The sequence below is a fragment of the Rhodococcus sp. C-2 genome (assembly GCF_027854095.1).
In the GTDB taxonomy this organism is placed as follows: Bacteria; Actinomycetota; Actinomycetes; order Mycobacteriales; family Mycobacteriaceae; genus Rhodococcus_F; species Rhodococcus_F qingshengii.
Map to the genome: position 1 here is coordinate 55696 of NZ_JAQGFI010000004.1, position 114974 is coordinate 170669.

A 114974-nucleotide genomic window follows, 5' to 3' on the forward strand; every position below is an offset into this window, starting at 1 on the left:
GCCCTCGATTGAGGGTGTTCAAACCCGAACACGTGTCCGATTCTGCGTGGGTGGCAGGATTGTCGCCATGACGCTTGCCCAGGGAAGAGCACCGAAGGAGCCTGCGGAGGGGAAGGCGAGCCGACTCGACGACGCAGTAGGGCCGCAGACGGAGGCAGTCGTCGATCTGGACGCGATCGCGCACAACGTGCGTGTTCTGCGTGAATTTGCCGGGGATGCAGCGTTGATGGCGGTCATCAAGGCGGACGGATACAACCACGGCGCAGTTGCGGTGGCGCGGACGGCGCTCTCGGCGGGAGCCCGGGAACTCGGCGTCACCACCATCGCGGAGGCACTGGTCCTTCGCGAGGCAGGCATCACCGCTCCCGTTCTTGCCTGGCTGCACGGCGTCGACGCCGATTTCGCCTCGGCGATCCGATCGGACGTCGAGATCGGCGTGTCCTCCCCGCGACACCTGGCCGCTGTCGTCGACGCGGCACGGGTTCTGGGACAAAAGGCGATGGTGACGCTCAAGGTGGACACCGGTCTCAATCGCAACGGCGTATCGAGAACCGAGTGGCCGCAGATGCTCGACGACCTCGCCACTGCGCGGGACGAGGGCACGATCAGGCTGCGCGGAGTGTTCTCTCACCTCGCGCACTCGGACGAACCGCATCACGACGTCATCGACATGCAGAAGCAGCGTTTGATCGACGCGGTTGCCGACGTCCGCGCTCGCGGATTCGACCCCGAAGTTGTTCATCTTTCCAACTCCGCTGCTACAGTCACCCGTCCTGACCTGCGGTTTGACATGGTTCGGCCCGGAATCGCGATATATGGATTGTCTCCGGTGCCCGAACTCGGAGATTTCGGTTTACGACCGGCGATGACGCTGCGAGCGAAGGTGATTCTGGTGAAGAAGGTAGCCGCCGGAGAGGGCGTCTCCTACGGGCATCAGTGGGTCGCACCGCACGACACCACTCTTGCGCTGCTTCCCGTCGGCTACGCCGACGGTTTGTCTCGCTCACTGAGTGGCAAGTTCGAAGTGCAGTTGGGCGGTAAGCGTCGCCAGGCTGTCGGGCGAATCTGCATGGACCAGGTATTGGTGGACCTGGGTCCGGACGGTGACGGAGTTCGCGAAGGCGACACCGCGATCTTCTTCGGCAACGGCGATCACGGCGAACCCAACGCGCAGGCCTGGGCCGACGTACTCGACACCATTCATTACGAGGTCGTGACCGGGATACGTGGACGCACTGTGCGTACGTACATCGGGGGAGAGACGTCATGAAGACTGCAGGAAAGATGAGCATTCTCGGTGGCCTGCTCAGCGCCGTGGCGCTCGGCTCGATGGCCGGCGTGAACGCATTCAAGACCGCGACGCGTCCGGGCCGGGAAATCTACGCGGACGAGGACTTCGACCTCATGACGCGCGACCGCAAGAGCACGGTGCGCACCGAGGACGGTGTCGAGCTGGCAGTTCGCGAAGTGGGACCGGACGACGCTCCGCTGACAGTCGTTTTCGTGCACGGATACTGCCTGAGTGCGCTGTCCTGGCATTTCCAGCGCCGCCAGCTCGAAGAGCGATGGGGCAACAAGGTTCGCATGGTGTTCTACGACCAGCGCGGACACGGAGACTCGGGCATGCCGCGTTCGAAGAGTTGTACGGTTTCTCAGCTCGGCCGCGACCTCGCGACCGTCGTCGAGGCCAAGGTACCCAAGGGACCGATAGTTCTGGTCGGTCACTCGATGGGCGGCATGACGGTACTCGCGCTCGCCGGTCAGCGACCCGAATGGTTCGAGGGCCGAGTCATCGGCGTGGGGCTGGTCGCGACGACGGCGGCAGGCCTGGCGGAGACCGGCCTGACCCGCAATCTGCAGAATCCGATCATCGACGGATTCCGGTTGGCAGTGCGCACCTCACCAGGAGTAGTTCAGCATGCCCGGGGCGCTGCGCGAGTATTGATCACGCCGATCCTGCGTGCGGCCTCGTACGGCACCGATGTCAGCCCACGGCTGCATGAACTCTCGGACGGCATGCTCGACCGGACCTCGGTTGTGACCATCGTCAATTTCCTGCGGACGTTGGAACTGCACGACGAGTCCGCTTCTCTCGAGGTCCTCGCGCACACACCGGCAGTCGTGATCTGCGGCGATCAAGACATGATGATTCCGTTCATCAGCTCCAAGCGTCTCGCTGCCGATCTCCCCGAGTCCGAACTCGTGCGAGTTCACGGGGCCGGCCATCTGGTGCAGCTCGAGTTCCCGGCGATCGTGACGGACGCAATCGACAAGTTGGTGCAGCGAGCGCAGGTAGAAGAGCGGTCCGATGTCGGCTGAGAACTCCACGGGACTTCCCGTGTCCGGACAGATCACGTTGGAAACGGCCGAGGATACCGAGGCTTTCGGCCGACGCTTGGCGGCGGGACTTGTTGCCGGCGACCTGGTGGTGCTGGACGGTCCACTCGGGGCAGGCAAGACCGCGTTGACGCGCGGAATCGGCGCCGGGCTCGGGGTGCAGGGCCGGGTGACGTCCCCGACGTTCGTCATCGCTCGTGAGCATCGTCCGGGCACCCGCCCCGGCGGCGGAGTTCCCGTCGGCATGATCCACGTCGACGCATACCGGCTGGGAGACAGCGGACCGCATGCGCTCGACGAACTCGATGCCCTCGACCTCGACACCGACCTCACCGATGCAGTGGTGGTGGTCGAATGGGGTGGTGACGTCGTGGAAAGGCTCGTCGAACGGCACCTGCGAGTGCAGCTTCATCGGGAACCCGAATCGGATGTGCGGACTGCGAGTTGGTCCTGGACGTCGTGAAACGGAGTTTGGTGTCACAGACGTCGTGAAACGGAGTTTGGTGTCACAGACGTCGTGACCCTCCCGGGCCGGAAGTAGTTCTTCACGTGCGGGTACCCTGAGAAATCGTGCTTGTTCTCGCAATTGACACCTCCACTCCGGCAGTCACTGCCGGAGTCGTCTCCCTGTCGGCTTCGTCACCGGACCCAGTGTCACCGGACGCAGAGTCACCGGACACAGTGGAGACGCTTGCCGTGCGTGTCACGGTCAATCCTCGTGCGCACGCCGAGGTCTTGACCCCTCACGTCCTCGAATGCCTCGCCGAGGCAGGGCTCACACCGGCCGACTTGAACGCCGTCGTCGTGGGTGTCGGGCCAGGGCCGTACACCGGACTGCGTGTCGGCATGGCGACGGGCGCTGCCTTCGGTGACGCACTCGGTGTTCCCGTGTACGGCGTGTGCAGCCTCGATGCGATCGCGGCTGCGGTACCGACCACACCGAGCCTGCTCGTCGTGACTGACGCGAGGCGTCGCGAGATCTACTGGGCGCGCTATGACGGCGGAGTGCGCGTCGAAGGACCGGCTGTGAATTCCGCCGGCGACGTCGATCCTTCGCCTTCGACGCTGATTGCCGGATCCGCTTCGCACGTGGACTTCTTCGATCTACCCGTCGACCCGGCGGAGACACCTTCACCGGCCGGGTTGGTGACAGTCGCTGCTCGCGAGATCCTGGCCGGCTCGGTTCCGGCCCCGCTGGAGCCGCTGTACCTCCGACGCCCGGACGCGAAGACCCTTGCAGAACGTGGCAAGTGAGACAGAGCAGATGAAGTACAGCATCGAGCCGATGAACGTCGATGACGCCGAACGGTGCGCGGAGTTGGAGCGCGCGTTGTTCGCAGGCGACGGACCCTGGAGCGCACAAGCGTTCGTCTCGGAACTTGCAGGCGCACATAATCATTACTTCGTTGCCCGGGAGCCTGACGGTCACGTCCTCGGCTACGCCGGAGTCGCATTGTTGGGGGCGTCGCCGAACATGGAGGCCGAGGTTCACACCATCGGTACAGATCCCTCGGCTCAGCGACTCGGAATCGGCGGCGCGTTGCTCGATGCGCTTCTGACTCTGGCGGATTCACGGCAGTGCCCGGTGTTCCTGGAAGTGCGCACCGACAACGAACCTGCCATCGCGCTGTACCGGCGCGAAGGATTCGAGATCGTCGGAACACGAAAGAAGTACTACCAGCCCAGTGGGGCAGATGCGTACACGATGAGACGGCCTGCCGTGCTCGGTGTCCGCGAAATTGAGGAGCAGCAAGCATGATCGTCATGGGTGTCGAAAGTTCTTGCGACGAAACAGGTGTCGGTATCGTCCGCTGGAACGGTGACGGAACCTGCGAGCTGTTGGCCGACGAGGTGGCATCGAGCGTGGATCAGCACGCCAGGTACGGGGGAGTGGTTCCCGAAGTGGCCTCGCGGGCTCACCTCGAGGCGATCGTGCCGACGATGCGCCGTGCCCTTGCTGCCGCCGGTATCGAGAAGCCCGACGCGCTGGCCGTCACCATCGGACCCGGCCTGGCCGGCGCGCTGCTGGTCGGTGTAGCCGCAGCGAAAGCCTATGCGGCAGCATGGAACATCCCGTTCTATGCGGTCAATCATCTCGGCGGTCACGTCTCGGTGGACACTCTCGAGCACGGTCCGTTGCCCTCGTGCGTCGCATTGTTGGTCTCCGGCGGTCACACACACCTGCTTCACGTCGAAGATCTGGGCAAGCCCATTGTCGAACTGGGCACGACTGTCGACGACGCCGCCGGTGAGGCCTTCGACAAGGTGGCCAGACTGCTCGGTCTCGGCTTTCCCGGTGGACCGGCACTCGATGCTGCTGCGCAAGAGGGAGATCGGAACGCAATCGCCTTCCCTCGCGGCATGACGGGGCCGCGCGATTCGCGGCACGACTTCTCGTTCTCGGGACTCAAGACGTCCGTCGCGCGCTATGTCGAATCGAAAGAGCGCGCAGGCGAGACCTTTTCGATCCCGGACATCGCTGCCTCGTTCCAGGAAGCGGTTGCAGACGTCCTGACGATGAAGGCAGTGCGTGCAGCCAAGGACGTCGGGGTCGACACGTTGGTTCTCGGCGGCGGCGCCACGGCCAATTCGCGTATCCGCTCACTCGCCGAGCAGCGCTGCGCCGAAGCGGGCATCACGTTGCGCATTCCGAAACCTCGACTGTGCACGGACAACGGCGTGATGATCGCATCGTTGGCCGCTCACCTGATCGGAAACGGCGCAGGCCCTTCGGAGTTGAGTGTTGCGACGGACCCGGGGCTGTCGGTCTCGGTCAGCCAGCTGATGCACTGAAAATCGGCCGACTGAGAATCAGCCGACCGGGGCCGGTTCCCGATCCGGTGTGGTCGCGGGACCGTTTTCGGGCATCGAGGTATTCGGTTCACCGGGCTTCGTCGTCGGATCACCACCACCAGGGGTAGTGATTTCGGTTTCGGTGGAACCGGATCCAGGAGTCTCCGGCGTCGTCGGGTTCTCGCCGCCGCTCTCACCCGGGCCGAGACCGCCGCCGGGGTTTGCCTCGGTCGGATCGACCGGGGGCGTCGCCTCGGTGTCCGGCATCGTCGGCCACCACGCCGGTGGATCGGGCAGCGTGATTCCGGGAATGGTCGGCCAATTCGGAGTGGTCGTTGTCGTGGTCGGCGGCGTGGTTGTCGTCGAGGTGTCCGGGATCGGCGCAGGCGGAAGTGTGTACTGATGCGTTGTGTACGAGTGCGTGTCGTAAGGCTGCGAGTCGAACGGGGTGGTGGGATACCCGTACCGAGGATACGTGCTGCCGGCTACCGAGGGCAGAGGATCATGAGACGGAATGATCGTCGATCCGGTGCTCGGTGTCGCTTCGGGGCTCACCGTCGTCGTGGTCGACCCCGTTCCGACGGGCGAGACCGCGGTGTCGTCGGTCGGTACCAATTCCTTTGCGCCGTAACCGAGTACCAGTCCGCCGACCACGAGCGCACCGATCAACGCTCCCGATACCTTGGCGGTGGATCCGGAGCGCTGGTCACTTCCGGAGCCCAGCAGCGGGAAACGAATTGCGGTGATCGAATCTGCCAGGAGTGCAGCACCTTTGGTTGCCGCAGTCTCGGGCTCGACGATCTCGACCATGGGGACGTCGACGGCAGCGGCGACGGCGGACCGCACGGCCGGAATGTGTGCGCCACCGCCGATGAGTACAACGGCACCGACGGGCCGCGGTGAGCCCTTCACGACTTCACGGATGAAGGTGACGGCGCGCTCTATATCCGGGGCGATGATGGCCTCGAACTCGTCGCGCGTGATCGCCATCGCGTCGATCGGAAGGTCGATGGTCACCTTGGTGGACGTGGACAGTTGCTCTTTGGCGACATGGCACCGGGCGGCAAGAAGTTCCGCGTCGGTGTACCGGCGCAAGTGCCCTGGCGCCTTCTCCGTCACGAAGTCGACCAATGCCCGGTCGATTCCGGCCCCTGCGAGGGCGTCTATACGGTCGGAGTGCAGAACTTCACCGGTGTGGTCGACGACGGACACCGTCAGACCTTGATCACCGACGTCCACCTGAGCTGTCGTGTCGTACCGCTCGGTTTTCCCTGTCTCGGCGAGATACGCGTGTACGGCGGCAGGTTCGGGGATTGCACGGACCTGCTTCGGCGAGCGTGAAAGAGATGACCTGATGCTCGCGAGTTGATCGTCCGTGCGATAGCTGACACCGATCGAGCGCGGCGCTTCAGATCCGTCCGTTACCTGCGTCGTCATCAGCTTGATGGATGCTCTGACAAGGTCACCGACGTTGGAATTGGCCTGATCCGCCGAGACGAAGCGAGTCTCGGCAGGCACGGCGCCTGGCGCGTTTGTGCTGGTATCGGTGTCGACGAGTGCTGAATAGACACCGGAAGATCCAGTGGAAATTCCCAGTGAACAACTCATCGCACACCTCCTCACAGTCAATACCGGTCAATGTTCAATCGACCGCCGTTATATGAACGTTACAGAAGGTTCGTGAGGATTGCTCAGTGCTTTTCGTCTCCGTGACGTCCTTTTCGGACCGAAAGGGTGGTTTTACCTGCGAAATTGTCGATCATTGATTCATGCGGAAAAAAGGCGATTCTCCCCACATCGACCGGGAACGACGACGCGCGCTGATCCGTGGTGCAGTGCTTCGACCCACGCTGACGGTGATCGCCTTCGGATGCGCGTATTTCTTTCTGCCGTGGATCGATGTACATACCGCCAGTGCAATCTTCCTCTTGATCGGTGGAGGCGCCGCGGTACTTGCCGTGACCACCTGGCAGGTGTGGCGAATTCTGCGTTCCGATGTGCCATCTCTGCAGGCGGTCGAAGCTGTGGCGGTGGTGATGCCGACGTACTTGTTGTTGGTGTCCATCACTTATTTTTCGGTCGAGCATGCAAGCCCTGGCAGTTTCACCGAACCGCTGTCGCGTATGGCGGCGCTGTACTTTTCGTTGTCCGTCTTCTCGACAGTCGGATTCGGTGACATCGCCGCGCAGACGGACCTTGCCCGGGGGCTCGTGAGCCTTCAGATCGTCTGCAATCTGGTGTTGATCGGATTCGGCGTTCGATTCGTCGTTGCCGCAGTGTCGTGGGCGAAAGTGCACCGCTCGCCTTCGAGCGGACCTGAAATCACCTAGGACACTGCGGCAATCGGAGTCATCGTCCGGTGTGGACCAACAATTCGACGTTCTGGTCGACGCCGGTACCCGTCAGCTTCGGGTCGCGGTGGATGTCGTTGAACGACAGTTCGCGGTACAGCGAGGCGAGCCCGGCTGCCGACTTGTCGCTGTAGTCGACGGAATTGGGACTCTCCGCCTCGAAGAGCGTCGCAAGCAACGACACCGTTCCGTCATGGTTGTCCGCGATCTCGATGATGCGTCCGAGTTGCGGGTAGTCGATGTGCGAGGCGGTGTTGATCTCCCAGAAGCCCTGCTCGGGGGTCGCGCCGGGCCACGGGGTGATCTTGTTCTCGTGGGTGTGTCCGTTGACCCAGGCAAGTACGTTCGGGAAACGATGCAGCAAGTCGAGAAGCTGTGAACCGCGCAGGCGTGGCTCGAGGACGTTCTCGGGGTCGGGAATGAGATTGTCCATCGTGTCGCTCGTGTGGTGACTGAACAGCACGAAATACGTGTCACCTCGCGACTCGGTGACGCGAGAGCCCGCGGCGTCGTAGTAGGTGCTGCTGCCGGCGCGCAGGGTGTTCTCGATCCACTGGAACTGAGCGGCGCCCAGCGAACCGTCGACGAGGCCCGCGCGGTTGGTGGAGTCCATGCTGATGCCGACGACGCCCGGTGCGATCTCGAACGAGTAGTAACCGATACCGGTGTCGCCGGCGTCGGGGGCGAAACCGTGTCCGACGGGGCCGGGACCGGTGTGCGCGGGATCAAGATGTGCGGCGATGAACTGTCGCGGTGTGAACGGCGCGCGCGACGGGTCGGGGGTGACCTGGCGCGGCGGCGTCGTGAAGGCGGACAGGATTCCGGGTATCGCACTGGGATCGAACTTGGTGGCGACGTCGATCTGCTTGGCCTGCTCCGGTGAACCGGGCACCTCGAATTTGAGAGATCCCGTGTACATCGCTTCGAGCGGCGGGATGCCGCTGGGCACCGTGCCGGACACCGAATCGTCGTGGTTGCCGAACACGCAGTACCAAGGGGTGTTCAGGCCGGGGCTCGACACGGGCGTGAAAGCGGCACCGAAGAAATCGGGGATCTCCGGGAATCCGGCCTTCTTGTACATGTCGAGCATCGGTGACTCGGGGTTCCAGTAGAGATCGGCACCCGAGTTCTGTACACCCTCGTAGCGGTCCTTGGCACCGGTATTGGCGACGACGGTTCCGCCGTTGAGTGAGGTGAGGAACCAGTCGAGTTCGGCGAATTCCTTGTTGTCCGTGTTGTCGCCGGTGGTGACGACGGCATCGAAGGGTCGCGACGTGTGCGGGCCACTGCCGATCGAATTGACCTGGCGGACAAGTGAAATCAGCCCGTGCGCCGTCAGGGTCTCCTGGGGGCGGAACGCCGAGCCGGTGATCTGGTGGACGTACTCGAATCGCATGGGGGACTGGGCGTCGACGATGTGGACGTCGGTCAGCTGCACGAGTGAGGCGAGTGCGGTGCGTCGGTCCTCGCGTCCCGACTTCGGCTCGGCCAATTCGCTGCGCACGATGTTCGCCCAACCGGGTCCGGCGGTGAGCTTGGTGTAGCCGCTGCTGCTGACGGGGGTGGACACGGACTCGAGAGTGGTGCCAGGACCTGACGTCGGAATGGTCGACGCGCCTGCATATTGCAGGCCCCACGGCTTGCCAAGGCTGACCGCGCCGACGGCGCCGAGTCCGGCGAAGGTCAGAAAACTACGGCGATTGATGTTCGTCACGAAGTGAACAATAGGTGAACGTGGTGGACGGCTGTCCTGTTTCGCTCTGGACGAAGAGAAAAATGCGCCCAGTCCTTGAGGGTTGGCACTCTCACGTATAGAGTGCCAATTGGCGCTGATCGAGTTCCGGCACCCGCGACGACGGGACTGCAGTGACGCGCCGTAAACGGCATACCCAAACAGCTGTCCGAGGATCGCCTCGGACGCACATACCCCAAAGTGGAGGGCTCATCGTGGCGAGCGTCAACATCAAGCCGCTCGAGGACAAGATCCTCGTCCAGGCCAACGAGGCTGAAACGACGACGGCTTCCGGCCTGGTCATTCCTGACACAGCCAAGGAAAAGCCCCAGGAGGGCACCGTCGTTGCAGTCGGCGAAGGCCGCGTCAACGAGCAGGGCAACCGCATCCCGGTCGACGTCAAGGAGGGTGACACGGTCATCTACTCCAAGTACGGCGGAACCGAGATCAAGTACGCCGGCCAGGAATACCTGATCCTGTCGGCACGCGACGTGCTGGCTGTCGTCTCCAAGTAAGACACACGTGATCCGCCCCGGAGTCCACCCAGGATCCCGGGGCGGAATGCGTTCACGCCCCGAAGATTCAGGAGCTGACAGAACAGATGTCCAAGCAAATTGCGTTCAACGAGACCGCACGCCGCGCTCTCGAAGCCGGAGTCGACAAGCTTGCCGACGCCGTCAAGGTGACCTTGGGCCCGCGTGGACGCCACGTCGTGCTCGCCAAGGCATTCGGCGGCCCCACCGTCACCAACGACGGTGTGAGCATCGCCCGTGAGATCGAGCTCGAAGATCCCTTCGAGAATCTCGGCGCACAGCTCGTCAAGAGCGTCGCCACCAAGACCAACGATGTTGCCGGCGACGGCACCACCACCGCGACCGTTCTGGCCCAGGCCATCGTCCGCGGCGGACTCAAGAACATCGCAGCGGGCGCGAACCCGATGGCTCTCGGCGTCGGCATCAACGCCGCAGCCGACAAGGTCGTCGAGGAACTGCTCGCCGCAGCCACCCCCGTCGAGGGCGAGAAGTCGATCGCTCAGGTCGCCACCGTCTCCTCGCGTGACGAAGAGATCGGCAAGCTCGTCGGCGAGGCACTCACCCGTGTCGGAACCGACGGCGTCGTGACGGTCGAGGAATCCTCCACCGTTGCAACCGAACTCGTTGTCACCGAAGGTGTTCAGTTCGACAAGGGCTACCTCTCGCCCTACTTCGTCACCGACATCGATGCGCAGAAGGCCGTCTACGAAGACGCGCTGATCCTGCTCTTCCGCGAGAAGATCAGCTCACTTCCCGACTTCCTTCCGCTGCTCGAGAAGGTTGCCGAATCCGGCAAGCCGCTCTTGATCATCGCCGAGGACGTCGAGGGTGAAGTCCTCTCCACCCTCGTGGTCAACTCCATCCGCAAGACCATCAAGGCCGTCGCCGTCAAGGCGCCGTTCTTCGGTGATCGTCGCAAGGCATTCCTCGACGACCTCGCAGTCGTCACGGCAGGCACCGTCATCAACACCGACGTCGGCCTCTCGCTCAAGGAAGCCGGCCTCGAGCTGCTCGGCAGCGCTCGCCGCGTTGTCGTCACCAAGGACGAGACGGTCATCGTCGACGGTGCAGGCACCGCTGACGACATCGCAACCCGCGTTGCGCAGCTGCGTCGCGAGATCGAGAACACCGATTCGGATTGGGACCGCGAGAAGCTCGAAGAGCGTCTGGCGAAGCTGTCCGGCGGCGTGGCCGTCATCAAGGTCGGCGCAGCCACCGAAACCGATCTGAAGGAACGCAAGTTCCGCGTCGAGGATGCGGTCAACGCAGCCAAGGCAGCAGTTTCCGAGGGCATCGTCCCCGGTGGCGGATCGGCTCTCGTTCAAGCCGGTACGGCTCTGATCGGGAACCTCGGCTTGACGGGTGACGAGGCCACCGGCGTTGCCGTGGTCCGCGAAGCCCTCAACGCCCCGTTGTTCTGGATCTCCAGCAACGCAGGCATCGACGGTTCCGTCGTTGTCAGCAAGGTCGCCGAGATGACCAAGGGCGAAGGCTTCAACGCTGCCACCCTCACCTACGGCAACCTGCTTGCCGACGGCGTCGTCGACCCGGTCAAGGTCACTCGCTCGGCAGTGGTCAACGCCGCTTCCGTCGCGCGCATGATCCTCACGACCGAGAGCGCCGTCGTCGAGAAGCCGACCGAGGAAGTTGCCGACACCGGACACGGTCACAGCCACTGACTCGCTGCTCGTAGTTTCCACAAAGAAGAGATCCCCCACCGGATTCCGGTGGGGGATCTTTTTTCGTCTGGCGATCAGATGAGCGGGATCGTTGCGAACGGCTCGCTCGTCGGCTGCTGCGATCCGCCGGGCGGTTCGACAGTGAACGCCAACTTCGTATTCGGACCGATGCCGTCGAGCACCACCTGAGTAGTGGGTTTGACGTCGCCCGGAGCCATCGTCCCCATCGGGATCATCGTGGTGTCGTCGGTGTCGCCCGGCACCAGCCACATCTGGTAGACGGTATCCGGACTCGGGGGAGTCACATCGTTCATCACGAGGACTGCGGCGTCTTCGGAGGGCGAGAACAGCGTCGTGGCACTACCGCCGCCCGGGATGTCACGCGTCGTGGCATGAACGTCGGGTGCTGCCATGATTTCGGACGCGGCGTTCTGCGGCGGCGTGTTGTCGGACAGCGTGCGTCCGATTCCGATGCCGCCGACCAGGATTGCGACTGCGGCGGCCGCCGCAAGAGCCATGGTCCACGGGCGTCGACGGTTACGACGCTCGGCCAGCGAAACCGGGGCGTTGGGAGCCGCGGTCTGTTCTGCGATCGAGGCGAGGACGCTTCTGCGCAGCGACGGCGGGGGCTCGACGGCGTCGACGACGGTCATCGCGGCCATGGTTTCGGCGGTGAGCCGGACCTGGGCGTCGAATTCGGCGCGGGTCGCGGAGTCCGAAGCGGCAAGTCGTTTGTCGACCTCACGGCGCTCGTCGAGGTCCAACGCATCGATCGCGTAGGCGTACGCGTAGTCGATCAGCTCTTCGTCCATCTCACATCACCCCCAAACATCCACGTAGGCGCAGTAGTCCGTCGCGAATTCGCGACTTGATCGTGGGAATCGCCACGCCGAGATCTTCGGCCACCTCGCGGTACGTTCGGCCGCCGTAATAGGCGAGAGTCACCGATTGGCGCTGAGTGTCCGTCAGCGTTTCGAGACAGTCGGTGACAGCACGATGCTCGTCTCTTCGTGTCACTTCGTCGCTGACGACGTCGAATTCGGGAGTGGCATTGGTGGTGTCGTAGAGAGCCTGTCGATCCGAACTCGACTGTTCGGAGCGCACGCGATCCACTGCGCGCCGGTGGGCAAGTGTCAGGAGCCAGGAGAGCGCGGACCCCTTGGCGGGGTCGAAGCTGTCGGCTGATTTCCAGGCTTGGAGGTAGACCTCTTGGACCGCTTCCTCGGAGAAACCTGGATCACGGAGTACACGAAGAACCATGCCGTACACACGGGAGCTGGTTCGGTCGTAGAACTCGGCGAAGGCGCTCTGGTCGCCACCGGCGACGTTCGCGAGGATCACTGCCAGCTCGCGTGATTCCGCGATTCGCGCGGTGCGGGCCGCAGAATTGTCCGTCGGGCATGCGTCGGCCGCATCCGACGCATGGTCTGGCTCGCTCACGAAGAGTTGTCTCGCTTCATCGCGTACAACCGTAGCGTGCATGTCCGGTTCTTTTCTCTTGGCCCGCCGTTGGCCGCTGTGCGCCTTTATTAACCGCGGGGGGTTGATAAAGGCGCACAGCAGGTGGGGACTACTGCGGCATCAGCACCGAATCGATGAGGTAGACGGTGGCGTTTGCGGTCTTGACTCCACCGCAGACGACAGTTGCGTCGTTGACCTTGATGTTGTCACCGGATCCGGTGACGGTGACCGTTCCGCCCTCGGCGGTGGGGTGCGTTCCGTCGATCGCGTCAGGGGCGATCTGGCCGGGAACCACGTGGTAGGTGAGGATCTTGGTCAGCGTGGCGCTGTCCGTCTTGAGGCTGTCGATCGTCGCGGGGTCGATCTTGGCGAATGCCGAGTCGATCGGTGCGAAGACGGTGAACTCGCCGCCGTTGAGGGTGTCGACCAGGTTGACGTCCGGGTTGAGCTGGCCGGTGACTGCCGCGGTCAAGGTGGTGAGCAACGGATTGTTGGACGCCGCTGTGGCAACCGGATCCTGGGCCATTCCGCTGACCGATCCGGCGCCGCTCGGCACTGCGGCTGCATAGTCGGCACAACCGGCACCGACCAGATCGGAAGCAGGCTCCGCCATCGCGCTGCTGGGAGACATGCTCGATCCCATGGCAGAAGACGTCATGGCGGCGCTGGACGTGTCGGTCGACGAATCGTTGTCGTCGGAGGAGCAACCGACCACGCCGAAGACGGCGAAAGAGGCTGCTGCGGTGACTGCCAGAACTCGAGTAGAGGTGTTCATGGGTCTGCCTTCCTGAAGGGATGTGCTGAGGTGCACTGTCAGAAGGCATTCGGAGGCGGGCGTCGGTCGGATGGGTCGTGTCGGAAATTCTTTTCGACGGTGTCCCGTCCACACGCAAAAGCCCCCGAAAACTCTCGGGGGCCTAGTGCGCTCTACCTACGTGTATCAGGAAGCTATGCGGGTGGTGCGACGGTGGCGCGCGTGTAGTTCACGTTCGGTTTCCGACATTCCTCCCCAGATGCCGTACGGCTCGGCGACGGTCAGCGCGTGGCTGCGGCACTGCATCAGGACCGGGCACTGACGGCACATCTCTTTTGCGCGGGTTTCGCGCTGGGCACGTGCTCTACCGCGTTCGCCATCGGGATGGAAGAACATGGAGGAGTCGACTCCGCGGCACAGACCGTGCATCTGCCAGTCCCAGATGTCTGCGTTGGGGCCTGGAAGGTGATTCGGTGCAGGCATGTTGACTCCTTACTGCAAGCTCGCGTTGATCAACGAGCGGACCAAGTTGCCCGGAGGTTATCCGGGCCTTCTGAATCGTTCACGCTTGCTAACCGTAAGGGTGCTGAGTAAATCGCGTCAATAGGCTCGTTCAGTGGCGATCGGCATATATCGAAATGCGAGAGTTAACGAAGTATATATTTACATTTCGGGCCCCTCGTGCGTTGTTCTGCGCCGATGTCGAAATTGGGTCGATCGAGGTGGCGGCCGGCAAGCCTGGCAGCTCGAGATGCGAAACCCACAGATCAGGGATATGTTCGAGGCTGATCGCCCGGCGAAATCACTCGGTCATTCGGCTCGGTTTGCGTCATTTGTCCGATATTGCATGGGCGGGGTTGCACTCCATTTCGGGACTTAGTGCCCAAGTTTCAACTAGGACATCCGTCCAATAAGTAATGCGCAGTTAACGTCACGGATATATGCCCGTTAAATATCATTACGAGTACATTTGGCAAATCTCAGTTGAATATCTGATTAACTCCGACAAACTTGCCTTTTCGTGTTTCGTGCGACTTTTGGCATCGTTGGTGTGACGCCGGTCGTGCGAATGTCTGCTCGTGCTGCTGCGATGATCAACCTGTGTCGACACCTGCGCGCCCTCAATCACCTGTGCCCAACGAAACAACTGCACTTCCAGGGTCCCTCGAGTCTGCCGCGTTCGGTGCGGATCCGGATCTCGACCGCCTCCCGGCGCCTTGCTCTACCCGAGATTGGTGGACAACGGCAGTAGTGCTGGGTGGTCAGGGCCACTACGCAAGAGCGCGGGCTGCATTGGATGTCCTCGATCGGCTCACGGCCGGGTTCTCGACGCACTCGGATCGGGTTCTTGCCTCTCTGTCTGCCAGCACGAGGGCGTCGTTTCTTCGCCAGAGCGGACGCCATGCACTCGCGTCCACGTGGGACGGGCGCGCACTGGCGATCGTCGGCGGCCTGCCAGGTGATCCAGAGGCTGCCTGTGACGCTCTGACCGGTCTGGCCGCAGACGCCCTCGGCTGTGGCAGGCTCCCGCTCGGCTGGCGCCTGCTGGCGCAATGTCGGGCGCGTCTGGATGCGGCCGAGGGCGGGCTGTGGCGGCAGGAAATTCGGATCGAATGGGTCTCCGCAGAATTGGCGTTGGCGGGAGGCGACTTCGCTCGTGCCCGCAGACACGCAGAACGCGCCGTCGAATTGTCAGCGGAATCGGAGTCTGTGCGGCACCGCGTGAAGTCGGATCTGCTGCGTAGCGCCGCGCTGACCGGAACAGACGCGAGCGCAGCCGTGAAGATGGCAGCAGATGTGTTCGCGCGGTGCCGGCAATACGGCCTGCTGCCCCTGGCCTGGGCGTCGTCTCTGTTGATCGAAGGTGTCAGCGGTGAGAGAACCTCACCGAGTGCCCGGGAGATCGGCGGTTTGATTGCGATGCGTGGTGGATCACTCCTACCTTTGTCGTAACCACTCCACCGAAGTCTCCGGAGAACATTCCAGAAGGAGCTGTATCGATATCGCGACTGCTGGGCAGGTATGCGGAGACCAGTCGGTCCGGATGGTTACTCTTAGAGGGTTCCGCTGAGAGCGGGAGCACACCCGCTCGGGAGGTGCCACTGTAACGCCAGGATTTTCGCTGACGATGACAAATACGAGCGATGAGTTGGACACCGCGGTCGCCGCTGCTGCGCAGGGCGACCGTACAGCTCTAGCTTTGGTTCTGGAGAACATCCGACCGATGGTGGTGCGCTACTGCCGCGGTCGAGTGGGTGCGGCCGAGAGAGGACACCTGTCCGCTGACGACGTCGCACAGGAAGTCTGTCTGGCCGTGATGACCGCGCTGCCGCGTTATCAGGACCAGGGACGCCCGTTCATGGCCTTTGTGTACGGAATTGCCGCGCACAAGGTTGCGGACGCACATCGAAGCTCCGCCCGTAACAAGTCGGAGCCCGTTTCCGAAGTACCGGATGTAATAGCACTGGATGATGGTCCCGAACAGCGAGCTCTCGATTCGGAGTCCAGCAGACAGATGCACGAACTTCTCGGCACACTTCCGGAGAAGCATCGAGAAATCTTGATACTTCGCCTGGTGGTCGGGATGTCGGCCGAGGAAACGGCCGTCGCCGTCGGTAGTACCGCCGGAGCTGTACGAGTCGCTCAGCACAGAGCGATCGCGAAACTGAAAAAAGAAGTGACGAAAGCAGGTGAGAGCTTTGGCTAGAGACGAGGGGCATGACGCTTCGAATCTCGGTGATCTCGCCGACGACGGTACGCCAGTGGATTTGGCTGCGGTTCGGCGTGACGATGCGCTGATCGAATCCATTTCGAATGGTGGGCCGGTAGCAACCGATAGCACCGAACAGTACGAACTTGCGTTGATCCTCTCGCAATGGCGTGACGATGTCGTTGCGACTCCGATGCCCGAGGGTCCGTTGTTGGACGATGTCATCGCTGCAATCACAGCGACGCCGTCCGGCTTCTCCGATCGTCAGCGTTCACGTTCCCGTTCTCGATTGCGTGTGGTTCGTCCGATCGCCGCCGCTGCAGCTGTTGCAGCAGTGGTCTTCGGTGGCGCGACGGCGATGGCGTACGACGCCCAGCCCGGCGATGCCCTGTGGGGCGTCAAGCAGGTCGTCTTCGCCGACGAGGCCAACTCGACAGTTGCGAAGATCGACACGACTTCCGAGCTGGAAAAGGCCGAGCGGCTGTTGGCTGCCGGAGACATTCCTGCGGCAAAGATGGTGCTGGACAACGCAGCTCACCGTGCCGATGCAGTCAAGGACTCGCAGGACAAGACCGACCTCGTCGAGCGTTGGGGCAAGTTGATGACGCAGGTCCAGGAGACCACGTCACCCGTAGCGCCGCCGCCGACGAGTGGTCAGCCGGCCGGCCCGACCACTTCGATCACGGCAATTCCGGGCTCCTCGGTCAAACCGCTCAATCCTCAGGGACCTGGCGAACCGACAAGTTCGACCAAACCAGATCCGGGAGTGCAGCTGCAGTTGCCGCCGACGTCGGTTTCCTCGACGCCTCCGACCTCGTTGCCGACGACAACCACGACGACAACGACCACCACCACGACGACGACGTCTCTGGCGCCTGCCTCGTCGCCGTCCGGTGATTTCTCGTCACCGCCGCCCTGAGACCCGCTCTGATCGGCATCGTTCCGATCTGAATTCATACGAAAGTGGCCGACAAGCAATTGCTTGTCGGCCACTTTCGTATGAGCTTGGGTGAGGTTTCGCTCAGCTGTCGAAACCGTCGCCGTGCATCGCCTCGTTCATCGACGCGTCGGCGTATCCACGGCAGTAGTCCCACGTGACATATGCCTCAGGCATCGGGTCGTAGGCAGGCTCGTGGGGACGGACGGTTCCGTCCACGAGCAGCTGCAGCAGGTTTGCGCGCAGCATGTCCCAGTCGTGGTAGTGATCCTGTTGGCAGTCCTCGCAGCAGACTACGAGACCGCGGATACCGCGGTGAGCGAGGAGTGCCTCGTATACAGCGAGGTCAGCGAGATCCTCCTCGACCGCTTGGCGTTCGTGGGGGTCGAGTGGTTGGCCCGGCTCGATGGCATCGAGAGCCGCGGAGGGGTCAGCTGGGTCGCCGGCGAAGGGATCTGGCGGCAGACCGGGGGGCAGTTGATCACGCACAGCACCACGGTACGCAGGTCAGGGGGGTCAGCGCCACTTGTTACGCGTACCCGCAGCGTGGGTGGGATGGTTCGGACCTTTGAGTGAGCCGATACCATGGTGTGCAACGCCGGGAAAAGGTGCCAGGAATTTCTTTCCGTGCAGGCGCCTTCTATCCGATATCCAGCTTTCGTAATCCGTTTCGAGGCGGCTGCTACAGCGGTCGCCCTGGGCGAATCTAGGTCCATGGAGGGTCCTGACCGCATGAGTAGTTCTGCAGGACATGTACACACCGGAGGAGACGACCCCAACAAGGTCGCAATGCTGGGACTGACATACGACGACGTGCTGCTGTTGCCTGCTGCGTCCGACGTCATCCCGAGCCAGGTCGACACGTCCAGTCAACTGACCCGCGACATCCGTCTGCGGATTCCGTTGGTCAGTTCTGCGATGGACACCGTCACCGAGTCGCGCATGGCAATTGCGATGGCACGCGCCGGCGGCATGGGTGTTCTGCACCGCAACTCGTCGGTTGAGGTCCAGGCAGGACAGGTCGAGACGGTCAAGCGTTCCGAGGCCGGCATGGTGACCGATCCCGTCACGTGTAAGCCGACCGACACGATGGGTGAGGTCGATGCGAAGTGCGCTCGTTTCCGCATCTCGGGTCTGCCTGTCACCGACGACGCCGGCCAGCTGGTTGGCATCGTCACCAACCGGGACATGCGTTTCGAGGTCGACCAGAATCGCCCGGTCGCGGAGATCATGACCAAGATGCCCCTGATCACCGCTCAGGAAGGCGTCACCGCTGACGTGGCACTGGGCCTTCTTCGTCGGCACAAGATCGAGAAGCTGCCGATCGTCGACGGCAACGGCAAGCTCACCGGTCTGATCACGGTCAAGGACTTCGTCAAGACCGAGCAGCATCCCGACGCCACCAAGGACCGTGACGGTCGACTGCTCGTCGGCGCTGCAGTCGGTGCCGGCGATGACGCCTTCCAGCGCGCGATGGCGCTCACCGATGCCGGTGTGGACGTACTCGTGGTGGACAGTGCGCACGGGCATTCGTCCAACGTTCTCGACATGATCGCCAAGCTCAAGCGTGAACTGGGCGAGCGGGTTCAGATCATCGGTGGCAACGTCGCTACGCGCGCGGGTGCTCTGGCACTGGTCGAAGCCGGCGTCGATGCCGTCAAGGTCGGAGTCGGCCCTGGTTCCATCTGCACCACCCGCGTCATCGCCGGTGTCGGTGCCCCTCAGGTCACGGCCATCCTGGAAGCGGTTGCCGCGTGCAAGCCTCTCGGTGTGCCCGTCATCGCCGACGGTGGACTCCAGTTCTCCGGTGACATTGCGAAGGCTCTTGCCGCAGGTGCGTCGACGGCCATGCTGGGTTCACTCCTGGCCGGTACCGCTGAATCGCCCGGCGAACTGATTCTGGTCGGCGGCAAGCAGTTCAAGAGCTACCGCGGAATGGGTTCGCTCGGCGCGATGCAGTCGCGTGGCGAGGCCAAGTCGTACTCCAAGGATCGGTACTTCCAGGACGACGTGCTGTCCGAGGACAAGTTGGTTCCGGAAGGCATCGAAGGACGTGTCCCGTTCCGTGGCCCGCTCTCGCAGGTGACGCACCAGCTCACCGGTGGTCTGCGCGCTGCCATGGGATACACGGGGTCGGCGACGATCGAGCACCTGCAGAACGCTCAGTTCGTCCAGATCACGGCGGCCGGTTTGAAGGAAAGCCATCCGCACGACATCACGATGACTGTCGAAGCACCCAACTACACCGCTCGTTAGCAACCAGTACACGAGAAAGGGGCGCGCGTGCGCGACCTCGTTGAGATCGGCATGGGTCGAACGGCCCGACGTACCTACGAGTTGGACGATGTGAACATCGTTCCCTCCCGGCGAACTCGTTCGTCGAAGGAGGTGTCGACTGCTTGGCAGCTCGACGCTTACAGGTTCGACATTCCTGTCCTCGCACATCCCACCGACGCGTTGGTCTCGCCGACTTTCGCGATCGAGTTGGGTAAGCGCGGCGGCCTCGGTGTCATCAACGGTGAAGGCCTGTGGGGCCGTCACCCCGATGTCGAGGAGAAGCTCCGGCGTCTCGTCGAGATCGCCGAGAAGGACGGTGGCGTCGACGCGGCCATCCGCTACCTGCAGGAGCTGCATGCGGCTCCGCTGCAGGCCGGTCTTCTGGCAGCTGCGGTGGCGCAGGTCCGTGATTCGGGGGTCACCACTGCCGTTCGCGTCAGTCCGCAGAATGCGCGCGCACTGACGCCGGAGCTGATCAAGGCGGGCATCGACCTCCTGGTCGTCCACGGCACGATCATCTCGGCCGAGCACGTCGTGCACACCGAGCAGGAACCGCTCAACCTCAAGACGTTCATCTCGGAACTCGACGTTCCGGTTGTCGCGGGTGGGGTCAGTGACCACCGCACCGCGCTGCACCTGATGCGTACCGGCGCTGCCGGTGTCATCGTCGGGTACGGGTCTACCGAGGGCGCAACCACCACCGGTGAGGTCCTGGGCATCGGCGTTCCGATGGCCACGGCCATTGCCGATGCTGCAGCAGCCAGGCGCGACTACCTCGACGAGACGGGTGGACGCTACGTCCACGTCATCGCCGACGGTGACATCGCAACTTCGGGTGATTTGGCGAAGGCCATCGCCTGCGGTGCCGACGCTGCCGTTCTGGGCACGCCGCTGGCCGTGTCCGCCGAGGCGCCGGGTGGTGGCTGGTACTGGCCGTCCGCTGCGGCTCATCCTTCGGTTCCGCGTGGAGCACTTCTTCCGGTTTCCTATGGTGAGCGTCCGAGTCTGGACCAGGTTCTGAGCGGCCCTTCGGACGATCCGTACGGTTCGCTGAACTTCGTCGGTGGTCTCCGTCGGTCGATGGCGAAGGCCGGATACTCCGATCTCAAGGAGTTCCAGAAGGTCGGGCTGACAGTCCGCGCGTAGTTTGTACCTTTCTGTGGTCCCGGTTCTTCGTGAACCGGGACCACAGTTCGTTGTGCAGGACTTTCTTCCGTTCCTGATACTTGCGGTTACGCTTATGGGGCCCCTTGTGGTGGTAGTCACAAGGGATAGGTGCATACTGGCGGGTAACTACGGTTCACGGTGGAGGTGTCCTGATGGGCAAGCAACGGGCAACGGACTACGACGTACTGATCGTCGGATCCGGGTTCGGCGGAAGCGTGAGCGCGCTTCGTCTCGTGGAGAAGGGCTACAAGGTCGGCGTCATCGAAGCCGGCCGACGGTATGCCGACGAAGATTTCGCGAAGACCAGTTGGGATCTCAAGAAGTTCCTCTGGGCTCCGAAGCTGGGGTGCTTCGGCATTCAGCGCGTGCACCTGTTGCGCGACTGCCTCATTCTCGCGGGCGCAGGCGTCGGCGGCGGGTCGTTGAACTACGCCAACACGCTGTACCAGCCGCCGGAGCCGTTCTTCCAGGACAAGCAGTGGGCGCACATCACCGACTGGCGCAGCGAGCTCACGCCGTACTACGAGCAGGCTCAGAAGATGCTCGGCGTCGTCCAGAATCCGCACATGACGCCCGCCGACGAGATCATGAAGTCCGTCGCAGATGACATGGGTGTCGGCGACACGTTCATCCAGACGCCCGTCGGCGTCTACTTCGGTGAACCTGGCAAGAAGGCGAAGGACCCGTACTTCGGCGGCGTCGGACCCGAGCGCACCGGTTGCATCGAGTGTGGCGAGTGCATGACGGGCTGCCGTCACGGAGCGAAGAACACGCTCCTCAAGAACTATCTGGGCCTTGCCGAGACAGCCGGCGCCGAGATCATTCCGATGACCACCGTGTCCGGGCTTCGTGAGGCTCGCGACGGTTCGTGGGACGTGTTCACCGAGCGAACCGGTGCATTCGGACGAAAGAACCGCCGCACCTACACGGCTGCGAACGTCATTCTCGCGGCCGGAACGTGGGGCACTCAGCATCTGCTCTTCGACATGAAGGACACCGGAGCGCTGCCCAAGCTCTCCGACAAGCTCGGCGAGCTGACTCGAACGAACTCCGAATCCATTGTCGGCGCAGGCAAGTACAAGGTCGATCCCGCACTCGACCTGACCCGCGGAGTGGCGATCACCTCGTCGTTCCACCCGAGCAGCGACACCCACATCGAGCCGGTCCGCTACGGCAAGGGATCGAACGCGATGGGCCTGTTGCAGACCTTGATGACGGACGGCGGCGGCAAGACGCCCCGATGGATCAAGTTCCTCGGTGTGGTTGCGAAGAATCCGTACCAGATGTTGCGCATGTTGACGGTCAAGGACTGGAGTGAGCGCACGATCATCGCGTTGGTCATGCAGAACCTCGACAACTCCATCACCACGTACACGAAGAAGGGCCTGTTCGGTCGACGCAAGGTCACCAGCAAGCAGGGCCACGGTCAGCCGAACCCGACGTGGATCCCGGAGGGCAACGAGGCGACGCGTCGAGTTGCCGAGAAGATCGACGGCGTCGCGGGCGGCACGTGGGGCGAGATCTTCAACGTTCCACTGACGGCGCACTTCCTCGGCGGTTGCGCTATCGCGTCGGATTCCGATCACGGCGTCATCGATCCGTACCACCGCGTGTACGGCTACCCGACGCTCAGCGTCGTCGACGGCGCAGCGGTCTCGGCCAACCTCGGTGTGAATCCGTCGCTGACCATTGCCGCTCAGGCCGAGCGCTCGGCCTCGCTGTGGCCGAACAAGGGGGAGACCGATCTGCGTCCCGCCCAGGGCAGCGGCTACGAGCGTTTGGCTCCGATTGCACCCAAGTCGCCTGTGGTGCCGGCGTCGGCCCCGGCCGCGCTGGTCCTGCCGATCGTGAAGATCACCGGCGGCAAGACAGCTACCGCTGTTCCGGCGGAGCCGGCAGCCGGATAGTTCGCCGCGAACGAAGATGGGGCGTGTCGTCGAGGATTCGACGACACGCCCCATCTCTGTTTCAGATTGTCAGCCTCCTAGCGACCCGAACAGAGTGCCGAGGTCGAGGCTGCCGGTCCCGCCTCCGGGCCCGCCGTCCGTATCGCCGGGGACGGTCAGGGTCTGCGGCGCGGATGCGGAGGCCGTGTAGCCCGAAGCGCCCACGAATTCGGCGGTGACACTGTAGGTCCCGGAGTTGTAGAACGTCGCCGGTACCGTTGCGACACCGTTGACCACGTCGACCGGTCCACCGATGAGGGTGTCACCGACCTTGAACTGGACCTTGCCCGTGGCGCCGGACGGATCGACCGTTGCCTTGAGCGTCACCGGGGTGTTCTTCTGAACAGTTCCGACAGCGTCGAGAACCGTGGTCGTCTCGACGTCAGCCGGAGCCGGCGTCGTCACACTGACCGGGAATGCCGGGGCAGCGGACGGGGCGAATCCTGGTGAGCCCGTGAACTTCGCGACAACCTTGTGCGTTCCGGTCGAGGTGAAGGTGTACGGAGCGACGGCAACTCCGTCGGTTCCGACCGGAGCACTGACCGTTTCGGCGCCGTCGACGATGAAATCGACGGTGCCGCCGGTACCCTGCGGATCGACCTTGGCAGTCAGGTTGACGTCCTGTCCGACCTTCGCGGTCGACGGCGACACCGTGGCGGTAGTGGTCACGGCGTCCGGCGGTGCATCGGTCGTGACGGTCACGATCTTGGCCGACGCCGACGTCGACGCCAGGAACCCGGGGGCTCCGCTGTAGCTCGCGGTGATGGAGTGCGGTCCGTCCTCGGTGAAGGTCGGGGAGATGCTGGCCGACCCTCCGGTTACCGGCACGGCGTCCTCGAGTGGGTTGTCGCCGTCGAAGAACTGGACGGTTCCACCGTTTGCGCCGCCGCTCACGTTGGCTGACAGGGTGACGGGAGTTCCGTTCTTGGCGTTGGCCGGTCCGACGACTGTGGTGGTGGTTGCCTTGTCCGCCTCGATGATCCGCGTCGTGGCGAGGGGGCCTGCGCCGCTGTTGAGCGGACCGTTCTCGGCGTCACGCGGGGTGCATCGCGTGGGTGCCCAGGCGGTGATGACCAGGGTGGCCTTGGGGAGGAACGTGAGGAAGTTGCGATCGTTGTTCCACGCTCCCGCGCTGCCGCCGGTGCGTACCTTCATCGCGACGTCCCCTGAATCGCCGGCCTTGAGAACTGCCTTGACCTGGGGGAGCTGGAACTGCGTGTAGCCGTCGGCATTGTTGGAACCGTCGACGTTCTTGCCGGTCGCCTTGACGACGATGCCGCCCTCGGAGTTGATGCTCGAGCTGGGGCTGTTTCCGATGACCTGGTTGTTTCCGGAGAGGCGCAGAATCGTTCCGTTGGGATCGACGTTGCCGTTCTCGTTGACGCGCAGGATGTTCGGCGCGACACCGCTGAGCCCCGCCGAAGTGCCGGGGACGATGGTGGCTTCCACCAGGGTGGCGTTCGCAGGAACGTCGACGTCGACCTTGATGCGGGAGACGTTCTGGACGGTCGCCCCCGAAGCGGAGCCGGGAAAGGCGATGGGGCCGGGTTGGATGGTGACCTCGAAGGTTTCACCGGCGCCGATGGATTCCGGTGCGTCGACGATGACCGAGCCGGACTGTGACTGCGTGGTCGGACCGGCGACAGCGGACGGGGTTGCCAGGCAACTCGTGCCGAAGGTTGTTGTCACGGGGGCCGCTGATGCGGGGATTCCCGCGAGGATGACGCCACTGGCGAGTGCCGTGGCGGCGATCGGCGCCGCGATGCGACGTCTGGAGTACACGAACATGGATTCTCCTGAGCTGGGTACGGGAGTGGTGTCCAAAGCTGATGTGGGGGACTAGCTTCCGAAGAGCGGGATGAGGCCGCTGAGCGAACCGGTGTCCACGCTTCCGGTGCCGCCGCCGTCGGTCGGTGCGGTGCCGACCTGCACGACGGTCGGGCCGGAGACGGAGTTCTTCCAACCGGCGTCGCCGACGAAGTTGGCAGTGAGGCCGAACGTTCCCTCGTCGTCGAAGGTGTGCGTGAGTGTCGCGACGCCGTTGACGACGGCAACGGGTGCGCCGATGGGCGTCGTGCCGGACTTGAACTGGATCATTCCGTTTGCTGTTCCGGGTGCGACGGTGGCCTTGAGCTGCAATGCCTTTCCGACCTGAGCCGAGCCGCTGACGGTCAGAGACGTCGTGGTGTCGGCGCGCGCGGGTTCGGGATCGGTCACGTTCACCGTGAACGACGTGGACGTGGAGCCGATGAATCCGGTTCCGCCGGAGAACTCTGCCGTCACGGCTGCAGCGCCCGCTGATGCGAAGGTGTGCGGGAGGATCGCGACGCCGTCACCCGTGCCGACCGGTGCGGTACCGACCTCGGCGCCGTCGACCTTGAACGTCACGGTTCCGCTGCTCGGGATGGGGGAGACGGTGGCCGAGAGGTTGGTCGGTTCACCGACAACAGCGGTGAGTGGTTCGACAACTGTGGTCGTGGTTCCCCAGTCGGGATCGCTGACGTCGAGTTGGGTTGCGGTGGAGACGGAATCGCCGTAACCGGCCTCGCCGGTGAACACTGCGGTGAAGCTGTGGGTGCCCGAAGCGTCGTAGCTGCGGGTCAGGGAAGCCGTCCCGTTGACTACAGCCACCGGTGCGCCGAGGTTGGTCTCGCCGTCTTTGAACTGCACCGTGCCCACGGCGTTTGCCGGTGTGACGACAGCGCTCACGGTGATGCTGTCACCTACCAGCGCGGCGTTCGGGGCCGAGATCGTGGTGGTGGTGTCCGCGGAGACGTCGACGGTCTGGACTCCGGAGGTCGAGCTGTGGAATCCCGGACCGGCGGTGTACGCGGCGGTGATGTCGTGGGCGCCGACGCTGTCGAAAGTGTGGGAGAGGGTGGCGCTACCGCCCGAAACCGGGACCGGTGAGCCGATGTCGTTGCCGCCGTCCTTGAACTGGACGGTGCCGCTCGCGTCGGACGGCGCAACTGTCGCGGTCAGGTCGACCGGCGTGCCGACCTTCGCCGTTGCCGGTGCAACCAGTGTGGTTCCGGTGGCGACAGACGGGTCGACTACCTGGACGTTGACGTTGATCGGGTTGAGACCCTGCTGTGTGCTGAAGGCGTTGACGTCGAAGAGCATGCCGCTGTCGTACGTCCCGAATGCTGTGCCGACGGGGACCGTGTAGGTCGCTTCCAGCGTGACGGGTTGGTTCTTCTTGACGACGAATCCACCGACCAGGAAGGTGCAGCCGCTCGAGCACTTCGCGGAGACTCCGCCATCTGATTCGTTGCTGATCGTGGCCCGGTTGGTCACCCCCAGGTAGGTGGCCTTGGCGCTGCCCGGCACGAGGACGAATCCTGCGGGCGGGATGTCACGGATCTTTGCGATCGACCGTTCGATGCCGCTTTCGTTGTGCTTGATCTCGGTCTTGTACGTGACGGTGTCGCCTGGGTGAACTGCCGCGTTCCCGATGACACTCTTCGTGAAGATCAGGTTGTCGGTCGTGCCGGTGAAAGTGGTCGGCGGGGCTTCGTCAGCAGTGGCCGGCGTGCCGAGGACTAGAAGTCCGGCGGCAGCCGTCACAGCTGCGACAGGTATGGCGAGTCGTCGTATGAATCGACGCACAGGTCCTCCTCGAGGTGAGCGCCGTTCGGCGGCGCCGGCCGTTTGCGATCGTGATCCTGATCACTTGACGGGCGAGATTACCTTTACTGGACGTTTGGTTCAGGCGAATCGGTCAAACGTCCAGAAAATTCACCCTTCGTCCATTTCGGGCTCTGGCCTGCGATGATGCTGCTGAATTGATTGCCGAAGCTAAGGTGCGGGGGATTGGGGTGCCGTTGACCTGGACGGTGGTCTAGATCCGCGCGAGGTCGCCGCGCAGTTCTGAGGGGCGGCCTTTGTAGTGACGTACCTCGCGCTCGCTCGGTCGAGTAGCGGGCTGAGTCCATGCATGCGCAGAAGCGCTGGCTGCGGCGATTAGACTGCACCTGTGGCAGATATCGAGCAGCAGAGACCAGTTCTTGTCGTCGACTTCGGGGCGCAGTACGCGCAGTTGATCGCACGGCGAGTTCGCGAAGCCAAGGTCTACTCGGAGGTGATTCCGCACACCACGACCGTCGAGGAGATCGTGGCCAAGAACCCCTTGGCTGTTGTGCTCTCGGGTGGGCCCTCGAGTGTCTACGCAGACGGTGCTCCCAAGCTTGATCCCGCACTGTTCGATCACGACATTCCGGTCTTCGGAATCTGCTACGGATTCCAGGCGATGGCAGGCGCCCTGGGCGGCACCGTCGCCGAGACCGGTACCCGCGAATACGGCCGTACCGACATCGCGGTATCCGGCGGATTGCTCCACGACGGTCTTCCCTCGACGCAGCCGGTATGGATGAGCCACGGTGACGCCGTCACCGAAGCGCCTTCCGGCTTCGAGGTGACCGCGACCAGCGACGGTGCTCCCGTCGCGGCGTTCGAGGACCGCGCCCGCAAGCTCGCCGGTGTGCAGTACCACCCTGAGGTTCTGCATTCCCCGCACGGTCAGCAGGTCCTGAGCCGCTTCCTGCACGAGATTGCCGGTATTCCGGCAGCGTGGACGGCGTCGAACATCGCCGATGCGCTGATCGAGCAGGTTCGCGAGCAGGTCGGAGACGGACACGCCATCTGCGGTCTGTCCGGTGGCGTCGACTCCGCTGTCGCTGCGGCTTTGGTTCAGCGCGCAATCGGCGACCGGTTGACATGCGTCTTCGTCGATCACGGTTTGATGCGAGCCGGTGAGCGCACGCAGGTCGAGCAGGATTTTGTCGCGGCAACCGGCGCTCGTCTGATTACCGTGGATGCCGCGGACACCTTCATCGGTGAGCTGGCCGGCGTCACCGATCCCGAGACCAAGCGCAAGATCATCGGCCGCGAGTTCATTCGCAGCTTCGAAGGCGCAGTCAGTGATGTTCTGGGCGAGAACGCATCTCATGGTGCGACCGTCGACTTCCTCGTCCAGGGCACGCTCTACCCGGACGTCGTGGAGTCGGGCGGCGGCACGGGAACTGCAAACATCAAGAGCCACCACAATGTCGGCGGGCTGCCGGAAGACCTGCAGTTCAAGTTGGTCGAACCGTTGCGTCTGCTGTTCAAGGACGAGGTCCGTGCAGTGGGCCGCGAACTCGGCCTGCCGGAAGAGATCGTCGGACGCCAGCCGTTCCCCGGTCCCGGACTCGGTATCCGCATCATCGGTGAGGTCACCCGCGATCGCCTCGAGATCTTGCGTCAGGCAGATTCCATTGCGCGCGAAGAGCTTACGTCTGCAGGATTGGACGGAACCATCTGGCAGTGCCCGGTCGTTCTCCTTGCCGACGTCCGAAGCGTGGGCGTGCAGGGTGACGGCCGGACGTACGGTCATCCGATCGTGCTGCGTCCGGTCTCGAGTGAAGACGCGATGACCGCGGACTGGACGCGTCTGCCGTACGAGACCCTCGAGCGCATCTCGACTCGAATCACCAACGAGGTTGCGGACGTGAACCGCGTAGTCCTCGACGTGACGAGCAAGCCGCCGGGAACTATCGAGTGGGAGTAAAAACAACTGTGCGCCTTTATTAACCCCCCCGCGGTTAATAAAGGCGCACAGCAGTTTTACTTCCGGTTGCGCCGATTCGGCAGAATCACCAGCAGTAGTCCTGCCACGACGGCGGCACCGACGAACAGCCAACGGAATTGAATGTTCGCTGCCGGCGCCAGAGAGAACGGCCCGACCAACGCCCACACGCTGACCAGTAGTGCGGCCAGTCCGGCGATCAGCAGAAGTGCCGAGGGGCGCTTGGATTCTCGGGTCTCGTCGTGCTCTGTGGTCTCGTCGTAGTCGCTCATGATTGCGTCACCTTCAGACTGCCGAACGTAGCTTTGGCGTTGATGGTCAGTGTGGGCGAATCCGGTGTCACATCACGGCCCGGGTGTATTCCGCCGTCGAGGCAACCGGATCCGTCCCCCATGACGACGGTGCAGCTGTTCTTGACGTTGACGGTTGGTGGCACCATGACGACGAACTCACCGAACGACGCCGCGACGTCGATGGTCTTGTCCTCGGTGAACTTGACCCCGTTGAGGTCGAGAGTGAAGCTTCCGAAGGCTCCCGAGTACGACGGCTCCAACTCGGAAGCGGTTGCCGGAGTCCATCTTTGCTCACCCGAGGCGTCGAAATCGATCGGGTAGACCAACGAGGCGAGAAGCACGAAACCCACGAGCGGTCCGGTGACGACCAGCAGGCCGTACCCCTTGCGGAAGAATGCCCCGAGGATCAGGCCGAGCGCGATGACGGCGAGTCCGACAGCACCGACTCGGCCGGGAGTGAACCACTCGTTGCCGGTTGCCGCGCCCGCTGCCCCGGTGACGGCGGCGACGATGATCGCGAGTCCGAGCACTGTCAGCGTCCATCGCGAGCGACGCTTACGTGGTGGCAAAGGCAGCAGCGGCGTGGCTTTGACTGCCGGGTCCGGGAGATCCCAGGCGAACGGAGCGACGCCGAGCGGATCCCAGGAGGGCGGTGTGATGGCGGCCTCGCCGATCACCTCGGTCGGATTGGCGGCGGCTGAAGCGCTCGGGTCCTTCGACAGGTTGATCGTCGGATGATCGGCCTGAGATTGCGGTGACTGTTCGGCCGGCCGTTCCTCGGGCACGTAGCTGTCGGGGAGTTTTGTGTACGGCGTGTACACGGGCGGCTGATTGGGTGCGAAGTATCCGGGAGTGAACGGCCCGGGCGTGAATCCCGTGCCTGGATACGCGGTACCCGCGCCGACGTACGGTGACGTGCTCTGTGGCAGTGCAGGCGGGACCGGCGCTCGTTGGTAGAGCAGCCACAGGCCTCCGACCATCAGAATCAGCCCGATCAGACCGGAACCACCCAGGCCGACGCCGACAGGCCCGACGGTCGTAGCCGCGATGGCGAGAGCCACCAACAAGACGATGGTCTTGGTACTGGAATCGGAGCTGTGTCCGCGGCCCATCAACGACTGTGCGGGGGACGATCCGTCACCGGCGCGGGCGAGCACCAACCACCCGGCGAGGTAGAGAAGGATGCCTGAGCCGCCGAAAATAGTGGAGGCCACAAACGCGACACGTACCAGAATGGGGTCGATGCCGTACCGGTATCCGATTCCGGCGCATACCCCGGCCACGTGACCTTGTGCCGGCAGACGCACGGGGCGGGTCCGCCACAGATCCTGGATCTGTTCTTGGAAAGTCGGATTGTTCATGAATCAATCCTGGCTTCCGGGGCGGCCTCCGCGCATCAGGGCCAACCCTGATCTTTGTGACGATCGGGGCCAGGGGCGCCGCCCTGATTCAGGGTTGGACCCTGATGTGACTGCGAGTGGTTCGTGCCAGTATCGACTATGTGCAATATCTGTCAGATCCGCCGTTCGTGAGCGGTCCCGCTCCCGGGTTCACGGGAGGCCCGCCCGTCAACGGGGTACCGGTGCATGCCGTACCCATGAAGAAGGGTGTGCCCATTCCGGGCGGTGTTCCATTGCGAAAGCTGGAGCGGCGCTCCGGCGGTCGCATCGTCGCCGGTGTTGCAGGCGGTATCGCCGATCATCTCGGGATCGACGTCCTGAAGGTTCGAGTCGCCTTCGCGATTCTGGCGGCGATGGCCGGATCCGGCATCGTGATTTACGGCGCCCTCTGGATCTTCACCTCAGCCGGCACGGACACCCAGAAGCCGTCCGCGGCCGAGCGGCAGCGGGCGTACGGATTGATCGCACTCGGATTGGGCGGCGCAGCCGCGTTGTCCTGGCTGTTCAGCGGCACGGCGGGTTCGGTGCTCGCACCGTTCTTCGTCGTCGCGATCGGTGCAGCTTTGGTGTGGCGCGAGTTCGACTCCGACGGTCCCCGGACCGTCATCGGCTTGCCGCAGCGGCCTACCGTTCTCACGTGGGCGCGGGTGGTCGGGGGAGCGACCTTGATCATCTTGGGTCTCGGCGTCGTCGTCCTCGCTCAGGTCGACCTCGAAGCACTGCGCTCGTCCCTGCTGGCCGTGGTGGTGACGCTGATCGGTGTCGGTTTGTTGACGGTGCCGCTGTGGCTGCGGATGTGGCGGGCTCTCGGCGCCGAGCGTGCGGCCCGAATTCGCAACGACGAACGTGAAGAGATCGCCTCGCATCTGCACGACTCCGTACTTCAGACGTTGGCGCTGATTCAGAAGCAGTCCGACAATCCGCAAGAGGTGGCGCGCCTGGCCCGTGGTCAGGAACGCGAGCTGCGCAAGTGGTTGTTCAGCGGCGGGGATATCGACCACACGAGCCTGACCGAAGGTCTGAAGATCATCGCCGGTGAAGTGGAGGACCAGCATGGCGTCACGGTCCGCCCCGTCACGGTCGGCGACGTGCAACTCGAAGGCGAAGGCGTCGAGAACGGTCTGCCCAAGGAAGCGTTCACCGCGCTCCTCGGTGCGACGCGTGAAGCTCTGGTCAACTCGGCAAAGCACTCGGGGGAGAAGGAAATCAATCTTTTCGCCGAGGTCGAGGGCGACCAGGTCAGTGTGTTCGTTCGTGATCGCGGAGTTGGATTCGACGTCAATGCGGTGCCGGAGGACCGTCAGGGTTTGGCCAAGTCGATTCGTGGTCGCATCGAGCGACGGGGTGGCCGCGTCGTGGTTCGATCCGACATCGGAAAGGGCACCGAGATCCGCGTGCACATGCCGCTCGGTGACTCTGCTCTAAAGTGGGACCAGACTGCTGACCGTGTCGACAACCCCGAGGAACAGCCCCAGTGACTTCGCTTGCGCCGCCCCCGTACCGCGTATTTCTTGTCGACGATCATGCAGTGTTCCGCTCCGGGGTGAGGGCGGAACTCTCGCGCGAGGCAGACATGGACGTAGTCGGTGAAGCCGGTGGCGTCGCTGAGGCGATCGCGGGTATCAACTCGACGAAACCGCATGTCGTTCTGCTCGATGTCCACATGCCTGACGGTGGTGGAGTGGCAGTTCTGCGCGGAATCGATTCCGGCCCGGTGTGCTTGGCGCTCAGCGTTTCCGATGCGGCCGAGGACGTGATCGCGGTGATCCGCGGCGGCGCGCGCGGGTATGTGACCAAGACGATCTCGGGATCAGAACTGGCCGAGGGTGTACGACGCGTTGCCGGTGGTGACGCAGTGTTCGGGCCTCGCCTGGCAGGCTTCGTACTGGACTCCTTCACCGGGCGTTCCAATGCACCCGAGCCGCAACTCGATCCGGAACTCGACTCGCTGACTCCGCGAGAACTCGAAGTGCTCAGATTGCTGGCACGTGGGTACACCTACCGTGAAATCGCCGAGGACCTGGTGATTTCCGTGAAGACGGTCGAGACTCACGCATCGAACGTCCTGCGAAAGACTCAGCAGTCCAATCGCAATGCGTTGACGCGTTGGGCACATCGCCGCCAGATCGACTGAATTCCCGCGCGCTCTTTCGCGATTGCGTGTGAAGGCGCACCATGGACCGATGACGGAACCACTGGCGCTCGCGTCGAAGCGTGGGCGTTGGGTTGTCGCCGCCACCGTTCTCGGCTCGAGCATGGCTCTCCTCGACGGCACTGTCGTCAACATTGCTCTTCCTCACATCGGTGAAGAACTGGGTTCCGGTGTCGCCGGACTGCAGTGGACGCTCAGCGGTTACACCTTGGCCTTGGCGTCGCTGATTCTGCTCGGGGGAGCGCTCGGTGATCGTTGGGGTCGGCGACGGGTATTCGTGTGGGGGACGGTCTGGTTCGCGGTCGCGTCGTTGCTCTGCGGAATTGCACCGGACATCACGTTTCTGGTGATTGCACGAATCCTGCAGGGAGTGGGAGCTGCGCTCTTGACACCTGGCAGCCTTGCCATCATCTCCGCGTCACTTCGTGAGGAGGACCGCGGCGCGGCAATCGGATTGTGGTCGGGTTTAGGTGGTGTTGCCGGCGCCATCGGACCGCTTTTCGGTGGTTGGCTGGTGGAAGTGGCGGGATGGCGATCGGTATTCCTGCTCAATATCCCGCTGGCGATCGTCGTGGTGTGGGCAGCGGTGCGCCATGTACCGGAGAGCCGCGACCCGCATCCGCCCGAGCACCTGGACGTGGTCGGATCTGCCTGCGCAGTAGTCGGTCTCGGCGCACTGACGTACGGGCTGATCGAGGTCAACCCGATAGTCGGGCTGATCGGAGTGATCGCGCTCTGCCTGTTCGTTGTGGTGGAACGACGCTCACCGAGTGCCCTTGTGCCGCCGTCCCTGTTCCGTTCGCGGATGTTCGTCGCGGCCAATCTGGTGACCCTTGCGGTCTATGCGGCGCTGGGCGGTGTGTTCTTCCTGCTCGTGCTGCAACTGCAATTGGTTGCCGGGTACTCGCCGGTGGCTGCCGGCGTCGCAACGGTACCGATCACCGTGGCATTGCTGCTGTTGTCTTCGCGCGCGGGCAGTTACGCGCAGACGCATGGACCGCGATTGCCGATGACGGTCGGGCCCGCCGTTGCCGCGGTGGGGTTGGTGTTGATGACGCGGATCGGCCCGGATGCGTCGTACCTGACCGTCGTGCTGCCGGGAGTTCTGGTGTTCGGGCTCGGCCTGGCGGTGATGGTCGCGCCGTTGACCGCCGCGGTGCTTGGTTCGGTACCGGTGGAGCAGTCCGGAATCGCATCCGGTGTGAACAATGCCGTTGCTCGCACGAGCCAACTTCTTGCCGTCGCGGCCTTGCCTGCCCTCGTGGGTATCGACGCCGAAAGTCTGGTCGATCCGACGAGTTTCTCCGACGGGTTCCGGTACGCGATGTACATCTGTGTGGCACTGCTGTTGGTCGGTGCAGCGATCGCCGCGACGCTGATCCGAACTCCGACAGTAGAGCCTGTTCAGGAAGCGGATTCGGTTGCCTGCAAGCCGCATTGTGATCTGACGGGACCTGCAGTGCAACCGAATCCGATGAGGGACTAGACGCTGATGTCGCGATCGCGGCTGGGCACCAAGGGAATTGCTGCGGCGGGAAATGCCGCGACTATCGCGAAGGCGAGCGGGTAGCCGACCGCGCCGATCAGCGCACCGACCACCGGGCCCACTGCTGACGCGGCAACGAACTGCCCGGTGTTCTGTGCGCCCAATGCTTTTCCTTGCCATTTCGGCCCGGCAGCTTCGGCGACGGAAGTGAATGCCAAACCGTTGTCGGCGACGCTGATAGTGGTTGCCAGCAGCAGGATCAAGGCGGGAACGCCCCAAGGCGCTGCGCCGGCTGCCGCCATTGCCAACATGACCGCAGACGCGGAGACGGCAACCAACCGCAGCGGGCCTACTCTGCTTCCGGCGCGATCACTCCAGATGCCGACAACGATGCGTCCGAGTGCACCCACGAACTGGGAGATCCCGATCAGGAGCCCAGCGGGCGCAGCGTCCCATCCTTGCTCGCTGATCAGCCAGACCATACCGAATGTCGAGAGGGTGAACTGCGGAAACACCAGCAGTGCCGAGACGACGTGAATGCGCCACAGGAACCAGTTCGAGCGATAAGGATTTACCGTTTCGACCGGGATGTCTGTGGGCTGTGCCGCCGGCCGCGGGGGATTGATCAATGCGACGGCGCAGATCAGGGCGAGAACGCCGTTGAGAGCTACCGACAGTCCGACGGCCGAACCGATTCCTACGTTCGCAGCGAGAGTCGGGATGGTCAGCGACGCGATGGTCACGCCCAGGGGCTGTGACATCTGCCGGATTCCCATCGCGAGGCCGCGCCGATCCTTGGGAAACCAGCCGACCACAACACGTCCACTGGCAGCGTTGGTGCTCGCCGCAGCCATTCCGCCCAGCAGAAATGCGATCCCGAGGAGGGTGTAGTTGTCGGTGGTGGTCGCGGCCAGCGCGGCGATCGCCGTCAGGCCGAGCCCGATGGAGATGACCCATTTCTCGCCGAATCTGTCAGCCATGGCTCCCCACGCCACCAGCGTGAGAACCATGCCGAAAGTGGGTGCAGCGGCCAGAGTTCCGGCCTGCGTCAACGAGAGGCCGTGTTCGGAATGCAGCAGCGGGATCAAGAAGGCGGGGGTGCTGACGAAGACGGTGCCTGCGGCCTGGGCTGCGACGCCGATTCCGAGCATCGTCCACGCCTTCGGGGAGACGGCCGTCTTTTCCAGCCGCGACGCCTGCGTCATGGTGCCCTCCGATCTCTACGCTGTTCGACGATGCCGACGCTACTCGCGTGGTTTCACATGTTGAAACCAGAATCCCACTATTTGGTCAAACGCGGACGGTTCAGGGTGCGAAGTGCCCACCCCTTTTCGAGCGAACGGTACGACGATCGCCTTGGGTGCGCCGAAAGGTACGTTCGCTCGGGGAGAGGGTCAGCGATTGGGCAGGCGAACCGTGAAGACCGTGCGCCCGTCCACCTGGTCGACGCCGATGGTGCCGCCGTGCAAGTGCACGTTCTCGACGGCGAGCGAGAGTCCGAGTCCGCTGCCCTCGCTGCGTCCGCGCGCGGTGTCGACCTTGTAGAACCGCCGAAAGATTGCCTGCCGGTCTTCGGGTGAGATGCCAGGGCCGTGGTCGACGACGGTGATGACGGAGAACCCGGATTCGACGCTCAACTCGACGCGAACCGGGGGCGCTCCGTGGCGCAGTGCATTGCCGACGAGGTTGGCGACGACAATGTCGATCCGACGCGAATCGACTCTGGCGCTGACACTTTCGGGTGCGCGCAGTTCGACGGTATCTGTCCATCCGCGGCTCTCGAGTGTGCGCTCGGTCAATTCGACGAGGTCGACGTCGTCGAGGACGAGGTGCGCTTGCTGAGAGTCGTGGCGAGACATTTCGATGAGGTCTTCGACAAGTCGAGTGAGCTTGCCGATCTCACTGCTCACGATGCGCGCGGCAGCGGCGGCGTCGGGCGGAAGATTGGGGATCTCTTCACGGAGGATCTCACTGACCGGCACCAGTGCTGCGAGCGGCGTCCGGAGCTCGTGGGAGACGTCTGCGACAAACCTTCTCGACTGCTCTTCCGATTCTTCCAGACCTCGGATGACCGCTTCGTTGCGAGCGACCATGTTGTTGAACGTTGTTGTGACCTGGGCGAGTTCGGCTACTCCGTCTTCGGGGAGTCGGACGCTGAGGTCGCCGTCGGCAGCACGGGCGGCCGCCTTGTCCAGGCGTTTGAGCGGACGGACAAGCGTCGACGCGATCCACAGCCCGAGTAGTCCGCTCACCAACACACCGGCGGCGAGGGTGAGGCCGACAGCTCGAAGCAGGTCGTCGAACTTGTCCTGCACTCCTACCAGCGGCCGGATGGTGACGGCTTTGACCAATGTCTCGTTGTCGTAGCTGTCGTCCGCGCTCATGTCCACGACATTGACGGACATTCCCAACATGATGCGCTGGGAGTCGAGCCTCTCGAAACGGATCAGCTTCGGACTGTCCAAACCTTCGTCGAAGCTGGGCGGAATGGTCGCCGCATCCACGGATCCTTGACGGATGACTTCGCCGTCGACGATCAGCGTCATGTCGGACTGGAAGATCTGTTGGAGGTTGGCAGGCGTCAACTCCTCTACCGGTGTTCCGTTGACGTATTGCAGTTCGTCGCGAAATTGTGCGGTCGCGACATCCTGAGCGTTGGAATAGATCCACGACCGCGCCATGAACGAGACGACACCCGCGGTTGCCCCGGCGATGATCACGACGATTGCGATGAACACGAGCACGAGCCTGGTTCGCAGACCGTCGACCTGAAGCCAGGTCGGTCTCATCGGGCTGGGCTGGTGTTGAAGCGATACCCGAACCCGCGCACCGTTTCGATGACGGTCGGTGCGGCCGGGTCGTCCTCGATCTTTCCGCGCAGCCGCTGCACTGCTGCATCGACGATTCTGGAATCACCCAGATACTCCTGGTCCCAGGCTGCGGACAACAACTGTCGGCGGCTCAGGACCTGTCCGGGGTTCTCGGTCAGCGCCAGGATCAGTCGGAGTTCGGTCGGGGTGAGGGTCAGCAGCATCCCGGCCTTGCGGACCTGCAGCGACGACCGATCCAATTCCAGGTCGCCGAACGTCTCTGCACCCGGCGTCGCATCCGGGCGCGTCGTTGCCGGTGCCGAGCGCCGCACGACGGCTTTGATACGAGCGTCGAGGACGCGCGGACTGGCCGGTTTGACGACGTAGTCGTCGGCACCGGCTTCCAGGCCGGCGACGGTGTCGATGTCGTCGGATCGAGCGGTCAGAATGATGATCGGGATCGAACTTCGGGTGCGGATACGTCGGCAGATCTCGTAACCGTCGGCACCCGGCAGCCCGAGGTCGAGTAGGACGAGGTCCGTGGCACCCAGGGCGTCGTCGAAATCACCGTTACCGTCGGGGCGATGGCTGACGTTGTGCCCGAGTCGGTTCAGTCCCAACGTGATTGCCTCGGCCACGGCTGGATCGTCTTCTATGAAAAGTATGCTCACCATGAGCTCACCTTGGACTCGCCATGATCAGGGGCCTTCTGCGGTCGGAGAAATCTCGGTCAGCCAAGGGTACAGGGGTCACACTCGCGAGAGTCGCTCGTTGCCTGAGTCTGCCAGCACCGCATGCCGGGCGACGCTGGTGTTCAACGGAAATGCCGACACAGCGAGGGTGTAGCAGCCGACGAGCAGTAGTGCACCGATCACGTCGCTCGGGCGGTGCCATTGCAGCACGACTACCGAGATCGCGGTTCCGATGGTGATCAGCGCACCGTTGACCGCAACGACCGCCCGCCACCTCGAGGGCGTGACGATCACGATCGCGCAGACCAGAGCAGCTATGGCCGTCAAAGTGCCGCTGGGGAAGGAATTGTGCATCACCAGACCGTTCAGGTCCGGTCGATCCAGCGATTGTTTGAGAACCCAAGCCGTCGTGATGGGACCGAGGGTCACGACGACGACGCGTAAAGCTAGCGCAATCGGGTTGTTGCGCAATGTGATCATGAGCGCCACGAGCACTCCTCCCACTATCAGTATCGGGGTGACGAGGCCGATGAACTCGGCGGAGAACACGCTGAGGCGTTCGGAGGTGGCCGCACCCACCATGAGTTGTTGGTCGACGATCTGACCACCGGTGGTGTTGACCGCCAATTCGAATTCGACGACTCCGAGGATCAAGAGTGCCAGTGCGGCAATCAGTCTCGCTGGTTTGACTCGTGTCATGATCAGCCTTCCGCTCTCTCGTCCGAGGGGTTGCTCAGTTGTGGCGGGCATTCCCCGCCAGGAGTGGTTGCCAATTCGAAATGCCACATCTCGTTGGCGTAGGTCTGGCAGAGGCCGTAATCGCTGCCGTGCTGAATGAGCCAGTCGTCGGCGTCGGTCGGTCCGATGTCGACGGCCTGTCCACTGACATGCTTGGACAGGCTCGGCGAGTGCACCCACTTGGACGCTTCGTCCACGCTGCCGTACTTGACGACGGCTTCGTCGAACAGTCGCTGTTGGTATGCCGCGGACCGCCAACCCGACGTGACGTGCATGTCCACGCCGGATGCCTGTGCGTCGGCCGCTGCCGACTGGAGCGCCGCGAGCAGTGCGGAATCGAGACGGGCAAGCGCGGGCACATGAGTGTCCTGCAAGCTGATGCCGTCCTCGATCTCGCCGCCTGAAGGTCCTGAATCAGGCTGAGTGGCAAGGTAGTTACCGCTCTTCGGTTGTGCTTCTTCTGTGTACGAGCAGGAGCTGAGCGCGACCGCACCGAGCACGACTGCACCGAGTGCGACGAAGCGGATGATTCCGCGGTGGCTGGGCATACAACAGAGACTTCTCGGTCAGTGTCACCGGCAGGTGGTCACCGTTCGTCGACGGTGTCACGGTCTGCAACAGCTCTGTAACAGGACGGAACGGGGCTGGTGAGCGCGCGCTACGCGGGGCGCGGGATCGACGCGAAAGTCGACAGCTCGAACCACGAAGGCAGGCTACGACGCAACGCAGTAGGCCCAGAAATGGTGACGTCACCGGACCGTATGGCGTCCGACCAGGTCAGGTTACCTCGCCAGATCTCGGTCATCTGTCGCAAGCCCGCAGAGACCGACACTGCAACGTCGAAACCCGGATCGATATCGCACATGTCCACCTCACCGGAATTGATGACGAGCCACCAGTTCCGCGAATGTCCACGTACTCCGGAGAATGCGAAGTGCACCACGGTCTTGCCTTCAGGCACCACGGAATGATCCACGCGGCGATGCATGTCCCACAGCAGCAGCTTCGGATCCAGATCTTCGTCGCCCAGTTCACCGATCCACCTGGTACCCCAGATGCCGAGAGCTTCGACCACAGGGCGCAGTTCGCGGCCGGCGTCGGTCAGACGATAGCTGACGACACAGTCGGTTTCTTCTCGCTCCACGATGCCGGCGACCGCGAGTTGGTGAAGCCGGGTCGAGAGCAGAGTCGGTGACATTCGCGGGAGCCCGCGGCGGAGATCGTTGAAATGTTCGCTTCCCATGATCAGTTCGCGGAGGAGAAGCAGTGTCCACCGCTCGTCGAGTAGCTCCATCGCCTTGGCGACGGGGCAGAACTGGTGGTACGAGGACCCCATCTCTCGATCGTAGGCCTCCGGGGTGCTCCGGTACAGATTTCGTACTGGAGAGGAGTGAACCGTCGTCGTAGCGTCGGAGTAACGGCATGAACGCTGTCGGGCTCCGAGTACGAAAATTATTGAAGGAGAACGGTAATGAGTGAATCAACGGGGACTCTCGGGTTGGACCGGGAGCTGAAGGCCAAGCACCGGGCAATGTGGGGGCTCGGTAACTATCCGGCGGTGGCGACGCAGGTCATCGCGGAACTCGGACCTGTATTGGTGCGTGAATGCGGCGTGCAGAAAGGAGATCGGGTGCTCGACGTCGCGGCGGGGTCCGGCAACGCCGCCATTCCGGCGGCTGCGCTGGGTGCGCAGGTGATCGCCACCGACCTGGCTCCCGAACTGTTCGTGGCAGGACGGGAGGCCGCGGCACTCGCGGGTGTCGAACTCGATTGGCAGGAGGCCGACGCCGAGGCTCTTCCGTTCGGCGACAACGAGTTCGACGTAGTGCTCTCGTGCGTCGGTGTGATGTTTGCCCCGCATCATCGGCGCGCCGCGGACGAACTTTTGCGAGTATGCCGACCCGGCGGAAAGATCGGAGTGCTGAGTTGGACTCCGACGGGGTTCATCGGCGAGATGTTCAAAACGATGAAGCCGTATGCACCGCCCCCGCCTCCTGGTTCGCAGCCGGCGCCTTTGTGGGGCGACGAGAACCATGTTCGTGATCTGCTCGGCGATGTTGCCGCAAGGAAAGACGTACTTCGTGTGGACACATTCAGCGGGCCGGAAGATTTCCGCGATTTCTTCAAGAAGAATTACGGCCCGACCATCGCGGTGTACCGGAACATCGCCGGCGATCCTGACCGCACACAGGCGCTCGATCGCGATCTGCTCGAGTTGGCAAAGAAGTACGGCAGCGGAAGCGAGCCGTTCGTGATGGAGTGGGAATACCTGCTTCTCACCGCGACACCCGACGAGGGCGGTGCATGATGACGACGGTCGAGTTCGCGCCACTGAAATCGGCGATCACGGGTTCTGTGTTCAGCCCCCGAGATCCGGAGTACGACGACGCCAGGTCGATCTGGAACGGGCAGATCGATCATCGTCCGGCGGTGATCGCCAGGTGCCGGTCGGCGTCGGATGTATCTGTGGCACTTGCATTTGCCAGAGCCCATTCGTTGGAGGTTTCGGTCAGAGGTGGTGGGCATTCCTACCGAGGTACCTCGGTGTGTGAAGGCGGTGTGATGATCGATCTCAGTGCGATCAACGTAGTCAGTGTCGCCCCGTCCGCGAAGCGAGCCAGGGTCGGTGGTGGTGCGACGATTGCCGACCTCGACGCCGCGACGCAGGAACACGGATTGGCAGTGACCGGTGGAGTGATCAGTGATACCGGCGTCGGTGGCCTGACCCTCGGCGGCGGCATGGGGTGGTTGACGCGCACGCTCGGCCTGGCGATCGACAATCTGGTGTCGGCAGAGGTGGTGCTCGCCGACGGTTCGATCGTGCGGGCCTCCGAGAACGATCACAGCGACTTGTTCTGGGCGCTGCGCGGCGGCGGTGGAAACTTCGGAGTGGTCACCGAGTTCGAGTACCGTCTGAGCGAGATCGGTCCGGAAGTGCATCTGGGACTGTTCTTCTGGGGGATGGAGGACGGACCCGCAGCGCTTCGTCTGTGCCGCGAAGTGGTGCCTGCCCTGCCGAGAAATGCCGGAGCGATGGTTGCCGTCGGTTTGTCCGCGCCTCCGGCACCGTTTGTTCCGGATCAGTTTCACCTGCTGCCCGGATACGCGTTGCTGGTAGCCGGTTTCGGATCGGAAGAGGAACACTCGAACGCGATTGCGCCGATTCGAGAGGGCGTGCCGACGCTGTTCGAGTTCGTCACCCCGCTCCCGTACATCGGTTTACAGTCGATGCTCGACGAATCGGAACCATGGGGTGCATACGCCTATGAGAAGGCCTTGGACCTGGTGGATTTCTCCGACGCCGTGATCGATGTTCTGACCGAGCAAGCGGGCAAGAAATCGTCGCCGATGTCCTTCATGCCGATCTTTCCGCTGCAGGGAGCTTTCACCTCCGTCGGCGAGGACGACACTGCGTTCGGTGGTTCTCGCACACCACATTACGTGTGCAACATGACGGCTACGGCCACCGATGCCGGGACACTGGAATTGGATCGATCGTGGGTGCGTGAGACCTGGGAAGCCTTGCGTCCGTTCTCGTCCAATCAAGGCGGGTACGTCAACTTCATGACCGATGTCGACGAGGACCGAGTGCGAGCGTCCTACGGTGCGGCGAAGTACGCGCGATTGTCCGCCGTCAAGGCGAAGTACGACCCGGACAACGTGTTTCACCTCAACGCAAACATTCTGCCCGCGTAGAGCGTCCGGTCAGGCCGTGAATACCAGGATGACGACGATCAGTGCGGCCAAGATGATGACGGCAACCATGCCTGTCATGGCGAGGGGAGCCCAGGCCACTACCTTGTCGCGGGTGCTGGCATCGGCGGGGCCGGTCGGTATCCGCGGCGGCCAGGAGAACATGTCCATGGGGCTGGGGACGTTCCGCAGTGGCGTGTTCTGTTGCACTGCAGGCAGTCCGGTGATCGTGGAGCCGGTCAGGCGATTGCGGCGGTGTGGGTCGGCGAGTTGTGTGGTGCGGTGAGCCCACGCCGGCACGGCGCCTTCGGACGAGTAGACGGGAGCGTCGATCAACTGCTCGATCGTGCCACCGCCCGTCGCGGCTGCAGCGAGCGCGTCGCGTGCCTGAGCCATCGTCGGACGACGGGTGGGGTCCGGCTCGAGGAGCTGAAGGAGAACGTCGGTGAGCGGTCCGGACTTGGTGGGTCGGTAGATCTCGGCCTTGGCGACACGATGCAGTAGAGCGATGGCGTCCGAGTCGATGCCGAAGGGCGGTTGACCCTCGATCACCGTGTAGAGCGTCGACCCGAGTGAGAAGACGTCACTGGCCTCGGTGGGATCGTCGCCGCGGGCAACTTCGGGTGCAAAGTACGCGGGAGTGCCGGTGATGACCTCGTCCTGGGTGTCGGATACGTCGCTCTTTGCGCGGGCGATGCCGAAGTCACTGATCTTGACGGTGCCGAGAGACTTGCCTCGGTCGGCGATCAGGATGTTGCCGGGCTTGATGTCGCGGTGGACGATGCCGGCGGCGTGCGCCTCGGTGAGCGCCGCAGCGATCTGCGCGCCGATCTGCGCGACCTCCAGCGGTGGCAACGTGTCGGCCAAGTTCATCGCCTGGGCGAGGCTGCGGGCGGGGAAGTACTCCATGACCAACCACGGTTCACCGGACTCGATCGCGACGTCGTACATGGCGATGGAGTGGGGGTGGGTGAGCTTTGCGGCGTTCCTGCCTTCGCGCAATGTACGTTCACGGACCTCTTCGGCCGTTTCGGTGTCGAGGCCTTCCGTGCTTGTGACCTGTTTCACCGCGACGTCACGGCTGAGGAGGGTGTCGCGGGCCAGCCAGACGGCGCCCATGCCTCCGTCGCCGATCTTGGAGCGGAGTCGGTACCGCCCCGCCAGCAGGTATTCGGGCCCGATGCCCCTCCCGGTCTGCTCCTGAGCTGTCACATCTCAAGGTTAATGGATTGATGCCACTGTGACGCTCGAGGCTCCTGTGAACTGGGTTTTTTGCTCTGCTTGACGTGTCGGGGGTGACACGGTTTACTGAAAACAGTTCGAAAATATGTTCGAAATTGCTGTTCGTTGGATGCATGTCAGACCCGACTTCCCCGCGGTTTGCCGGCTGGTTATGGATTGCTGCCGAGTGAGTTTTTCCGGTGTTCCGGAGGATGGGGATGACCGAGGTGACCGAGTTGGTGGAGCTGTCGGCAGATGCGGCGGGGTTGTCCCGTCAGGATCGGCTGGCACAGCTCCGCCGACAGATCGCGTCCATTCCCTCTCGCGGCGATACGTCGTTTTCGGGACCGAGTGTTTCCGTGGCTGGTGTTTCCGGGACAAGTGCAGCAGCCTTCGAGAGTGTTGCCGACCGGGACATACCGGTCGTGAACCGCGCGCACAAGGCTGGTGTTCTCCCAGTGCCGGAAGGTATCGGGGCATTGCTACCGCAGGGCGGTTTGGTGCGCGGAACCGTGGTGTCCGTCGAGGGCGCTGCTTCCTTGCTCTTGGGATTGGTCGCGTCCGTGACGGCGTCCGGGGGGCATGTGGCAGTCATCGGGCAACCTCGACTGGGATTGCTGGCGGCGTACGAGATGGGTGCGCAATTGGAACGTCTGGCGCTCATTCCGGCGCCTGGGCCGGATCCGGTCGAGATCGCTGCTGTGCTGCTCGACGGTATGGATCTGGTGATTCTGGGATTGGCGGGTGCGTCGGTATCCCCGTCGCGTGCGCGAGCGGTGGTGGCGCGCGCCCGGAGCAAGGGCTCGACTCTTGTTGTCACCGAAGGTCACTGGGACGGGGCCGAAGTTCGGTTGGACGCTCGGGTTCATGGTTACGGTGGGTTCGGTCAGGGCCGTGAGTTGGGGCGTGGTCGGCTCAGTTCCCTGAGCCTCGCGGTTCGTGCTCGGGGGCGCTCGTTCCAGCCCCGGACCACGCGTCTGGACATCTGCAGTGCAGCCGGGCGGGTCGAGTGGGTACCTTCCCGGCCGGTCGAGGCCGTGTCGGAGCAGGTGGTGTCGTCGCGGGTGGTGTCGTCACGGGTGGTGTCACTGTGAGCAGAGTTCTGGCGTTGTGGTGCCCGGACTGGCCGGCGGTGGCAGCGGCAGCGCTTGCCGATCTTCCTGCCACGCATCCTGTCGCAGTCACCTCGGGTAATCGGGTGATCGCATGTTCGGCGACGGCCCGCGCGGAGGGAGTGCGACGAGGCCTGCGCCGACGCGAGTCGCAGGCCCGCTGCCCGGAACTGTATGTGGCGATGGCAGATCCGGAACGCGACGCCAGATTGTTCGAGCCGGTCGCCGCGGCCATCGATGCGGTGGCACCGGGCGTCGAGGTACTTCGTCCTGGTTTGTTGGTGCTCAGTGCGCGAGGTGTCAGTCGGTACTTCGGTTCGGAGGAAGCCGCGGCGGAACGATTGGTGGATCAGGCATCTGCTGCGGGCGTCGAGAGTCAGGTGGGTGTGGCGGATCAACTGTCCACAGCGGTCATCGCCGCGCGCCGGGCAGCGCTGGTGCCGCCGGGGGAGGGGGCACGGTTTCTGGCGCCGCTACCCATGCCGGAGTTGGCGGCCGAGCCCAGTCTGTCTGCGCCGCATCGCGGGGAGTTGGTGGATCTGCTGCGCAGGCTCGGGATCAGAACCATCGGTGCTTTCGCGGATTTACCGGCAGTGGACGTCGCTTCGCGTTTCGGGGCCGATGCGGTGCTCGCGCATCGTGCGGCGCGCGGTGAACCCGAGCGGCCACCGTCGGCGCGGACGCTTCCGCCGGATCTGGAAGTGGAGCAGCATTACGATCCGTCGATCGAGCGGGTGGATGCCGCAGCGTTTGCCGGGCGCGCCTTGGCGAGTCTCCTGCACGACAAATTGTCGGCTGCCGCAGTGGCGTGCACCCGCCTGTCGATTTCGGCCAGCACGGGCAACGGTGAAAATCTTTCTCGGACTTGGCGTTGCGCCGAACCTCTGACACCGGAGGGAACGGCCGATCGAGTGCGATGGCAACTGGACGGCTGGCTCACCGGGCGCAGTGGGACCCGGCCGACCGCAGGCATAGCGGTGTTGCGTCTGGAACCGGTGGAGGTGGTCAGTGCCGGCGCTTTGCAGTTGGGGCTGTGGGGCGGTGTCGGCGACGAGGAGGAGCGGGCCAGGCGAGCATTGGTGCGCGTGCAAGGTCTTCTGGGCGGCGAATCGGTTCAGGTCGGTGTCCTGAGCGGTGGTCGAGGGCCCTCGGAGCGAATTACCCTGTTGCCCTTGGGTGACGAGCGGGTAGCTGCTCATGATCCGACAGCCCCGTGGCCTGGTCGTCTGCCGCAGCCGTCTCCGGGGTCGATCTTCGTCGACAATCCCAAGGTATGGCTGGAGGATGTGGCCGGCAACGCCGTGTACGTCACTGAGCGCGGTGTCTTCAGCTCGCAGCCGGGAAGGCTGAAGTGGGGGAGCAAGGAATGGGCAGTGCAGGGATGGGCCGGGCCCTGGCCGGTGGACGAGCGATGGTGGGACGCAGCCTCGGCGCGCACGGCCGCGCGGGCTCAGGTGCTGTTGGAGGAATCGCGGGCGTTGCTGATGATCTGTGAAGGCGGTGGATGGTCGGTGGAGGGCGTGTACGAATGAGCTCGTAGGTACAGCCAGCTGTACCAGACATGGTCGAGTCGACTGTACGAACAGTAGGGGCGCTGGCGCCATCGCACCGACGCCATCGGGCGCCTAGCGTTGATGACATTCAAAAACTCACTGTTGCAATGATTCTCGTCGTTGCAACTCTTCGCGAGGAGTGTCATGAAAACGGCGGGTCGAGCTGACGTTTCCGGAACCGATCGACTTCACTACGAGCCGATGGAGCTACGCGACGCACAACTTCTGGCATACGACGAGTCCGGCGAAGGCCGGATCGTGGAGGTGTTCGGCGATGTCGCCACAGCCGAGCACATCATGATCTTCGTGCCGGGCAACGACAACGGACTGGGAAACTACTTCGACGAGAACCGTCCGACAGGACCACGCGCGAGCGGATGGACACTGGGAAGGATGCTCCGAACGCTCGGGCCGAACGACCGCGTCGCGGTGATCGTGTGGGTCGGTTATCGGACGCCGTGGGGATTTCTCGAGTCGTTCTCCCGGACACTTGCAGAACTTGGTGCGATAGATCTGGCGCGGTTGACTCGTATCTTGCCGCGATCGGCGCATGTGACGCTCGTCGGACACAGCTACGGGGCCGTGGTGTGCGGACTCGCTCTCCCGTCGGCGCGAGTGGACGATTGCGTGGTGCTGGGTAGTCCGGGGATGGGGACCAGTTCGCGCGAAGACCTGTGCTTTGCCGGAAATCTCTGGGCTGCGCTTGGTCCGTCGGACTGGATCCGCTATTTCCCACGCGTCAAGATCGGCCGCATCGGCCACGGCCCGTCTCCAGTTCGGGCGCAGCACGGAGCCATTGTTTTCGGTACCGGAGCCGTTCGAGGGCATTGCGGCTACTTCGCCGATGCAAGCGAGTCGCTGCGAAACATCGCGAGGATCGGACTCGGTCGCTACGACGAGGTCACGCGACCAGGGGAGTTGCAGCCTCGGCTGACCGCGTCAGCAATCCGCGAGGACGGGTCTATCCTGGGAACTCGTGAGTGTCGCTAACGTACGAAGTGCCGGCGGGGTCCAGATCAGCTACCGCGATTCCGGCTCGCATCCCAGTGTGGCCGATCTGCCTCCGGTAGTCCTCGTGCACGGGATGGGCGGCGACAGCGGTACCTGGGACAAGTTCGCGCGGACCTTGCGATCACGCAACCGGCGAGTTGTCTCGGTCGACCTTCGCGGCCACGGCCGGAGCGCTCGTGCGTCGTCGTATCTGTTCGAGGAGTTCGCGGACGACGTCATGGACGTGTGTGATCATCTCGAACTCGAGCAGGTGGACCTGGTCGGCCACTCGCTCGGCGGGCACGCGGCGTCGTTGATCGCGCAGAAACGTCCCACTGCGGTGCGGAAGTTGGTCATCGAGGAAGCGCCGTTACCACTACGTGCGGGTGACCCGGAACAGGTGTTCGCGAGGAAATTGCCGAGTGTCCCAGAACTGTGGCATGCCACAACAAGTTTGGTGCGGCATCCGCGAGCCGCGTTGACGTTCGATCGCTCGATGACGCGGTCCGCGCTCGAGCAGTTCCGCCGACCGGATCCGCAGTGGTGGGATCGGTTGCCGCTCATCGAGGCTGACATGTTGTTCCTGCGTGGAGGTCTGGGCGGGATGGTGGATCCTGTTCGCCTCGACGCTGTTGCAGCCACCGTCGCACGCTGCGAATTGGTCTCTTTCCGTACCGGCCACAGTGTCCACCGCGACGGTCATCGCCAATTCGAATCCGTTGTGTTGCCGTTCATTTCCTGAAAGCGCAATACTCGATCGGTGATGCCACGAACCCATCCGAAACGTGTGTGGCACCGAATGTACTTCCATGCATACCAACGGCAACGACTGGTCCGCACACGAATACATCGACGCGGTAGCACGGTCCGTTCACGGTGAGACCGTCCGATGGCCGCAGGGGCCGAGCATGGATGCGGTGATCGTCCTTCCCGTTCATGCCAGGCACCATCCGGGGAAGAACGCAGTTCTGCTCTGGAATCACGACTTCGGTTGGTCGTGGGGTGTCGAGGAGGCTGATGTGCGAAGGACGATTTCGATAGTCGACACCCTCGGTATCGGCCGGACACCGGATCCGCTGCGCTGTGCGGATCGGGTTATCGAACTGATCAGCGCACGGGCAGTTTGCTCGCGCATGTGTAGCGAAGAGTGATTCGGTCAACTCTGGGGCGACAACGCCTCCGAGAGGACGACGCACGTGAACCCAGAGAACGTTCCAGCCCCGCATTGTCATTCATTGCCGCGCCGGACGTTCCTCGGTGGCGTCGGTGCTCTTGTCCTCGCGGGAGTGGCAGACGTCGCGGCCGGCGCGGTGAGCGCGGTGCCGGTACAAGCAGCACCCGCCGATCGGTTTCCGCAGAAACCCAACATCGTTGTCATCATCACCGATCAGGAACGCCGGTCGATGTACTGGCCCCAAGGCTGGGCTGAACAGAATCTGCCCAACCGCAAGAGGATTGCCGATCACGGGCTGAGTTTCGACCAGGCAGTGTGCAACACCGCGATGTGCTCGCCCAGTCGCAGTACGTTCTTCACCGGCCTCTACCCCGCGCAGCACGGGGTCACCAGAACGCTCACCGAAGGTGGCACTGTCTCACCCACCGAGCCACAGTTGCAGGTCTCCGAACAGAACATGGCAAAGCTGCTGGCGTCGGCCGGCTACAACGTCCAGTACCGGGGGAAATGGCATCTGAGCAAAGGCGTCGAGGGTGGTGATCCGACAAGCGAGGACGTGGCAGGATTCGGCTTCGAGGGGTGGATTCCGCCGGACGCGGGCCAGGACACCAATCCGGATCACTTCGGTGGCGGGTGCGCAGACCATGATCGCCGTGTCGCCGAGGAAGCTGTCGAGTTCCTCTCCGGACCCGCAGTCACATCCGGACAGCCTTGGGCGCTGATCGTCTCGTTCGTGAACCCGCACGATGTCCTCGCGTACCCCCAGACGTGGAACGCGATGAACGGCACGTGCGACAACTACGGATCGGACGCGCCGGGCGCCTTCGAGCAGGGTATCGACTTGCCGCCCACCTTCGACGAGATCCTGGCGCTCAATCACAAACCGACAGCCCAGGTTCAGTCGGAACTGCTGTTGGCAGCCGGGCTCGGGCCGCTGCTCGGACCCGATCAGGCGCGTAACTACATCAACTTCTACGCCTATATGCACAAGGTGGTCGACGAACACATCGGCAGCGTGCTCGACGCGATCGAAGCCACTCCACAGATGCTCGACGACACGGTGATCGTTCGGATGTCCGATCACGGGGAGATGGGGATGAGCCACGGAGGTTTGCGGCAGAAAGTGTTCAACGCCTACGAGGAAACACTGCGCGTTCCACTGGTCATCAGCAACCCCTTGCTGTTTCCCGAACCCGTTCGCACCGACGCCCTGGCGTCGTTGATCGACGTGATGCCCACTCTCGCCACGCTCGCCCAAGCGCCTGCGCGTCAATCGTGGAACTTCCTGGGTACCGATCTGACACCGGTCATCGTCGACGCTGCCGCTTATCCGCAAAGTCCCAGCACGCAGGTTCAGGACACGATTCTGTTCACCTACGACGATCAGAACTGTGCGACGCCCGACGGTCAGAACATCGTCACGCAGCCCAACCACATTCGGTGCATACGCGAGAGCCGCTGGAAGTACACGATGTACTTCGATCCTGCGGGAGTTGCTGCGCCGCAATACGAACTGTACGACTTACAAGCCGACCCCTTGGAACTGAACAATCTCGCCAATCCGCTCAACATCGGTTCGTATCGGCCGGATCTGGCAGCTCAGATGAACGCCAAGCTCTTCGCAGTGATGGAGACCAAGGGTGTTTCCCTGAAGGAATAGATCGAATTTCGTCAAAACTGATTCACGTTTCAGTTCTGCGGGCATGCTGGTGGGGCATCTGTCTTCGGTTCGGGAAGAAGGAATGTCATGACTGTCACCTCGCCGGGGCGAGAAGGTTTCAGTTCTCTTCGGTCGGGAGGGTTGAACTGGGATTCGTTCCCACTCCGATTGTTCACCAAGGGAAACGCCAAATTCTGGAACCCAACCGACCTCGATTTTTCGCAGGATGCCCGTGACTGGCAGGAGCTGACCAGCGAACAACAGCGCAGCGCCACCTTCCTGTGTGCGCAGTTCATCGCCGGTGAAGAAGCCGTCACCGAAGACATTCAACCGTTCATGAAAGCAATGTCGACCGAGGGACGATTCGGCGACGAGATGTACTTGACGCAGTTCTGTTTCGAGGAAGCCAAGCACACCCAGGTGTTTCGGCTGTGGATGGACGAAGTGGGATTGACCAGTGACCTGCATTCCTACGTCGCTGACAATCCGTACTACCGGCAACTGTTCTACGAGGAGCTGCCGTCGTCGCTACGCATTCTCGAGACAGACCCCAGCCCGGTCAACCAGGTGCGTGCCAGCGTCACGTACAACCACGTCATCGAGGGCAGTCTGGCGTTGACGGGTTACTACGCCTGGCAGAAAGTTTGTGCGACGCGCGGAATCCTCCCTGGCATGCAGCAATTGGTGCGAAAGATCGGTGACGACGAACGACGGCACATGGCTTGGGGAACGTTCACCTGCCGAAGGCACGTCGCCGCCGACGATCACAACTGGGACGTCGTTCAGCAGCGGATGGGTGAACTCATGCCCATGGCCCTCGGAATGATCAACTGGGTCAACGATCAATTCGAGGTGCAGCCGTTCGGTTTGGACAATCAGGAGTTCCTCGAGTATGCCGCAGACCGTGCGCAGCGCCGACTTTCGGCGATCGAGTCTGCACGCGGGCGCGACGTCGCCGAGATCGACCTCGACTATTCGCCGGAGACCCTCGAGGAAAAGTTCGGGGCAGAAGATGCCGCTGCGATGAGTGAGGCGGCCAAATGACTGCGAATTCTATTGGGGCCAAGCCGAGTTCTGGATGACCTCGACAAAATCGATGTGCCGAAATCCCGGCACAAAATGTTCGAGTACGTCAGCGTTCACCGTCCCGAACGTGCTTTCGGGACGGTGCTTGAAGCCGTCGGTGAAGGCCTTCAAGATCTGATTCTTGAAATCCGGACGGGGGTGAGCCGCGGTGACGGCGTCGATGTCGGCCTGGTCGAGTTCGCTGTATCCGATTCCGAGTACATCGGTCTCCACACCCGCTGTCACCAAGGCGATTTCGGGCTCCAGCCGCGAGGGGACCTCGGGCGTCGTATGTAGAGCGATGCCTTCCCACACTTTGCGGATGTCGGTTTCGTCGACTTCGTAGCCGGTGAGGAATCGCCGCGCTTCGTCCGCGCTGTCCAATTCGAATCGCGCCGTACTGTCCCGGAATTTCTCGGTGAGCCCCAGGTCGTGAAACATGGCGCCGACGTAGAGCAATTCGGGGTCGGCGTGCAGTCCCAAACGCGCGCCTTGCAGCGATCCGAAGAGGAAGACGCGTCGCGAGTGGTGAAACAGTAACTCGGACGCCGTATCTCGGACGAGTTCGGTGGCGTCGGCAGCCATCTTCGAATCGGGGATTTTCGCACCGGCAATGATCGTGTTCATCGGTACCTGCTCTGCTCGTCGCTGCTGCGAATTTCTCGGTCTGTCCCAGTGTCGGTCGAGCACGCACGCGGGCGCACCCTGATCTCGGCCATACTGTCCACAGATCAGGACGAAGGGGAGCGATCGTGACCGCAGTGCATCGAGTTGCCGTCCTGGTGTTCGACGGCGTCAAACTGCTCGACGTCGCAGGTCCGAGCGAGGTGTTCGCAGAGGCCAATCGCGGCGGAGCGAACTACGAGTTGGTGATCTGCTCGGTGGGTGGACACGATGTCGACTCGTCGACCGGCATGCGCATTCCGGTCGACTGTGACGTCGCAGATTCCGGTTCCTTCGACACGTTGCTGGTCATGGGTGGCGACGTGTTCCCGTCGATGCCGGTGAGTCCGGAATTGCGTGAGGCAGCGAGCGATCTTGCGGGACGTTCGGGTCGGGTTGCCTCGATCTGTACCGGGACATTCATCCTGGCGGCGAGTGGACTGCTCGATGGACGCCGCGCAACGACGCATTGGCAACACACGGCAACGCTGGCGCGCGCCTATCCGCAGATCACGGTAGTTCCCGACGCCATTTTCATCCAGGACGGCACGGTGTTCTCGTCTGCGGGTGTGACCGCCGGGATCGACCTCGCGCTCGCATTGCTCGAGCGAGATCATGGTGCAGAAATGGCCCGACGTGTCGCACAGCTTCTGGTGGTATTTCTCCAACGTCCAGGTGGGCAGTCACAGTTCTCGCCGTCGTTGAGCGGGCCGCGGCCCCGGGTGCCCGCGCTTCGCGCAGTGGTCGAGGCGGTGGCCGCCGATCCGGCGGGGGAGTACTCGGTCGACGAACTGGCTGCCCTGGCGCACCTGAGCCCACGGCATCTGACGAGGCTCTTTCGGGAAGAACTCGGTACGACGCCGGCCAAATACGTCGAGTTGATCCGTTTCGACTCCGCGAAAGCGCTCCTCGATGCCGGCCACTCGGTGACCGAAGCCGCGCAATTGGCGGGATTCGGCAGTTCGGAATCCCTACGACGAGCATTTTCGACGCATCTCGGAATCTCGCCGCAGGTGTACCGCCGTCGTTTTCAAGCTTTCGGCTGAGACTGACTTTCGTGCTTGCCTTGCGGCGGGCTCATGCCCTGCTTGTCGAGCCAGGCAAGGCTGTAGTCCGCGATCTCACGCCAGCCGTGGTCGATGGTCAGCGAGTGACCTCGATCGCCGAAGACCTTGTATTCGTTGATCGTCGGGGCCTTGGCGTACTTCTTGAACGAGCTGTCCGAACTGGCTTTCGGGACTGTGCGATCCTTGCCGCCGCCGATCATCAGGAGTGGCCCGCGGCGGGCGTTGAAATCTACTGCAGCGGGGCTGTGGGGCGCGAAGTTGGCGAGTGCTGCCTCGAACAAGGGCCGACCAGGGGCGGGAATCGCATACTGCTCGAACAAGGCGTCGGACTCGTCCTTGGACACGGCGCTGGCAAAGGATTTGTGGAACGACTCTCTGTTGTGTGAGTACGCCTTCCGGTAGTTCCCGGGGTTGGACAGGACCGGGAAAACACTGCCCAGTTGAACGAGGGGAAGTTTCAACACCCCTTTGGGCTGAGCCGGGTCGATGGCAATTGCCGCGGTCGCCAGCTTCTGGCCGAGAAGTTTCTGCGCGATCAAACCTCCGAACGAATGCCCCACCACGATCGGTGGTTCGTCGAGATCGGCTATCACCTTGGCGTAGTGATCCGTCACGTCCTCGATGCCGTGTCCCGCGATGTCTTCCGGGTGTTCACGCGTCTCACCCACGGTCGACGCGTCCCCTGGCCACCCCGGCGCCATCGTGGGGTATCCCTGCGCGTTGAAAACCTGCGCCCAGGGGTCCCAGGTGGTCGGGTGCATCCAAAGTCCGTGGATGAACAGAACAGTCGGGTTGGACTTGGGCGACATGCGCGCTCCCCGCTATCGGACCGATGATCGATACGGAATGCCCGCTTTTTACAACCTCATTCACATTTGAGGCGAGCTCTTCCGTCGGGCCGTTCCGTTCTGTTGTGCGAAGATGGCACGATCGTGGCATGGCACCAACTGGATCTGCGAAGGCGATGGCACTGTGGACCACCGCTTTTGTTGTCTCACAAGCGAATATTGCTCGCCTACTCGGGCCGGTGGCTCCCAAAGTATTGGAAGTGCAGACGGCCTTCTCTGCTCGCCGGTACGTCGAAATATTGGACTCCATGGACGCAGAGGCCACGGCACGATTTCGTAGTCACTACTACCCCGACTTCGTACATCCCGCGATCTACGCGATGGCTTTGCGGTCAGCGGGCACGAGGCTCGGGGAGCGGGTTCCCCTTTCCCCGGCAACTCGGCGCGCCCTTGCCGTAGTGCCCGTACTGTCGGCGGCCGGCGACTACGTCGAGAACGTGGTCGGACTCCATTTCCTCGATCATCGCGACAGGATCACCGACTCGAGGGTTCGCGCCGCTTCGACCGTCAGTATTGCCAAATGGGTGCTCGCACTCGGAACTCTCGGATATTTGTCGCAGGGTTTTGTCAGAGTATGGGTATCGCGAAAATGAGGAGCACTGATGGCAGTCGAACTCGGCACCGAATACTTCGCTGACGGAGCAGAGTTCCGTCGATGGCTGTCCGAGAACCACGAGGTGGTCCCCGGCCTTTGGCTGAAAATGGCCAAGAAGACCTCGTCGCACAGTTCAATCGACTACGACCAAGCGTTGGACGTTGCCCTGTGCTTCGGCTGGATCGACAGCCTCGCACGGCGAATCGACGACGATTTCTTCGTACAGAAGTTTTCACGACGCACCGCGCGGAGTCCGTGGTCCAAACGCAACGTCGAGATAGTCGCCCGCCTCGACGCTGCGGGACTTCTCGAGCCCTCCGGCATCGCCGAGATCGAGAAGGCCAAGGCCGACGGTCGATGGGATCGCGCGTACGAGGGATCAGCCAAGGCCGAGGTCCCGAAAGACTTTCTCGATGCGCTCGCGGAAAACCCGAAGGCTCGTGAGTTCTACGCGACGCTCAATTCCACCAACCGATTCACCATCGCGTACCGACTGCAGGAGGCAAAGCGTCCGGAGACGCGAGCCAGGCGGATCGAGAAGTTCGTGAACCAGCTTGCGGAGGGCAAGAAGTTCTACTGAGCTGCCGCGTCACTGGGCCACAGGGACTTGCTAATCGACACCCAGCGAGGCTGACACAATGGGCCTCGTGATCGAAGCCGAAACCTGTTCCGCACTGTCTGCTGTCGATGAGCCGCTGGCAGGCAGCGCTGCCGTCGTGCGGGGCTGGGTATGCCTCGAATTCAATGCCGCGTGGGGTCGTGACGTGTTGGACGGTACGGCCTTGGGGGAGGACCTTGCCGCCGAGCTGAGCCGCCGAGCCGATGCAGCGAACGTGCGAATCATGTTCGTTCGGCGACCCGGGCGTACCGATCCGATGACTGATGGACACACCGTCCTGCTTGCGCGCTCCGATCCGAGCGACTCATGGTGTGAAAGGTTGCACATCGATTCGCCGATGGAATTACTCGACGTCGATTTCTTCTTGTTGGATGGGCCGCCACCAGGACTGGGCGAGCAAGTGACCGAGCCAGTCGTATTGGTTTGCGCACACGGCAAGCGCGACCAGTGCTGCGCTGTATTCGGCAGGCCGATCGCCGCAGCGCTGATGTCGTCCTTCGGACCCCAGGTGTGGGAGTGTTCGCATACCGGCGGGCACCGATTCGCGCCGTCGATGATCCTGTTGCCGAGCGGCAATACGTACGGACCGTCTGTCCGCAAGTGAGAGTGTCACGGCCGTGGAGGTGGCTTCCCGAGATCAGGTCCATTTGCCGGGCCTGCGTGGACGGAGTTGTTGGTCTCCTGCGGGGCAGGCTTCGGAAATTGCTGTGCGACAGCAAATAACCTGCGGAATCGACGACTTGGCTGTCATCGAGCAGGCGAGTGACGGGACATGCGTCGTCGCACATGTGGACGGCCGGCGATGGGCGGTGGAGACGGCACTCTCCGAACTCGCGCCGCGTCCACCGAGTTGCGGCGCGGCGTCCAAGCCGGTCAGGCCGGTTGTCGTCACGTCGATTCGAGACCTGTGATTTCATCGTCGGTTTTCTACGATCAGTCTCGATGAACTCGGGTGTGGGTCATCGCTACTGCAACAGGAGCGCAATGACTGCGGGCGGTAATTGACGTTGTCCGAGGAGGTTTACGCGTTGGCATCCGTCGAGTTCGACTGCCATCCGCGTGCCGCCCGATCCGTCGGGACGAAGTACGTCGATCGAAGCGATGTGATGGGCGACGAGATCGCATGGGCCTGCAGGTGGCGCGGTGGATGCAACCTCCATCAGATCAGTACTCTGCTGGCGTGACAAGCGGATTCGGGACTCGGGCAGCGGCGGTTCGGTGGAATAGCGGCACACCAGTAGTCTGCCGACGTCGGAAATCGGTGTAGCCAAAGCTGTTTCCGTCAGTGGGCGCGCGTGAGTGTCTTCGTGTTCTGCCATGCGACTCATGTCAGCTTCAGTGGTCGTCGCGAACGGTTGTCCGATCGACTCCGCGCAGGTTCCGGCGTCATCGGAGGAGATGCCGTCGACCGGATGCTGCGCGCGGCTGATCTCATGTAGTTGGCTCAGGGCTGCGTGTGGTTTCTCTTGCAGTCCGCAGGGCGCGGTCGGCCAGGTAGGGCGTATGGCTGCTCCTGCTTCGTCTACCAGCCACAAACCGGCTGGCGGGACGAGACGGTACGCGCAGTCGGCCCGGACGTTGGCAGGAAATCGACGAGACTGTTCGCGGAATGCATCGTCCACCGCGTGGATGTCCCCCTCGAGGCGTATGGAGTCGATGGTCAACCCACCGTCGGACGTTTCTCCGCGTTCGCATCGAACAACGGCAACGGGGCTGAAATCAGGAGGCGGGTAACCACTTCCCTCGGGGCGAAGTGCGATGCTGCTGTCGCGTGCCTCGGGGGCTACGAGCGCGGCGGTGATATCAGGGGCGAGGCAGTCTGCCCGATCGACCGCCGTCGCGACCGGTGGAGTGAAAGATTCATAGTCTCGAACGCCGGTCCAAACCAACGCAACGGCGACGACACTGACGACGATGATAAAGACCCCAGCTGTGAATCGTCCACTCATACATCGACACTATGTGCTTTTGCGATGGATTGAGGCGAAGTCTCGACCATTGCGGGTGCGACGTAGCATCGCTGCTATGACAGTCGATTTGGTTGCGCCTGACGAGGCCTTGTGGGTGTCCTGGTTGGAGTCGCGTGACGAGTGGGGTGGACCGCAGGCGGATCAGCCCGGTTCGGCGTTGGGAGTTGCGCAACGTCTGGATCTCGACCTTGCCTCCCGCGATGGATTCGGGCAGTGGGTTCAGGAGTTGTTGGCGCAGCCCGAGGCGTTACCGGGTCCCGACATTGTCCCGGCAACCAACTGGTGGATCATTCGAGACGGCAGGTATCTCGGTGCTATCCAGTTGCGGCACAGCTTGAATGAGTTCTTGGCTGATCTTGGTGGTCATATCGGCTACGGGATTCGGCCGTCGGAACGGCGGAAAGGGATAGCGTCGGCTGCTCTGCGGGAAGTGCTCACGTATGCCGGCGACCCGGTGGGGCTCAGTGGCGTCCTGATTACGTGCGACGAGACCAACGCGGGTTCGCGTAGGGCAATCGAAGCGTGCGGGGGACTTCTCGATAGCGTGCGCCCAGCTGATCAGTTGTCGCGCAACCTCGGCCATTCGGGAGACACGCTTCGCTACTGGGCGGCCACGGGCCGGTCAAGCGCCAGTTGACCGTTTTTGACCGTCAACGGGAAGTCGCGGTCGCAGGGTAGGCGACACGGGACGCGATGCTTTCGCTGAGGTCGTGGATTTCTGCGGCGAGGACGTCTCGGCTCTTCGTGTCCGACTCGTGAACGAAGGTTGTCGATCCCAGTGTGGCACCGCAATATTCGATGATTCCGCGTTCGATCTGTGTCCGGAAGGCCTCGTACACGCCGTGTCGGTCGAAACTCTCGGCGTCGTCACCTGCGACTGGAATCAGGTGGACGGTGAGTCGGTCCAGTTTCTTCACGAATTCGCTTCCCGGGGTGAATTCGTACGCCCATCCGCTGACGAAGACTCGATCGATCCAACCTTTGAGTAGTGCGGGCATCGACCACCAGTACATCGGAAACACGAGAATCAGATCGTCTGCACGATCGATTCGGTCCTGCTCGGCTACAACGTCGGCCGGGGGAGTCCCTTTGCCGCGGAACAGGTTCACATCGGCTTCGGCAAATCGGGGATCGAAATTCTCGGCATGTAGGTCCGCGAAGTCGACGTCGCCGCCCAGGTCGCGGATCGCGTCGGCGGTAGAACGGGCGACATGCTGGGTAAGTGACTGGGGATCGGGGTGGGAGACTACGACGAGTGTGGTCATGAGCGTCCTTCGGTAGATGGTGCGCTTATGTACTAAGAGTAGGTTACTATTGGTATATAGCGCAAGGAGGTGTCCGATGGCACGTACGAGACTGTCGCGAGCCGGCAGGTACGAACAACTCGTGGAGGTGTCGTGGGCATTGGTGCGAGAGGAGGGTGCGGACGCGCTGACCCTTGGTCGGTTGGCTGAACGTGCCGGCGTTGCAAAGCCAGTTGTATACAGCCATTTCGCCTCTCGCGCCGCGTTGTTGGCAGCGCTCTTCAAGGAATTCGACGATCGTCAGACGGTGATGCTCGAGGAGTATCTCGATGCCGCGGATGAGTCTCTGAACGGACGCGCGAATGCCATCGCCGACTCCTACGTCGGATGTTCGCTGGCGCAGGGGCGTGAACTGACGGGTGTGCTTGCAGCGCTTGAGGGTTCGCCCGAGCTGGAGCGGGTCAAGCGTGAATCGGAACACGCCTATTCCGAACGATGTCGGGAGGTGCTGACTCCCTTTGGTGCGGGCGGAGGACTTGCGCAACCTTCGATGACCGCAATATTCGGTGCTGCAGAGGCACTCTCGCATGCGGCGGTAGCGGGAGCGCTCTCGCCCGACGATGCTCGAAGCGAACTTGCCGCACTGATAGTCGCGGTGGTCGGCCGGACCTGAGGTCACCGGTTATCTTGGTGCCCATCCAATTCGACGCGCTCACGCATGGATTCGGATATCGCTGTCAGAGTTCTGACGAACGCGTCGATCGCGGGAGCAAATGGAGGTTTGCCGTAGGTTGCGACGGAGACAGTGCGTCGCTCGCCGGGAATGCGGTGTGCGCGGATACTCGGGTTCTGATGTGTCTGGAGGGCGAGGGCCGGAAGGGTGCTTACCCCGCTTCCGGAGGCGACCAGGGCTTGGACGGCGACGTAGTCGTCGGTCTCGAACTCGATCCGCGGAATGAATCCAGCTCGATTGCAAGCGGTGAGGAGGTGGGCTCGGCAGCTCGGGCAACCGGCAATCCAGGTCTCACCGGCGTAGTCCGTGATCTCGTTGGCGGCATCTGCATTCCGCGCAGAGGTGATCAGGTACAACGGATCTTCCAGTAAAGCCGTCTGCGCGACATGCTTGAGCCCGACTTCAGGGGTGTCCTCGTGCGCGAAGACAACAGCTACGTCGACATCGTTGTTACGGAGCAGTGCAAGTGCTTTGGGTGGTTCTGCATCAACGAGGCTGATGGACACATCGGGGTACTGGGACGTGAACGCTGCCATCGCCTGCGGAATCAAACTCGCCAGGGCTGACGGGAATGCGGCCAGTCGTACCCGCCCGGCCCTCAGTCCTGCGTACGTCTGGACTTCGGCTACCGCTGCGTCGACGTGGCCGAGGATCTCGGTGGCTCGCCGAACCAGCACTGCGCCGGCGTCCGTCAGGCGCAGTCCACGACCCGCTCGCTGGAACAGTGGAACCCCGACTTCCGATTCGAGCTGTCGAAGGTGGTGACTGATGGAGGGCTGCGCGTAACCGAGAGAATCGGCGGCGGCTGTCACCGACCCTTCCTGTGCAACAGCGACCAGGACCCTCAGTCGAATTGGATCGAGCATGCCAAAATCATAGAAGATTTCGATGCTTTGGACGAAAACACGTATTGGATCTATGAATCGGTGTTTGGCAGGGTGAATCACATGGCACCGGCATCTGATCTCACGGCATCAAACCAGCTACATCCACCCGTATGGGCAGACATCGAGCGTGCCAGTCAGGTCGTCCGTCGGCATCTACCGGTCACGCCCCTGATATCGCACCCGACCTTGGGTGCGGGCTCGTGCAGCCAATTGTTCGTCAAACACGAGAACGTGCACCCCACGGGTGCGTTCAAGGTTCGCGGCGGACTGAACCTGGTGGCAGGACTGGATGAGGCGACGCGGGCGCGGGGGATTGTCGGCTACTCGACCGGAAACCATGCTCAATCCTTGGCGTATGCCGCGGCGGGTGCGGGCGTGCGGTGTGTGATCGTCATGCCGGTTGGGGCGAATCCAGTCAAGGCTCACGCTGTCCGCATGCTCGGAGCCGAGCTCATCGAGCACGGTGTGAACTTCGACGAGGCACGTGCTCATGCCGATTTCATCAGCGAACGTGACGGCCTGCGTCTCGTGAGCGCCGCCAATGAGCCGGCAATCCTCGCCGGTGTTGCAACGGCCTACGTCGAACTCCTCGAACAACAACCTGATCTGGACGCGGTGGTGGTCCCAGTCGGTGGCGGCAGCGGTGCGGCGGCGGCGTGTCTCGTCGCCAGTGCGCTTGCACCGCACCTCGAGGTGTTCGCAGTGCAGTCTGAGGCCGCACGAGCCGCACATGACTCGTGGAGTTCCGGCACGTGCGTCGAGCGCCCGAACACCACCCGTGTCGAAGGGCTTGCGACCGGTGCGGGGTTCGCACTCACTCAACGTGTCTTGCGTGAACGCCTCGGGGGATTCCTGCTCGTCACGGACGATGACATCACCCTCGCGCAGCGGGCGTTGCTCTACGACGCTCACACTTTGAGCGAAGGCGCCGGTGCGGCCGCACTTGCTGCGGTCTATGCGCATCCGAACACCTTCGCTGGCAAGCGCGTTGCTGTTGTCTGCACGGGCGCCAATGCCTCCGAGAATGAGATCCGCAGGGTCGTCGGCTGACCGATGGCATGATCGGAACCATGGGCCAGTTTGGTAGGGCGGCACCAATTTTGCATCGCGTATGTGTGTCTGGAACAAGATTTCGCTTCCACGATTCAGCAAAGTGAACAGGGTCGCATCTCGCGACAGCAAGGCCACCGTGGAGGAGACGTGATGCTGCCGACAATCGTCGTTCGGGACGGGACTGTGCTCGATGGTAGAGGGAGCCCGCCCAGGAAAGCGGATGTTGCGATCTCCGGTGACACGATCGTGGAAGTCGGAACGATCGGTGCTGTGCCGGGGGCGATCGACATCGATGCTCGCGGTTGCATGGTGGCTCCCGGTTTTGTGAATGTGCTCAGCCATAGTTACCTCACGCTGCAGCAAGACCCACGAGGATTGTCGGACTTGTATCAGGGGGTCACAACCCAGGTCTTCGGTGAAGGCGTGTCTCTCGGACCGGTCACGGGTTCGATGACTCCGGCGATGCTCGGATTGGGCGCGATTCCAACTGGGGTGCAATCACATTGGCCGAGGTTGCATGATTTTCTCGAATCCTTGGAGACGAACGGCGTCGGTTTCAACGTGGCGAGCTTCGTCGGCGCGGCGAATCTGCGCATGGTGGTTGCGGGTGTGGACAATCGCCTGTTGAGTGAACAAGAGCTGGCCGAAGCGTGTGCCCTGCTCGACGAGGAGCTTGAAAATGGAGCTCTCGGAGTGGGTTCGGCTCTGATCTATCCACCCGGAAGCTATGCGGATTCCGGCGAGTTGCGAGCATTTTCGCAGGTGCTCGCCAGACACGATGCCGTCCATATCTGCCATCTCCGAAGCGAAGGGCAGAGGTTTCTCGAAAGCATCGAGGAACTGGTCGATATCGCTCGAACGACAGGAGCGCGCGGGGAGATCTACCACCTCAAGGTTGCTGGTAAGTCGCACTGGCACAAAATGTCCGAGGCCTTGCAATTGGTTGAGTCGGCTCGCGAGGACGGTGTGCGAATCACCGCGGACGTATATCCGTACGAGGCGGGGAACACGCTGCTCAGTGCCGCGTTGCCACCGGAGTTTCGGTGTCGTGACACGACGGCCGGGCGCACGCACCTGAACTCGACCGGTGTCCGAGAGCAGATCCGCGAGAGGATCCATCGTGAGGACGAGGACTGGGAGAATCTCTACGCTGCGTCCGGAGGCGCCGATGGGGTGACGATCTTGTCCGAGGTACCGGCACTCGGGATCCGAGCGGGGGAAGCTCTGGGATCTATTGCTCGGAGGATGGGGCATCACGACCCGGTAGACACCATACTGGCTGTTCTCGACGCTCTCCCCACAGCCGAGGCTGCCTATTTCATTGCGTCGGAGGACAACACGCGAACTGCCTTCGAGCGTCCCTGGGTTTCGGTTGGTTCCGATGCCGATGCTCAAAGCACGGAGACCCTTTTCGCGGGGCAACCCGTCCACCCCCGTTCATTCGGAACTTTCGCCCGTATTCTGAGCCGCTACACCCGCGGCATTGGCGGGCAATCAGTCGAGGAATGCGTTCGCCGAATGACCAGCCTTCCTGCTGAAAACTTCGGTTTGGCGAAGCGGGGCTACATTGCGCCAGGGGGATACGCCGATCTGGCGATCTTTGACCCCTCGCAGGTAGAGGATCTCGCGACATACGACAACCCAAGAGTGTATGCGACCGGAATGCGGCACGTTGTGGTCAATGGGCAACCGGCACTGTCGGACGGGGTGCCGACGGGGATGCTTGCAGGGCGCGCACTTCGGCGCTCGCGCAACGGGTTCGATGCAGTGAGGTGACGAGCTGGCACCGGGGTCAGCTCCGGATCGGCGAAGCGGCCACTGCCGGGAACGACCCTTCAGCGGCCACTTCGCCGGACCACGTGAGAGCCCTCAGAATTTCGCCGGGGTTTGCGGAACGATCATGGCCACCAGAGCCGCCGCAGCCGTCGCGCCGACCAGGACTCCGAACGCGGCCATGTACGAGAACTGGTCCACCATCCATCCCATCACGAGGGGGGTGATGAAACCGGCGAGCTGTCCACAACCGTTGATCAAACCCATTCCGGAACCGAGGAATTCGGCAGGCAATGCCCGCAACGGGAGGGCGAAGATCGACATCGAGCACAGTCCGCTGACGCCCATCGCGAGGGTTTGATAGAACGTGAACATCGCGACGGTATCGGTGGTAGTCATCAAGAACAGCAGAATGGCGGAGGTGGCCATGCACGGAACGAGCAGAATGCGCGCGCTGTCGTGAAAGTACTTGTCCACCAGACGTCCACCGACGACGATGGCCAATGCCGTGACGATGAACGGGATCGCCGCGAAGATTCCCGTATCGATCAGCGAGAGCCCCTTTTCGTTGAGGAGGTAGCTCGGCACCCAGGTCAACAGCCCATATCCGGCCATGTTAGCCAGGCAGAACAGAAGTGCGAACTTCCAGACCGAAACGGACTTGAATACCGCGGCGCGTGAGTGTTCACTGGCGAGCGGTTGCAGTGCGGCCTCCGGATCTTCCGTGATCTCTGTGTCCAACGGCGCCGGGAGCACCAACCAGACGACTGTGCCGATCACGGCGCCGACTATGGCCACCAGACAAAATGCGTCCCGCCAACCGACGGCCATGAGAACTGGGGCGATGATCAATGGTGCGATGCCGGGGCCCAGGTTGTTTGCACCGATCATGAAGCCCATGGCCGTGGCGCGAGTTTTCGGACGGGTTCGCTCAGCCAGAGCTTTGAACGACGCTGCTGGGAAGAGACCCTGGCTGAGCCCGAACATCGCACGCATGACCATCAGCGAGACGAGTCCCCAGGCGAATCCTGTCAGTGCGGTGAACACCGACCACAGGATCAACGCAACGATCAACAGTGGCCGGGGTCCGAATCGGTCGGCCAGCATGCCGCCGGGGACCTGCCCGAGCATGTAAAAGATGGCGAAGATCGACACGACTCCGCCCAATTGCGTATTACTGAGGGAGAATTCGTCTCCGATCATCGGCAGTGCAAGCCCGATCATCACGCGATCTATCATGTCGATCATCCAGATCGTACTGAGCAGCCCAACAGTCATAGTCGTTGTTCGACGAATTGACTTGTTGTCCAATATGTTTTGTATCGACTTGCCGCCGCTATGCGAGGGTTCCTCAACTGTGGCGCGTTCCGACTTCATCATGCCTCCTGAATTGCGTTGTGCCGCATGGACTGATGAAGTGTGGCAGCGGACACGTAGGCCGCATTGGTCCGTTCGGCCAATAACCGACCGAATGTTTCGTCGGGCGGTGCAGCGTCACTCGGGTGAGATTCCGGGTGACGATGTCACCAGAGCTTTAACTGCACAAAGCTCTGTCCACGGTGTCTACGACGTGTTGCGTGGCGGACGCAGTCGTGGGAAGAGCAGTCACCGCAAGGTTTACGGCGCGCCCGTTGTCGGTGATGCCGCCGCGGGTCTCGTAACCGACTATGTCGCCGCCATGGCCCCAGTAGACCCCGCCGCACGAGAGAGTCCTGCTGGTGAGGCCGAGGCCGTACTCGAGTCCGGTGGGCCCGCCGACGTGGACGGTGGTACGCATCTGGTCGAGTTCGGCTGCGGGGAGCAGTCGTCCGTCGAGTAGCGCGTAGAGGAACTGGTTGAGGTCCGAGGTGGTGGAGATCAGCTGCCCTGCGGCCCATCCCCACGATGGGTCCATCTCTGTGACGTCACTCAGTGGGCTGTCTGGTGCGGTGCGGTGGTATCCCTTGGGATGGGGACCCCGGATGGTCATGTCTCCCGGGGATGGGAAGTAGGTGTCGCGCAGGCCGATCGGCGCGAAGATACGTCGATTCATCTCCTCGGCGAGGGGGCGGCCGGTAACCTTCTGTACGAGTAGGCCGGCCAGAATGTAGTTGGTGTTGCTGTACCCCCAACTCGTTCCGGGCGGTGCGTCGGCGGGGTGTTGGAACGCGACGTCGAGCAAATCGTGGGGGTCGGCGTAGCGGTATCTGATCTCTTCGTCATTGACGTGTATTCCGTAATCGGGGAGTCCGCTGGTGTGTTGGAGGAGTTGGCGGATGGTGATGTTGTGGCCGTCGATCCCGTCTCCGCGGACGAGTCCGGGTAGGTAGGTCTCGATGGGGGTGTCGAGTTCGATCTTTCCTTCGGCGACCAGTTGCAGGACCACTACTGCGGTGAAGGTTTTGGTGTTGCTGCCGATTCGTATCTGGCCGTTGGGGGGTACCTCTGATCCGGTGGTCAGGTCACCGACTCCTGCGGTGTAGTTGTGGGAGTTGCCGTTTCGGTCTTGGATGCTTGCGAGGGCGGCGGGTAGTCCGTCCTCGCTCACCAGTGCGTCGAGGGAGCGTTGAACCGCGTCGGACTCGGTGGAGGAAGAACCGACGGTATCGGGACTGAGGGCGGATGACGGCGAGCAGGACGCCAGCGTCATGGCACCGAGGGCCGCCGCGGCAACGACCGAAAAGGTCCGGTGCCGTTTGCGGTCCTGCCGGCGATCTGAGGAAGGGAAGCCCTTTCGAATATTGTTACGCATCAGTAGAACTCCTGAGGATTGGTAGGTTCGGGACATCGTTCGCTCGGGAAGAATTGTTGTTCGATGTTGCGTGCGAAGTCGTGCACGAACATGTTTCCTTCACTTCTCGCACATCGCTGCGTCGACAACTCGCTGTGCTGCTACGAAGGCGTCCTCGCTCATCGGGATGTGATTGAGGGTGAGAGTCACAGCGCGTCCTGTGGTATCGACTCCGCCCGAGGTGCCGAAGCCGGGAATTCCGCCGCCGTGACCCCAGATCTCCTTCCCGCAGGAGCTGTTCACGCGGACTAGTCCGAGTCCGTAGCTGTCCTGCGGGCTCCTGTCGAACGGCACGGTGTGTTTCATCTCGGCGAGCCTGTCATTCGAGACGAGATCGCCGCGTAGCAAAGCCGTGAAGAAAGTGTTGAGGTCGGCGCCCGTTGCGACCATCGCACCTGCGGTGTCGGCCCACGACACGTCGCCATCGGTGACATCGACCTGAATGCCGTCAATCGGGTGATAGCCCTGTGCATGAGAACCGCGGATCTGTGTCTCGCGGGAGGCGGGAAAATAGGTGTCCATCAGTCCGAGCGGATCGATTATGCGGGTGGTGATCTCCTGCGCGGCAGGGCGTCCTGTGACCTTCTCGATGAGCATCCCGAGCAGAATGTAGTTCGTGTTCGAATAGACAGCCTTGTCTTTGGCTGCCGGGCCGGGTGGAAGAGACATCGCGATATCGACCAGTTCAGTGGGGGAGAGTGCTCCGGTGGTTGTGCGCTTGTCCCCACCAGCAGCTGGCCGGGCTTGATGTCTTCCGGCCGTGCTCCGCCGGCGGCGAGGTAGTCCGTCAGTCCACTGGTGTGCTGCAAGAGATCTCGAATGGTGACTCGGTTGCCGTCGTTCCCGTTGCCTACGACCGTTCCGGGCAGGTAGTGCTCGATGCTCATATCGAGGTCGAGCAGTCCGTCGTCGACGAGTTGCATGACGACGGTCGAGACGAAGGCCTTTGTGTTGCTGCCGATTCGGACCCGCGCATCATCGGGGATAGGCTCGCCGGTGGCGGTGTTTCCCATTCCTGCACGAATGATGCGAGTGCCCCGCGACGGGTCGGAGATCACGAGTTGTGCGCCGGGGATCCCCTGCTCGATGACGCCGTCGAGCGCCTGTCGCACGGCAGCGTCGCTTTGCCGAGTGGAATCAGTGGAGTCAGTGGTGTCACCACATCCGCTCACGCCCAATATGAGGGCTGCAGCGGTGACTGCCGGAAGCACGGTGAGCAGGGGGCGACGTCGAAGGGTGGTCATTGGTTGTGGTCTCCTGTTCGTCGAATCTCGTGGTGAGTTCCACATGCAGAGAACAGTATTGACGTGCGTACGCGTCCTCCATGGTGCGAAGTGCAGTCTCTCGGTGGTGCGTGCCGGAGCGTACGGGGTGTAGCCGGCTGCACCTCGGAGTCCGGCGTCTCGCGGCCGATACTGTCGGTTTCACGAGCTATTTCGGAGTAGGCGGCCTTTGGTGATTGACAGGAGGCCTCAGCGACAAAGGGCGATATCCACCGCGTGTTCGAGTTTTCTCCGGGTGGCGTCGTCGACTACTTGCATGCTGACCGCGATGTTCGCTTCGCGTCCGTCGTCGGTAGCGCCCCCGCGTGTCTCGTATCCAGGGAAACTGCCGCCGTGGCTCCAGGACAGGCCGCCACACGGTAGCGGGCGGCTGACCAATCCAAGTCCGTAGCGGGCATCGGGTCCGAAGGTTTCCTCCGCGGGGACGGTAGTGCGCATCTGGTCGAGTTGGGCTGCGGGGAGCAGTCGTCCGTCGAGGAGTGCGTGGAGAAACTGGTTGAGGTCCGAGGTGGTGGAGATCAATTGCCCTGCGGCCCATCCCCACGAGGGGTCTATCTCTGTGATGTCGACGGGAGGCGCGTCCGATGACTCCCGGTAGTAGCCGCGGGGGTGAAGTTCCGAGATCTTCTCGTCGTATGGTTCAGGAAAGTATGTGTGCTGCAGATCGATCGGCGCGAAGATTCGCCGGTTCATCTCCTCGGCGAGGGGTTTTTCAGTGATCTTCTGTACGAGTAGGCCAGCGAGGACGTAGTTGGTGTTGCTGTACTTCCAACTCGTTCCGGGGGCGAAGTCGGCAGGATGTTCGAGCGCGATGTCGAGAAGTTCGCGTGGGTCGTAGTATCGGACTTCGTCTTCCAGGTAGTTGCTGTAGTTGGGGAGTCCGCTGGTGTGTTGGAGGAGTTGGCGGATGGTGATGTTGTGGCCGTCGATCCCGTCTCCGCGGACGAGTCCGGGTAGGTAGGTCTCGATGGGGGTGTCGAGTTCGATCTTTCCTTCGGCGACCAGTTGCAGGACCACTACTGCGGTGAAGGTTTTGGTGTTGCTGCCGATTCGTATCTGGCCGTTGGGGGGTACCTCTGATCCGGTGGTCAGGTCACCGACTCCTGCGGTGTAGTTGTGGGAGTTGCCGTTTCGGTCTTGGATGCTTGCGAGGGCGGCGGGTAGTCCGTCCTCGCTCACCAGTGCGTCGAGTGAGTGTTGAACCGCATCGTGCCGCGCAGCGACGGTATCGGCGGACGACGAGCACGCACCGAGGGTGACCACGCTGAGAGTCATTGCGACGGAACAGAGGGCGCGGTGCCGTTTCCGGCTTTGTCTTTGGGGTGAGGGAGGTTGGCCCTGTCGACTGTGGCGGCGCATCAGTAGAACTCCTTGGAGAGATTGATCGGTCTGGACACGATCCTGTCTGCTGGAGGATTGGTCGCGCATCGCTCCGACGCGGGAAAACCATCTCCCTCGATCGGGGGAGGCCATCGCCGAGCGGCCCAGTCATACTTGTCGAATCATGATCACCGGACTACGACCGCTGATGCGGGGCTCTACATACTCAGCTGTACTTTTCGCCTTTTGTGGTGTGTTGGCAAGCCTGCCACTTCTGGTGGTTGCGATGTTGCCTGCTCTCGCGTGGCAATCCGCACCCGAGTTCGTCCGGGTGCTTTCGGTCCTGCTCATATGGGTGACTTTGGTAGGAGCACTCGGCCTGGTGCATCCTGTGCGACGCGCGCTCATCGTTACTGCCCGCCGACTGCTGCAGGTGTCGCTGCCGAGTCCAGCGCTCGGACACCGTACTCCTAACCTCTCGGAGATTGATCGCTGGCGGGCCCCGCTCTGGATTGTCCTGCATGTCATGGTGGGTTGGCTGGCGGCGCTCGCGACCAGCGTCCTTTTCATCATGGGGATTTCGCTCCCGGGGAACTGGCTCGGCGGCACGGCGCGAATCAGTCTGTTCGATACGTCGGTTGACGTGACGGGTGGATGGACCTGGATCGTGGCGGCCGGCTGCCTCCTGCTTGCGGTAGGAATTTGTGTCCTGGTGGCAACACTGCTGAGATGGCTGGCGCCACGACTGTTGGGGCCGTCCACGGCTGAACGGCTCGCGCTGGCGGAAGAACGTGAACTGCAACTGGCCGAACGTAATCGGGTCGCTCACGAGTTGCACGACTCGATCGGACACACGCTCACCGCCGCCACGATCCAGGCGGCGGTGGCCGGCGAGGTGCTTGCCTCCGATCCTGCCGCAGCGAGGGCCGCCATGCGTAGCATCGAGGAGTCGACACGGGCAGCGCTCGAGGACCTGGACTACGTACTGGGTGTACTTCGCGAGGAGAGGCCTGGGGCTGTACCTTCTCGGACGCTGTCGGACTTGCCCGCGTTAATTGATCGGTTGCGGCATGCGGGGGCGGTTGTGGAGGTGAACCTGTCGGGTGACCTTTCACAGATCCAGGGGACACTCTCTCGCGCGGCGTACCGGATCCTGCAAGAGGGGACGACCAATGCTCTGCGGCACGGGGACAGCGGGCCGATCGAAATCACGGTGGCAGTCGGCTCGGAGAGCGTCGAGCTCAGAGTGGTCAACAGCATCGGGGCAGTGACCGGGGGAAAGGCAGACGTAGTTCGAAGATCAGGGCGCGGCCTGGCAGGTTTGGCCGAGCGCGTGCGACTCTTGAACGGTGAGTTCAAGGCTGGACCGGACGGAGCCCAGGGCTGGCGATTGAGTGTTCAGTTGCCGGTACGGGTGGCACGATGACCGAAGCCAATTGGAGTGAGGACGCCGCCGAACCTGCAAGCATGCCAGTCACCCTGCTGATTGCGGATGACGACGACGTTACCCGCAGCGGCCTGCGTATGCTGCTCGCAGCTCAGCCCGGGATTGTGGTCGTCGGCGAGGCTTCCGACGGTATCGAAGCAGTGGAGCTTTCGCGGCAACTTCGTCCGGATGTGGTGCTGATGGACGTGCGGATGCCGCTGCGCAACGGAATAGAGGCAACTCGGCACCTCCAGGCCGAGTGCACCGAACCGCCGAAAGTCTTGGTAATCACCACTTTCGAAAACGATGGCTACGTCACGGCCGCACTCAGTGCGGGCGCGAGTGGCTTCGTGCTGAAGCGGCTCCCAGTCCCGCAGATCGCAGCGGCAGTACGTGTGGTGGCGGCGGGCGAAGTGATCCTGTTCCCTGCCGCGCTACGCCGGATGGTTACGCCCCGCCCGTTGGTCTCCGCTGAGGCGTTCCCGAATGCAGCGCTGACAGCAAAGGAGGAAGAGGTATTGCGGTTGATGGCCACCGGGCTGTGCAACTCGGATATTGCTCAGGTTCTGGTTGTGAGCCTGGAGACAGTGAAAACGCATGTCGGGAACGTGCTGGCAAAGCTCGGTGCTCAGAATCGGACGCACGCTGTCGTCATCGCCTACGAGTCTGGTCTGGTGGTCCCGGGGTCAGGCACCGATATGGAACCCTGTGCAACTGGCGGTTGATTGCTTTTGTCAGCGTGACCCGGTGAGGATTCGCCGACTGAACCTACAGATCCGTTCCTCTTGCCGAAACGCTCCGAGGCGAAGTCACACCACCGGTCACCAGTGCGTACCGGGCACGAGTCGGGCGGCACGACGGCCGAGTTTGCGGATGCGCGAGCGCGAGTGGTGCTGTCGCGTCGGTGTTGCCGGAGCGTCTGCCGGAGTTTCCTTGTCTACCTGACCCTTTGCCGCCGGAGAATCGGGGAAGGCCTGGTACATCTGGTTGAGAATTCGGTCCTTGGTGTGCGGTGCGAACAGGGTTCCCAGATCACCCAGGGTTCCGAGTGGTACGTCGATGCGTTTGGGGCGGTCGATCAGCGCGCGGATCACCATTGCCGCAGCCTTTTCCGGGCTGGTGATCGGGCCGTTGTTGTATTCGCCGGTCGGAGCGATCATCGGTGTTTCGACCAGGGGCATGTGGATGGTCGTGAAAGTGATTCCGTCCGCCAGGGTTTCAGAGGCGGCTACGTCCGAGAAACCGTCGAGGGCGGCCTTGCTCGCCACGTAGGCCGAGAATCTAGGCGTTGCCGCCTGGACTCCCGCGCTGCTGATGTTTACGATGTGGCCGAAGCGGCGAGAACGCATGGTCGGTAACAAGGCGAGCACCAATCGCACAGCGCCGAAGTAGTTCACGGCCATCGTTCGTTCGTAGTCGTGGAAACGATCAGTGGAGTGGTAAATGCCGCGCCGGATGGATCGGCCGGCGTTGTTTACCAACATGTCTACGTGATCGTGTTCTGTCAGAATGCTTTTGATCGTGTGCTGGACCGACTCGTCGTCGGTGATGTCGCAGGGGTAACCGAACGCCTTGCCTCCGGCTGATCGAATCTCCTGTACTGCGGCATCGAGTTCGTCGGTGCGGCGTGCGATCAGGAGAACGGTGGCGCCCTTCTGAGCGGCGGCAATGGCCGATGCCTTGCCGATTCCGGAAGAGCCTCCGGTGATCAGAACGATCCGACCCACGAGCGGTCCTTCGGGACTGTTACGTCGTGCGCGATTGGGATCGAGGTTTGCGCGCCAGTACTTCCACAACACAGTGGAGTACGACCCGAACTCGGGGACCGCCAGTCCCGATCCGGCCAGGGCGGCAACGGTTCTCTCCGAGGTGAAGGTCGGCGCCATCGTCATGTTGTCGAGCAATGCTGCAGGCATGCCGATGCGATCGAGGAAGACCTTCCGTGCCGATTCTGCCGAGTCCATCGGCAAGGGCGAGACAAAGGGTTTGGCGATCACGCCCGGAAGGCTGAGTGCGGGCCGGGGTGCTCCGGCGGCCTTGGCGAGTCCGGCATAGATTTCGCGTACCGGTTGAGGTTTCGGATTCACGAGATGGAATGCTTCGCCGTCGTGGCCGGGCGCGTGCATCAATTCGACGAGGGCGGCGGCTACGTAATCGACGGGCACCACATTGGTTGCGCCGAGGTTGGGGATCGGGACGGGGAGTGCTGCAGGTAGTTTCGCGAGTAGCGCCAGTCCTGGAAACAAGTAGTACGGACCGTCGATCTTGTCCATCTCCCCGGTGACGGAGTTGCCGACCACGGCAGACGGCCGATAAACACGCCAGGTGAGGCCTTCTCGTTCTCGAACGAGCTTCTCGGCCTCGAACTTGGTTCGGTGGTAGGGCGTCGGAAAGCCTTGGCCGCAATCGAAATCGGTCTCGCTGAACGTGCCCGGATAGTCGCCTGCGACTGCGACCGATGACACGTGATGAAGGGTGGCTCCCAGTTTCGCAGCAAGTTCGACCACGGAGCGTGTGCCCTCGACATTCGTCGAAGCCTGCTCGTCTCCGGCGGTGATGTCGTAGATCGCGCCGAGGTGAAGGACGTGGTCGGCAGGTGGGGGAGAATCGATGCCCAGCCCAGGCTCGGTCAGATCTCCAATGAGCGGATGCACGCGATCGCCGCCGGGAATTGCCGACACCTGTTCTTCGAGTTTGGCGACAGAACCGGCTCTGACCAGCACATGGATCTGAGCAGTTTGATCACGCTCGAGCAGGAGTGGCAGTGCAGCTCGTCCGAGAAATCCGGTACCGCCAGTGACGATGTATGTGGCCATAGTCGGTAACTTACTCCAAAGTAAGATCAGCGGCTAGAGGGAAACGAACATCAATGCGTCATGACCCCGTCCTCGGCGTCGAAGTCGATGCCCGCGGAGATGATTCCGGAGAACAAGAACGCGACGGCAAGCGCAAGAGCGGGGATTGCAAGGATCCATTCGAAAATTGTCATGCTCCAAGTCTGACGAAATCAGCTTCGGAGAACATCGCCCTGCGGAGCGATTTAGACGATCGGGCAGTCATCCTCGAGGACGACTGCCCGATCAGGGAAATCCACTAGGTCTGTTGCTGAAGAGTTTCGGGCGCAGTGGGGTGCGCGCTCGTCCTTGCATCGCGTGACGTGATTTCGGATGAGATGTGGGCGGCCGTTGTTCCGAGGGTGTGAAGGCCATGCGCCGTCCGCCAGTAGACCGGCGCACCATCGTCGAGGCGATGGAGTGGCCAGGCCGGCAAACCCTAGGCCGGTTCAGCGCCCGACAAGTCCTCGACCGCATACGGGGTCGTTCCTTCGAACAGAACACCGATCCCGAAAGGATCGGCCATCTCGAGCCTTGACTCAGCGAACCGCAGCAGCCAGGTTCCGTCAGCCCAGATCACCGCCTCAGGTTCGCCGAACAGTGACTCCGTGGCGTCCAACTCCACGAGTTCGGAGTGGCGGAGGCCGAACTGTGGCCCACGCAGCTGTTGACGCAGGTAATCGGCGGCGACTTCGGCAAACTCACCGAACCGGGCCATCACGGTCGCAGCGAGCTCACACACCGCAGACTCCGGCACGGTGGCCGGCTCGATAACCAGACTCACCGGCCTGGAGTCACCGACCCCCTGGACATCGATGATCGATGTCCAGCACGCCAACGAATCGTCCGAGTCGACACGCGAAAACACTGCTGAGCCGACCACAACACTCTCAGGTAAGTCATCCACGACCCCTAGTCAAACACGGCTCTCCGCAGGATCCCAGGCACTCTTCAGCGACATGATCCAGTCGCGATCAGTGGCCGATGCCGACCTTCGCGTGAACCTTTTTCATCCAGACAGGAGCCCACCAGTTCGCTTCGCCCATCAACTTCACGAGCGAGGGCACGAGCAACATGCGGATGATGGTCGCGTCGACGATCAGCGCGACGATCATGCCGACGCCCAGGAACTTCATCACTGACAGCCCTGACATTGCGAAGGCCCCCGTCACCACTATCAGGAGTAAGGCGGCAGCCGTCACGATGCGGCCGGTGCGCTCGGTTCCGAACTTGACCGCTTCCTCTGTCGTCGCTCCCGCGTTCTTGGCCTCGACCATCCGTGACATCAGGAAAACCTCGTAGTCCGTGGACAATCCGAAGACCACCGCCAGGATGAGCACGACAAACGTAGCCTCCAGCGGAGTTTGACTGACCCCGAGGAGTTCGACGCCGTGTCCGTCCTGGAAGACGAAGGTGAGGACACCGAAGGTGGTCGCGAGACTCAGGGCTGCCATCAGAACCGCCTTGATCGGCAGCACCACCGAACCGAACGCGAGGAACAACAGGATCAGGGTGGATCCGACCATGATGAGGATCATCACCGGTAGCCAGTGCAGGACGGCGTTGTTGCCGTCGTCGACCATGGCTTGACCGCCGCCGACAAGCAGCACCGTTCCGTCGGGAGCGGAGATCGCACGCAGATCTGTCACTGCGGCGCTCTGTGATTGGGGTGTAGAGCCCTCGCTGTAGAGAGCCTGAACCGCGACGAGTTGATTGGTGCTCGCGACGACGGTCGCCTGACCGATGCCCTCGACTCGACCGGCGGACTCGGCGATCGCTGCACCTTCGGCCGGGGTGAGAGTGTTCCCGTCCTCGGCCTGAAGGATCATCGTTGCGCCGTTTCCGGTTTGCGGGAAGTCGTTGACCAACGTGTCCATTGCGACGCGAGCGGGGTCGTTGTCCGGTAGTGCGGTGTACGAGAGTTCTCCCAGCCGGGCGCCGAGCAGCGGCGAGGCCATCACGAGCAGCACAGCCACGATCGTCACCGAGACTGCGACCGGACGCTTCATCACCCACGTGACGACGCGGCCCCAGAACTTGCGCGAGCGTTCCTCGCCGCGTTGCGCCGCATCCTTGCGCCACGTCAGGGCGTTGATGCGATGCCCCAGAATGGCAAGCAGCGCAGGCACAGCGGTCAGCGACAGGACGGCCGCGCTCAATACTGCGGCGATCGCGCCGAAGCCCAGAGACCGGATGACGGCCTGGGGGAATACGAGCATGCCGCTGAACGCACAGATCAGCAGTAGACCCGAGAACATGACGGTGCGACCCGCCGTCAGAACTGTCCGCTGAGCAGCCGCTCCCGGGTCCGAGCCCGAATTCAGTTCTTCACGGAACCGACCGACCACGAACAGTCCGTAGTCGATGGCAAGTCCCAACCCGAGAAGAGAAGCGACGTTGATCGAGAACGAGGACACATCGGTGATCAGCGTGAGGATTCGCAGAACGGCCAAAGCGCTCAGGACACTGAGTACACCCACGAACACGGGCACGGCAGCGGCGACGATGCCGCCGAAGATAAAGACCAACAGCACCAGAGTGATCGGAATGGCGATGGCTTCGGCGACCACCAGGTCCTTCTCGAGCTTGGTGTTGAATGCGACGCCGACGACGGTGTTACCCGCGAATTGTGCCTCGGCACCTTCGACTTCGAGCTTCGGCAGGAGATCGGCGAAAGTGGCGGGCGTGACGCCCGAGTCCGGTGCCAACGTGATCGCAACGGCCGCCATGGATCCGTCGTTCGAGAGCAGGCTGGCCTTGGCCGCGGCGTCTGTTCCCCAATACGACTTCACCGACGCGGTCGGCACTTCCGTTTTGAACTGGTCGACGGCGGCCGTTACTGCCGGCCCGATGTCGTCGAGGGTCTTACCGTCGGTGGGTGAGTAGATCGCGATGATGTCCGGGGTCTGCGGTCCGAGATTGTCTTCGATGATGTCGGCGACCTTCGCGGAGTCGCTGCCCGGATCTATGAAGCCGCCCTGGCTGAGCTTGCCGAACACTCCGAGTCCCCACACCCCACTGATGAGAACTATCAGAACCGCGAGGCTCAGTACCCACCATTTCCGGGCGACGACGGTTTGGGCCCAGCGTGTCATGTATCAACTCCGGTGTGTGGGGGCGTCTGGCCAGATCGACTGTAGTGGGCGTTTGGTCTTGAATCGGAAACGTCATGCATACTGCTCGAAGCACTTGCAAGCCACGCGTGTGGGGGAAGCCGGTCCGAATCCGGCGCTGACCCGCAACGGTAGGTCGATTCTCGGTAGTCACCGAGTGTCGGCAAGCCCGATTACCCGCCGCGCGGTGTGCGACATCCATTCGTCGTGGTCTACGAAAAGGAAGTCCAGCAGGAGCTCTGGCCGAGGATCAGCGTGCGGGCGGAGTTGTCTGTCGGATTCTCATTCGTGGCTCAGAGCCCTTACGAGTTCCCCGTGTCACTTCAGTTCTCCCCGTCCCGCGCCGCCGCTGTTCTCATCGCGGTCGCCTTGGTTTCGGCAGGTTGTTCCAAAGGTCAGGAATCAGAGTCGGCGTCTGCTGCGGAATCCTTCGCACAGCCGGTGTCCGTGACCAACTGCGATCGCGAGATGACCTTCGATTCGCCGCCGCAGCGCATCGTGTCTTTGAACGGACACGTCACCGAAGCCCTCATCGAGATCGGCGCGGGTGATCGGATTGTCGGGCGGGCGTACAGCGACAACCCGCCAACTGCCGAGACCGCCGATGTATTCAACAAGATTCCCAGCCTTTCCGATACGTTCCCCAGCATGGAGCAGGTCCTCGACGTCGATCCGGACTTCGTGGTCGGAGGAATGACCAGTGCCTTCAACGAGAAGCAGGGCCGTTCCCGAGACGCTTTCGGCGAGCGCGGAATCAACACCTTCTTGTTCTCCGAATACTGTGGCACCGGTTTCCCCGACATCGGATTGCTCGAGAACGACTACACGCAACTCGGTCGAGTCCTGGGCGTCGAAGATTCCGCCCGCGAGGTCGCAGAGGAGATCAGCGATGGTCTCGATTCCGTCCGCGCTTCGGTCGGAGACGCGGCGCCGGTACCGACCTTCTTCTACGACAGCGGTGACCAGGTTCCGACGACCATCGGCGGAGTCGGCGTCGGTCAATTGGTCGCGGAATACTCCGGCGTCTCGAACATCTTCGCCGAAGGGACAAAGCCCTACATCGACGCATCGTGGGAAGCTGTTGCCGAGCGTGCACCCCAGGCGATCGTGGTCATCGACTACGGCGACAAGACAGCCGAGCAGAAGATCGACTTCCTCCGTGCCCAGCCGTTGATGGCGACCACCCCTGCTGTGCAGCAGAACCGGTTCGTCGTGGTTCCTCTCGCTGACCTGTTCGAGAGTTCACGGTTGGTGCGTTCGGCACAGACCATCGCAACAGCCTTCCATTCAGGCGCTGACGCGGCGAAGTGACCCGCACGCGTTACGGGTACGGCGCCCTGCTTGTCGGCTTGGCGGCCGCCTTGGCGATCGTCCTGGGGTTGGCCGTCTCCTTGGGATCGGTTCGCATTCCCGTCGGTGACGTCTGGGCGATAGTCGGAGCCCGTTTGGCGCCAGGGACTTTCGAGACGTGGTGGACCGCGGCGCGGGAGTCGATCGTGATCGACTCCCGCCTGCCACGTGCACTCACTGCCGCGGTGGTGGGTGCTTCGTTGGCGATGTCGGGTGCTGTTGCTCAGGCTGTCACACGGAATCCTCTTGCCGACCCGTATCTGCTCGGAGTCTCGTCGGGCGCGGGATTCATGGTGGTGCTCGTGTCGGTGCTGGGTTTCGGCGCCGGCCTCCTCGGGGTTTTCACGATTCCGGTCGCAGCATTCGTCGGGGCGATGATCCCGTTGTTTCTCGCACTGCTGATCGGCGGCCGGTATCCGCAGCCGACCGCGATCATTTTGGTGGGTGTCGCGCTCGCCCAGATATTCTCGGCGCTCATCACCTTTTGCATCCTGGTATTGGCCGATGATCGGCACGTGACGTCGGTGATGCACTGGATTGCCGGCGGATTCGGTGATGCACGATGGTCGACGCTGATCTTCCCGACGATCACACTGGCCGTCGTCGGCACAGCCCTTCTGTTCAGTTCGCGATGGATGGACGTTTTGCAGACCGGTGACGACGGGGCTGCTGCACTCGGTATGAACGTCCGACGGTTCCGTGTGTTGTCCTTGCTCGCGGTCTCCGTACTGGCGGGCGCAGCAGTCAGCGTTGCCGGTGGAATCGGTTTCATCGGTCTGCTGATCCCGCATCTGGCCGGCTTCATCGTCGGCACCAGAGCAATTCGACTGCTCCCTGCTGCAGCCCTGCTGGGCGCCGTCGCGATGGTTGCCGCGGATACCGCTGCGCGCTCGGTGGCACAATCCACTGAAGTTCCGGTCGGAGTGATCACGGCCCTCGTGGGTGCACCGATCTTCGTCTGGATGCTCTACCGGCAGTATCGGAGGCTCGAACAGTGACACAGGCCAGAACAGTGACACAGGCCAGAACAGTGACACTCCCGAAAGACTCCGAAACTGCGCCCCTGCTCGAACTCGTCGAGACCCGGGCGCGGCTCGGAAATCGCGAAGTGTTGCGCGGCATCACTTTCGCAGTCAAGTCCGGTGAAATATTGGGCTTGGTCGGGCCGAACGGCAGTGGCAAGACGACGGCGCTGCGCTGCTGCTACAACGCTTTGACGCCGACAGGTGGCGCAGTTCTGATCGATCAAGTCGACTCGACGACGCTCTCGCGTAAGGACATCGCCCGAACTGTCTCGGCAAGTGTTCAAGAACCCACTGTCTCGGCAGGACTTTCGGTTCGTGAATCGATCGCGCTCGGACGAACTCCGCACCGCAGCTGGTTGGACCGAAGCACGGAGCGCGATACCACCATCGTGGACCGGTGCATCGAGCAGGTCGGTTTGGTCGAGCTTGCCGGACGAGACGTATCGACCCTGTCGGGTGGTGAGCGGCAACGTGTCTCGATAGCTCGCGCATTGGCTCAGGAGCCCAAGGTTCTGTTGTTGGACGAGCCGACCAATCATCTCGATCTTCGTCACCAGTTGATCGTGATGGAACTGCTTACCGAACTTGCGTCGGCGGGGCTCGCAGTTGTGGTCACGATGCACGATCTACGGTTGGCAGTCGAGTACTGCGACAACCTTGCCGTGCTCACCGAAGGTGAACTCCGCGCGTGTGGGTCTACGGTCGAGGTGTTGGACGAGCCGTTGTTGGCCGAGGTTTTCGGCATCAGGGCGCGAGTCGAACGCGGAGTACGTCCGCGGATGGAGATATTGGGGCTGGCATGACGGAATCGGTGGCCGGGATCTACGCCCGTATGGCAGTAGCTGTGCCGTTCTTCGACAACCTGAGCGCGTATCCGGATACGGTGCCCGCGGTGTTGATGACCGACCCCCAGTGGTTGGCAGCACGTGTCGCCGATACGGCAGAGCGATGGGGGAGTGCGGACAGTCGAGTGAACGGCACGTTGTGGTGGTACTCGGCCAGCTCGACGCTGACCGGCATTCCGATCGGAACCGGGATGGTCACCGGATTCGCGGCTGATCCATCGTTGGACGGTGGGCGGATCTTCTTGCGTGACAACGGCTATCTGGGCGGTTTTGCTGCCGGATCGGTCATTCCGATCTCGCGGAGTGTGGCGGAGTTGGGCCACGCGATGTTCCGCTCGCTCAATCCCGTGATCGAGGTACTCGCCGAGGTGTCCGGCGTTCGGCAGCAGGCGCTGTGGGCGATCACGACGGACTCCATCGCCAATCGCAGCCTCGATGCCGCCGGTAATGCGCGGGAGCGCGGAAGTGCATTTGCGGCTGGCCTGATCGAAGTTCTCCGCGGTGAGAACCCGGGCATTCCGGTCCCGCGTTTCGTGGACGTGGATCGCAGAGAATCTGCTGTGCGCGTAAGTAATCCATTGACGCCGGTGGCATTCGGGCGACGCAGATTCACGCAGCGGGCGTCGTGCTGCCTGATCTACGAGGTACCCGGTGAAGGCAAATGCACCAGTTGCCCGAAGCGCGCACCCGAAGATCGGGTGCGCGCCTTGGCCGCTCTGGTGTGACTGTGGGTGGACGGATTCAGGTGTTATCGGATCAGTGAGCTGCGACCTTGGAACGGTCGAGTCCCAGCGCGTCGGTCATCGTGAAGAACAGGTCCGTCTGGTCCGTGAGACCGCTGACGTTGGCCGCATGCGGGCCGAAAGCTGCTACGCGCAACTGAGTTCCGGTGTGTCCTTCGGACTCGACGGCCGGATCCTCGGACGTTCCGTAGCTGATCGTCATCTCCGAGCCGTCCTTCGTGGTCAGCTTGCGGGTCAGTCCGGGGTAGACGATTTCCTGGGCGCGCTCGACCGGGATGTTCTGGTCCTTGGCGATGGTGGCGATGTCGTCGGCGCTGACATTGGTGACGATCTGGCTGGTGTGAGCGTGGTCGGCTGTGACGATGACCAGGGTTTCTCCGTCGGTCTTCGCAAATTCGAGTGCCTTCTGCACAGCTTCGTCGAGGTCGACGGTTTCACCGATCTGACCGCATGCGTTGGCTGCGTGATCCTGCTTGTCGATCGAGGCACCTTCGACCTGGAGGAAGAATCCGTTGTCGTTGACCTTCAGTAGGTCGATGGCCTTCTGAGTCATGTCCGCGAGCTTGGGCACGTCGGAGGTTCGCTTGGGGTTGTCGACGCAGGTTTCGGCGGGCTGCAGGTAACCGTCGCGGGTGGCGACGGATCCTTCCCAGCGGACGGGCATGTTGCCGTCGGCGAACAAGCCGAGCACGGGTGCATCCTGATCGGCCTTGCCGACCTCGTTCATCTCGGCGGCGTTCTTCACCAGCTGGTAGCCACGGGCGGCGGCCTGCTCATTGAGTGTCTTGCCCTGCCAGTCACCGGCTTTCGCGGTCTCAGCGAAGGACTTGGCGCCGCCGGCGAAGGTGACGTCGGCGCGGGTGTCGAGGAGTTGTTCGCTGATCGACCCTTTGCCGCCGTTCTCGAGGGCGTTCTCCGGGCAGGACTTGGACGTTGCCTCCGGTCCGTAGCACTTGCGGCCACTGACGTGCGCGACCTGCACTGCGGGGGTGGCGTCCTGCACCTCGGCGGTGGAGACGTTGCCGGTGGCCTTGCCGTTCGCCTTGGCGATCTCGAGGACGGTCGACTGGGCCTGACCCTTGATGTCGACGGAAATCGCGCCGTTGTAGGTCTTGGTGCCGGTGGACCATGCCGATCCGCTGGCTGCGGAGTCGGTGACGTAGTCGGGCTTGCCGTCCTTGGTCAGTGCGTAGTGCGTGTACTGGCCGGTGATCGGCAGGGCGTCGAGGCCGGGGAAGCTGCCCGCAGCGCCTTCGGCGTAGTTGCGTGCGGCGGTGATCTCCGAGTCGCCCATGCCGTCCCCGATCAGGAGGATGACGTTCTTCGCGCCGGAGGCATTGACGGCGTCGCGCACTGCGGCCGACTGATCACCGTCGATGCGACGAGCGCCACCGTTCGAGGACAGTTCGCCGGTCGCGGCGCGATCGACGGTCGCGCCGTTCGAGCCGGTGGCCTCGTCGGCGCTGCTGCTGCAGCCGGCAGCGGCCAGAACGGCGACGGCGCCGGCGACGGCCGTCAACCTACGTGTGTTGCGCGAGAACGACATACGAGTAGTACTCCTGGAAACAGTATGGATGGAGATTATGAACGCCGCTAATGATCTGGGGCGAAAGTGAACGGAGTGCAGACATGCGTACATCTGAATGTGACGAAACGGTGAGGGTTGAGATTCGCTCTGTTGACTGTGGGTGAGTGACCTGTCAGACTGAATCTGCATCGAACATCAGTTCGATGCATGTGGTGCGTCTTCCCTTTCGGCATCCTCGAGCAGTCGGTCGTCCCTGACGGCCGACTCGATCAGGTGCGAGGTCAGTGTGGGTTGGGGAAATGGGCCGCCGACGTGGTCCGAGATGGAACGGGTGCTTTCCGGACGACCCGGCCGTGTGGAACATGAGGATTTGTTTCCGGGCGATGGAAGCGACAGCCCCGCCTGGTCAAGAAAGCGCGGCGAGTACCACGCGGGCGAGCTCACCCGTGGTGCCGGTGTAGTTCCTTACGCAGAACTGCACGCTCACTCGGCCTTCAGTTTCCTCGACGGTGCATCACCGCCGGAAGAGCTGGTCGAGGAAGCAGTGCGTCTCGGGCTCGAAGCTATCGCCGTCACCGATCACGACGGGTTCTACGGTGTGGTGAGGTTTGCGGAAGCCGCACGTGAATGGGGAATGCGCACCGTGTTCGGGGCCGAGTTGTCTCTGGATTCGGTACCCAGAACCGGCACGGCAGATCCCGGTGGAACACACCTCCTGGTGCTTGCCCGTGGGCAGGAAGGGTATCGCCGGCTTTCGCGGGAGATCGCTGCCGCGCATCTGGCGGGCGGCGAGAAGGGCAAACTGCAGTACGACTACGACGTGCTGACCGAAGCGGCCGGTGGGCACTGGCAGATCCTGACCGGGTGCCGGAAAGGTCATGTGCGGCAAGCCTTGACGTCGGGTGGTCGCGAAGCAGCGGCGGATGCCTTGGGGGATCTGGTCGAGCGTTTCGGGGCGGAGCGAGTGTCGGTGGAACTCACTCATCATGGGTTGGCGGAGGACGACGAGCGCAATGCCGTTCTGGCCGAATTGGCGAGAGAGCATGGACTACGTACGGTGGCGACCACCGCCGCGCACTTCGCCGCTCCTCCGCGTCGACGCCTCGCCATGGCAATGGCGGCTGTGCGGTCGCGTCAAAGCTTGGACGAGGCAGCAGGATGGCTGGCCCCTACCGGCGGAGCGCACCTGCGGTCCGGCGCGGAGATGGCGGCACTGTTCTCGCTCTATCCCGAGGCTGTCAGTGGTGCCGCCGATCTTGGTCGTGAGTGCGCTTTCGATCTCAAGCTCATCGCGCCCAAATTGCCACCGTTCGACGTTCCCGCCGGGCATACCGAGGCGTCGTGGTTGCGTGAGCTCACCATGGTGGGGGCGCTGGAACGCTACGGACCGCCGGAAGGTGCACCGAAGGCATACAAACAGCTCGAACATGAACTTGCCATCATCGAGGGATTGAACTTTCCCGGATATTTCCTGGTGGTGCATGACATCGTGTCGTTCTGCAAGAACAACGACATCCTCTGTCAGGGAAGAGGTTCCGCTGCGAACTCGGCGGTGTGTTACGCGATCGGCATCACCAATGTCGATCCGGTTCGCAACAAACTGCTGTTCGAGAGGTTTCTTGCGCCTGAACGTGACGGCCCGCCGGACATCGACGTGGACATCGAGTCCGACCGCCGGGAAGAGGCGATCCAGCACGTGTACGCGAAGTACGGGCGTACGTATGCCGCGCAGGTAGCCAATGTCATCACCTATCGAGGAAAGTCGTCGGTGCGGGACATGGCTCGGGCGCTGGGCTTTTCGCAGGGCCAGCAAGATGCGTGGAGTAAGCAGGTCGGCCGGTGGGGCGGTATCGACAAGAATGCGGATACCGATATTCCGCGTCCGGTACTCGAACTGGCGGCGCAGATCGAAGGCTATCCGCGGCACCTCGGTATCCACTCGGGCGGCATGGTCATCTGCGATCGTCCCATCGCCGACGTCTGTCCGGTGGAGTGGGCGCGAATGGCCAATCGTAGTGTCCTGCAGTGGGACAAGGACGACTGTGCTGCCGCTGGGCTGGTCAAATTCGACCTGCTCGGCCTCGGCATGCTTTCTGCTTTGCACTACATGATGGATCTGGTGGCCGAACACAAAGGCATCACAGTCGATCTGGCGCAACTCGATCTGTCGGAAACGGCGGTGTACGAGATGCTGCAGCGGGCAGATTCGGTGGGGGTGTTCCAAGTGGAATCACGTGCGCAGATGGCGACACTGCCGCGTCTGAAGCCTCGAAACTTCTACGACCTGGTAGTCGAGGTCGCGCTCATCCGTCCGGGGCCGATTCAAGGCGGATCAGTGCATCCGTACATTCGTCGGCGCAACAAACTCGAACCTGTGTCCTACGACCATCCGTCGCTCGAGAAGGCACTCGAACGCACGTTGGGGGTTCCGCTGTTCCAGGAACAGTTGATGCAGATGGCCGTCGACGTTGCGGGCTTCACGCCGTCCGAGGCCGATCAATTGCGTCGGGCAATGGGATCGAAACGCTCCACCGAGAAGATGGAACAACTGCGCGCGAGGTTCTATCAGGGCATGCGAGACCTACACGGCATCGGTGACGAGGTTGCCGACCGGATCTACGAAAAGCTGTATGCATTCGCTAATTTCGGTTTCCCGGAAAGCCATTCACAGAGTTTTGCCGCGCTGGTCTTCTACTCCTCGTGGTTCAAACTTCATCATCCCGCTGCGTTCTGCGCCGGACTTCTGCGCGCGCAGCCCATGGGTTTCTACTCGCCGCAGTCCTTGGTTGCCGATGCGCGCCGGCACGGAGTGCAGGTACACGGTGCAGACATCAATGTCAGCCTCGCGCATGCCACCGTCGAGGCAGGTGGATTCGAGGTTCGGCTGGGGCTGGGGGAAGTGCGCAACATCGGCGATGCACTCGCCGAGAAAATTGTCGAACAGCGCGACCTCGGTGGACCGTTCACGTCGTTTCTCGATCTGACGGGGCGGGTGGAACTGACTACCGCACAAGCTGAATCGCTGGCGACCGCCGGTGCGCTAGCCAGCTTCGGTATCTCGCGTAGAGAAGCGCTGTGGGCAGCGGGCGCTGCGGCGGGGGAGCGCCCCGACCGCTTGCCCGGTATCGGTGCGTCGGTCACAGCTCCCACCTTGCCCGGCATGAGCGACGTCGAATTGGCGGCGGCGGATGTCTGGGCGACAGGAGTATCTCCCGACACGTACCCGACACAATTCCTCCGCCCACAGCTCGACGCGCTCGGCGTGGTGCCGGCGTCGAGACTTCTCGACATCCCGGACGGTGACCGTGTGCTGGTGGGGGGAGCAGTCACACACCGGCAGCGTCCGGCCACAGCTGCGGGCGTCACGTTCATCAACCTCGAGGACGAAACCGGCATGGTCAACGTCGTGTGTTCGGTGGGGTTGTGGGCAAAGTACCGAAAATTGGCAAATACGGCGCCGGCGTTGCTTATTCGAGGGAAGGTGCAGAATGCAGAAGGCGCTGTCACCGTCGTGGCAGACCGGATGCAGCTGATGGATCTGCGAGTCACGGCCAAATCGCGAGACTTCCGTTAACGCCTGATTCTGGCCACCGTGTTAGTGCCGAGAGACAGTTTTGTGCCGAGAGGACAAATGTGGAGCTCAACTCTGACCTCCGAGCATATGGTGCGGGTCACATTTGCTCCCTAGGGTTGTCGCTTGAGCGCGATCGATTCACCACACGCAGCCGCGGTCAGTTGCCTTGCGCGTGAATATCGTCGCCTTCCAAACGCGCTGAACCAAAAGCGCTTCGAGTCGAAGAGGAACTTCATGAGCACAGCGATTCTCGTCGCACACGTACACCCCGCCGATCCGTCTTCGGAGGATGTGTTCAACCGCTGGTACGACGACGTGCATATTCCGCAGGTCGTCGAACGAGTGCCCGGAGTTGTCTCCGCCTCCAGATTCTTCCTGGCGGATGTGCAGTTGCTGCCCGAGGATGCATTGCCCGCGCGCCGCTACCTGAGCATCTATCAACTCGACACGGAAGATCTCGCGGGCACCGCGCAGGCGTTGGGAAGTGCTTTGGGCGACGGAACTCTCGACATGTCCGAGGCCATCGCGACCACCGGCGACACCGGACCCGAATTGCTTTTCTACGTCCCGACCGAGAATTGAAGGGGAACGCTGACATGTCCGATCTTCTCGCGAACAAAGTTGCAATTGTCACCGGCGCAGGTGCCGGAATCGGCGCCGCCATTGCCCGGGCGTTCGGGGCGGAGGGCGCGAGGGTCGTGGTCTCCGACATCAACGGTGGCGCAGCACAGGCAGTGGCGGACTCGATCGACGGAGCTATCGCTGTCACAACTGATGTCACCGACGAACAGCAGGTCAAGGATCTCGTCGCCAGAGCGGTCGAAGAGTTCGGCGGACTGAACGTCGTAGTACCCAACGCCGGTATCGCCACCACGACCCCGCTGATCGAGACCTCGTTCGAGGACTGGCGGAAAGTGATGTCGGTCAACCTCGATGGAGTGTTCTTGACAGTGCGTCATTCGCTGCCCGCTCTCGTCGCATCCGGTGGCGGTTCGATCGTGAACATCTCGTCGATCTCGTCGACCACCGGCTCGCCTTTGATCGGCAGCTATGCCGCAGCCAAAGCAGCAGTTCGCAATCTCACCGAAACCCTGTCAGCCGAACTTCGCTTCCACGGAATCCGCGCGAATGCATTGCTGCCCGGATTCATCGATACCGACCTGGTCAAGAGTCACCAGCAGGATTTCGAGAATGCCCTCGGCCTCGAGTCCGGGGGATTCGACGACTTGATGGTCACGAAGCAGACGCGCTATGGCCGGACCGAGGAAGTTGCCGCCGCCGCAGTGTTCTTTGCGAGCGACCAGTCGTCGTGGTGCAACGGCAGCAGCCTGGTTCTCGACGGAGGGTTCACCGCTTCTCTCCTCTGAGCAGCAGAACCCTTTCCGAACGTCACCCGATCACCATTCGTGCGAGGATCCACACCATGACCAACCGCGCCGTGTACGTACTCCCGCCTGGAGGATTGAACAACCTCGAATCGAGGACGATCGAGACCCCGGGCCCGGGTGCGGGTGAGGTGACGATCGCGATCCACGCGAATTCGCTCAACCACCATGACTACCTCGTGGCGACCGGAGAGATAGCAACCGACGGTCCGCGGATCCTGTTGTCCGATGCTGCCGGGGAGGTCGTTGCGGTCGGAGACGGCGTAACGCAGTTCAGCGTCGGAGATCGCGTGATGAGCACCTATTTGCCGCATTGGCGGAGCGGCACACCGGATTTCGACGGATTCGGAAATTCGCCGGGTGACGGTGTCGACGGGTTCGCCCGCGACACCGTCACCGTGCCGGTATCTGCTGTGACAGTGATGCCGCGAAACTACACCTACGAGGAAGCCGCTACCTTGCCCACCGCGGGATTGTCAGCGTGGCGCGCACTATTTGCCGGAGTCCCGATCATCCCGGGGTCGTCGGTGTTGATCCCTGGGACCAGCACGGTGGCGCTGTTTGCCGTCCAGCTGGCCAAAGCTGTTGGAGCTCAGGTGATCGCAACGTCGTCGGCCCCCGACAAGATGGCACGATTGGTCGAGCTCGGTGCCGATCACGTGGTCAACTACCGTGAGCGCCCGGACTGGGGTTCGGAAGCGATGCGGCTCAGCGGCGGGATCGACCTCGTCCTCGACGTCGGCGGGCCGTCCACCCTCGGCCAATCTCTGGCGGCAGTCCGACCAGGCGGGCGAATCTGCGCGCTTGGCATCATGAACGGCCCCTCGTCGTCGATCGACCTGACTTCGCTACTGACCAAACAGGTCACCATCGAAGGTGTTCTGGTGGGCAGTCGTGCACATCAGGAGGAGATGGTCGCCGGGCTGGAGAGCCTGGCGCTTCGTCCCGTCATAGATTCTTCCTACAGCCTCGACCGCCTCGCTGACGCTTTCGAGCAGCAGAAATCCGGGCAGGCCTACGGCAAGATCGTCATCACAAACCCTTGATCGCTTGCCGGTCCCAACGGGGATCGGTGAGGATTTCCGCCGAGTCGCCGACAAATGCACTTGCGGCAGTCTGGTCGCCGCTGAGGGTGAATCTCAGCCATGCGGTGAGGTAGCCCCGGAATCCTTCGCCATCTGCGGCCCAATTGTGGCCGACGCCAAGCAGTCTGCCGCGGACCGCCGGTCCGGCGGTTTTGTCGAAGTACTCAGCTTGCGGATCGGCGGTGGAGACCGGGTCGTCGGCGCCGGTCATGAAGAACGTCGGTCCGGTCAACTGGGCCACGTCGATCACGTCGACAGGTCGCGAGGCCCACCACGGGTCAGGCAAATCGAGTACCGCCGTGGCGGTGATCAGATTCGCGGACTGGGTTGCCGCGTTGATCGCGCCACCGGCGCCCTGGGAGTGTCCGACCGAGGCAATGTTGTCGGTGTCGATCCGCTGGTGAAAAATGCTCTCAGCGTTGGTGTTCTGATCGACGACGTACTGGGCAGCCCCCAAGATCTCCGTCCCGTCGCCGGTGACGCTGCTGTCGGCCACCACAACGACAAAACCCCAAGAAGCGAGATGCTGCAGGAGCGCTTCGTACTCTTCGTAAGTCGCATAGCTGCCGTTGCCGAAGGTGACGACGGGATGCCGATTGCCATCAGACGACAAGCCGGCTGGGTAGAACAGTTGGTACCCGGGAACTGAATCGGCAGCCACTTCATGCGCACCCTTGGCTGCATACAGATCGCTGATCGATTCCGACGCGATGGATTCGGTGGTCGCGACTTCGGGAGTTGTCGGAACCCCCGCGGTGGCATGAGTGACGGCACCGGAGAGTGCCAGCAGACACGATGCAGTCACGACGGCGAACGAGTACTTGGTTCGAGAAGGCATGGGCACAAGTATGTCTTGTACGGTCGCGGTCGGTCAGGCCGAGACGGGTGTGTGCCGATCTTCGCCGATTCGATCTCGAATGAGGAAGACGGCGATCACCCCGAAGACGACCAAGAGGACCGTCAGTAGAGAGGTGATGGCGGCGGCGCCGCTCACTTCCGTGGTCACCGAAGTGTCCAGCCCGCCGGTCGAGAGAATTGTGGTGGGGTCGGTGAGGCCGTGTAACACGATTGCGGCCCAGATCGTGCCCGTCACACGCATTGTCAGGTACATGCACATACCGAAACCGAAGGTGTAGACCACGGTGACCAGAACGGTTGACGCCTTCATCCCGGCGATGAGGTTGACGGTGTGCATGAGTGCAAACACCAGTGAAGACACGACGGCGACAAAGCGTTCCCGGTGGCCGGCGTCGCGCAACATCTTCACTGCCAGGCCACGGGTGGCCAATTCCTCGGTCAGGCCGACGCACGCACCGAGCACCAGCAGGGCGATTACCTCGCCGGTGGTCCAGGCGCTCCAATCGGTTCCCGCCAGATGCGCAACAATGGCGGCGACCACGATGATCGGACCGATCCACATCCAACCCCGCCCACGAATGGGTTGTGGGCCGAAGACGCCGCGCAGCCAGCCGACCTTTGTCGTGAAAACCAGCAGGGCGATCCCGCCGATCGCGATGGGCAATGCGTCGCCGAGGAGGATGCTGGAGGCGCTTGCCACGACATTGTCCGTGTCGATCTGGTCTGCAAAAACCCTGGAGGTAACCTGCCCGACAGCAAGATAGAACGCCAGGTAGACGACGATCAGCAGGAGCACTTTCCACACGGTGGGGCGACTCCAAAAACCGGACTTTTCGGGAACCGTATTGGTCATTGTCAGATCGTAAAGGGAGCTGCACGAAAACGCCCGGGTACCGTCTATTCGGACAGCAGCGAACACGAAGGCAGGCGCAGAAGAAATGTTGGAAGTCGATTTGAATGCACTGGACACGGCTTTGGCAGCGGGTGAGCCGTTGATCGACGTCCGTGAGGCCGACGAGTTCGCTCAGGTCCGAGTTCCCGGTGCGACGCTCATTCCGCTCAGCGAATTCGTCTCTCGCGTGGGTGAAATTCCGGACGCGGAAACGGTGTACATCATCTGCGCCGTCGGTGGTCGGAGCTTGCAAGCCGCTGAGTATCTGCAGGCTCGCGGCATCAATGCCGTTTCGGTGGCCGGTGGAACGATGGCGTGGTACCAGTCGGGGCGCCAGGTCGAGACCGGCGAATAGTGCGTAACTGTTGGGGCGGCTCCCGTTTACGGAGCTGCCCCAACACGTCACTTCCGCCAGAACAGGTGGTGCGTCACGCCGCTCGGGCTCGGCACAACGTCGAGGTTGAAGCGGTCGAGTAACTCGTCAGGTGTCTCCCACAGTCGTAGACCGGATCCGAATTCGATCGGGGAGACAGCGATGTGCATCGTGTCGACCAGATCGGCGTCGAGGAATTCACGGATAGTGCTGACTCCGCCGCCGAGTCGAACGTCCTTGCCCTGCGCTGCCTCACGTGCCTGCGCGAGGGCCGTCGCGGGGTCGGCGTCGACGAAGTGGAATGTCGTGTCCGATAGCGTGAACGACGGCCGCACGTGGTGGGTCAAGACAAAAACCGGGGTGTGGAACGGTGGCTCGTCGCCCCACCAGCCCTGCCACTCGAGATTCTCCCAAGGGCCGCGGTAGGGTGAGAATTTGTTGCGGCCCATGATTTCGGCGCCGATGTTGTTGGAGAAGTCCCGCGTGAAATAGTCGTCGAGGCCTCGGCTGCCGCCGGGATCGGTGCGATTGGGCCAGCTGGCCGTAGCTCCTGCCCACGCAAACATTTCACCGTGGTCCAGGCCGAACGGGCTCTCGAAGCTCTGGTCCGGACCGCAGGCTATTCCGTCACTCGAAACGCCGAAATTCTGCACTCGCAATAACTGACTCACCGTGTACTCCTGCTCTCGACAATGGTCTACGTGAGTACAGACCGTACGGCGAGCCAAAACTCATCGGTGCGAATTCATGCAGCCGCCGGTAGAACTCCACTGCGGATCGACCGGACGGTCCTGACCGCGACGGTTGCCCAGATGGGGATCAGTACGGTCAGCAGGGCAAGTGCGATTCCCAGGATCAGGGTGGAACCGGTGGCGACTCCGAAGGCATTCGCTCCGACGGCACATGCTCCGATGGGGAAGGTGAAGCTCCACCAGCCGAGCGAGAAGTCCAAGCCGCGGCGCAGTGCGTGGATGGTGACGACGGTGACGGTGACAAACGCGATCACGCCGATGATTCCGACGACGGTTCCGTAGGCGATCCCGAATTCGTGCAGGGTGTCGGCATGCTCGGGGCTGAGTGCATGCCGTGAGGCGGCGGCCAACAGGTTGGATGCCGCGATCGACTGTCCGATCACGCCCAACGGAATCCACAGTGAGGGAATGGCATTGAACGGGATCACGTCGACGCCGGCCGAACGGTTGCGTGCGAACTGCCTGGCGACGGCTACCAGAATGCCGATGGCGGCGGTCAGCGCCAGAGCGAACAGGATGTAGCAGAAAACCAGTACCGCGATGCGTGGAGCGCCTTCGGGCATGTGGGTGCTGACCGCTGCGCCGGTGGTGGCCGAGACCATCGGAGGTACGACGGGCATGAGCCAGAACGGCATTGCCGTCGCCATCCCGGCATCTCGAACGAGTCGAATCATCATCACGACGTAGGTGACCAGGCCGAGTGCCGTGCCGAGTGTCCACAGTGTCAGCGACACGGTGATCGCCACGTCGTGGCCGAGGAAGTCCGGGCCGGTGATGCCGGTTGCGGATCCCACGGTCAGCAGTGCCATTGCGACGGCGCCGTAGAAGGGGAACATCGCGGGGCTGTGCAGGTAGGCGAGGGCCTGACATCGATGTTGTGACCAATGGGTGGCAAATGCTCCGATCAAGGCGCACAGTACGAGAACCGCCAGAACCCAGAAGATCTCGGAGACCAGTTTCAAGCCCTCGATCTCCGGTTCGAGCGAAGCGGCGGCCACCGACACGATTCCCGTTCCCATCGCTGCCGCGAACCAGTTCGGAGTGATGTGGGCGAAGGTGGAACTCGTTGTGGTGGTCATGTATTTCACTGTCGTCTCATCCGGTCCGTACCGGTAGACCGGTTGTTCTTGAATGCCCACAAACTCGCCTTGTGGGTCTAATCTTGGGACTATGTCGTTGTCTCCTCGGGTGCCGGAACTCAGTGCCCTCGACGTCCTCCTTTCCGTAGGGCGTCTGGGCAGCATGGGTGCTGCCGGCCGGGAGCACGGACTCAGTCAGCAGGCGGTCAGCGCCCGGGTGCGTTCGGTCGAACGCCAACTCGGAATCAAGGTGTTCGATCGAGCGGCGACCGGTGTTCGTCCCACCGCCGAGGGCGGTCTGATTCTCGAGTGGGCAAGTCACATCCTCGTCAGTGCCGAGGAAATGGCATCGGGAGTTGCCGCACTTCGCGGTGAACGTGATGCTGCCGTCACGGTTGCCGCCAGCATGACCATCGCCGAGTATCTGGTTCCCGGATGGACGGTCGCGATGCGGCACAAGTTCCCCAACGTCGTGGCGTCGGTGAGCTTGCACAATTCCTCGGACGTCTCTGCTCAAGTTCAGGCCGGCCAGGCCGATATCGGATTTGTCGAAGGGCCGGATGTGCCGTCGGCGCTCGCGTCGTGCGAAGTAGCGCGTGATCACCTCGTCGTGGTTGTGCCGCCGGGACACGACTGGGCGAATGGTGTGCCCGTTCCGGTCGAGGAACTCGCACGCACACCGCTGATTCAGCGCGAGTCAGGGTCCGGTACGCGCCTGACGCTCGAGAATGCTGTTCCCGATTGTGTGCCGCCGCTGCTCGAGCTCACCTCGTGTACCGCTGTCAAGGCTGCGGTGGTGGCAGGCAACGCCCCGGCTGTTCTGTCGTCGCTGGCAGTTGCCGCCGACCTGACGGACGGCCGACTGGTCGCGGTCAACGTCGACGGCTTGCGGATGCCGCGTCGACTCCAAGCCGTCTGGGATCCCGATCGCGGATTGCGCGGTGCGGCAAGAGATTTCCTCGATATAGCGCTCGGATCCAACACCGCTGTTCATTCACGCTGACGGCTACGGCCGCTATCGGACGGTGTCGATCCCCGCGAGGATGAGCTCGATGCCTGCCAGAAACTGTTCTCGGTCGTCGTGGTCGCGCAACTGCGCCGTCACCTGATTGAGGAACGGGTACTTCGCAGAGTCGAGTTCTTCCCATCGCGTGGCGACGCCCGCGAGGAAAGCGGACCGATCTGTCTCACGGGGGAGCAGACGGGCGCCCGCGGCGTACTGTCCGGCGAGACCGAGCACGTAGTTCAGGAGCGCGGACGCGCAGTCGAACTGTGCCGATTCGGGAACGCCGAGCGCCTGGAGTTGCTCGCCGAGACTTTCGAAGATCTGCATCACCGCTGATTGCCACGGTTCACGTGAGAGTTGGGTGCCGACCCAGGGGTGGGCGTCGATCGCGTCGAACACGCCGAGGGCGATGGTCCGGATCGCCTCCCGTGGGGCTGCGCCTTCGGTTGCACCGGTTGTCACGCGGGCGATGACGTCGTCGGTCGCCGCGGCGAGCAGTTCGCTCTTGTTGGCAACGTGCCAGTAAATCGCCCCGCTACCTGTTGCCAGGCGTGCGGAGAGCGCGCGAAATGTCAGCGCGGCTTCGCCCTCGTCGTCGAGGATCTCGATCGCAGCCTCGACGATTCGCTCCTTCGAGAGCGCATCCGTACGTCGTTCGGTCCGCTGATTCCTGGTCGCCATGCGAACCATCTTGACATATCTGGAACGCCGTTCCAAGATGTCATTGGAACGACGTTCCAATCGAAGCCTGAAAGGAAACAGCATGAGCAACTCGATAACGATCATCGGGGCGGGCCTCGGCGGTCTGACCCTCGCGCGTGTCCTCCACGTTCATGGAATTCCGTCGAAGATCTATGAGGCGGAACTGTCGGCAGAAGCTCGCACGCAGGGCGGCCAACTCGACATCCACGAACACAACGGTCAGGCCGCGCTCGACGCTGCCGGCCTCACCGACGAGTTCCGCGCGATCATCCACGCGGGCGGCGCCGCGTCGCGCGTACTCGATCAACACGCCGCCATGCTCCTCGACGAACCCGACGACGGCACGGGAGCACGTCCCGAGGTGCTGCGCGGCGACCTCCGTCGAATCCTGATTGATTCCCTTCCGGACTACACGATCGAATGGGGACGCAAAGTCGACACTGTGCGCTCGCTCGGAGATGATCGCCACGAGTTGACCTTCGTCGACGGTTCGACAGTGACCACCGACCTTCTCGTCGGTGCAGACGGTGCCTGGTCGAAGATCCGGCCGCTGCTCTCCGATGCGAAGCCGGAATACGTCGGCACCACGTTCGTCGAGACCTACCTCTACGACGTCGACGAGAAGCATTCGGCTGCAGCCGAAGCCGTCGGGGACGGGGCGATGTACGCGCCCGCACCAGGAAAAGCGATCGCCGCGCATCGAGAGGCGGGAGACATCGTGCACACCTACGTTCAGCTGAACCGTCCGGCGGAGTGGTTTGCCGGTATCGATTTCACCGACGCCGCCGCTGCGACAGCGCGGGTCGCCGCCGAGTTCGACGGTTGGGCACCGGAACTCACGGCGCTGATCACCGATGGCGAAACCGCTCCGATTCCGCGCGCGATCCATGCACTTCCCGACGAGCACCCATGGGATCGCGTGCCTGGGGTGACGCTCCTCGGTGACGCGGCGCACCTGATGGCCCCGTCCGGTGAGGGTGCGAACTTGGCCATGTTCGACGGCGCCGAACTGGGAAAGGCGATCGCCACGCACCCCGAGGACATCGAAGGGGCACTCGCCGAGTACGAAGAAGCGATGTTCGTCCGCAGTGCATCCGAGGCCGCGGACTCGCACGTGATCCTTGATCTCTGCCTCGGTGAAGGCGCACCGTATTCACTGGTCGATTTCTTCACCGGCGCTGCTTCCGTATCCGGATAATGGGCGAATGTCTGTTGATTCCACTCCTTGGTCTGCCGCGATTGCGCACGTGAGCGGTCTCTCGAAGGGCGGCCCGTTGGATCGAAATCACCGGGTGACGTTGCACTTTCATCCGGACCTCCCGTCTGAACGTGGTCTGACATTGGCCTCGATCGCACGTCAAGGCACCTATGTGACCCAGTTCGAGTCTCGAACGAGCAACGGCGGACTGACGGCGCATCACGGCGGCGATCGTTGGCGTTGGGAGAGTCGGATATTCGGCGGAGCTTACGACGAGCGAGAGCCCTCGGAACGGCCGAAGTACGGATCGTTGAACTTCTCCGCCGATCCCTACGGGGCATCCCCTCGGTTCGGCTCGTCCTACTTCCGGCTTGCCGAGCACACGCTCGACCGCACCACTTTCTGCTTTCCCGACAGCGTCTTCGAGCCTGATCATTTCGGAACGGCCGAAGCGATGAGCTTGGTCGGCGCCGCACGGGCTGCCGAGCTCGACGATCCGCTCGACCACTACATCGAGGCGCACGTTCACGGCGTCGTCGACATCGGGACGGACGTCGAGGCGCTCGTTCTGGATCCGAGTTACCGGGGCACACGGATCGAAGAGATCGCCCACTCGCTCACGTGCCCGGTGCTGTGGCACGACGGATACGCGGTCGATGTCGACGAGATAGCCGAACATCCCGAATACCGGGGTGCGGCCGTGATCGACCTTGCCCGAGAAATTTGCGCACGGCAGGCGGCTGACGCCTGCCGTCCTGGGGCTCGCACGGGGTGCATCCTTCGATCCGCAGGACGTCAAGAAGGTTTGGCACTACATCGCTCGATTCGGCGGCAGAGCGTAGAACTGGGCATTCGCGTACAGCTGCACGTCGACGACCGCTGGTCCCGGGACCGCACATCGGTCCGAAGGTCGCGGTGAGGAAAGAGTGATTGATACGCAACATCGGGCATGAACTACCGAAACAACTGCATCCGAAGATAGAAGTCGACCTTGATCCTCGGTCGAAGGGATGCATGAATCGATGGGCGCTCAACTCACCACCACCAGTGTCGACACACTCTGCGCGTACTGCGGGGTGGGCTGTGGTCTTGTCCTCGACATCATCACCGATCCGGAGTCGGGACGTCGGAAGGCTGCGAAGTCTTCCGGTCTGAAGACACATCCCACCAACTTCGGGCGTCTGTGCACCAAAGGCACCACGACCGCAGACATGCTCGCAGGCCCGGGGCGCATGGAATCTGCATATCGCCGTCCGCGCCGAGGTGATGCGATCGAAGCGGCGGACATGGCCGCAGTCATCACTGACACCGCCCAGCGCCTGCGGGCAATCATCGACGAGCACGGTCCCGACGCGTTTGCGTTGTACGTGTCCGGGCAGATGTCACTCGAAGCTCAGTACCTGTCGAACAAACTGGCCAAGGGCTTCATCGGGACCAATCAGATCGAATCGAATTCCCGTTTGTGCATGGCAAGTGCCGGCACCGGATACAAGCAATCGCTCGGGGCCGACGGACCGCCCGGTTCCTATCAGGACTTCGAACATGCCGACGTGTTCTTCGTGACCGGCGCGAACATGGCGGACTGCCATCCGATCCTCTTCCTCCGAATGCAGGAGCGGGTCAAGGCAGGCGCGAAGCTGATCGTCGTCGATCCTCGACGCACCGCCACCGCCGACAAGGCGAACTTGTTCCTGCAGATCGCTCCCGGCACCGATCTCGCGCTACTCAACGGACTACTCCACCTGCTCGTCGTAAACGGCCACACAGATCCGGACTTCATCGCCGACTTCACCGAAGGCTGGGAGGTCATGCCCAGTTTCCTCGCGGAGTACACGCCTGCGAAGGTCAGCGAGATCACCGGTATCTCCGAAGCCGACATCCACACGGCAGCGCAGTGGATCGGTGAGGCCGTCAACTGGATGAGCTGTTGGACAATGGGTTTGAACCAGAGCACCCACGGCACGTGGAACACCAACGCCATCTGCAACCTTCACCTTGCGACCGGTGCGATCTGCAAGCCCGGCAGCGGTCCGTTCTCGTTGACCGGTCAGCCGAACGCCATGGGTGGGCGTGAAATGGGCTACATGGGGCCAGGTTTGCCAGGTCAGCGCGCCGTGATGGTCGACGCCGATCGCGACTTCGTCGAGGACCGATGGGGGATCCCGCAGGGCTCGCTGCGCACCGACATCGGCGGTGGCACCATCGACATGTTCTCCCGAATGGCGGCGGGCGACATCAAAGCGTGCTGGATCATCTGCACCAATCCCGTTGCGACGGTAGCCAACCGCAAGACCGTCATCGACGGCTTGGAGAAGGCCGACCTCGTCATCACCCAGGATGCTTTCCTGGGCACCGAGACCAACGAATACGCCGATGTTCTGCTGCCTGCTTCGCTGTGGACAGAGTCCGACGGAGTGATGATCAATTCCGAACGCAACCTGACGCTCTTTCAGCAGGCACTGGATCCGGTTGGGCAGGCGCTGCCTGATTGGCAGATCATCGCCCGGATCGCCTGCGAGATGGGGTACGCCGAAGCGTTCACCTACACCTGTGCCGAAGAGGTGTTCGAAGAGATCAAGCAGTTCTGGAATCCGAAGACCGGCTACGACTTACGCGGCGTCACCTACGAGCGCCTCCGCAAGACATCGATTCAGTGGCCATGCCCGCCAGACAGTGATCAGGACCGTCATCCCATCCGATACGTCAATGACGGTGTCAGTCAAAGGCTCCTGATCCGCGAGGACGGCAGCACTCCGCGGCTCGCATTTCCCACCGCCACTGGCCGTGCGATGTTCTTCGCACGGCCGCACATGCTTCCCGCCGAAATGCCCGACGACGACTACCCCTTCCTGCTCAACACCGGTCGTCTCGCGCACCAGTGGCACACCATGACCAAGACCGGCAAGGTGGCCAAGTTGAACAAGCTCAACCCAGGTCCCTTCGTCGAGATCCATCCCGACGACGCCGCCAGACTCGGCATCGTCGACCAGGATGCGATCGAGGTTGCCTCACGCCGCGGTCGCGCTGTGCTTCCGGCTGTTGTCACCGACCGAGTGCGTCCGGGGAACTGCTTTGCCCCATTTCACTGGAACGACGCCTTCGGTGAATATCTGTCCATCAACGCCGTCACCAACGACGCCATCGACCCTGCCTCGCAGCAACCGGAGTTCAAAGCCTGCGCTGTCACTATGACGAAGGTCGCCGTGAACACACCTGAAACAGTGCTCGCCGAGGCGGCGCTGCTGGCTCCCGCGCCAGCTGATCGGGCTTTGTCGCGAACCGATGTCCTCGCAGATGTCCTCGGTCAAACAGGAACACCTGCAGTGGTATTCGATGCGCTCCAGCAGAGCTACCTGGCCGGCCTTCTCGCTGCGTTGCGTGCGGACGCCGATCGCACTGCCGGGGTACCTACCTTGCCGTCGACGGCACCCTTCGATGCCGAAAAGCGGATGTGGGTCGACGGTGTTCTGGCCGGCCTGTACTCGCGGATCTCACTTCCTGACACCGACGGGCCTGCGTTGTCATCGAGTCCGAGTATTGGATCCGAGCGCGCGCCGATCGTGGTGCTCTGGGCATCGCAGACCGGAAACGCGGAAGAATTCGCTGCTGAGTGCGCTACTCGTCTCAGCGAAGTCGGCTTACCCGTGGTGATGCACGCAATGGACGAGTTCCGGGCCGCCGACCTGGCGGCCACCAGAGAGGTCCTGCTGATCACCAGTACCTCCGGTGACGGCGAATCCCCCGACAATGGCAGCGGTTTCTGGGATGCCCTGGCTGCTGACACAGCGCCTCGGATGGGCGAAACACGTTATGCAGTAATCGCTTTCGGCGACTCGAACTACGACGACTTCTGTGGACACGGACGAAAGCTCGACGCCCGCCTTGCCGAACTGGGAGCCAGTCGTATCGTCGATCGCGCCGACTGCGAGCCCGATTTCGAGGACACCGCTGCTGGATGGCTGGAGGCGGTCACGGCTGAGCTTCGGAGCTCGGTGGCCGGCGAGACGACCGACGTCCTCGTTGCAAAGAAGAATTCTGGGACAACCGTTGCAGCCGCGCCCATTTCACCGGCGATGTCGCCGCCGCTGCGATACAACAAGAAGGCGCCACTGACCACAGCCTTGACGCGCAATGTCGTGCTCAACCGTCCGGGTTCTTCCAAAGACGTGCGGCAGTTGGGCTTTCACCTTCCAGGTGACACGGTCAGTTACGAAGCCGGCGACGCTCTCGGAGTCTGGCCCCGAAACAGCTCTCCGTTTGTCGACGAGTGGCTCACCCTTACTGGCCTCGACGGTGACGAGACCGTCGAACTGGGGCAGTACGGGGAAATGACGCTGCGTACCGCGCTCACCGAGCGCCTGGAGATCACTCGAATCTCGACCGACATGATTCGATTCGTGCATCAACGAACCCGCAATTCGGACCTGGCCGAGTTGTTGAAGCCGGAGAATGTCTCCACGTTCAAAGACTGGTCGTGGGGACGACAGTCCGTCGACATTCTCGCGCAGTCGCCCGTTCGTGCCTCGACAGACGAATGGCTCTCGCTGCTCAAACCGATTCAGCCGCGGCTGTATTCGATATCTTCCAGTCCGAAGGAGAACCCACGCGAAGTGCAGTTGACGGTGTCCGCGGTGCGATACAACGTTGCGGGTGTCCCACGGCGTGGAGTGTGCTCGACTTACCTCGCCGACCACGCTCACGATGACGACATCGGTATCTACGTGCAGAAGTCGACCCACTTCCGGCCACCTTCCGATCCCGAGACCCCGATGATCATGGTCGGTCCGGGGACCGGCATTGCACCGTTCCGTGCCTTCCTGCATGAGCGGCGGGCATTGGGGCACACGGGCCCGAACTGGCTGTTCTTCGGAGAACAGCACGCCGCGACCGACTTCTACTACCGCGAAGAAATCGAAGAATTGCGGAAAGACGGATTCCTCACCGAACTCGACCTCGCGTTTTCCCGGGATCAAGCCGACAAGGTCTACGTGCAGGACCGGATGCGTGAGCGGGGTGCGCTGCTGTGGGAGTGGTTGCAGAAGGGAGCGCACTTCTACGTCTGCGGCGATGCCAACCGGATGGCCAAGGACGTCGACAGTGCCCTCAACGGGGTGGTCGCTCAACACGGAAAACTGGCTCCTCGCAGTGCCGAGGCATACGTGAAGGCTCTTTCGGCGGAGAAGCGCTATGTCCGGGACGTCTACTGACGTCGATCAGACAGCGCCCTTGAACCCGTGCTGACGCCAGGCCTCGTACGTCACGAGGGCGGCAGCGTTGGACAGGTTGAGGGACCGGCGTCCGGGCAGCATCGGGATACGCAGGCGCTCGGTGACGTGTTCGTCCGCCAATACTTCTTCGGACAGTCCGGTGGGTTCGGGCCCGAACAGCAGGACGTCGCCGGGTTGGTAGGCGATATCGGCATACGACGTGGTCGCGTGCGCGGTGAAGGCGAACACGCGAGCGGGGGTGACGGCTTCCCAGGCAGCGGTCAGGTTTTCGTGGACCGTGACAGTCGCCAGGTCGTGGTAGTCCAAGCCTGCGCGCTTGAGCTTCGGCTCCGACAAGTCGAACCCGAGAGGGCCGACCAGGTGGAGTTCGCAACCGGTGCCTGCGACCATGCGGATCGCGTTTCCGGTGTTGGGTGGGATGCGGGGCTCGTGGAACATCACTCGGAACACTCGAGGAACTGTACCGGGCGACGTATCGGTGACCACGTCCGTGAGAAGACCCGGTCGGGAAGTGTGGGCGAATTGGTAACAAACCGGCCAGTCCGTGCGAATCTATTTCCGGCACTCTACGCAGAACGGACATTTTGATGAACCCTCCCGCCGGTTGGAACCCCGACCCCTTCGACCCCACGATCGACCGTTACTGGGACGGTCAGCAGTGGACCGCGCAGACACGGCCCAAGGGCGTCGACGCACCCACTCAGGCTTTCGGCACTCCCACGCAGGTCTTCGGCGCACCCGGATCGGCGGTGCCGGACACTAACGCCGAGGAAGGCAAGACGCGGCGTAAGTGGCCGTGGATCGCCGGCGCGGCAGTCGTGGGGCTGGTTGCCATCGCCGCGGCGACGGGAGCGGGCAAGTCGGAAGAATCGACGACGCCTGCTGCGACCTCTTCGACGACAGCTGCAGCGACGACAACCAAAAGCACGGTCCCGTCGACGACGAAGACCACGACTTCGTCCCTCTTGCCGACGACGACAACGATCGTGCCGCCACCGACGACAACCACCGTGGCAATCGTGCCGCTGGTTCCGCAGGTCCCGGAGACCACGACTACGCCGTATGTTCCGCCCGCTCCTGCGTACACACCGCCGAAGACAACAGAACCGGCGTACGTTCCGCCGCCGGCCAAGGTGCCCGACGCGGGGGTGTATTACGCCAACTGTGCAGCCGTGCGAGCGGCCGGTGCTGCCCCGATCTACCGCGGCGATCCCGGCTATTCGTCCAAGCTTGATCGTGACGGTGACGGCGTGGCCTGCGAGACCTAGGCGATCGAACCGGTGTCGGTGCGGCGGGGCAGTATGGACGGCATGCTCCCCGAAGAATCCGACGATGTCGTCGGCGAAGACTATTCAGACGCGCGGCTGGCCGGGCAGAAGTGGCGTCAGCGCACTTTCACCAACTGCAATTTCCGAGATGCCGATCTCACCGGACTCACGACGGAGTCGGTGGTGTTCACGGATTGTGACTTCACCGGCACCGATCTGGGGGAGTCCGTGCACACGGGAACTGCGTTCCGCTCGTGCAATTTTGCCCGGACCAGCCTGTGGCACAGCACGTTCCGAAACTGCAGTCTGCTCGGGTCGACGTTCGACGGTTGCCGCATCCGGCCGTTGACGCTCGACGAAGTCGACTTCTCGTTGACCTCACTCGGCGGGGCGGACATGAGAAAGATCGACTTCACCTCATGCCGCTTCCGTGAAGCGAACCTGGTTCGGGCCGACATGCGGGGCGCGGTGCTGGCGTCGGCGGATCTGTCCGGTGCTCGTACGGGTGGACTCAAACTCGAAGGTGCAGACCTGCGCGGTGCGCGGATCGATCCGAGCCTGTGGACGTCCGCGTCGGTCGGAAACGCGCAGATCGAGTTGATGCAGGCGGTGGCGTACGCGTCGGCGCACGGTCTTGTCGTCGACATGAAGTAGCAGCGCCTAGCTCTCCAAGCGCTCCTCGAGGCGCACCGTCACCAGCTCGCCGGTCTCCTTGCCGATGGCTTTGCGCAGATCGGCTTTGACCGGCAGCTTGTGGTTACCGTCTCCCAACGCCATGAACGAACTCTGGAACGGATGTCCGTCGATCGTCCCGCGCACCTTGACCAGGCCGCGGGTGCCGAAGAACTCGGCGGACTCCGGCCAGATCACATAAGTCCACCCGCCCTTGGCGTCGCTCTTCTGCAGGGTGGCCGTGAATTCCTTGTCCAGCAACATGATGTCGGTCCTTTCGAACTCGTCCCAGTCGATCAGCGGATGAATTCCCGTGCGAGCAGATCCATCAACAGTCCGTCCTTCCACGCACCGTGGCGATCTCGCGAATACTCGCGCATCACCCCGACGTCCTTGAAGCCCACCGATCGGTAGCACGCGATGGCGACGGAGTTGTCGACTTCCGGGTCGATGACCAGACGGTGGAATGCGAGGTCGTCGATCAGGTGGGCACACAGCACCCGTATCGATTCGCGACCGAACCCTCGGCCGTGGAAGTCGGGATCGAGGAACAAGTCGAGCCCGGCGTGGCGGAAGTCGGGGTTGTCTTCCGCTACGTACCACTGGATGAAGCCGATCAGTTGGTCGCCGTGGAAGATGCTGTAGTGCGTGGTGCCGGCTTCTGGCGCCGCAGGCCAGTCGTCGTCGGGATTTTGCCACCACTGCACGACGTCCGGGTGCAGGTGAATTGCCCGCAGACGGGCGTGATGATCGGGCGCGACGGGGGAGAGGAGCACCCTCGGGCCGCGTAGTTCCGGAGCCGTTGTCACTCATCGACCCTAACCTGGAACAATGGTCGCCGTGACTGCAACGATCCTCGACGGCAAAGCTACCCGCGACGAAATCTTCGAAGACCTGAAGGTGCGGGTGAGCGCTCTGAAGGCAGAGGGCATCACACCCGGCTTGGGCACCATCCTGGTGGGCGACGACCCCGGATCCGCGGCTTACGTGCGCGGCAAGCACAACGACTGCGCCAAGGTCGGCATCAATTCTTTGCGACGCGACCTGCCTGCCGACATCACGCAGGAGCAGCTCAACGCGACGATCGACGAGCTCAATGCCAATCCCGAGTGCACCGGCTACATCGTGCAGTTGCCGCTTCCCAAGCACCTTGACGAGAACGCAGCCCTCGAGCGCATCGACCCCGACAAGGACGCCGACGGCTTGCACCCGGTCAACCTCGGTCGACTGGTGTTGGGCAAGGAAGCCCCGCTGCCGTGCACCCCGCGCGGAATCCTGCATCTCCTGCGCCGCTACGAGGTCCCTATTGCAGGCGCGCACGTGGTGGTAGTCGGACGAGGCGTCACAGTCGGTCGCCCGATCGGATTGCTGCTGACGCGTCGTAGCGAGAACGCGACGGTCACGCTCTGCCACACCGGTACCCGCGATCTCGCGGCCGAGGTTCGCCGCGCCGACATCATCGTCGCTGCCGCCGGCGTTCCCGGCCTCATCACCGCAGACATGGTCAAGCCCGGAGCGGCGGTCCTCGACGTCGGCGTCAGTCGCACCGACGACGGCCTGCGCGGCGACGTCGCAGCCGACGTCAACGAGGTCGCCGGCTTCGTCTCACCCAACCCCGGTGGTGTCGGACCGCTGACCCGCGCGTTCCTGATCACCAACGTGGTCGAGCGCGCCGAGCGGGTTCTGGCCGAGGCCTGAGTCCGATGTCCTCACTGGTCGGCCTCGCGAAGAAGAATCTGCCCATGCTCGCGGTCCTTGCCGTGATCGCGGCAGCGGTTGTTCTCGTGCTGGCCGACCGGTGGCGCCGCGGCGCCCTCGTCTTCGGTGTTGCCGTCATCATCGGAGCTGCCGCTCGGTGGTTCGTTCCCGAGAACCGTGTGGGATTGCTCGCGGTGCGTGGAAGGGTCTTCGACACTGCGGCGATGGGCGTTATGGGTGTGCTGATCGCGACGCTCGCCCTGACCATCGATCCGCTCGGTACCGACTGAGAAGATCAGTCCCCGTAGAACGAGCGAATGTCGATATCACTCAAAGGGATCCACTCCGCCGAATGTGTGGATGTCGACTTCTTTCCAGCCTTGACCGGTGCACTCCGTAACGTCACCGCAACTGCAGGTTCCTCGTCGATTCGCCCGGCGAGGGCGTAGATCGCGGCGAGATGGTGAACGCACGGCGAGCGTCGACCTGAGCAGTCGCAGCTGGCAGTGCACTCCGAAAGATCAACGGCTACTGCGATATTTCGAGCCTGCAGTTCGGTGACGATGCTGTCCGGCAGTTCGCCGGTGGAGACGGATCTGTTCGCCTTTCCAGCCGAACGGAGAAGGCTCTTCACTGCAGCGATTTCGGATTTGGTCCAGAGCGGGACACCAATCGTCACTGACGAAGTTTTTGCCTTGGTGCTCACTTCGGCTACGACGGTCCCCGACGAGACGACGGTGAACTCCACGGAACCGTTGCGTGCGAGGGTGCGAGCTGTCGGCAGGGACGGGTTCGGACCGGACGCCGCGGTCCGCTCCACCGTGCGCAGCCACGCTCGACCCCAAGCGGTGACGCCGAATTCGTTGGCCATCAGATGATCACCGCGCCGTCGAGTTCGAGAAGTTCACGCAGTTCGGTGTCGGGGAGATCGGCCAGCGCGGCCTCGACGTTCCCGGAGACAGCATCGGCCACAGCTCGTTTGGACTCGTGCATCGCTGCTATGTGATCCTCGACGGTACCGCCCGTCACCAAGGTGTGGACGTTGACGGTGCGTTTCTGGCCGATGCGGTGTGCCCGGTCGGTTGCTTGATCCTCGACGGCTGGGTTCCACCACCGGTCGTAGTGCACGACATGACTTGCGCGCGTGAGGTTGAGGCCGAAGCCGGCGGCGCGCAAGCTCAGAATCAGAACCGGTGGTGAATCCGTGTCGTTCTGGAACGCGTCGACCATCGCGTCTCGTTTGTCGGTGTTCAGGCCGCCGTGGAGGAAAGGCACGGCACCGATACCCAGTTCGGCTCCCAGGTGTCGCGAGAGCATCTCGCCCATCGTCCGGTACTGCGTGAATATCAGCGCGCGATCGCCGTCGTCGACGATCTCGGAGATCATTTCCGTTGCGCGGTCGAGCTTTCCGGATCTTCCGTAGAGGTCGTCCGTATCGCCGGTGACCTGCGCCGGGTGATTGCATACCTGCTTGAGAGTGGTCAGAAGCGCAAGGATGTTGCCACGCCGGGCAATTCCCGTGCCCAATCCGGAGTCGAACGCATCGGCAACTGCCGACCGGTAGATGCGCGCCTGTTCCGACGTCAGAGTGCACGAGACCGTGGAGAACTGTTTGGGCGGAAGATCCTTGGCCACTGTGTCTTTGGTTCTGCGCAAAATGAAAGGATCGATCACCGCGGCAAGTCTGGTCGCCGCGGTGGCCGATCGACCGGATTCGATCGGGACGGCAAAGCGTTGACGAAACCGTGCGCGAGTTCCGAGGACGTCGGGATTTGCGACGCGAAAGAGTGACCACAATTCTTCGAGGCGGTTCTCCACCGGCGTGCCGGTCATCGCTACCTTGACGTCGGCCGACAACTGCATTGCTGCTTTCGCTGCCAGCGAAGAGGGGTTCTTGATCTGCTGTGCCTCGTCGAAGACCACTGAACTCCAATGGATCGGGGCCAATTGGTCTGCGTCGGAACGCAAGACGCTGTAGCTGGTCAGCACCGTGGTGCCGGCAGGAACACGAGTGGGAAGTGCGCGAGCGGTCCCGTGATGAACGTGCAGTGGCAGATGCGGAGCGAATCGCTCGATCTCGCGGCGCCAGTTTCCGATGACCGAGGTGGGACACACAACCAGGTGTGGACCGTCGTCGGCGCGGATCGCGATCATCGAAATCGCTTGCAGTGTCTTGCCCAAACCCATCTCGTCGGCGAGAATTCCACCGCCCGAACCCGACAGTGCCGTCAGCCAGGCGACTCCATGCACTTGATACGGGCGCAATGTCGCCTGAATCTTTGCTCGGCGAAGACTCTCGATGGCTGCGCGCGCATCCGTGAACAACTGCACCGTGGACCGGGCGCTTCTGATTTTCGTGTCGTCGCGCTCGATCGCGGCATGCGCTGCAGTCGGAATGTCATGTGCCCCGGTGTCGATGACGCGCTTCCATGCGAGCAGCGACGATCCGAGGTCGCCGCGACCAGCATCGAGGTTGTGGAACGCGTCGATCGCGGTGGTGAGGTCGAGCAGTTGCGCTCCGACGTCGGTTGCTGTGATCGACTCGTCGACCGGGATCGCAAGCCTGCACACGCCCGGCGACCCGGTCGGCATCCCCAGTGCCGACAGCCGCGCTGCCGGGTCTGCGTCACCCCAGAACGCGAAGGACATGTGCTCGGGAATGTACGTAGCCTGCAGGCGCGTCGAGCATGGCTGATTCACGTTCGCCGATGCTAGCCGCGCCGGCTCACGTTCGCCAATGAGAATGTCGGGAAAACCCGCAGATCAGCTGTGGTTTTCCCGACATTGACGAATCCTGAAAACGTGGCTCTGTGCCGAATCAGCGAGCCGTACGTGCGAACTCCATCGTTCGGCGAAGCAGTCCGGCGACGGCGTCCGCCTCCGTCAGGAAGCCGTCGTGGCCGTCCTTGGACTTGAGAATCTCGAGGCCGCTGCACGTGGAAATTCCGTCGGCGATCTCCTCCTGCAAACGGAGGGGATACAGCCGATCCGAATCCACGCCGCCCACGACGACCGGTGCCGTGATCGATGCCAACGCCGCTGCAACGCCGCCGCGTCCACGGCCGATGTCGTGCCGGTTCATGGCCTCGGTCAGGAGGACGTACGTGCTCGGGTCGAAGCGGTCGACCAGCTTGTCTGCCTGATGTTCCAGGTAACTCTGCACAGCGTATCGTCCACCGTTCCACGGGTTTTCATCGTTCTGAGCGGAGTTCTCGAAGCGCGCATCCAGTTCGGACTCGGTGCGGTACGTGAGGTGCGCGATGCGACGGGCGATGCCGAGTCCGGTGCGAGGTGCCCGCCCCGTTCCGTGGTAGTCACCGCCCTGCCAATCCGGATCGGAGACGATGGCAGCGATCTGCGTCGTCTGGGTGCCGATCTGATCTGCAGTGGCCCGTGAACCGGTTGCGAGAACCAACGCGGAGCGAATGCTGTCCGGGTACGTAACTGCCCATTCGAGGGTGCGCATGCCGCCCATGGATCCGCCGACCACCGAGGCCAACTGGTCGATCCCGAGGAGATCGACGAGCTTCTTCTCCGCCGCGATCTGATCCCGGATGGAAATTTCCGGGAACCGGCTGCCCCACGGCTTGCCGTCGTCGGCCAGTGAACTGGGACCGGTCGTGCCGCGACAACCACCGAGGACATTTGTTGCGATGACGCACCATTCGCCGGTGTCGATCGGTTCGCCGGGGCCTACCATCCCGTTCCACCAGCCGGGGGAGGGCTGATTCGCGGAGATCGGTCCGGTGACGTGTGAGTCTCCGGTCAGTGCGTGCTCGACGAGTACGACGTTGTCGCGGTTCGGGGACAGCTCACCCCAGCGCTGAACGGCGAGCGAAACGGATGGGAGTACCGCGCCGCTTTCGAGTTCCAGGGCGCCGATGTCGACGAACCCCACCTGACCGTCGGCCGGGGGCAGGAGGTCGATCCTGGGCTCCAATTCGTTCACGGTCACGAGTTTGCCACCGCAGCCAGGCCGACGGTGAGATCGGCGAGGATGTCGTCGATTCCTTCGATGCCGACCGCGAGGCGGACCAGTCCGGGCGTGACACCCGAAGCGAGCTGCTCTTCGGGGGTGAGCTGCGAGTGCGTCGTCGACGCGGGGTGGATCACGAGTGAGCGAACGTCACCGATGTTTGCGACGTGGCTGTGCAGCGTCAGGGCGTTGACGAACGTCTTGCCCGCATCGATACCGCCGGGCAGCTCGAAGGTGACGATGGCGCCGGTTCCCTTGGGCGTCAGCTGCTTTCCACGTTCGAACCATGGCGAGGAGGGAAGTCCCGCGTAGGAAACGGAGGCCACCTCGACGTGGCCGTCGAGGAATTCGGCGACCTTCTGTGCATTGGATACGTGGCGCTCGATGCGCAGGCTCAAGGTTTCGATACCCTGCGCGATGAGGAACGCGTTGAATGGCGCCACGGCGGAACCGAGATCGCGCAGCAGTTGGACGCGGGCCTTGAGTGCGAACGCCGGCGCGCCGAGGTCCGCGAAGGTGACGCCGTGGTAGCTGGGATCAGGCGTCGTGAAGTTCGTGTGGCGACCTTGCGTCCAGTCGAAAGTGCCACCGTCGACGATGACGCCGGCGATCGCGGTGCCGTGTCCACCAAGGTATTTGGTGGCGGAGTGAACGACGATGTCGGCGCCGTGTTCGAGTGGGCGAAGCAGGTACGGCGTCGCGACTGTGTTGTCCACGATCAACGGAAGACCGTTCTCGTGGGCCAGTGACGAGATACCGGGTAGGTCGAGGATGTGGTTCTTCGGATTGGCGATCGTTTCGCCGTAGAACGCCTTCGTATTCGGGCGAATGGCTTCGCGCCACTGCTCGAGATTGTCGGGATCCTCGACGAACGTGACTTCGATACCCAGCTTGCGAAGGGTGTAGTGCAGGAGGTTATACGTGCCGCCGTACAGGTACGGGCTGGAGACGATGTGGTCGCCGGCCTCGGCGATGTTGAGGATCGCGATGGTCTCGGCGGCCTGACCCGAGGAGAGGAGGAGTGCGGCGACTCCGCCTTCGAGGGCAGCGATGCGCTGCTCGACGGCGTCCTGTGTGGGATTCATGATCCGCGTGTAGATGTTGCCCGGCTCGGCGAGGCCGAACAGTGCAGCAGCGTGATCGGTGCTGTCGAAGACGTAGCTGGTGGTCTGGTAGATCGGCAGAGCGCGCGCATTTGTGGCGGTGTCCGCTGTTTGTCCGGCGTGCACCTGCTTGGTCTCGAACGACCAGTTCGCGGTCGGATCCGAAGTTGCTGCGGCGTCGGCTGTGTTGTCGGTCATGATCTGTTCACTCCAGTGGTCTGACGGATAGATGTCGGACGGGGGCGAATGATCGCCGCCCCGTGCTGGGGTCTATCTACAAGTGCGACACATACTGAAATACCTCCGTGGGGCTCGGCCCGGTCTGGGGTCCGTCCCTGTCGGACCCGCGCTTGTCACCCGAATTTCGGTGGAACTGCGCGAGCAGATCCACGTCGGGAAACCTGGTCATCACCCGGGGCACCCCACCGCGGTTGGAGGGTTGCCGTCCAGCGAGCCGGGGCTTGACGCTGGCACTCATGACCAAGTCGGATTCTACCGGGAAGTGAGCGCAGTCCTGACACGGGGCGAAATGTGAGCCGCAACCGCACGCGAGGCAGAGCGACGCAGCCCACTAGCAGGCAAAAGTTACTCGCGAGTAGAGACCGATGAGTGGACCTGCCGGTTGCGGCCTCACGGGTTAGCAGTACGCTTGTCTTGTTTGGGACTCATCTCCCGAGATCAGTCCACACCGTCTAGGTTTGATAATCGAACCGTTCGCGGACCCACTCACAAAGTGTGACCGCAACCGTGTAACCAGGGAAACTTCCTAGGAGGACGCGAAGCACCCATGTCCAAAATCAAGGTTGAGGGCACCGTCGTCGAACTCGACGGCGATGAGATGACGCGCATTATCTGGCAGTTCATCAAAGACAAGTTGATCCATCCGTATCTCGATGTGAACCTCGAGTACTACGACCTCGGTATCGAGTACCGCGACGAGACCGACGACCAGGTCACCATCGACGCAGCGCACGCGATCCAGAAGCACGGCGTCGGCGTCAAATGCGCCACGATCACGCCGGACGAGGCACGTGTCGAGGAATTCGGTCTCAAGAAGATGTGGCGTTCCCCGAACGGAACGATCCGCAACATTCTCGGCGGCACGATCTTCCGCGCACCGATCATCATCTCCAACGTTCCGCGACTCGTTCCGGGCTGGACCAAGCCGATCATCATCGGCCGTCACGCATTCGGCGACCAGTACCGCGCCACAGACTTCAAGGTCCCCGGCCCCGGCAAGGTGATGATCACCTACACGCCTGAGGACGGCAGCGCACCGATCGAGCACGAACTGGTCAACTTCCCCGAAGAGGGCGGCGTCGTCCAGGGGCAGTACAACTTCACCACGTCCATCCGTGACTTCGCTCGCGCGTCGCTCACCTACGGACTGCAGCAGAACTACCCGGTGTACCTGTCCACCAAGAACACCATTCTCAAGGCGTACGACGGTGCCTTCAAGGACATCTTCCAGCACGTCTACGAGACCGAGTTCAAGGCTGAGTTCGATGCTGCAGGTCTGACCTACGAGCACCGCCTCATCGACGACATGGTCGCTTCCGCACTCAAGTGGGAGGGCGGATACGTCTGGGCATGCAAGAACTACGACGGCGACGTCCAGTCCGACACCGTGGCCCAGGGCTTCGGCTCGCTCGGCCTCATGACGTCGGTTCTGCTGACACCGGACGGAAAGACCTGTGAGGCAGAGGCTGCTCACGGCACCGTGACGCGTCACTACCGTCAGCACCAGCAGGGCAAGCCCACCTCGACCAACCCGATCGCGTCCATCTTCGCGTGGACCCGCGGGCTCGAGCATCGTGGCAAGCTCGACAGCACCCCTGAGGTCATCGGCTTCGCGCAGGCGCTCGAAGACGTTGTCATCAAGACCGTCGAAAGCGGCCAGATGACCAAGGACCTCTCGATGCTGGTCGGCGGCGATCAGGGCTACCTGACCACCGAGGAGTTCCTCGGCGCGCTCGACGTGAACCTGCAGAAGGCCATGGCCGCGAAGTAGATTCACCGCTTCACCTGTCAAATGGGACGTCTGGGAAACCGGGCGTCCCATTTGTGTTCGCGGTCTCACGTGAGTGAACTCACCCGCTCTCACTTGGAAGTTCAACCAGATGTGAGACCACAATTGATCAGTGACTTCGTCTACCCTCTCCCGTTCTGACACCTCGACACCCGGGGTTCGTTCCGCCAGAGGTCCGGCGATGCTCGCTCTCGCTCTCGGCGGTTTCGGTATCGGCACAACCGAGTTCGTCGCAATGGGATTGCTCCCGGAGATGGCATCCGGACTCGGCGTCTCGGAACCCGTCGCGGGTCACGTGATCTCGGCGTACGCGCTCGGGGTTGTCGTCGGCGCTCCGCTGATCGCTGCACTCACCGCACGAGTACCGCGCCGCACCCTGTTGATCGCACTCATGGTCGCGTTCACCGTCGGCAATGCCGCCTCGGTTTTCGCGCCCTCGTACACGACGCTGATGATGGCCCGCTTCGTCGCCGGATTGCCGCACGGCGCGTATTTCGGAGTCGCCGCACTGGTCGCAGCTCACCTGGCCGAACCGGGAAAACGCGCGAAGGCCGTCGCGATGGTGATGATGGGTCTTTCCGTGGCCAACGTGATCGGTGTGCCGGTCGCGGCCTGGATCGGCCAGGCACTCGGCTGGCGCAGTGCCTTCGCCTTGGTCGCCGTGATCGGGGTGGCAACGGTTGCTTCGCTGTTCGTCTGGATTCCGCGGTTGGACGGTATGCCGGTGACGAATCCGATCACCGAACTCGGGGCACTGGGCCGCGTTCAGGTGTGGATGACCTTGATCGTGGGCATGGTCGGATTCGGCGGGATGTTTGCCGTCTACACCTACATCAGTACGACTCTCACCGACGTGTCCGGGCTTGGCGCTTCGTTCATTCCCCTCGCACTCATGCTGTACGGACTGGGCATGGTGGCCGGCAACTTCGTCGGTGGATACCTCGCGGATCGCGCACTGATGAAGGGCTTGTTCCTGTCGATGGGATCCCTCGTTGTGATCCTCGCGGTCTTCGTGATCGCCGTGCGCAATCCGTACACGGCACTGATCTTCGTCTTCCTCATCGGGCTCGCCGGGTCGTCGATGGTGCCTGGCCTCCAGACACGGTTGATGGATGTCGCCGAGGATGCTCAGACCTTGGCCGCGTCTCTCAATCACGCCGCACTCAACATCGCCAACGCCTTCGGAGCGTGGATCGGCGGCGTCGTCATCGCAGCCGGTTACGGGTACACCGCGCCGGCAGCGGTGGGGTCGTTGCTGGCCGTCGCGGGTCTCGTCGTGCTGGCGGTGGCGGTGATTCTGCAGCGTAGGGCCGCGCGCTGACCTGGGCGCCCATCCGCGTCGGTGGAATCGGCTACGGTGCTTGCCGTGCCACAAACTGCTGACTCCCACATTCTTGCGCCCCACACCATCACGTCCGTGAACGTCAACGGCGTTCGAGCAGCTGCCCGCAAGGGCATGCTCGACTGGCTGGAGAAGACGTCGGCGGATTTCATCTGCCTTCAGGAAACGCGTGCGTCGGACGACCAGCTTCGCGAGACCCTCGAGCCGGCACTCGGCAACGGATGGTTCCTGGTCTCCGCCGAGCCGTCCGCGAAGGGACGCAACGGAGTCGCGGTGCTCTCACGCACGGAACCTGACGCGGTGCGGATCGGTCACGGGGACGACGAGTTTCTCGACGCCGGTCGATACATCGAAGCCGACTTCGCCGATCTGACCGTCGCGAGCCTGTACCTGCCCTCCGGTGAGGCGCTCACGCCGAAGCAGGAGGAGAAGGAGCGGTTCATGGCATCCTTCGCAGTTCACCTCGCCTCCACCGCTGCAGCGGCCGAGGCTGCCGATCGTCACGTGGTGGTCAGCGGCGATTGGAACATCGCGCACACCGAACTCGACCTCAAGAACTGGAAGACCAACAAGAAGTCCTCGGGATTCCTCCCCGAGGAGCGCGCCTGGATGGATCTGCTGTTCGCCGAAGATTCCGCGTGGGTGGACGTCTTCCGCACCCTCCATCCGGGTGTTGACGGCCCGTACTCGTGGTGGTCGTACCGCGGAAAGGCATTCGACAACGATTCGGGTTGGCGTATCGATTACCAGATTGCCACTCGCGGATACGCCGAGCGGGCCAAGGTCGCGCTCGTGGAACGCGCTGAGTCCTACGACCTCCGTTGGTCGGATCATGCGCCTGTCACCGTCTCGTACCGATAGAGACGCGTATGTCTGAAGGTCTGAAAATGCCGAGCGCAAAGACGCGCAACGCCATCATCACCGTCGTGGTGGCGGTGGTTGCGCTCGTACTGGCGGTCACCCTTTCTTCACGTGACTCCGACAGTTCGGCGTCGTCGGTGACGAAGTCCTCGAGTGCCCAGTCCTCGACTGTTCAAGCCAAGCCTGGCGCCACCACCAAGGCCTCGCCGTCGAGTTCCGCGCCCTCGAATTCCGCTGCCAAGCCAACGCAGCAGACGAACAGCGATGCGCCGGCGCGAGTGCTCGCCACGCTGGTGGAGATCGACGCCGGGAGGTGGCCGGATTCCGCCAATGCGCCGGGCACCAAGGGCGGCATCACCTTCCGCAACAGCGAAGGACGTCTACCCGCTGTCGGTGCCGGTGGCGGACGTGTCGTCTATCAGGAATGGGACGTGAACCCGAAGAAGAACGGCCAAGGACGCGACGCCGAGCGAATCGTCACCGGCAACGACGGTTCGGCGTGGTACACCCTCGATCACTACGACACGTTTGTGAGGATTCGCTGATGTCCGATTCGTCTACGGTCAGCGTGGCGCAGTGGCTGGATCCGTCTTCGGATGTGGCTTCGGTGGCGCTGCAGAGCGACCCGGCCGTTGCAGATGATCTTGCACGTCAACTCCGTGCCGAGAATTTTGTCGTTCGGGTGGTTCGCGGAGAGAACATGCGGACAACGGCGCAGGTCTTCGACGAGTTTGCGGCAGCCTTCCAGTTTCCGTCCCACTTCGGGCGAAATAAAGACGCTTTCGACGACGTCATGCGCGATCTCGACGACGTCCTCGGACTCGGCGCCGGATATGTAGTTGTGGTCCGAGGCGCGGGTTCTCTACTGTCCGAGCAACAGGATCAGTTGGAGTGGTTCTGCGAAACGATGGACTTCTACGCCGAAGAATGGGAACCCGTCGTTTTCCGGACCGTCTACCAGTTCGGTGCGGAGGACCTCACCGCCCACGGTGAAGACCTCGTCGAACTCGACTACCCGGGCACCACGCCACTGCACTGATTTCCACTCGTGAAAAGATCGGAACCATGTCGACCCCTGCAGAACAGAAGCCCACCGCAAAGCCTCGCGTGCTTTCCGGAATCCAGCCGACGTCGGATTCTTTCCACCTCGGCAACTACCTGGGTGCGCTGCAGCAGTGGGTTCCGTTGCAGGACGATTTCGACGCTTTCTACTTCATTCCGGATCTTCACGCCATCACGGTGACGCAGGACCCGAAGGAATTGCGTCGTCGCACCAAGGTTGCGGTGGCTCAGCTCCTTGCGGTGGGGATCGATCCGGATCGGGCGACGCTGTTCGTACAGAGTCAGGTTCCCGAGCACGCACAGTTGGCGTGGGTCCTGAACTGCATCACCGGTTTCGGTGAAGCCAGCCGTATGACGCAGTTCAAGGACAAGTCCGCCAAGCAAGGCAGCGACAACGCCAGTGTCGGCTTGTTCACGTATCCGGTTCTGATGGCCGCGGACATCCTTCTGTACCGCCCGCAGCGAGTTCCGGTGGGTGAGGATCAGCGTCAGCACCTCGAACTCGCACGCGATCTGGCCGGACGGTTCAACACCCGCTACGGCAAGGCGTTCGTCGTTCCCGAGCCGCAGATCATCAAGGGCACGGCAAAGATCTACGACCTGCAGGATCCGACCGCGAAGATGAGCAAGTCCGCTGCCAGTGCGGCCGGACTGATCAATCTGCTCGACGATCCGAAGGTGTCGGCGAAGAAGATCAAGTCGGCCGTCACCGACAACGAGCGCGAGATTCGTTTCGACCCGCAGGCCAAGCCGGGCGTCAGCAACCTGCTCACCATTCAGTCGGCTCTCTCGGGAGTACCGATCGAGACTCTGGTGGCCGGTTACGAGGGCAAGGGGTACGGCGACCTCAAGACCGATACCGCTGACGTGCTGACCGAGTTCGTCACCCCACTCAAGGCGAAGGTCGACGGTTACCTTGCCGACGAGGCAGAGCTGGATCGCATCATCGCGGCTGGAGCGCACCGCGCCCGTGAGGTGTCTTCACGCACTCTCGCCGCTGTCTATGACAAGGTCGGATTCCTGGCACCGAAGGGCTGACTTACGCGAATTCGGACTCACGACGCCTGACCGAACATGAGGGGGACGGCAATGGCTGACACGGACGACGACGCACCGAGCTTTCTCGAGAAGCAACGGGCAGCGCGACCCTGGCTCGATCATCTGGTTCGCGCGGCCGGACGGTTTCAAGAGCAAAAAGGCGACTATTACGCTGCTGGTATCACGTACTTCAGCGTTCTCGCGTTGATTCCGATCATGATGGTCGCGTTTGCAGTGGCCGGTTTCGTATTGGCCGGGCATCCCGAGTACCTGGAGTCGATTCAGGAGCAGATCACCAAGAGCATTCCGGGCAGCTTGGGTGACACCATCAACACGCTGATCGATTCGGCCATCGACTCGCGCGCGAGCGTCGGAATCTTCGGTCTCCTGGGTGCCGCGTACGCGGGTCTCGGTTGGATGGCAAACGTTCGCGACGCGCTGACGGCGATGTGGGAGAGCAAGCGCGAGCCGAAGGGTTTCGTACGTACCAAACTTGGTGACGCGGGGGCCCTCGTCGGTCTGGCTCTCGCCATGGTCGTCTCACTGGGAATGTCGGCGCTGAGCAGTGGGCCGGTTGCGACTCAGATCGTGAAATGGCTCAACCTCGAGAACATCACCGGTGTCGGCGTGGGGCTCAGAGTCATTTCACTGTTGCTCTCACTCCTGGCGACGTGGGCGGTGTTCCTGTGGGTGATCGCCCGGCTGCCGCGCGAGCCTGTCACGCTGCGTAGCGCTGCGCAGGCAGCGCTTATCGCCGCAGTTGTGTTCGAGATCTTCAAGCAGGTGGGTGCGATCTACCTCGCTGCCGTCACCAACGGACCAGCGGGCGTGGCATTCGGTCCGATCATCGGTTTGCTCGTGTTCGTGTTCACGGCGTCACGGATGCTGCTGTTCTGCACGGCGTGGGCGGCGACGACCAAGGAAAGTATGGCCCTGGCGTTCGTTCCGCCGCCGGATCCCGCCGTGATCTCGCCGCGAATCGTTGTCAGTGACGGTGCTTCACCGTCTCGCGTGGCTGCGCTGATCGCCACGGGTGCGGTTGCCGGCCTGGGTCTTTCGGGCTTCATGCGTCGTCGGCCGCGCTAGCGCCTCCGACGGTTGAGGGCAACGGCTCCCGCCACCAGCGCGATCACCACTACTCCGCCGACCGCACCGATGAGTATGCGGTCAGTGGTGTCGGATTCGGCGTCGGTAGCGGTGGGTGCAGCCGAGATCGAGCCTGGTGCAGCGGCAGACGGTGTGCGAGTGACCTCGGGCGAGGCATCGTCGGTGGATCGGTCCGTCAACGAGCCGACGGTTGTGCTCGCGGGGAGTGCATATCCGTAGTCGAGTAGACGGGCAGCTTGTTCCCAGGGACGGATCGGCTTGGCTTCGCCGCCCATCAATGTCACCAGTAGTTTCCGGCCGTTACGCTCCGCGCCACCCACATACGTGTGGCGGGCGTCGTCGGTGAAGCCGGTCTTGCCGCCCAATGCGCCGTCGTAGTTGTAGAGCAGCTGATTGTCGTTGGCGAGAGTGAATCCGGGGCGGTCCTGATCGTCGGGAATCGTCGGATCCTTGGGGAAGCCGGGAAATTCGACGGTCTCGGTATGGATCAGACCGGCAAACGTCGGATTCTGCAGGGCGGTATGGAAAATCACGGCCAGGTCGTACGGCGAGCTGCTCATCCCCGGGCCGTCGAGTCCGGATGGAGTTGCCGTGCGAGTGTCGGGGGCGCCGAGTTCGGCCGCGAGCGCGTTCATTTTCGACACGGCTGCAGCGTCACCGCCGAGTTGGCGGGCAAGAGCATGCGCGGCATCGTTTCCCGACGCCATGACCAGAC

The 114974-nt window shown here is 62.7% G+C and carries 107 protein-coding genes, 2 pseudogenes and 2 riboswitches (2 of these 111 only partly in view); of the genes and pseudogenes, 63 read left to right on the plus strand and 46 right to left on the minus strand.

The annotated features are described in order from the left end of the window. The 7 genes from PCS43_RS09375 to tsaD all read left to right on the plus strand — a co-directional run. Positions 1–12 carry the final stretch of an NAD(P)H-hydrate dehydratase gene (locus tag PCS43_RS09375; protein ID WP_081557612.1) on the plus strand. Its footprint begins 1422 nt before the window's first position, so only the last 12 of its 1434 coding nucleotides appear in the window; the start codon falls outside the window, past its left edge; its stop codon occupies positions 10–12. Positions 13–67: 55 nt separating this feature from the next. After that, the gene (gene alr / locus PCS43_RS09380; protein WP_007728606.1) at positions 68–1270 is read left to right on the plus strand and encodes an alanine racemase; all 1203 of its coding nucleotides are present in this window, start codon (positions 68–70) and stop codon (positions 1268–1270) included. Beyond that, positions 1267–2319: an alpha/beta fold hydrolase gene (locus tag PCS43_RS09385; protein ID WP_003940782.1), complete on the plus strand. Its 1053-nt coding sequence runs from the start codon at positions 1267–1269 to the stop codon at positions 2317–2319. Before alr ends, PCS43_RS09385 begins: the two co-directional genes overlap by 4 nt. Continuing rightward, positions 2309–2800 carry a tRNA (adenosine(37)-N6)-threonylcarbamoyltransferase complex ATPase subunit type 1 TsaE gene (gene tsaE, locus PCS43_RS09390; RefSeq protein WP_003940673.1) on the plus strand — a complete coding sequence of 164 codons (492 nt, stop codon included), beginning with the start codon at positions 2309–2311 and terminating at the stop codon, positions 2798–2800. The genes PCS43_RS09385 and tsaE overlap by 11 nt, the downstream gene beginning before the upstream one ends. A gap of 107 nt (positions 2801–2907) precedes the next feature. Beyond that, positions 2908–3591, plus strand: coding sequence for a tRNA (adenosine(37)-N6)-threonylcarbamoyltransferase complex dimerization subunit type 1 TsaB (tsaB, locus tag PCS43_RS09395; RefSeq protein WP_065455183.1), 684 nt, complete (start codon positions 2908–2910; stop codon positions 3589–3591). Between the two features lie 10 nt (positions 3592–3601). Continuing rightward, complete coding sequence (gene rimI, locus PCS43_RS09400) at positions 3602–4096, plus strand: ribosomal protein S18-alanine N-acetyltransferase (protein WP_003940971.1); 495 nt, start codon at positions 3602–3604, stop codon at positions 4094–4096. Further along, on the plus strand, positions 4093–5130 hold the full coding sequence (tsaD, locus tag PCS43_RS09405) for a tRNA (adenosine(37)-N6)-threonylcarbamoyltransferase complex transferase subunit TsaD (protein WP_007728610.1): 1038 nt from the start codon (positions 4093–4095) through the stop codon (positions 5128–5130). Before rimI ends, tsaD begins: the two co-directional genes overlap by 4 nt. Positions 5131–5148: 18 nt before the next feature. On the opposite strand, the gene PCS43_RS09410 is transcribed toward tsaD, so the two are convergent. Next, positions 5149–6738 carry an Hsp70 family protein gene (locus PCS43_RS09410; RefSeq protein ID WP_063316697.1) on the minus strand — a complete coding sequence of 530 codons (1590 nt, stop codon included), beginning with the start codon at positions 6736–6738 and terminating at the stop codon, positions 5149–5151. Positions 6739–6899: 161 nt separating this feature from the next. On the opposite strand from PCS43_RS09410, the gene PCS43_RS09415 reads away from it, so the two are divergent. Beyond that, positions 6900–7460 (plus strand): potassium channel family protein, encoded by a 561-nt coding sequence (locus tag PCS43_RS09415; protein WP_063316696.1) that lies wholly within the window; start codon positions 6900–6902, stop codon positions 7458–7460. A 19-nt stretch (positions 7461–7479) separates the two neighbouring features. On the opposite strand, the gene PCS43_RS09420 is transcribed toward PCS43_RS09415, so the two are convergent. Beyond that, positions 7480–9195: a TIGR03767 family metallophosphoesterase gene (locus PCS43_RS09420; RefSeq protein WP_209908071.1), complete on the minus strand. Its 1716-nt coding sequence runs from the start codon at positions 9193–9195 to the stop codon at positions 7480–7482. A gap of 233 nt (positions 9196–9428) precedes the next feature. Between PCS43_RS09420 and groES the strand changes: the two genes are divergently transcribed. Then, positions 9429–9728 (plus strand): co-chaperone GroES, encoded by a 300-nt coding sequence (gene groES / locus PCS43_RS09425; protein ID WP_003940763.1) that lies wholly within the window; start codon positions 9429–9431, stop codon positions 9726–9728. Positions 9729–9814: 86 nt separating this feature from the next. Next, positions 9815–11425, plus strand: a complete 1611-nt coding sequence (gene groL, locus PCS43_RS09430; protein ID WP_003940715.1) for a chaperonin GroEL — start codon at positions 9815–9817, stop codon at positions 11423–11425. A gap of 74 nt (positions 11426–11499) precedes the next feature. Here groL and PCS43_RS09435 read toward each other — a convergent pair whose 3' ends face one another. From PCS43_RS09435 to PCS43_RS09450, 4 genes are all read right to left on the minus strand, one after another. After that, a complete protein-coding gene (locus tag PCS43_RS09435; protein WP_064443365.1) occupies positions 11500–12237 on the minus strand; it encodes an anti-sigma factor in 738 nt (245 codons plus the stop codon). Position 12238: 1 nt separating this feature from the next. Continuing rightward, positions 12239–12907, minus strand: coding sequence for a sigma-70 family RNA polymerase sigma factor (locus PCS43_RS09440; RefSeq protein WP_007728615.1), 669 nt, complete (start codon positions 12905–12907; stop codon positions 12239–12241). An 88-nt stretch (positions 12908–12995) separates the two neighbouring features. After that, entirely contained in the window at positions 12996–13661 is a 666-nt protein-coding gene (locus tag PCS43_RS09445; protein WP_209908075.1) for a fasciclin domain-containing protein, read from the minus strand. A gap of 165 nt (positions 13662–13826) precedes the next feature. After that, entirely contained in the window at positions 13827–14123 is a 297-nt protein-coding gene (locus tag PCS43_RS09450) for a WhiB family transcriptional regulator (RefSeq protein WP_003940939.1), read from the minus strand. A gap of 768 nt (positions 14124–14891) precedes the next feature. Between PCS43_RS09450 and PCS43_RS09455 the strand changes: the two genes are divergently transcribed. The 3 genes from PCS43_RS09455 to PCS43_RS09465 all read left to right on the plus strand — a co-directional run bounded on the left by PCS43_RS09455 (position 14892) and on the right by PCS43_RS09465 (position 17269). Continuing rightward, a complete protein-coding gene (locus PCS43_RS09455; RefSeq protein WP_209911541.1) occupies positions 14892–15593 on the plus strand; it encodes a hypothetical protein in 702 nt (233 codons plus the stop codon). Positions 15594–15768: 175 nt separating this feature from the next. Next, a complete protein-coding gene (locus tag PCS43_RS09460; RefSeq protein WP_003940953.1) occupies positions 15769–16347 on the plus strand; it encodes a sigma-70 family RNA polymerase sigma factor in 579 nt (192 codons plus the stop codon). Next, entirely contained in the window at positions 16331–17269 is a 939-nt protein-coding gene (locus PCS43_RS09465) for an anti-sigma-D factor RsdA (RefSeq protein WP_231917247.1), read from the plus strand. Before PCS43_RS09460 ends, PCS43_RS09465 begins: the two co-directional genes overlap by 17 nt. Positions 17270–17371: 102 nt before the next feature. Here PCS43_RS09465 and PCS43_RS09470 read toward each other — a convergent pair whose 3' ends face one another. Continuing rightward, complete coding sequence (locus PCS43_RS09470; RefSeq protein ID WP_003940777.1) at positions 17372–17776, minus strand: DUF5319 domain-containing protein; 405 nt, start codon at positions 17774–17776, stop codon at positions 17372–17374. Positions 17777–18019: 243 nt separating this feature from the next. Here PCS43_RS09470 and guaB point away from each other — a divergent pair, with 243 nt between their 5' ends. From guaB to PCS43_RS09485, 3 genes are all read left to right on the plus strand, one after another. Further along, on the plus strand, positions 18020–19543 hold the full coding sequence (gene guaB, locus PCS43_RS09475; protein WP_003940903.1) for an IMP dehydrogenase: 1524 nt from the start codon (positions 18020–18022) through the stop codon (positions 19541–19543). 27 nt (positions 19544–19570) lie between these two features. Further along, entirely contained in the window at positions 19571–20710 is a 1140-nt protein-coding gene (locus tag PCS43_RS09480) for a GuaB3 family IMP dehydrogenase-related protein (protein ID WP_003940976.1), read from the plus strand. Positions 20711–20883: 173 nt separating this feature from the next. Beyond that, positions 20884–22638 (plus strand): GMC oxidoreductase, encoded by a 1755-nt coding sequence (locus tag PCS43_RS09485; protein WP_003940689.1) that lies wholly within the window; start codon positions 20884–20886, stop codon positions 22636–22638. Between the two features lie 69 nt (positions 22639–22707). On the opposite strand, the gene PCS43_RS09490 is transcribed toward PCS43_RS09485, so the two are convergent. Next, positions 22708–24465 carry an Ig-like domain-containing protein gene (locus PCS43_RS09490; protein WP_209908077.1) on the minus strand — a complete coding sequence of 586 codons (1758 nt, stop codon included), beginning with the start codon at positions 24463–24465 and terminating at the stop codon, positions 22708–22710. A 51-nt stretch (positions 24466–24516) separates the two neighbouring features. Then, positions 24517–26286, minus strand: coding sequence for an Ig-like domain-containing protein (locus PCS43_RS09495; RefSeq protein WP_047270196.1), 1770 nt, complete (start codon positions 26284–26286; stop codon positions 24517–24519). Between the two features lie 367 nt (positions 26287–26653). Here PCS43_RS09495 and guaA point away from each other — a divergent pair, with 367 nt between their 5' ends. Next, positions 26654–28225 (plus strand): glutamine-hydrolyzing GMP synthase, encoded by a 1572-nt coding sequence (guaA, locus tag PCS43_RS09500; RefSeq protein WP_007727510.1) that lies wholly within the window; start codon positions 26654–26656, stop codon positions 28223–28225. 56 nt (positions 28226–28281) lie between these two features. Here the strand turns inward: guaA and PCS43_RS09505 are convergent, their stop codons facing one another. Together PCS43_RS09505 and PCS43_RS09510 are read right to left on the minus strand one after the other, a co-directional pair. Beyond that, on the minus strand, positions 28282–28515 hold the full coding sequence (locus PCS43_RS09505; protein ID WP_042926362.1) for a hypothetical protein: 234 nt from the start codon (positions 28513–28515) through the stop codon (positions 28282–28284). Then, a complete protein-coding gene (locus tag PCS43_RS09510; protein ID WP_007727507.1) occupies positions 28512–29897 on the minus strand; it encodes a PspC domain-containing protein in 1386 nt (461 codons plus the stop codon). The genes PCS43_RS09505 and PCS43_RS09510 overlap by 4 nt, the downstream gene beginning before the upstream one ends. 236 nt (positions 29898–30133) lie before the next feature. Between PCS43_RS09510 and PCS43_RS09515 the strand changes: the two genes are divergently transcribed. From PCS43_RS09515 to PCS43_RS09525, 3 genes are read left to right on the plus strand one after another with little or no spacing between them, the layout of a single operon-like run. Further along, positions 30134–31414 (plus strand): ATP-binding protein, encoded by a 1281-nt coding sequence (locus tag PCS43_RS09515; protein WP_037125680.1) that lies wholly within the window; start codon positions 30134–30136, stop codon positions 31412–31414. Further along, positions 31411–32070 (plus strand): response regulator, encoded by a 660-nt coding sequence (locus PCS43_RS09520; protein WP_003940972.1) that lies wholly within the window; start codon positions 31411–31413, stop codon positions 32068–32070. Before PCS43_RS09515 ends, PCS43_RS09520 begins: the two co-directional genes overlap by 4 nt. 49 nt (positions 32071–32119) lie before the next feature. Continuing rightward, positions 32120–33574 carry an MFS transporter gene (locus tag PCS43_RS09525; protein ID WP_047270229.1) on the plus strand — a complete coding sequence of 485 codons (1455 nt, stop codon included), beginning with the start codon at positions 32120–32122 and terminating at the stop codon, positions 33572–33574. Here PCS43_RS09525 and PCS43_RS09530 read toward each other — a convergent pair. The 6 genes from PCS43_RS09530 to PCS43_RS09555 all read right to left on the minus strand — a co-directional run bounded on the left by PCS43_RS09530 (position 33571) and on the right by PCS43_RS09555 (position 39150). Next, complete coding sequence (locus PCS43_RS09530) at positions 33571–34779, minus strand: MFS transporter (RefSeq protein ID WP_047270195.1); 1209 nt, start codon at positions 34777–34779, stop codon at positions 33571–33573. The two genes, PCS43_RS09525 and PCS43_RS09530, sit on opposite strands and share 4 nt — an antisense overlap. Before the next feature lie 189 nt (positions 34780–34968). Then, complete coding sequence (locus tag PCS43_RS09535) at positions 34969–36363, minus strand: sensor histidine kinase (RefSeq protein ID WP_047270194.1); 1395 nt, start codon at positions 36361–36363, stop codon at positions 34969–34971. Continuing rightward, positions 36360–37058: a response regulator transcription factor gene (locus tag PCS43_RS09540; RefSeq protein WP_003940940.1), complete on the minus strand. Its 699-nt coding sequence runs from the start codon at positions 37056–37058 to the stop codon at positions 36360–36362. The genes PCS43_RS09535 and PCS43_RS09540 overlap by 4 nt, the downstream gene beginning before the upstream one ends. 75 nt (positions 37059–37133) lie before the next feature. Then, entirely contained in the window at positions 37134–37775 is a 642-nt protein-coding gene (locus PCS43_RS09545; protein WP_047270193.1) for a phosphatase PAP2 family protein, read from the minus strand. A 2-nt stretch (positions 37776–37777) separates the two neighbouring features. Beyond that, the gene (locus PCS43_RS09550) at positions 37778–38362 is read right to left on the minus strand and encodes a M15 family metallopeptidase (RefSeq protein WP_003940687.1); all 585 of its coding nucleotides are present in this window, start codon (positions 38360–38362) and stop codon (positions 37778–37780) included. A 110-nt stretch (positions 38363–38472) separates the two neighbouring features. Next, positions 38473–39150: a winged helix-turn-helix transcriptional regulator gene (locus tag PCS43_RS09555; RefSeq protein WP_003940889.1), complete on the minus strand. Its 678-nt coding sequence runs from the start codon at positions 39148–39150 to the stop codon at positions 38473–38475. Between the two features lie 135 nt (positions 39151–39285). Between PCS43_RS09555 and PCS43_RS09560 the strand changes: the two genes are divergently transcribed. Together PCS43_RS09560 and PCS43_RS09565 are read left to right on the plus strand one after the other, a co-directional pair. After that, positions 39286–40122 carry a class I SAM-dependent methyltransferase gene (locus PCS43_RS09560; RefSeq protein ID WP_047270192.1) on the plus strand — a complete coding sequence of 279 codons (837 nt, stop codon included), beginning with the start codon at positions 39286–39288 and terminating at the stop codon, positions 40120–40122. Further along, positions 40119–41510: an FAD-binding oxidoreductase gene (locus PCS43_RS09565; RefSeq protein ID WP_047270191.1), complete on the plus strand. Its 1392-nt coding sequence runs from the start codon at positions 40119–40121 to the stop codon at positions 41508–41510. The genes PCS43_RS09560 and PCS43_RS09565 overlap by 4 nt, the downstream gene beginning before the upstream one ends. A 9-nt stretch (positions 41511–41519) precedes the next feature. Here the strand turns inward: PCS43_RS09565 and PCS43_RS09570 are convergent, their stop codons facing one another. Next, the gene (locus tag PCS43_RS09570) at positions 41520–42719 is read right to left on the minus strand and encodes a serine/threonine-protein kinase (RefSeq protein WP_003940952.1); all 1200 of its coding nucleotides are present in this window, start codon (positions 42717–42719) and stop codon (positions 41520–41522) included. Positions 42720–42946: 227 nt separating this feature from the next. Here PCS43_RS09570 and PCS43_RS09575 point away from each other — a divergent pair, with 227 nt between their 5' ends. The 7 genes from PCS43_RS09575 to PCS43_RS09605 all read left to right on the plus strand — a co-directional run bounded on the left by PCS43_RS09575 (position 42947) and on the right by PCS43_RS09605 (position 50261). Beyond that, positions 42947–43822 (plus strand): hypothetical protein, encoded by an 876-nt coding sequence (locus tag PCS43_RS09575; protein ID WP_030535119.1) that lies wholly within the window; start codon positions 42947–42949, stop codon positions 43820–43822. Beyond that, positions 43819–45372, plus strand: a complete 1554-nt coding sequence (locus PCS43_RS09580; RefSeq protein ID WP_047270190.1) for a DNA polymerase Y family protein — start codon at positions 43819–43821, stop codon at positions 45370–45372. The genes PCS43_RS09575 and PCS43_RS09580 overlap by 4 nt, the downstream gene beginning before the upstream one ends. A 165-nt stretch (positions 45373–45537) precedes the next feature. Next, complete coding sequence (locus PCS43_RS09585) at positions 45538–46383, plus strand: alpha/beta hydrolase (protein WP_070162768.1); 846 nt, start codon at positions 45538–45540, stop codon at positions 46381–46383. Next, the gene (locus tag PCS43_RS09590) at positions 46370–47125 is read left to right on the plus strand and encodes an alpha/beta fold hydrolase (protein WP_030535116.1); all 756 of its coding nucleotides are present in this window, start codon (positions 46370–46372) and stop codon (positions 47123–47125) included. The genes PCS43_RS09585 and PCS43_RS09590 overlap by 14 nt, the downstream gene beginning before the upstream one ends. A 67-nt stretch (positions 47126–47192) precedes the next feature. Beyond that, positions 47193–47534 (plus strand): DUF6292 family protein, encoded by a 342-nt coding sequence (locus PCS43_RS09595; protein WP_003940902.1) that lies wholly within the window; start codon positions 47193–47195, stop codon positions 47532–47534. 45 nt (positions 47535–47579) lie between these two features. Beyond that, the gene (locus tag PCS43_RS09600; protein ID WP_125050549.1) at positions 47580–49217 is read left to right on the plus strand and encodes a sulfatase-like hydrolase/transferase; all 1638 of its coding nucleotides are present in this window, start codon (positions 47580–47582) and stop codon (positions 49215–49217) included. An 87-nt stretch (positions 49218–49304) separates the two neighbouring features. After that, positions 49305–50261: a R2-like ligand-binding oxidase gene (locus PCS43_RS09605; protein WP_003940790.1), complete on the plus strand. Its 957-nt coding sequence runs from the start codon at positions 49305–49307 to the stop codon at positions 50259–50261. Between the two features lie 9 nt (positions 50262–50270). Here PCS43_RS09605 and PCS43_RS09610 read toward each other — a convergent pair whose 3' ends face one another. Further along, entirely contained in the window at positions 50271–50909 is a 639-nt protein-coding gene (locus PCS43_RS09610) for an HD domain-containing protein (RefSeq protein ID WP_209908079.1), read from the minus strand. A gap of 125 nt (positions 50910–51034) precedes the next feature. Here PCS43_RS09610 and PCS43_RS09615 point away from each other — a divergent pair, with 125 nt between their 5' ends. Further along, positions 51035–51991: a GlxA family transcriptional regulator gene (locus tag PCS43_RS09615; protein WP_030535113.1), complete on the plus strand. Its 957-nt coding sequence runs from the start codon at positions 51035–51037 to the stop codon at positions 51989–51991. Here PCS43_RS09615 and PCS43_RS09620 read toward each other — a convergent pair. Then, positions 51976–52821, minus strand: a complete 846-nt coding sequence (locus PCS43_RS09620) for an alpha/beta hydrolase (protein ID WP_042923446.1) — start codon at positions 52819–52821, stop codon at positions 51976–51978. The genes PCS43_RS09615 and PCS43_RS09620 overlap by 16 nt on opposite strands. Positions 52822–52949: 128 nt before the next feature. Here PCS43_RS09620 and PCS43_RS09625 point away from each other — a divergent pair, with 128 nt between their 5' ends. The 3 genes and pseudogenes from PCS43_RS09625 (at position 52950) to PCS43_RS09635 (ending at position 54985) form a co-directional block, all read left to right on the plus strand. Further along, positions 52950–53453: a hypothetical protein gene (locus tag PCS43_RS09625; protein ID WP_075832765.1), complete on the plus strand. Its 504-nt coding sequence runs from the start codon at positions 52950–52952 to the stop codon at positions 53451–53453. A gap of 9 nt (positions 53454–53462) precedes the next feature. Further along, the gene (locus tag PCS43_RS09630) at positions 53463–54035 is read left to right on the plus strand and encodes a YdeI/OmpD-associated family protein (RefSeq protein ID WP_007727476.1); all 573 of its coding nucleotides are present in this window, start codon (positions 53463–53465) and stop codon (positions 54033–54035) included. Between the two features lie 58 nt (positions 54036–54093). Beyond that, a pseudogene (locus PCS43_RS09635) lies at positions 54094–54985 on the plus strand (sucrase ferredoxin). A 54-nt stretch (positions 54986–55039) separates the two neighbouring features. Here PCS43_RS09635 and PCS43_RS09640 read toward each other — a convergent pair. Beyond that, entirely contained in the window at positions 55040–56023 is a 984-nt protein-coding gene (locus tag PCS43_RS09640) for a hypothetical protein (protein ID WP_209908081.1), read from the minus strand. 76 nt (positions 56024–56099) lie between these two features. Between PCS43_RS09640 and PCS43_RS09645 the strand changes: the two genes are divergently transcribed. Then, on the plus strand, positions 56100–56681 hold the full coding sequence (locus PCS43_RS09645; RefSeq protein ID WP_209908083.1) for a GNAT family N-acetyltransferase: 582 nt from the start codon (positions 56100–56102) through the stop codon (positions 56679–56681). 13 nt (positions 56682–56694) lie between these two features. On the opposite strand, the gene PCS43_RS09650 is transcribed toward PCS43_RS09645, so the two are convergent. Beyond that, positions 56695–57309, minus strand: coding sequence for an NAD(P)H-dependent oxidoreductase (locus PCS43_RS09650; protein WP_003940783.1), 615 nt, complete (start codon positions 57307–57309; stop codon positions 56695–56697). A 76-nt stretch (positions 57310–57385) separates the two neighbouring features. On the opposite strand from PCS43_RS09650, the gene PCS43_RS09655 reads away from it, so the two are divergent. Beyond that, positions 57386–57961: a TetR/AcrR family transcriptional regulator gene (locus PCS43_RS09655; RefSeq protein ID WP_042449699.1), complete on the plus strand. Its 576-nt coding sequence runs from the start codon at positions 57386–57388 to the stop codon at positions 57959–57961. A 2-nt stretch (positions 57962–57963) separates the two neighbouring features. Here PCS43_RS09655 and PCS43_RS09660 read toward each other — a convergent pair whose 3' ends face one another. Then, positions 57964–58887 carry a LysR family transcriptional regulator gene (locus PCS43_RS09660; RefSeq protein ID WP_209908085.1) on the minus strand — a complete coding sequence of 308 codons (924 nt, stop codon included), beginning with the start codon at positions 58885–58887 and terminating at the stop codon, positions 57964–57966. Positions 58888–58968: 81 nt separating this feature from the next. Between PCS43_RS09660 and PCS43_RS09665 the strand changes: the two genes are divergently transcribed. Both PCS43_RS09665 and PCS43_RS09670 read left to right on the plus strand, forming a co-directional pair. After that, positions 58969–59958, plus strand: coding sequence for a threonine ammonia-lyase (locus tag PCS43_RS09665; protein ID WP_050656871.1), 990 nt, complete (start codon positions 58969–58971; stop codon positions 59956–59958). A 153-nt stretch (positions 59959–60111) separates the two neighbouring features. Then, positions 60112–61737, plus strand: a complete 1626-nt coding sequence (locus PCS43_RS09670; RefSeq protein WP_007727452.1) for an N-acyl-D-amino-acid deacylase family protein — start codon at positions 60112–60114, stop codon at positions 61735–61737. 93 nt (positions 61738–61830) lie between these two features. Here PCS43_RS09670 and PCS43_RS09675 read toward each other — a convergent pair whose 3' ends face one another. From PCS43_RS09675 to PCS43_RS09695, 5 genes and pseudogenes are all read right to left on the minus strand, one after another. Beyond that, positions 61831–62982, minus strand: coding sequence for an MFS transporter (locus PCS43_RS09675; protein WP_270923025.1), 1152 nt, complete (start codon positions 62980–62982; stop codon positions 61831–61833). Between the two features lie 286 nt (positions 62983–63268). After that, positions 63269–64465, minus strand: coding sequence for a serine hydrolase domain-containing protein (locus tag PCS43_RS09680; RefSeq protein ID WP_230359677.1), 1197 nt, complete (start codon positions 64463–64465; stop codon positions 63269–63271). Between the two features lie 99 nt (positions 64466–64564). Beyond that, the gene (locus PCS43_RS09685) at positions 64565–65173 is read right to left on the minus strand and encodes a serine hydrolase domain-containing protein (protein ID WP_245361423.1); all 609 of its coding nucleotides are present in this window, start codon (positions 65171–65173) and stop codon (positions 64565–64567) included. 71 nt (positions 65174–65244) lie between these two features. Beyond that, positions 65245–65793 (minus strand): annotated as a pseudogene (locus PCS43_RS33435) (serine hydrolase); the annotation flags it as partial. A 183-nt stretch (positions 65794–65976) separates the two neighbouring features. Continuing rightward, positions 65977–67062, minus strand: a complete 1086-nt coding sequence (locus PCS43_RS09695; protein WP_230359678.1) for a serine hydrolase domain-containing protein — start codon at positions 67060–67062, stop codon at positions 65977–65979. Between the two features lie 301 nt (positions 67063–67363). Here PCS43_RS09695 and PCS43_RS09700 point away from each other — a divergent pair, with 301 nt between their 5' ends. Both PCS43_RS09700 and PCS43_RS09705 read left to right on the plus strand, forming a co-directional pair. Continuing rightward, positions 67364–68533, plus strand: a complete 1170-nt coding sequence (locus PCS43_RS09700; protein ID WP_231915718.1) for a sensor histidine kinase — start codon at positions 67364–67366, stop codon at positions 68531–68533. Next, positions 68530–69258, plus strand: coding sequence for a response regulator transcription factor (locus PCS43_RS09705; protein WP_245361425.1), 729 nt, complete (start codon positions 68530–68532; stop codon positions 69256–69258). The genes PCS43_RS09700 and PCS43_RS09705 overlap by 4 nt, the downstream gene beginning before the upstream one ends. A 96-nt stretch (positions 69259–69354) precedes the next feature. Here PCS43_RS09705 and PCS43_RS09710 read toward each other — a convergent pair whose 3' ends face one another. From PCS43_RS09710 to PCS43_RS09725, 4 genes are all read right to left on the minus strand, one after another. Beyond that, positions 69355–71349: an SDR family oxidoreductase gene (locus PCS43_RS09710; RefSeq protein ID WP_208689687.1), complete on the minus strand. Its 1995-nt coding sequence runs from the start codon at positions 71347–71349 to the stop codon at positions 69355–69357. 50 nt (positions 71350–71399) lie between these two features. Continuing rightward, positions 71400–71522 (minus strand): hypothetical protein, encoded by a 123-nt coding sequence (locus PCS43_RS09715; RefSeq protein ID WP_003940840.1) that lies wholly within the window; start codon positions 71520–71522, stop codon positions 71400–71402. 284 nt (positions 71523–71806) lie between these two features. Beyond that, the gene (locus PCS43_RS09720) at positions 71807–72274 is read right to left on the minus strand and encodes a hypothetical protein (protein ID WP_231915037.1); all 468 of its coding nucleotides are present in this window, start codon (positions 72272–72274) and stop codon (positions 71807–71809) included. 67 nt (positions 72275–72341) lie between these two features. Next, a complete protein-coding gene (locus tag PCS43_RS09725) occupies positions 72342–74462 on the minus strand; it encodes an MMPL family transporter (RefSeq protein WP_007727439.1) in 2121 nt (706 codons plus the stop codon). Positions 74463–74533: 71 nt separating this feature from the next. Continuing rightward, positions 74534–74679: riboswitch (cobalamin riboswitch) on the plus strand. 116 nt (positions 74680–74795) lie between these two features. Here PCS43_RS09725 and PCS43_RS09730 point away from each other — a divergent pair. Genes PCS43_RS09730 through PCS43_RS09745 form a run of 4 tightly spaced genes read left to right on the plus strand, consistent with a single transcriptional unit; the run spans position 74796 to position 78425 of the window. After that, positions 74796–75791 (plus strand): ABC transporter substrate-binding protein, encoded by a 996-nt coding sequence (locus PCS43_RS09730; RefSeq protein WP_042449828.1) that lies wholly within the window; start codon positions 74796–74798, stop codon positions 75789–75791. Continuing rightward, complete coding sequence (locus PCS43_RS09735; RefSeq protein WP_209908092.1) at positions 75788–76828, plus strand: FecCD family ABC transporter permease; 1041 nt, start codon at positions 75788–75790, stop codon at positions 76826–76828. The genes PCS43_RS09730 and PCS43_RS09735 overlap by 4 nt, the downstream gene beginning before the upstream one ends. 32 nt (positions 76829–76860) lie before the next feature. Further along, on the plus strand, positions 76861–77658 hold the full coding sequence (locus PCS43_RS09740) for an ABC transporter ATP-binding protein (protein WP_081305329.1): 798 nt from the start codon (positions 76861–76863) through the stop codon (positions 77656–77658). Beyond that, positions 77655–78425, plus strand: a complete 771-nt coding sequence (locus PCS43_RS09745) for a (2Fe-2S)-binding protein (protein ID WP_003940787.1) — start codon at positions 77655–77657, stop codon at positions 78423–78425. Before PCS43_RS09740 ends, PCS43_RS09745 begins: the two co-directional genes overlap by 4 nt. A gap of 31 nt (positions 78426–78456) precedes the next feature. Here PCS43_RS09745 and phoA read toward each other — a convergent pair whose 3' ends face one another. Next, positions 78457–79989 (minus strand): alkaline phosphatase, encoded by a 1533-nt coding sequence (gene phoA, locus PCS43_RS09750; protein WP_003940796.1) that lies wholly within the window; start codon positions 79987–79989, stop codon positions 78457–78459. Between the two features lie 268 nt (positions 79990–80257). Between phoA and PCS43_RS09755 the strand changes: the two genes are divergently transcribed. The 4 genes from PCS43_RS09755 (at position 80258) to PCS43_RS09770 (ending at position 85976) form a co-directional block, all read left to right on the plus strand. Beyond that, entirely contained in the window at positions 80258–83545 is a 3288-nt protein-coding gene (locus PCS43_RS09755) for an error-prone DNA polymerase (protein WP_037129108.1), read from the plus strand. Positions 83546–83779: 234 nt separating this feature from the next. After that, entirely contained in the window at positions 83780–84127 is a 348-nt protein-coding gene (locus tag PCS43_RS09760; protein ID WP_209908094.1) for a hypothetical protein, read from the plus strand. A gap of 14 nt (positions 84128–84141) precedes the next feature. After that, positions 84142–84912 carry a glucose 1-dehydrogenase gene (locus PCS43_RS09765; RefSeq protein ID WP_003940866.1) on the plus strand — a complete coding sequence of 257 codons (771 nt, stop codon included), beginning with the start codon at positions 84142–84144 and terminating at the stop codon, positions 84910–84912. A 56-nt stretch (positions 84913–84968) separates the two neighbouring features. After that, positions 84969–85976 carry a zinc-dependent alcohol dehydrogenase family protein gene (locus PCS43_RS09770; protein ID WP_007727420.1) on the plus strand — a complete coding sequence of 336 codons (1008 nt, stop codon included), beginning with the start codon at positions 84969–84971 and terminating at the stop codon, positions 85974–85976. On the opposite strand, the gene PCS43_RS09775 is transcribed toward PCS43_RS09770, so the two are convergent. Continuing rightward, positions 85963–86853 (minus strand): dienelactone hydrolase family protein, encoded by an 891-nt coding sequence (locus PCS43_RS09775; protein ID WP_209908096.1) that lies wholly within the window; start codon positions 86851–86853, stop codon positions 85963–85965. The genes PCS43_RS09770 and PCS43_RS09775 overlap by 14 nt on opposite strands. 33 nt (positions 86854–86886) lie before the next feature. Beyond that, entirely contained in the window at positions 86887–87726 is an 840-nt protein-coding gene (locus PCS43_RS09780) for a CPBP family intramembrane glutamic endopeptidase (protein WP_209908098.1), read from the minus strand. Positions 87727–87811: 85 nt separating this feature from the next. On the opposite strand from PCS43_RS09780, the gene PCS43_RS09785 reads away from it, so the two are divergent. Then, entirely contained in the window at positions 87812–88120 is a 309-nt protein-coding gene (locus tag PCS43_RS09785; RefSeq protein WP_003940684.1) for a rhodanese-like domain-containing protein, read from the plus strand. A 47-nt stretch (positions 88121–88167) separates the two neighbouring features. On the opposite strand, the gene PCS43_RS09790 is transcribed toward PCS43_RS09785, so the two are convergent. After that, positions 88168–88809: a dihydrofolate reductase family protein gene (locus tag PCS43_RS09790; protein ID WP_003940771.1), complete on the minus strand. Its 642-nt coding sequence runs from the start codon at positions 88807–88809 to the stop codon at positions 88168–88170. A 74-nt stretch (positions 88810–88883) separates the two neighbouring features. Beyond that, entirely contained in the window at positions 88884–89969 is a 1086-nt protein-coding gene (locus PCS43_RS09795; RefSeq protein ID WP_042449826.1) for a TDT family transporter, read from the minus strand. Positions 89970–90060: 91 nt separating this feature from the next. Between PCS43_RS09795 and PCS43_RS09800 the strand changes: the two genes are divergently transcribed. Continuing rightward, complete coding sequence (locus PCS43_RS09800) at positions 90061–90972, plus strand: LysR family transcriptional regulator (RefSeq protein WP_030535095.1); 912 nt, start codon at positions 90061–90063, stop codon at positions 90970–90972. Positions 90973–90984: 12 nt separating this feature from the next. On the opposite strand, the gene PCS43_RS09805 is transcribed toward PCS43_RS09800, so the two are convergent. Beyond that, a complete protein-coding gene (locus PCS43_RS09805) occupies positions 90985–91665 on the minus strand; it encodes a TetR/AcrR family transcriptional regulator (RefSeq protein WP_209908100.1) in 681 nt (226 codons plus the stop codon). Positions 91666–91738: 73 nt separating this feature from the next. Between PCS43_RS09805 and PCS43_RS09810 the strand changes: the two genes are divergently transcribed. From PCS43_RS09810 to PCS43_RS09820, 3 genes are all read left to right on the plus strand, one after another. Beyond that, complete coding sequence (locus tag PCS43_RS09810) at positions 91739–92875, plus strand: FAD-dependent oxidoreductase (RefSeq protein ID WP_209908102.1); 1137 nt, start codon at positions 91739–91741, stop codon at positions 92873–92875. A gap of 7 nt (positions 92876–92882) precedes the next feature. Further along, positions 92883–93794: a DUF3626 domain-containing protein gene (locus PCS43_RS09815; RefSeq protein ID WP_245361426.1), complete on the plus strand. Its 912-nt coding sequence runs from the start codon at positions 92883–92885 to the stop codon at positions 93792–93794. Positions 93795–93897: 103 nt separating this feature from the next. After that, a complete protein-coding gene (locus PCS43_RS09820; protein ID WP_209908104.1) occupies positions 93898–98082 on the plus strand; it encodes a bifunctional nitrate reductase/sulfite reductase flavoprotein subunit alpha in 4185 nt (1394 codons plus the stop codon). 6 nt (positions 98083–98088) lie between these two features. On the opposite strand, the gene PCS43_RS09825 is transcribed toward PCS43_RS09820, so the two are convergent. Further along, positions 98089–98553: a tRNA (cytidine(34)-2'-O)-methyltransferase gene (locus PCS43_RS09825; protein ID WP_007727408.1), complete on the minus strand. Its 465-nt coding sequence runs from the start codon at positions 98551–98553 to the stop codon at positions 98089–98091. Positions 98554–98690: 137 nt separating this feature from the next. Between PCS43_RS09825 and PCS43_RS09830 the strand changes: the two genes are divergently transcribed. Both PCS43_RS09830 and PCS43_RS09835 read left to right on the plus strand, forming a co-directional pair. After that, positions 98691–99371, plus strand: coding sequence for an excalibur calcium-binding domain-containing protein (locus PCS43_RS09830; RefSeq protein ID WP_042923481.1), 681 nt, complete (start codon positions 98691–98693; stop codon positions 99369–99371). 33 nt (positions 99372–99404) lie between these two features. After that, complete coding sequence (locus PCS43_RS09835; protein ID WP_058039044.1) at positions 99405–100025, plus strand: pentapeptide repeat-containing protein; 621 nt, start codon at positions 99405–99407, stop codon at positions 100023–100025. 6 nt (positions 100026–100031) lie between these two features. Here the strand turns inward: PCS43_RS09835 and PCS43_RS09840 are convergent, their stop codons facing one another. Then, a complete protein-coding gene (locus PCS43_RS09840; protein WP_007727403.1) occupies positions 100032–100307 on the minus strand; it encodes a DUF1905 domain-containing protein in 276 nt (91 codons plus the stop codon). A gap of 32 nt (positions 100308–100339) precedes the next feature. Next, positions 100340–100852 carry a GNAT family N-acetyltransferase gene (locus tag PCS43_RS09845; RefSeq protein ID WP_270923026.1) on the minus strand — a complete coding sequence of 171 codons (513 nt, stop codon included), beginning with the start codon at positions 100850–100852 and terminating at the stop codon, positions 100340–100342. 31 nt (positions 100853–100883) lie between these two features. Between PCS43_RS09845 and PCS43_RS09850 the strand changes: the two genes are divergently transcribed. Both PCS43_RS09850 and PCS43_RS09855 read left to right on the plus strand, forming a co-directional pair. Then, a complete protein-coding gene (locus tag PCS43_RS09850; RefSeq protein ID WP_003940923.1) occupies positions 100884–101741 on the plus strand; it encodes a bifunctional methylenetetrahydrofolate dehydrogenase/methenyltetrahydrofolate cyclohydrolase in 858 nt (285 codons plus the stop codon). A 5-nt stretch (positions 101742–101746) separates the two neighbouring features. Next, complete coding sequence (locus PCS43_RS09855) at positions 101747–102031, plus strand: DUF3017 domain-containing protein (RefSeq protein WP_003940740.1); 285 nt, start codon at positions 101747–101749, stop codon at positions 102029–102031. A gap of 5 nt (positions 102032–102036) precedes the next feature. Here PCS43_RS09855 and PCS43_RS09860 read toward each other — a convergent pair whose 3' ends face one another. From PCS43_RS09860 to PCS43_RS09875, 4 genes are all read right to left on the minus strand, one after another. Next, positions 102037–102612, minus strand: a complete 576-nt coding sequence (locus PCS43_RS09860; RefSeq protein WP_003940836.1) for a hypothetical protein — start codon at positions 102610–102612, stop codon at positions 102037–102039. Continuing rightward, positions 102612–104441, minus strand: a complete 1830-nt coding sequence (locus tag PCS43_RS09865) for a DEAD/DEAH box helicase (RefSeq protein ID WP_270923027.1) — start codon at positions 104439–104441, stop codon at positions 102612–102614. The genes PCS43_RS09860 and PCS43_RS09865 overlap by 1 nt, the downstream gene beginning before the upstream one ends. A 118-nt stretch (positions 104442–104559) precedes the next feature. Beyond that, positions 104560–105696 (minus strand): homoserine O-acetyltransferase MetX, encoded by a 1137-nt coding sequence (metX, locus tag PCS43_RS09870; RefSeq protein WP_209908106.1) that lies wholly within the window; start codon positions 105694–105696, stop codon positions 104560–104562. Further along, positions 105693–107018, minus strand: a complete 1326-nt coding sequence (locus PCS43_RS09875) for a bifunctional o-acetylhomoserine/o-acetylserine sulfhydrylase (protein WP_007727392.1) — start codon at positions 107016–107018, stop codon at positions 105693–105695. Before PCS43_RS09875 ends, metX begins: the two co-directional genes overlap by 4 nt. 143 nt (positions 107019–107161) lie before the next feature. Further along, positions 107162–107302: riboswitch (SAM riboswitch) on the minus strand. 305 nt (positions 107303–107607) lie between these two features. On the opposite strand from PCS43_RS09875, the gene PCS43_RS09880 reads away from it, so the two are divergent. The 7 genes from PCS43_RS09880 (at position 107608) to yhjD (ending at position 114238) form a co-directional block, all read left to right on the plus strand. Continuing rightward, on the plus strand, positions 107608–108831 hold the full coding sequence (locus PCS43_RS09880) for an NADP-dependent isocitrate dehydrogenase (protein ID WP_003940772.1): 1224 nt from the start codon (positions 107608–107610) through the stop codon (positions 108829–108831). A 130-nt stretch (positions 108832–108961) separates the two neighbouring features. Beyond that, complete coding sequence (locus PCS43_RS09885; RefSeq protein ID WP_371714359.1) at positions 108962–110170, plus strand: MFS transporter; 1209 nt, start codon at positions 108962–108964, stop codon at positions 110168–110170. 36 nt (positions 110171–110206) lie between these two features. Beyond that, entirely contained in the window at positions 110207–111052 is an 846-nt protein-coding gene (locus PCS43_RS09890; protein ID WP_082654818.1) for an exodeoxyribonuclease III, read from the plus strand. Positions 111053–111078: 26 nt separating this feature from the next. Next, complete coding sequence (locus PCS43_RS09895) at positions 111079–111597, plus strand: ribonuclease domain-containing protein (protein ID WP_065352886.1); 519 nt, start codon at positions 111079–111081, stop codon at positions 111595–111597. Continuing rightward, complete coding sequence (locus PCS43_RS09900; RefSeq protein ID WP_030535081.1) at positions 111597–112091, plus strand: barstar family protein; 495 nt, start codon at positions 111597–111599, stop codon at positions 112089–112091. The genes PCS43_RS09895 and PCS43_RS09900 overlap by 1 nt, the downstream gene beginning before the upstream one ends. A gap of 26 nt (positions 112092–112117) precedes the next feature. Beyond that, a complete protein-coding gene (gene trpS, locus PCS43_RS09905) occupies positions 112118–113152 on the plus strand; it encodes a tryptophan--tRNA ligase (RefSeq protein ID WP_003941025.1) in 1035 nt (344 codons plus the stop codon). A gap of 51 nt (positions 113153–113203) precedes the next feature. Beyond that, the gene (yhjD, locus tag PCS43_RS09910; protein ID WP_050654860.1) at positions 113204–114238 is read left to right on the plus strand and encodes an inner membrane protein YhjD; all 1035 of its coding nucleotides are present in this window, start codon (positions 113204–113206) and stop codon (positions 114236–114238) included. On the opposite strand, the gene PCS43_RS09915 is transcribed toward yhjD, so the two are convergent. After that, on the minus strand, positions 114235–114974 hold the 3' portion of the coding sequence (locus PCS43_RS09915; RefSeq protein WP_209908108.1) for a D-alanyl-D-alanine carboxypeptidase family protein. 577 nt of this gene lie beyond the right edge of the window; only the last 740 of its 1317 coding nucleotides appear in the window; the start codon falls outside the window, past its right edge — the gene reads right to left on this strand; it ends in the stop codon at positions 114235–114237. The two genes, yhjD and PCS43_RS09915, sit on opposite strands and share 4 nt — an antisense overlap.

Excerpts from the sequence above, each read along its gene's own strand:
- alr (WP_007728606.1), top strand. The coding sequence starts at position 68 with ATGACGCTTGCCCAGGGAAGAGCACCGAAGGAGCCTGCGGAGGGGAAG.
- PCS43_RS09385 (WP_003940782.1), top strand. The coding sequence starts at position 1,267 with ATGAAGACTGCAGGAAAGATGAGCATTCTCGGTGGCCTGCTCAGCGCC.
- tsaE (WP_003940673.1), top strand. The coding sequence starts at position 2,309 with ATGTCGGCTGAGAACTCCACGGGACTTCCCGTGTCCGGACAGATCACG.
- rimI (WP_003940971.1), top strand. The coding sequence starts at position 3,602 with ATGAAGTACAGCATCGAGCCGATGAACGTCGATGACGCCGAACGGTGC.
- tsaD (WP_007728610.1), top strand. The coding sequence starts at position 4,093 with ATGATCGTCATGGGTGTCGAAAGTTCTTGCGACGAAACAGGTGTCGGT.
- PCS43_RS09410 (WP_063316697.1), bottom strand. The coding sequence starts at position 6,738 with ATGAGTTGTTCACTGGGAATTTCCACTGGATCTTCCGGTGTCTATTCA.
- PCS43_RS09415 (WP_063316696.1), top strand. The coding sequence starts at position 6,900 with ATGCGGAAAAAAGGCGATTCTCCCCACATCGACCGGGAACGACGACGC.
- groL (WP_003940715.1), top strand. The coding sequence starts at position 9,815 with ATGTCCAAGCAAATTGCGTTCAACGAGACCGCACGCCGCGCTCTCGAA.
- PCS43_RS09435 (WP_064443365.1), bottom strand. The coding sequence starts at position 12,237 with ATGGACGAAGAGCTGATCGACTACGCGTACGCCTACGCGATCGATGCG.
- PCS43_RS09440 (WP_007728615.1), bottom strand. The coding sequence starts at position 12,907 with ATGCACGCTACGGTTGTACGCGATGAAGCGAGACAACTCTTCGTGAGC.
- PCS43_RS09445 (WP_209908075.1), bottom strand. The coding sequence starts at position 13,661 with ATGAACACCTCTACTCGAGTTCTGGCAGTCACCGCAGCAGCCTCTTTC.
- PCS43_RS09450 (WP_003940939.1), bottom strand. The coding sequence starts at position 14,123 with ATGCCTGCACCGAATCACCTTCCAGGCCCCAACGCAGACATCTGGGAC.
- PCS43_RS09460 (WP_003940953.1), top strand. The coding sequence starts at position 15,769 with ATGACAAATACGAGCGATGAGTTGGACACCGCGGTCGCCGCTGCTGCG.
- guaB (WP_003940903.1), top strand. The coding sequence starts at position 18,020 with ATGAGTAGTTCTGCAGGACATGTACACACCGGAGGAGACGACCCCAAC.
- PCS43_RS09485 (WP_003940689.1), top strand. The coding sequence starts at position 20,884 with ATGGGCAAGCAACGGGCAACGGACTACGACGTACTGATCGTCGGATCC.
- PCS43_RS09490 (WP_209908077.1), bottom strand. The coding sequence starts at position 24,465 with ATGTTCGTGTACTCCAGACGTCGCATCGCGGCGCCGATCGCCGCCACG.
- PCS43_RS09505 (WP_042926362.1), bottom strand. The coding sequence starts at position 28,515 with ATGAGCGACTACGACGAGACCACAGAGCACGACGAGACCCGAGAATCC.
- PCS43_RS09510 (WP_007727507.1), bottom strand. The coding sequence starts at position 29,897 with ATGAACAATCCGACTTTCCAAGAACAGATCCAGGATCTGTGGCGGACC.
- PCS43_RS09515 (WP_037125680.1), top strand. The coding sequence starts at position 30,134 with ATGAAGAAGGGTGTGCCCATTCCGGGCGGTGTTCCATTGCGAAAGCTG.
- PCS43_RS09525 (WP_047270229.1), top strand. The coding sequence starts at position 32,120 with ATGACGGAACCACTGGCGCTCGCGTCGAAGCGTGGGCGTTGGGTTGTC.
- PCS43_RS09530 (WP_047270195.1), bottom strand. The coding sequence starts at position 34,779 with ATGACGCAGGCGTCGCGGCTGGAAAAGACGGCCGTCTCCCCGAAGGCG.
- PCS43_RS09535 (WP_047270194.1), bottom strand. The coding sequence starts at position 36,363 with ATGAGACCGACCTGGCTTCAGGTCGACGGTCTGCGAACCAGGCTCGTG.
- PCS43_RS09540 (WP_003940940.1), bottom strand. The coding sequence starts at position 37,058 with ATGGTGAGCATACTTTTCATAGAAGACGATCCAGCCGTGGCCGAGGCA.
- PCS43_RS09545 (WP_047270193.1), bottom strand. The coding sequence starts at position 37,775 with ATGACACGAGTCAAACCAGCGAGACTGATTGCCGCACTGGCACTCTTG.
- PCS43_RS09550 (WP_003940687.1), bottom strand. The coding sequence starts at position 38,362 with ATGCCCAGCCACCGCGGAATCATCCGCTTCGTCGCACTCGGTGCAGTC.
- PCS43_RS09555 (WP_003940889.1), bottom strand. The coding sequence starts at position 39,150 with ATGGGGTCCTCGTACCACCAGTTCTGCCCCGTCGCCAAGGCGATGGAG.
- PCS43_RS09560 (WP_047270192.1), top strand. The coding sequence starts at position 39,286 with ATGAGTGAATCAACGGGGACTCTCGGGTTGGACCGGGAGCTGAAGGCC.
- PCS43_RS09565 (WP_047270191.1), top strand. The coding sequence starts at position 40,119 with ATGATGACGACGGTCGAGTTCGCGCCACTGAAATCGGCGATCACGGGT.
- PCS43_RS09575 (WP_030535119.1), top strand. The coding sequence starts at position 42,947 with ATGACCGAGGTGACCGAGTTGGTGGAGCTGTCGGCAGATGCGGCGGGG.
- PCS43_RS09585 (WP_070162768.1), top strand. The coding sequence starts at position 45,538 with ATGAAAACGGCGGGTCGAGCTGACGTTTCCGGAACCGATCGACTTCAC.
- PCS43_RS09595 (WP_003940902.1), top strand. The coding sequence starts at position 47,193 with ATGCATACCAACGGCAACGACTGGTCCGCACACGAATACATCGACGCG.
- PCS43_RS09605 (WP_003940790.1), top strand. The coding sequence starts at position 49,305 with ATGACTGTCACCTCGCCGGGGCGAGAAGGTTTCAGTTCTCTTCGGTCG.
- PCS43_RS09610 (WP_209908079.1), bottom strand. The coding sequence starts at position 50,909 with ATGAACACGATCATTGCCGGTGCGAAAATCCCCGATTCGAAGATGGCT.
- PCS43_RS09620 (WP_042923446.1), bottom strand. The coding sequence starts at position 52,821 with ATGTCGCCCAAGTCCAACCCGACTGTTCTGTTCATCCACGGACTTTGG.
- PCS43_RS09625 (WP_075832765.1), top strand. The coding sequence starts at position 52,950 with ATGGCACCAACTGGATCTGCGAAGGCGATGGCACTGTGGACCACCGCT.
- PCS43_RS09630 (WP_007727476.1), top strand. The coding sequence starts at position 53,463 with ATGGCAGTCGAACTCGGCACCGAATACTTCGCTGACGGAGCAGAGTTC.
- PCS43_RS09640 (WP_209908081.1), bottom strand. The coding sequence starts at position 56,023 with ATGAGTGGACGATTCACAGCTGGGGTCTTTATCATCGTCGTCAGTGTC.
- PCS43_RS09645 (WP_209908083.1), top strand. The coding sequence starts at position 56,100 with ATGACAGTCGATTTGGTTGCGCCTGACGAGGCCTTGTGGGTGTCCTGG.
- PCS43_RS09650 (WP_003940783.1), bottom strand. The coding sequence starts at position 57,309 with ATGACCACACTCGTCGTAGTCTCCCACCCCGATCCCCAGTCACTTACC.
- PCS43_RS09655 (WP_042449699.1), top strand. The coding sequence starts at position 57,386 with ATGGCACGTACGAGACTGTCGCGAGCCGGCAGGTACGAACAACTCGTG.
- PCS43_RS09660 (WP_209908085.1), bottom strand. The coding sequence starts at position 58,887 with ATGCTCGATCCAATTCGACTGAGGGTCCTGGTCGCTGTTGCACAGGAA.
- PCS43_RS09665 (WP_050656871.1), top strand. The coding sequence starts at position 58,969 with ATGGCACCGGCATCTGATCTCACGGCATCAAACCAGCTACATCCACCC.
- PCS43_RS09670 (WP_007727452.1), top strand. The coding sequence starts at position 60,112 with ATGCTGCCGACAATCGTCGTTCGGGACGGGACTGTGCTCGATGGTAGA.
- PCS43_RS09675 (WP_270923025.1), bottom strand. The coding sequence starts at position 62,982 with ATGATCGACATGATAGATCGCGTGATGATCGGGCTTGCACTGCCGATG.
- PCS43_RS09680 (WP_230359677.1), bottom strand. The coding sequence starts at position 64,465 with ATGCGTAACAATATTCGAAAGGGCTTCCCTTCCTCAGATCGCCGGCAG.
- PCS43_RS09685 (WP_245361423.1), bottom strand. The coding sequence starts at position 65,173 with ATGTCTCTTCCACCCGGCCCGGCAGCCAAAGACAAGGCTGTCTATTCG.
- PCS43_RS09695 (WP_230359678.1), bottom strand. The coding sequence starts at position 67,062 with ATGACTCTCAGCGTGGTCACCCTCGGTGCGTGCTCGTCGTCCGCCGAT.
- PCS43_RS09705 (WP_245361425.1), top strand. The coding sequence starts at position 68,530 with ATGACCGAAGCCAATTGGAGTGAGGACGCCGCCGAACCTGCAAGCATG.
- PCS43_RS09710 (WP_208689687.1), bottom strand. The coding sequence starts at position 71,349 with ATGGCCACATACATCGTCACTGGCGGTACCGGATTTCTCGGACGAGCT.
- PCS43_RS09715 (WP_003940840.1), bottom strand. The coding sequence starts at position 71,522 with ATGACAATTTTCGAATGGATCCTTGCAATCCCCGCTCTTGCGCTTGCC.
- PCS43_RS09725 (WP_007727439.1), bottom strand. The coding sequence starts at position 74,462 with ATGACACGCTGGGCCCAAACCGTCGTCGCCCGGAAATGGTGGGTACTG.
- PCS43_RS09745 (WP_003940787.1), top strand. The coding sequence starts at position 77,655 with ATGACGGAATCGGTGGCCGGGATCTACGCCCGTATGGCAGTAGCTGTG.
- phoA (WP_003940796.1), bottom strand. The coding sequence starts at position 79,989 with ATGTCGTTCTCGCGCAACACACGTAGGTTGACGGCCGTCGCCGGCGCC.
- PCS43_RS09760 (WP_209908094.1), top strand. The coding sequence starts at position 83,780 with ATGAGCACAGCGATTCTCGTCGCACACGTACACCCCGCCGATCCGTCT.
- PCS43_RS09765 (WP_003940866.1), top strand. The coding sequence starts at position 84,142 with ATGTCCGATCTTCTCGCGAACAAAGTTGCAATTGTCACCGGCGCAGGT.
- PCS43_RS09770 (WP_007727420.1), top strand. The coding sequence starts at position 84,969 with ATGACCAACCGCGCCGTGTACGTACTCCCGCCTGGAGGATTGAACAAC.
- PCS43_RS09775 (WP_209908096.1), bottom strand. The coding sequence starts at position 86,853 with ATGCCTTCTCGAACCAAGTACTCGTTCGCCGTCGTGACTGCATCGTGT.
- PCS43_RS09780 (WP_209908098.1), bottom strand. The coding sequence starts at position 87,726 with ATGACCAATACGGTTCCCGAAAAGTCCGGTTTTTGGAGTCGCCCCACC.
- PCS43_RS09785 (WP_003940684.1), top strand. The coding sequence starts at position 87,812 with ATGTTGGAAGTCGATTTGAATGCACTGGACACGGCTTTGGCAGCGGGT.
- PCS43_RS09795 (WP_042449826.1), bottom strand. The coding sequence starts at position 89,969 with ATGACCACCACAACGAGTTCCACCTTCGCCCACATCACTCCGAACTGG.
- PCS43_RS09800 (WP_030535095.1), top strand. The coding sequence starts at position 90,061 with ATGTCGTTGTCTCCTCGGGTGCCGGAACTCAGTGCCCTCGACGTCCTC.
- PCS43_RS09805 (WP_209908100.1), bottom strand. The coding sequence starts at position 91,665 with ATGGTTCGCATGGCGACCAGGAATCAGCGGACCGAACGACGTACGGAT.
- PCS43_RS09810 (WP_209908102.1), top strand. The coding sequence starts at position 91,739 with ATGAGCAACTCGATAACGATCATCGGGGCGGGCCTCGGCGGTCTGACC.
- PCS43_RS09815 (WP_245361426.1), top strand. The coding sequence starts at position 92,883 with ATGTCTGTTGATTCCACTCCTTGGTCTGCCGCGATTGCGCACGTGAGC.
- PCS43_RS09820 (WP_209908104.1), top strand. The coding sequence starts at position 93,898 with ATGGGCGCTCAACTCACCACCACCAGTGTCGACACACTCTGCGCGTAC.
- PCS43_RS09830 (WP_042923481.1), top strand. The coding sequence starts at position 98,691 with ATGAACCCTCCCGCCGGTTGGAACCCCGACCCCTTCGACCCCACGATC.
- PCS43_RS09835 (WP_058039044.1), top strand. The coding sequence starts at position 99,405 with ATGGACGGCATGCTCCCCGAAGAATCCGACGATGTCGTCGGCGAAGAC.
- PCS43_RS09840 (WP_007727403.1), bottom strand. The coding sequence starts at position 100,307 with ATGTTGCTGGACAAGGAATTCACGGCCACCCTGCAGAAGAGCGACGCC.
- PCS43_RS09855 (WP_003940740.1), top strand. The coding sequence starts at position 101,747 with ATGTCCTCACTGGTCGGCCTCGCGAAGAAGAATCTGCCCATGCTCGCG.
- PCS43_RS09860 (WP_003940836.1), bottom strand. The coding sequence starts at position 102,612 with ATGGCCAACGAATTCGGCGTCACCGCTTGGGGTCGAGCGTGGCTGCGC.
- PCS43_RS09875 (WP_007727392.1), bottom strand. The coding sequence starts at position 107,018 with ATGACCGACAACACAGCCGACGCCGCAGCAACTTCGGATCCGACCGCG.
- PCS43_RS09880 (WP_003940772.1), top strand. The coding sequence starts at position 107,608 with ATGTCCAAAATCAAGGTTGAGGGCACCGTCGTCGAACTCGACGGCGAT.
- PCS43_RS09895 (WP_065352886.1), top strand. The coding sequence starts at position 111,079 with ATGCCGAGCGCAAAGACGCGCAACGCCATCATCACCGTCGTGGTGGCG.
- PCS43_RS09900 (WP_030535081.1), top strand. The coding sequence starts at position 111,597 with ATGTCCGATTCGTCTACGGTCAGCGTGGCGCAGTGGCTGGATCCGTCT.
- trpS (WP_003941025.1), top strand. The coding sequence starts at position 112,118 with ATGTCGACCCCTGCAGAACAGAAGCCCACCGCAAAGCCTCGCGTGCTT.
- yhjD (WP_050654860.1), top strand. The coding sequence starts at position 113,204 with ATGGCTGACACGGACGACGACGCACCGAGCTTTCTCGAGAAGCAACGG.